This is a genomic window from Nocardia sp. Marseille-Q1738 (genome assembly GCF_965283145.1).
On sequence record NZ_CBDIMS010000001.1, the window covers coordinates 569,153 to 684,495 of the forward strand.

The 115,343-nt window shown below is 67.3% G+C and carries 75 protein-coding genes, 1 tRNA gene and 1 pseudogene (1 of these 77 cut by a window edge); 30 read left to right on the forward strand and 47 right to left on the reverse strand.

Annotated elements, in window-relative coordinates:
* The 5 genes from ACWPXK_RS02685 to ACWPXK_RS02705 form a co-directional block, all read right to left on the reverse strand.
* A protein-coding gene (locus tag ACWPXK_RS02685) for a peptidoglycan D,D-transpeptidase FtsI family protein (RefSeq protein WP_454194404.1) crosses the window boundary here: on the reverse strand, window positions 1–250 show its 5' end (the start). Its footprint begins 1,217 nt before the window's first position; the window shows 250 of its 1,467 coding nt (coding positions 1–250); it begins with the start codon at window positions 248–250; its stop codon lies off the left edge, out of view.
* The gene (locus ACWPXK_RS02690) at window positions 247–1,731 is read right to left on the reverse strand and encodes an FtsW/RodA/SpoVE family cell cycle protein (RefSeq protein WP_454194405.1); all 1,485 of its coding nucleotides are present in this window, start codon (window positions 1,729–1,731) and stop codon (window positions 247–249) included. The genes ACWPXK_RS02685 and ACWPXK_RS02690 overlap by 4 nt, the downstream gene beginning before the upstream one ends.
* Complete coding sequence (locus ACWPXK_RS02695) at window positions 1,731–3,251, reverse strand: PP2C family protein-serine/threonine phosphatase (protein WP_454194406.1); 1,521 nt, start codon at window positions 3,249–3,251, stop codon at window positions 1,731–1,733. The genes ACWPXK_RS02690 and ACWPXK_RS02695 overlap by 1 nt, the downstream gene beginning before the upstream one ends.
* The gene (locus ACWPXK_RS02700; protein WP_014980860.1) at window positions 3,248–3,715 is read right to left on the reverse strand and encodes an FHA domain-containing protein FhaB/FipA; all 468 of its coding nucleotides are present in this window, start codon (window positions 3,713–3,715) and stop codon (window positions 3,248–3,250) included. Before ACWPXK_RS02700 ends, ACWPXK_RS02695 begins: the two co-directional genes overlap by 4 nt.
* Window positions 3,716–3,920: 205 nt before the next feature.
* Entirely contained in the window at window positions 3,921–5,315 is a 1,395-nt protein-coding gene (locus ACWPXK_RS02705) for an FhaA domain-containing protein (protein WP_454194407.1), read from the reverse strand.
* A gap of 226 nt (window positions 5,316–5,541) precedes the next feature.
* Here ACWPXK_RS02705 and ACWPXK_RS02710 point away from each other — a divergent pair.
* Window positions 5,542–5,624, forward strand: a tRNA-Leu gene (locus ACWPXK_RS02710).
* 244 nt (window positions 5,625–5,868) lie between these two features.
* On the opposite strand, the gene ACWPXK_RS02715 is transcribed toward ACWPXK_RS02710, so the two are convergent.
* Window positions 5,869–7,263, reverse strand: coding sequence for a hypothetical protein (locus tag ACWPXK_RS02715; protein WP_454194408.1), 1,395 nt, complete (start codon window positions 7,261–7,263; stop codon window positions 5,869–5,871).
* Window positions 7,264–7,585: 322 nt separating this feature from the next.
* Here ACWPXK_RS02715 and ACWPXK_RS02720 point away from each other — a divergent pair, with 322 nt between their 5' ends.
* Window positions 7,586–7,933, forward strand: a complete 348-nt coding sequence (locus ACWPXK_RS02720) for a DoxX family protein (RefSeq protein ID WP_454194409.1) — start codon at window positions 7,586–7,588, stop codon at window positions 7,931–7,933.
* 138 nt (window positions 7,934–8,071) lie between these two features.
* A pseudogene (locus ACWPXK_RS02725) lies at window positions 8,072–8,206 on the forward strand (DUF397 domain-containing protein); the annotation flags it as partial.
* Between the two features lie 71 nt (window positions 8,207–8,277).
* Here ACWPXK_RS02725 and ACWPXK_RS02730 read toward each other — a convergent pair.
* The 5 genes from ACWPXK_RS02730 to ACWPXK_RS02750 form a co-directional block, all read right to left on the reverse strand.
* Window positions 8,278–34,251: a LuxR C-terminal-related transcriptional regulator gene (locus tag ACWPXK_RS02730; RefSeq protein ID WP_454194410.1), complete on the reverse strand. Its 25,974-nt coding sequence runs from the start codon at window positions 34,249–34,251 to the stop codon at window positions 8,278–8,280.
* A gap of 757 nt (window positions 34,252–35,008) precedes the next feature.
* The gene (locus ACWPXK_RS02735) at window positions 35,009–46,519 is read right to left on the reverse strand and encodes a LuxR C-terminal-related transcriptional regulator (RefSeq protein ID WP_454194411.1); all 11,511 of its coding nucleotides are present in this window, start codon (window positions 46,517–46,519) and stop codon (window positions 35,009–35,011) included.
* 35 nt (window positions 46,520–46,554) lie between these two features.
* Entirely contained in the window at window positions 46,555–48,231 is a 1,677-nt protein-coding gene (locus tag ACWPXK_RS02740) for a hypothetical protein (RefSeq protein ID WP_454194412.1), read from the reverse strand.
* 419 nt (window positions 48,232–48,650) lie between these two features.
* Complete coding sequence (locus tag ACWPXK_RS02745) at window positions 48,651–49,259, reverse strand: hypothetical protein (protein WP_454194413.1); 609 nt, start codon at window positions 49,257–49,259, stop codon at window positions 48,651–48,653.
* A gap of 495 nt (window positions 49,260–49,754) precedes the next feature.
* Window positions 49,755–50,087 (reverse strand): hypothetical protein, encoded by a 333-nt coding sequence (locus tag ACWPXK_RS02750; RefSeq protein ID WP_454194414.1) that lies wholly within the window; start codon window positions 50,085–50,087, stop codon window positions 49,755–49,757.
* A gap of 666 nt (window positions 50,088–50,753) precedes the next feature.
* Between ACWPXK_RS02750 and ACWPXK_RS02755 the strand changes: the two genes are divergently transcribed.
* From ACWPXK_RS02755 to ACWPXK_RS02770, 4 genes are all read left to right on the forward strand, one after another.
* The gene (locus ACWPXK_RS02755) at window positions 50,754–51,806 is read left to right on the forward strand and encodes a helix-turn-helix transcriptional regulator (RefSeq protein ID WP_454194415.1); all 1,053 of its coding nucleotides are present in this window, start codon (window positions 50,754–50,756) and stop codon (window positions 51,804–51,806) included.
* Window positions 51,803–53,242, forward strand: coding sequence for a pyridoxal phosphate-dependent aminotransferase (locus ACWPXK_RS02760; protein WP_454194416.1), 1,440 nt, complete (start codon window positions 51,803–51,805; stop codon window positions 53,240–53,242). Before ACWPXK_RS02755 ends, ACWPXK_RS02760 begins: the two co-directional genes overlap by 4 nt.
* Window positions 53,239–54,204: a hypothetical protein gene (locus ACWPXK_RS02765; RefSeq protein ID WP_454194417.1), complete on the forward strand. Its 966-nt coding sequence runs from the start codon at window positions 53,239–53,241 to the stop codon at window positions 54,202–54,204. The genes ACWPXK_RS02760 and ACWPXK_RS02765 overlap by 4 nt, the downstream gene beginning before the upstream one ends.
* A gap of 156 nt (window positions 54,205–54,360) precedes the next feature.
* The gene (locus tag ACWPXK_RS02770) at window positions 54,361–55,128 is read left to right on the forward strand and encodes an SDR family NAD(P)-dependent oxidoreductase (protein ID WP_454194418.1); all 768 of its coding nucleotides are present in this window, start codon (window positions 54,361–54,363) and stop codon (window positions 55,126–55,128) included.
* Here ACWPXK_RS02770 and ACWPXK_RS02775 read toward each other — a convergent pair whose 3' ends face one another.
* Window positions 55,129–55,767 carry a class I SAM-dependent methyltransferase gene (locus tag ACWPXK_RS02775; protein WP_454194419.1) on the reverse strand — a complete coding sequence of 213 codons (639 nt, stop codon included), beginning with the start codon at window positions 55,765–55,767 and terminating at the stop codon, window positions 55,129–55,131.
* A 148-nt stretch (window positions 55,768–55,915) separates the two neighbouring features.
* Between ACWPXK_RS02775 and ACWPXK_RS02780 the strand changes: the two genes are divergently transcribed.
* Window positions 55,916–56,050 carry a hypothetical protein gene (locus ACWPXK_RS02780; protein ID WP_454194420.1) on the forward strand — a complete coding sequence of 45 codons (135 nt, stop codon included), beginning with the start codon at window positions 55,916–55,918 and terminating at the stop codon, window positions 56,048–56,050.
* A 21-nt stretch (window positions 56,051–56,071) separates the two neighbouring features.
* Window positions 56,072–56,473, forward strand: coding sequence for a hypothetical protein (locus tag ACWPXK_RS02785; protein WP_454194421.1), 402 nt, complete (start codon window positions 56,072–56,074; stop codon window positions 56,471–56,473).
* A 691-nt stretch (window positions 56,474–57,164) separates the two neighbouring features.
* Here ACWPXK_RS02785 and ACWPXK_RS02790 read toward each other — a convergent pair.
* Window positions 57,165–58,211, reverse strand: coding sequence for a stage II sporulation protein M (locus ACWPXK_RS02790; protein WP_454194422.1), 1,047 nt, complete (start codon window positions 58,209–58,211; stop codon window positions 57,165–57,167).
* 43 nt (window positions 58,212–58,254) lie between these two features.
* On the opposite strand from ACWPXK_RS02790, the gene ACWPXK_RS02795 reads away from it, so the two are divergent.
* The gene (locus ACWPXK_RS02795; RefSeq protein WP_454194423.1) at window positions 58,255–59,046 is read left to right on the forward strand and encodes an RDD family protein; all 792 of its coding nucleotides are present in this window, start codon (window positions 58,255–58,257) and stop codon (window positions 59,044–59,046) included.
* A gap of 372 nt (window positions 59,047–59,418) precedes the next feature.
* Here ACWPXK_RS02795 and add read toward each other — a convergent pair whose 3' ends face one another.
* From add to ACWPXK_RS02835, 8 genes are all read right to left on the reverse strand, one after another.
* Window positions 59,419–60,438 carry an adenosine deaminase gene (gene add, locus ACWPXK_RS02800; RefSeq protein WP_454194424.1) on the reverse strand — a complete coding sequence of 340 codons (1,020 nt, stop codon included), beginning with the start codon at window positions 60,436–60,438 and terminating at the stop codon, window positions 59,419–59,421.
* A 69-nt stretch (window positions 60,439–60,507) separates the two neighbouring features.
* A complete protein-coding gene (locus tag ACWPXK_RS02805; RefSeq protein ID WP_454194425.1) occupies window positions 60,508–61,803 on the reverse strand; it encodes a DUF58 domain-containing protein in 1,296 nt (431 codons plus the stop codon).
* A 3-nt stretch (window positions 61,804–61,806) separates the two neighbouring features.
* Window positions 61,807–62,784: an AAA family ATPase gene (locus ACWPXK_RS02810; RefSeq protein ID WP_454194426.1), complete on the reverse strand. Its 978-nt coding sequence runs from the start codon at window positions 62,782–62,784 to the stop codon at window positions 61,807–61,809.
* A 67-nt stretch (window positions 62,785–62,851) separates the two neighbouring features.
* Window positions 62,852–63,955: a DUF4129 domain-containing protein gene (locus tag ACWPXK_RS02815; RefSeq protein ID WP_454194427.1), complete on the reverse strand. Its 1,104-nt coding sequence runs from the start codon at window positions 63,953–63,955 to the stop codon at window positions 62,852–62,854.
* Window positions 63,952–64,824 carry a hypothetical protein gene (locus tag ACWPXK_RS02820; RefSeq protein ID WP_454194428.1) on the reverse strand — a complete coding sequence of 291 codons (873 nt, stop codon included), beginning with the start codon at window positions 64,822–64,824 and terminating at the stop codon, window positions 63,952–63,954. The genes ACWPXK_RS02815 and ACWPXK_RS02820 overlap by 4 nt, the downstream gene beginning before the upstream one ends.
* A gap of 162 nt (window positions 64,825–64,986) precedes the next feature.
* Window positions 64,987–65,154 carry a hypothetical protein gene (locus tag ACWPXK_RS02825; RefSeq protein ID WP_454194429.1) on the reverse strand — a complete coding sequence of 56 codons (168 nt, stop codon included), beginning with the start codon at window positions 65,152–65,154 and terminating at the stop codon, window positions 64,987–64,989.
* 98 nt (window positions 65,155–65,252) lie between these two features.
* Window positions 65,253–65,771, reverse strand: coding sequence for a hypothetical protein (locus ACWPXK_RS02830; protein WP_454194430.1), 519 nt, complete (start codon window positions 65,769–65,771; stop codon window positions 65,253–65,255).
* Window positions 65,768–66,967 carry a DUF4407 domain-containing protein gene (locus ACWPXK_RS02835; RefSeq protein WP_454194431.1) on the reverse strand — a complete coding sequence of 400 codons (1,200 nt, stop codon included), beginning with the start codon at window positions 66,965–66,967 and terminating at the stop codon, window positions 65,768–65,770. Before ACWPXK_RS02835 ends, ACWPXK_RS02830 begins: the two co-directional genes overlap by 4 nt.
* A 384-nt stretch (window positions 66,968–67,351) precedes the next feature.
* On the opposite strand from ACWPXK_RS02835, the gene ACWPXK_RS02840 reads away from it, so the two are divergent.
* From ACWPXK_RS02840 to ACWPXK_RS02855, 4 genes are all read left to right on the forward strand, one after another.
* The gene (locus ACWPXK_RS02840; RefSeq protein WP_454194432.1) at window positions 67,352–67,927 is read left to right on the forward strand and encodes a chorismate mutase; all 576 of its coding nucleotides are present in this window, start codon (window positions 67,352–67,354) and stop codon (window positions 67,925–67,927) included.
* Between the two features lie 1,109 nt (window positions 67,928–69,036).
* A complete protein-coding gene (gltB, locus tag ACWPXK_RS02845) occupies window positions 69,037–73,689 on the forward strand; it encodes a glutamate synthase large subunit (protein WP_454194433.1) in 4,653 nt (1,550 codons plus the stop codon).
* A complete protein-coding gene (locus ACWPXK_RS02850) occupies window positions 73,682–75,151 on the forward strand; it encodes a glutamate synthase subunit beta (RefSeq protein ID WP_454194434.1) in 1,470 nt (489 codons plus the stop codon). Before gltB ends, ACWPXK_RS02850 begins: the two co-directional genes overlap by 8 nt.
* 400 nt (window positions 75,152–75,551) lie before the next feature.
* On the forward strand, window positions 75,552–76,451 hold the full coding sequence (locus ACWPXK_RS02855) for a cutinase family protein (RefSeq protein WP_454194435.1): 900 nt from the start codon (window positions 75,552–75,554) through the stop codon (window positions 76,449–76,451).
* A gap of 503 nt (window positions 76,452–76,954) precedes the next feature.
* Here the strand turns inward: ACWPXK_RS02855 and ACWPXK_RS02860 are convergent.
* Window positions 76,955–77,572 carry a histidine phosphatase family protein gene (locus ACWPXK_RS02860; RefSeq protein ID WP_454194436.1) on the reverse strand — a complete coding sequence of 206 codons (618 nt, stop codon included), beginning with the start codon at window positions 77,570–77,572 and terminating at the stop codon, window positions 76,955–76,957.
* A gap of 87 nt (window positions 77,573–77,659) precedes the next feature.
* Between ACWPXK_RS02860 and ACWPXK_RS02865 the strand changes: the two genes are divergently transcribed.
* Complete coding sequence (locus tag ACWPXK_RS02865; protein ID WP_454194437.1) at window positions 77,660–78,238, forward strand: Uma2 family endonuclease; 579 nt, start codon at window positions 77,660–77,662, stop codon at window positions 78,236–78,238.
* 6 nt (window positions 78,239–78,244) lie between these two features.
* Here ACWPXK_RS02865 and ACWPXK_RS02870 read toward each other — a convergent pair whose 3' ends face one another.
* On the reverse strand, window positions 78,245–78,949 hold the full coding sequence (locus ACWPXK_RS02870) for a winged helix-turn-helix transcriptional regulator (RefSeq protein WP_454194438.1): 705 nt from the start codon (window positions 78,947–78,949) through the stop codon (window positions 78,245–78,247).
* Window positions 78,950–79,138: 189 nt separating this feature from the next.
* Here ACWPXK_RS02870 and ACWPXK_RS02875 point away from each other — a divergent pair, with 189 nt between their 5' ends.
* Window positions 79,139–80,572, forward strand: coding sequence for an MFS transporter (locus tag ACWPXK_RS02875; RefSeq protein ID WP_454195418.1), 1,434 nt, complete (start codon window positions 79,139–79,141; stop codon window positions 80,570–80,572).
* 64 nt (window positions 80,573–80,636) lie between these two features.
* On the opposite strand, the gene ACWPXK_RS02880 is transcribed toward ACWPXK_RS02875, so the two are convergent.
* Both ACWPXK_RS02880 and lysX read right to left on the reverse strand, forming a co-directional pair.
* The gene (locus ACWPXK_RS02880; RefSeq protein WP_357735177.1) at window positions 80,637–80,849 is read right to left on the reverse strand and encodes a hypothetical protein; all 213 of its coding nucleotides are present in this window, start codon (window positions 80,847–80,849) and stop codon (window positions 80,637–80,639) included.
* Window positions 80,850–80,950: 101 nt separating this feature from the next.
* Window positions 80,951–84,274, reverse strand: a complete 3,324-nt coding sequence (lysX, locus tag ACWPXK_RS02885) for a bifunctional lysylphosphatidylglycerol synthetase/lysine--tRNA ligase LysX (protein ID WP_454194439.1) — start codon at window positions 84,272–84,274, stop codon at window positions 80,951–80,953.
* Window positions 84,275–84,420: 146 nt separating this feature from the next.
* Between lysX and ACWPXK_RS02890 the strand changes: the two genes are divergently transcribed.
* A complete protein-coding gene (locus tag ACWPXK_RS02890; protein ID WP_040772585.1) occupies window positions 84,421–84,639 on the forward strand; it encodes an RNA-binding S4 domain-containing protein in 219 nt (72 codons plus the stop codon).
* 35 nt (window positions 84,640–84,674) lie between these two features.
* On the opposite strand, the gene rraA is transcribed toward ACWPXK_RS02890, so the two are convergent.
* From rraA to ACWPXK_RS02935, 9 genes are all read right to left on the reverse strand, one after another.
* Window positions 84,675–85,208 (reverse strand): ribonuclease E activity regulator RraA, encoded by a 534-nt coding sequence (gene rraA / locus ACWPXK_RS02895; protein ID WP_454194440.1) that lies wholly within the window; start codon window positions 85,206–85,208, stop codon window positions 84,675–84,677.
* Window positions 85,209–85,274: 66 nt separating this feature from the next.
* Window positions 85,275–85,640, reverse strand: a complete 366-nt coding sequence (locus ACWPXK_RS02900; RefSeq protein WP_454194441.1) for a DUF5313 family protein — start codon at window positions 85,638–85,640, stop codon at window positions 85,275–85,277.
* A gap of 91 nt (window positions 85,641–85,731) precedes the next feature.
* Window positions 85,732–86,109: a DUF5313 family protein gene (locus ACWPXK_RS02905; protein ID WP_454194442.1), complete on the reverse strand. Its 378-nt coding sequence runs from the start codon at window positions 86,107–86,109 to the stop codon at window positions 85,732–85,734.
* A 142-nt stretch (window positions 86,110–86,251) separates the two neighbouring features.
* On the reverse strand, window positions 86,252–86,710 hold the full coding sequence (locus ACWPXK_RS02910; RefSeq protein WP_454194443.1) for an SRPBCC family protein: 459 nt from the start codon (window positions 86,708–86,710) through the stop codon (window positions 86,252–86,254).
* 34 nt (window positions 86,711–86,744) lie between these two features.
* Complete coding sequence (locus ACWPXK_RS02915; protein WP_454194444.1) at window positions 86,745–87,704, reverse strand: CopD family protein; 960 nt, start codon at window positions 87,702–87,704, stop codon at window positions 86,745–86,747.
* Window positions 87,701–88,240 carry a copper resistance CopC family protein gene (locus tag ACWPXK_RS02920; protein ID WP_454194445.1) on the reverse strand — a complete coding sequence of 180 codons (540 nt, stop codon included), beginning with the start codon at window positions 88,238–88,240 and terminating at the stop codon, window positions 87,701–87,703. Before ACWPXK_RS02920 ends, ACWPXK_RS02915 begins: the two co-directional genes overlap by 4 nt.
* Window positions 88,237–88,896 carry a YcnI family copper-binding membrane protein gene (locus ACWPXK_RS02925; RefSeq protein WP_454194446.1) on the reverse strand — a complete coding sequence of 220 codons (660 nt, stop codon included), beginning with the start codon at window positions 88,894–88,896 and terminating at the stop codon, window positions 88,237–88,239. Before ACWPXK_RS02925 ends, ACWPXK_RS02920 begins: the two co-directional genes overlap by 4 nt.
* A gap of 41 nt (window positions 88,897–88,937) precedes the next feature.
* Entirely contained in the window at window positions 88,938–89,477 is a 540-nt protein-coding gene (locus tag ACWPXK_RS02930; RefSeq protein WP_454194447.1) for a hypothetical protein, read from the reverse strand.
* A gap of 14 nt (window positions 89,478–89,491) precedes the next feature.
* Window positions 89,492–90,136 carry a DUF6474 family protein gene (locus ACWPXK_RS02935; RefSeq protein WP_454194448.1) on the reverse strand — a complete coding sequence of 215 codons (645 nt, stop codon included), beginning with the start codon at window positions 90,134–90,136 and terminating at the stop codon, window positions 89,492–89,494.
* A 338-nt stretch (window positions 90,137–90,474) separates the two neighbouring features.
* Between ACWPXK_RS02935 and ACWPXK_RS02940 the strand changes: the two genes are divergently transcribed.
* The 3 genes from ACWPXK_RS02940 to ACWPXK_RS02950 all read left to right on the forward strand — a co-directional run bounded on the left by ACWPXK_RS02940 (window position 90,475) and on the right by ACWPXK_RS02950 (window position 95,090).
* Complete coding sequence (locus tag ACWPXK_RS02940) at window positions 90,475–92,148, forward strand: TM0106 family RecB-like putative nuclease (RefSeq protein WP_454195419.1); 1,674 nt, start codon at window positions 90,475–90,477, stop codon at window positions 92,146–92,148.
* On the forward strand, window positions 92,145–94,103 hold the full coding sequence (gene htpG / locus ACWPXK_RS02945; protein ID WP_454194449.1) for a molecular chaperone HtpG: 1,959 nt from the start codon (window positions 92,145–92,147) through the stop codon (window positions 94,101–94,103). The genes ACWPXK_RS02940 and htpG overlap by 4 nt, the downstream gene beginning before the upstream one ends.
* Window positions 94,104–94,271: 168 nt before the next feature.
* Window positions 94,272–95,090, forward strand: a complete 819-nt coding sequence (locus tag ACWPXK_RS02950) for a class I SAM-dependent methyltransferase (protein WP_454194450.1) — start codon at window positions 94,272–94,274, stop codon at window positions 95,088–95,090.
* 59 nt (window positions 95,091–95,149) lie between these two features.
* On the opposite strand, the gene ACWPXK_RS02955 is transcribed toward ACWPXK_RS02950, so the two are convergent.
* The gene (locus tag ACWPXK_RS02955) at window positions 95,150–95,917 is read right to left on the reverse strand and encodes an SDR family NAD(P)-dependent oxidoreductase (protein WP_454194451.1); all 768 of its coding nucleotides are present in this window, start codon (window positions 95,915–95,917) and stop codon (window positions 95,150–95,152) included.
* Window positions 95,918–96,205: 288 nt separating this feature from the next.
* On the opposite strand from ACWPXK_RS02955, the gene ACWPXK_RS02960 reads away from it, so the two are divergent.
* A complete protein-coding gene (locus ACWPXK_RS02960; protein WP_454194452.1) occupies window positions 96,206–96,874 on the forward strand; it encodes a TetR/AcrR family transcriptional regulator in 669 nt (222 codons plus the stop codon).
* Window positions 96,875–96,908: 34 nt separating this feature from the next.
* Here ACWPXK_RS02960 and ACWPXK_RS02965 read toward each other — a convergent pair whose 3' ends face one another.
* The gene (locus ACWPXK_RS02965; RefSeq protein WP_454194453.1) at window positions 96,909–97,424 is read right to left on the reverse strand and encodes a DUF1772 domain-containing protein; all 516 of its coding nucleotides are present in this window, start codon (window positions 97,422–97,424) and stop codon (window positions 96,909–96,911) included.
* Window positions 97,425–97,505: 81 nt separating this feature from the next.
* On the opposite strand from ACWPXK_RS02965, the gene ACWPXK_RS02970 reads away from it, so the two are divergent.
* The gene (locus ACWPXK_RS02970; RefSeq protein WP_454194454.1) at window positions 97,506–97,982 is read left to right on the forward strand and encodes a MarR family winged helix-turn-helix transcriptional regulator; all 477 of its coding nucleotides are present in this window, start codon (window positions 97,506–97,508) and stop codon (window positions 97,980–97,982) included.
* Here ACWPXK_RS02970 and ACWPXK_RS02975 read toward each other — a convergent pair.
* The 3 genes from ACWPXK_RS02975 to ACWPXK_RS02985 all read right to left on the reverse strand — a co-directional run bounded on the left by ACWPXK_RS02975 (window position 97,927) and on the right by ACWPXK_RS02985 (window position 100,429).
* Entirely contained in the window at window positions 97,927–98,679 is a 753-nt protein-coding gene (locus ACWPXK_RS02975; protein ID WP_454194455.1) for a TMEM165/GDT1 family protein, read from the reverse strand. The two genes, ACWPXK_RS02970 and ACWPXK_RS02975, sit on opposite strands and share 56 nt — an antisense overlap.
* Window positions 98,680–98,974: 295 nt before the next feature.
* Window positions 98,975–99,502, reverse strand: a complete 528-nt coding sequence (locus ACWPXK_RS02980; protein ID WP_454194456.1) for a peptidase — start codon at window positions 99,500–99,502, stop codon at window positions 98,975–98,977.
* Between the two features lie 303 nt (window positions 99,503–99,805).
* Window positions 99,806–100,429, reverse strand: a complete 624-nt coding sequence (locus tag ACWPXK_RS02985; RefSeq protein WP_040772607.1) for a superoxide dismutase — start codon at window positions 100,427–100,429, stop codon at window positions 99,806–99,808.
* Window positions 100,430–100,666: 237 nt separating this feature from the next.
* On the opposite strand from ACWPXK_RS02985, the gene msrA reads away from it, so the two are divergent.
* Window positions 100,667–101,347: a peptide-methionine (S)-S-oxide reductase MsrA gene (gene msrA, locus ACWPXK_RS02990; RefSeq protein WP_454194457.1), complete on the forward strand. Its 681-nt coding sequence runs from the start codon at window positions 100,667–100,669 to the stop codon at window positions 101,345–101,347.
* A gap of 88 nt (window positions 101,348–101,435) precedes the next feature.
* Here msrA and ACWPXK_RS02995 read toward each other — a convergent pair whose 3' ends face one another.
* Window positions 101,436–102,047: a hypothetical protein gene (locus tag ACWPXK_RS02995; protein ID WP_454194458.1), complete on the reverse strand. Its 612-nt coding sequence runs from the start codon at window positions 102,045–102,047 to the stop codon at window positions 101,436–101,438.
* A gap of 505 nt (window positions 102,048–102,552) precedes the next feature.
* Here ACWPXK_RS02995 and ACWPXK_RS03000 point away from each other — a divergent pair.
* The 4 genes from ACWPXK_RS03000 (at window position 102,553) to ACWPXK_RS03015 (ending at window position 105,865) form a co-directional block, all read left to right on the forward strand.
* Window positions 102,553–102,924 carry a rhodanese-like domain-containing protein gene (locus ACWPXK_RS03000; RefSeq protein ID WP_454194459.1) on the forward strand — a complete coding sequence of 124 codons (372 nt, stop codon included), beginning with the start codon at window positions 102,553–102,555 and terminating at the stop codon, window positions 102,922–102,924.
* 109 nt (window positions 102,925–103,033) lie between these two features.
* Entirely contained in the window at window positions 103,034–103,993 is a 960-nt protein-coding gene (locus ACWPXK_RS03005; RefSeq protein WP_454194460.1) for a DUF4328 domain-containing protein, read from the forward strand.
* Window positions 103,990–104,754: a glycerophosphodiester phosphodiesterase gene (locus tag ACWPXK_RS03010; RefSeq protein WP_454194461.1), complete on the forward strand. Its 765-nt coding sequence runs from the start codon at window positions 103,990–103,992 to the stop codon at window positions 104,752–104,754. Before ACWPXK_RS03005 ends, ACWPXK_RS03010 begins: the two co-directional genes overlap by 4 nt.
* A gap of 190 nt (window positions 104,755–104,944) precedes the next feature.
* Window positions 104,945–105,865 carry a DUF5926 family protein gene (locus ACWPXK_RS03015; RefSeq protein WP_454194462.1) on the forward strand — a complete coding sequence of 307 codons (921 nt, stop codon included), beginning with the start codon at window positions 104,945–104,947 and terminating at the stop codon, window positions 105,863–105,865.
* A 159-nt stretch (window positions 105,866–106,024) separates the two neighbouring features.
* Here the strand turns inward: ACWPXK_RS03015 and ACWPXK_RS03020 are convergent, their stop codons facing one another.
* From ACWPXK_RS03020 to ACWPXK_RS03040, 5 genes are all read right to left on the reverse strand, one after another.
* A complete protein-coding gene (locus ACWPXK_RS03020; RefSeq protein WP_364322923.1) occupies window positions 106,025–106,573 on the reverse strand; it encodes a ferritin in 549 nt (182 codons plus the stop codon).
* Window positions 106,574–106,644: 71 nt separating this feature from the next.
* On the reverse strand, window positions 106,645–107,193 hold the full coding sequence (locus ACWPXK_RS03025) for a ferritin (protein ID WP_454194463.1): 549 nt from the start codon (window positions 107,191–107,193) through the stop codon (window positions 106,645–106,647).
* Window positions 107,194–107,203: 10 nt separating this feature from the next.
* Complete coding sequence (locus ACWPXK_RS03030) at window positions 107,204–108,589, reverse strand: LCP family glycopolymer transferase (RefSeq protein ID WP_454194464.1); 1,386 nt, start codon at window positions 108,587–108,589, stop codon at window positions 107,204–107,206.
* Between the two features lie 113 nt (window positions 108,590–108,702).
* Complete coding sequence (locus tag ACWPXK_RS03035; protein ID WP_454194465.1) at window positions 108,703–109,497, reverse strand: CPBP family intramembrane glutamic endopeptidase; 795 nt, start codon at window positions 109,495–109,497, stop codon at window positions 108,703–108,705.
* A gap of 437 nt (window positions 109,498–109,934) precedes the next feature.
* Complete coding sequence (locus ACWPXK_RS03040; protein ID WP_454194466.1) at window positions 109,935–110,702, reverse strand: DUF2470 domain-containing protein; 768 nt, start codon at window positions 110,700–110,702, stop codon at window positions 109,935–109,937.
* Between the two features lie 421 nt (window positions 110,703–111,123).
* Here ACWPXK_RS03040 and ACWPXK_RS03045 point away from each other — a divergent pair, with 421 nt between their 5' ends.
* From ACWPXK_RS03045 to ACWPXK_RS03055, 3 genes are all read left to right on the forward strand, one after another.
* A complete protein-coding gene (locus tag ACWPXK_RS03045; RefSeq protein WP_454194467.1) occupies window positions 111,124–111,537 on the forward strand; it encodes a hypothetical protein in 414 nt (137 codons plus the stop codon).
* Between the two features lie 95 nt (window positions 111,538–111,632).
* Complete coding sequence (gene pheA, locus ACWPXK_RS03050; RefSeq protein WP_454194468.1) at window positions 111,633–112,547, forward strand: prephenate dehydratase; 915 nt, start codon at window positions 111,633–111,635, stop codon at window positions 112,545–112,547.
* A complete protein-coding gene (locus tag ACWPXK_RS03055; RefSeq protein ID WP_454194469.1) occupies window positions 112,544–113,209 on the forward strand; it encodes a histidine phosphatase family protein in 666 nt (221 codons plus the stop codon). Before pheA ends, ACWPXK_RS03055 begins: the two co-directional genes overlap by 4 nt.
* Window positions 113,210–113,332: 123 nt before the next feature.
* Here ACWPXK_RS03055 and ACWPXK_RS03060 read toward each other — a convergent pair whose 3' ends face one another.
* Together ACWPXK_RS03060 and ACWPXK_RS03065 are read right to left on the reverse strand one after the other, a co-directional pair.
* A complete protein-coding gene (locus tag ACWPXK_RS03060; protein WP_454194470.1) occupies window positions 113,333–114,160 on the reverse strand; it encodes an ESX secretion-associated protein EspG in 828 nt (275 codons plus the stop codon).
* Entirely contained in the window at window positions 114,157–115,323 is a 1,167-nt protein-coding gene (locus ACWPXK_RS03065) for a PPE family protein (RefSeq protein WP_454194471.1), read from the reverse strand. The genes ACWPXK_RS03060 and ACWPXK_RS03065 overlap by 4 nt, the downstream gene beginning before the upstream one ends.
* Window positions 115,324–115,343 lie beyond the last annotated feature (20 nt).

A 115,343-nucleotide genomic window follows, 5' to 3' on the forward strand; every position in this document is an offset into this window, starting at 1 on the left:
CCTCGGGATCGGTCGGATAGGTGCGCAGGTACTTGTACCGGTCGTCGGTCGCGACCGAGCTGGCCAGCACGGTGCCGCTGGCCGAGATCTGCCCGCGCTGGCGGGAGTACTCATCCAGCAGCACCCGCGAGTTGCGCGGGTCGGAGCGGAGATCGTCGGCCTTGATCACCTGAACGTAGGTGGCGTTCGCCAGCAGCGCGACGACCATCATCATCACCGCGACCGCGACTCGGCGTAGTGGAGTGTTCATATCGCGGCCCCCGCTTCCGGTCGTCCCGCGTCGCGGCGCAGGAACTCGGTCTGCGCGTCGGCGATCGGCGCCGGTTCCTTCTTGCGCACCGGCGCGGGCGCGCGGGCGGCGTCGGAGATCTTGATCAGCAAAGCCAGCAAGGCGTAGTTGGCCAGCAGCGAAGAGCCGCCGTAGGACATGAACGGTGTGGTGAGACCGGTCAGCGGAATCAGTTTGGTGACTCCGCCGACGACGACGAACAGCTGGATCGCGATGGTGAACGACAAGCCGGCCGCGAGGAGCTTGCCGAAGCTGTCACGCACTGCCAGCGCCGTCCGCAGCCCGCGTACCACGAACACCAGGAACAGCACCAGGACCGCGGTGAGCCCGATCAGCCCGAGCTCCTCGCCGATCGTGGTGATGATGAAGTCGGTCTTGGCGAAGGGCACCTGGTTGGGCCTGCCGCTGCCGAGGCCGGTGCCCGCGAGACCGCCCGTGGCCAGCCCGAACAGCGACTGCGAGATCTGGTAGCCGGTGTTGTTGTAGTCGTCGAACGGGTGCAGCCAGGTCTCCACCCGGACCCGGACGTGGCCGAAGAGCTGGTAGGCGAAGAAGAACCCCAGCGCGAGCAGACCGCCGCCGATGACCAGCCAGCCGACCCGTTCGGTGGCGATGTAGAGCATCACCAGCACGGTGCTGAAGATCAGCAGCGAGGTACCGAGATCCTTCTCGAACACCAGCACGCCGATGCACACGATCCAGACCGCCAGAATGGGACCGAGATCGCGGCCGCGTGGGAACTCCATACCGAGCACGTGGCGCCCCGCGGCGGTGAACAGCTCGCGCTTGGCGACCAGCACCGAGGCGAAGAAGATGATCAGCAGGATCTTCGCGAACTCACCCGGCTGGACACTGAACCCGGGCAGCCGGATCCAGATCTTCGCGCCATTTGTCTCGGAGAACTTGCTGGGCAGGATAGCCGGGATGGCCAGTGCGACAAGGCCGATCAGGCCCAGGGTGTAGCTATAGCGGGCGAGCGTGCGGTAGTCCGGCAAGGCGATCAGCAGGGCGATGAACACGAGCGTGCCCAGCGCGGTCCACAGAATCTGCTGATTGGCGTCAGGAGAGGGAAGCGCCCACGAGTTGTAAGCGGCGGTCTGCTGGTCGGCCAAGTCGAGCCGATGGATCAGCACGAGCCCGAGTCCGTTGAGCAGCGCGACGATCGGCAGCAGCAGCGGATCGGCGAACGGAGCGAACCGCCGTACCGCCAGGTGCGCGATACCGAACAACGCCAGATAAGCCAGACCGTACTTGGCGATATCCAAGGTGATCGACTGTTCCTGACTGGCTTCGACCAGGAAGAGGGACACAGTCGTGATCACCGCCGCCGCGGCCAGCAACAACAGTTCGACATTTCGTCTGTTGCTCGGCGGTGGCGCGGGAGCGAAGCCGCCCGGGGGACTGGGAAAGGCTCCAGCCGACGGCGGTGACGGTGCGGACATCAGTCCGTCACCCGACAGTTCTCCCCCGTGGTCTGGGGGTTCGGCGACGTGCTCGACGGCGGGGCAGGAGCCTCGGACTTCGTCGGTGTCTTGATCTCGGTGCCGCGTGCGTCACCCTGCTCCGGCGCTGGCGCTGGCGCTGGCGCTGGCGCTGGCGCTGGCGCAGGAGCAGGGGTGGGCGACGCCGGGGCGGGAGCAGCGCCGTTGGGCGCGGGCTCGGTGGGCGGGACTACACCCGGTTGCGGTGCCGATTCCTTGACCGGGCACGGCGGCAACAGCTCGCGCTGGGCGAGATAGGTCATCGAGTCCCTGGCCTTGTCCAGCGAACCCGGCGGCAGCCCCTTGTCCACCTGATCGCGGCCGGTCTGCTTCAGATCGCTGACCTTCAGCGGCTTGCACGAAGACGGCACATCCTCGCCCGGCTCGGTCAGGGTGAGTTCCCCGTTGCGGGTCACACAGCCGACCAGGTTCACGTCGTGGATGGAGTAGCCCAGGATCGATCCGGGCAGCCCGCGCAGGATCACCACCGAACCGTCGTCGGCGCCGACGTAGTAGTTGCTGCGGATCATCTTGTAGCCGACCAGGAGCCCGACGCACACGGCGACGACCAGGGCCAGCGCGAGCACGATCCACCGAAGCCGGTGCGACTTCTTGACCGGGGGCTCCGGTGCGGCGGCGGCCCGGCGCGGCGCGGTGCGCGGCGGACGCAGCGCGGAGGCCCGGCCCGCGGCCGTGTTGGGGGGCGGCGTGTCGTCGTCGACGCCGGATGCGGCGCCCGCCACGATCGGGTGGCTCTGGCCGTAGTCCAGATCGATGACGTCGGCCACGACGACGGTCACGTTGTCCGGACCGCCGCTGCGCAACGCGAGCTCGATGAGCCGATCGGCGCATTCGTCGGTGGTGCCCTCGCGCATCGTGTTCGCGATCGTCTCGTCGCTGACCACGTCCGACAGCCCGTCGGAGCACAGCAGGTACCGGTCCCCGGCGCGCGACTCACGCATGATCAGCGTGGGCTCGATCTCGTTTCCGGTGAGCGCACGCATGATCAGCGACCGCTGCGGATGCGAGTGCGCCTGCTCGGGTGTGATCCGGCCCTCGTCCACCAGTGACTGGACGAAAGTGTCGTCCCGGGTGATCTGCGTGAGCTCGCCACCGCGCAGCAGATACGCCCGCGAGTCGCCGATGTGCACGAGGCCGAGTTTCTTGCCCGCGAACAAGATCGCGGTGAGCGTGGTGCCCATGCCGTCGAGCTCGGGCTCTTCCTCGACTTGATCGGCGATGGCGGCATTGCCCTCACGGGTCGCCGCGTCGAGCTTGCCGAGCAGGTCGTCGCCCGGCTCGTCGTCGTCGAGGTGGGCCAGCGCGGCGATCATCAACTGGGACGCGACTTCTCCCGCGGCATGGCCGCCCATCCCGTCGGCGAGCGCGAGCAGTCGTGCGCCCGCGTACACGGAATCTTCGTTGTTGCCTCGGACGAGACCGCGGTCGCTGCGCGCTGCGTAGCGGAGAACAAGTGTCACGATCGCAGCTCGATCACTGTTTTGCCGACACGGACCGGAGTGCCGAGCGGAACTCGGACGGCGGTGGTGACTTTCGCGCGATCGAGGTACGTGCCGTTCGTCGAGCCGAGGTCTTCCACGTACCAGTCGTCACCGCGCGGAGACAGCCGCGCATGTCGAGTCGAGGCGTAGTCATCGGTGAGTACCAGCGTGGAATCGTCCGCACGTCCGATCAGCACCGGTTGGGTGCCGAGCGAGATGCGGGTGCCGGCGAGTGAACCCTGCGTCACCACAAGAAATTTGGCGCCCTTCTGGCCCCGGCTGAAGGACGGCAGCACCGCGGAGCCGCGTGCGGCCCTGGGCTGGATCCGAATGCCGGATGCCGCGTAGATGTCGCTGCGCAACGTGCGCAGCACAGCCCACACGAACAACCACAACAGCAGAAGGAACCCCGCACGGGTCAGTTGCAGGATCAGTCCCTGCACGGCGCTCCACCTCCTGTTCGACCGTGTACGTCGGTGCCGTAGGTGCGGTTCGACCACCCCCACCAGCCTGCTGGTCTTGCCGGCCCCGGTATCGGCGCCGCGCGTGTGTTGGCAGCATCATAGGGCCGTCGGTCGATTTCGATCACGATACGACCGACGAATCCCTCGAGAGCCATCTCGTGACCTGCATCGCGAGCTTACGGGATCAGACGATGCGGATCAGGATCTCGGAGTGCCCGGCACGGATGACATCGCCGTCGGCGAGCTGCCAATCCTGCACGGGAGAACCGTTGACCAAGGTGCCGTTGGTGGAGCCGAGATCGGACAACATAGCGGTCTGGCCGTCCCAGCGCACCTCGATGTGCCTGCGCGAGACGCCCGTGTCGGGCAGGCGGAAGTGCGCGTCCTGGCCGCGGCCGATGATGTTGCTGCCTTCCCGTAGCTGGTAAGTCCGGCCGCTGCCGTCGTCCAGCTGAAGGGTGGCCGAGTAGCCCGAACCGGTCTGCGGCGCGGCGCCGTAGCCCTGGCCGCCCGCGTAGCCCTGCGGCGCGCCGTAACCCGGCTGCTGCGAGTAGGCCTGGCCGTAACCGCCCTGGTCATCCTGGCCGTAGCCGCCCTGGTCGGGGTAGTTCTGATCGCCGTAGCCAGGGTCGTTGTAGCCCGGTTGCGCGTACCCGGACTGGCCGTAGCCCTGGTTTTGCTGGCCGTAGCCGGATTCGGCGTAGCCCTGCTGGCCGTAACCCGGTTCGGCGTAGCCCTGCTGGCCGTAACCGGCGTCGCCATAGCCCTGCTGCCCGTAACCCGATTCGGCGTAGCCCTGCTGGCCGTAACCGGCGTCGCCATAGCCCTGCTGCCCGTAACCCGATTCGGCGTAGCCCTGCTGGCCGTAACCGGCGTCGGCGTAGCCCTGCTGGCCGTAACCCTGGCCGCCCTGCTGGTAGTCGTAGCCGTTCTGGTAGTCGCTGTAACCCTGCTGTGCGTCCGGGGCCTGGTAATCCGCTCCGTACGCGCCACCGCGGCCGTAGTCGTCGCGGTACGCGCCGTTCTGCGGACCGCCGCGACCAGCAGGCGGTGGAGCGTACCCGCGGTTGCGTGGATCGGACTCCGCGGGCTCACGGCTCGGGTCGTAGCCTGAGTTCTGCGTCATGGGGCCAGCTCCTGGTTGCGGGTTTGCAGGTCGTTGTGGCGGCGATTCGGGGCGGCGAGCCACGCTGGCTCTGCGGCCGACATCGGGATCGACGCGGCCGCTTGCCCTGAACTGTCCGGTGTGCAGCGTAGGTGATGCCTCGAACGCCACGTGTACTTCGCCGTAGGTCTGCCAGCCTTGCTCGCGGATGTAGTCCTGTAGATGTTTGGCGAACGCGCGTGTGGTGAGGTCGTGGTCGGCGTCCAGCTGTTCGTGATCCGAGGAGTTGATCGTGATCACATAACTGTTAGGCGCCAGCAGATGCCCGCCGCCGAGTTCCTGGACATGATCGGCGGCCTCGCGTTGCAGTGCCGCCTCCACCTCCTGGGGCACGACATTGCCGCCGAACACTCTGGCGAAGACGTCCCCGACGGCGCCCTGGAGGCGACGCTCGAACCGCGAAACGATGCCCATCTCGGCCTCCCTTCGGTGAGCGTCTCTTTCCTGATTCGTAACAACGACACGCGTGTATGGCGTGTCGCTTATCGACCACGTTCATTGCATGATATCCACGATCGTCCACACCTGTAACTCTTGGTGACGGCGCGGGGTTCCCTGGCCGGTTCAGACCCCCTGTCAGGCCCCTGAAATGGCGATTTCGTATCCGGCGCGGGAGCGTGATACTGTCTCCCAGTCGCTCGGGCGAGTGGCGGAATGGCAGACGCGCTGGCTTCAGGTGCCAGTGTCCTTCGGGACGTGGGGGTTCAAGTCCCCCTTCGCCCACTTCACTCGTGGAAGGCCTGTGCTCGCGGAGAGCGCGGGCCTTTCTCGTTTCGTCGTGTTTGTGGGGGTGCAACCCCCACGCCCCGCCCGGAGAGGGGCTTCGCCCCCCGGACCCCCCTCCGTTGGTGGTTGCGTTGGGCGGGGACGGTTGCGCTGGGCTGACAATGTGGTCGGAGTCTCACATAGGCACTGGACTTCCGTTTCTGACCCGAGAGGCGTTTTGTGTCGAAACGATTCCTATCGGTCAGGCGGATATTCCGTGGCGTTCGCGGAATCGTCGTTCGAACTCGGCGATGAACTTCGTGGGAGGCGTGGCGGAGGATGAGTGCTCGAACGCGCCGTCGTCGGCGATGTAGAAGATTGCCCTGGCCGATGCAGGGGGCCCTTTGGGTGCGGGCACGTGCACCATCCAGCCGACGCTGAAGCGCTCGGCGGTCAGCTGGGAAAGCGGATAGCCCGTCGTGTCCAGCTGGCGTCCGGTGATGTAGTCCCGCACCCGGCTGATCGCCTGTTCCGCGGGCATCGGCTCCGGCACCGTCGACGTCAGACCGGCGACCGAGTACTGGTACAGCGCACCGTCGATGTCGAAGCGCCCGTCATCGCCGAAGACGGCCACCAGCTTCTCCCTGGTCACCCTGCCCGCCTCGGCGGCGGACATCAGTGCCCTGATCGCGTCCGGCGCGTCCTTGCCCTGCCTGTCGGCGAGCACACCGGTCACGATCTTGATCGCGGTGTCGCGCGTCCACACGCCCGGTACCGCCGCGGCGCACTCCTGGGCCGGCGGTGACTGTCCTCGATACCACCGCCCCGCCTCCCACCAGTAGCAGAACGACAGCAGGCCCGACGCTGCCCGCGGATTCAACACCGGGTCGGCCACCCACTCCGGCGCACCGCCATAAATTTCCGGCATCGGCGCGCCACCGTTGTACACCGCGTCCAACGTGGGCGCGTTCCACACGCCGCCCGACAGCACGGCCCGCCCGGCCGGAAGAACATGCAATGTCGCCCCGCCGCGTGCGGTGCCTTCGAACATGCCGACCCAGGGCAGCATCCGCGGCCCCCAATCCGACTTCGCCGCCACGAACGCCGCGGCGATGGTGGTCCACCGCGCCCACATCTGCGGGAACGGCGGGAACTCGCCCTCCGCCAGCACCGCCCACACCTGCTCGGCCCGGTCGGCGCGGGCCTGCTCCGCCGCCTGTTGCGGAGTGCGGCGCTGCCGGTCACCGTGACCGATATACGCGGCCAACCAAACCGGGACTTTATTGCGCGGATATGCCTCGAGGTCGGCGCGGTACGCCTCCGGAACGAAGAGTTGCCCGTCCGGGAAGGGCTCGTCGCCGTAGTCGTAGACGGCCTCGACCTCGCCCGAACTGGTCAACGCGATCAGCATTCGCCACCACGGTTCCGCACCAGAACCGGCCGCGATCGAGCGGTGCTCCCGGACCATGGCGAGCACCGGCTCCGGCGGGTCCACTGGCATCGCTTGCTCGCCAACGGTATACACCAGCTGGCCGATCTCACCCACCACCGTGACCGCGAACACCGCGTCCACCCGCTGCCAGCCCGTCGGCGCGTGCGCCGCCAGCGCACGCGCGAGCGGGTGTTCGGCGGTCAGCCCACCGGGTTCGTCTGCCACGTCGTCCTCCTCGTCGATGTCGAGCCACCTTGTCTCGCTGCGACACCGCCGAGTAAGTAGTGCCCACTCCAGTCGGCGACGGCAACGCGAACGTCGAAGATAGCCGGGCGGGACATGACGTGCTCAGCGTAGAACGGTTAAGGCCGGTACCAGCGCATCGGAAACGACGTCTTCCGCTTCATCTCCGACACAGTGTGGTTCGCCCTGATGCCGAGCTCCGATCGGGGTGGTGTGGTGTGAGGTACCGGCTGACGTCCTGGTCGGCAGCGGAGCGACCGACCTTGTCCAGCGTTTCTCGTTGTCAGTGGTTACGGTCTCCGACATGATCGTGACGACAGTTCTGACCGTGGCCGTCGGTCTTCTGTTCCTCGTGACCGGCATGGTGAAGCTCATCGGCTTGCGACAGTCGCTCGAGATCCGCGATCACCTGCGCATATCGCCTGCGCTATGGCGCGTGACCGGGGCGCTGGAGGTGGCCGGAGCCCTGGGCGCATTTGCCGGTCTCTACTTCCAACCGCTGGGCATCGCCGCGCTCGCCGGTCTGACCGCGTTGATGGTGGGAGCGATCGTGGCCCGGCTCCGCGTCCGCGACGCCGTGTCCGCGGTGGTCATCGACATCGCCGTGCTGGCCCTCGTTACGGCAACGTTGGTCCTCAACGCTCTTACCTGAGTCGGCGGAGTGCTGGCTTCCGGCGGGCGAAGCTGCCTCTGGACCCGATACGGCATTGATCCTGTGCTTTGCGGGTGATCCGCCCGATCGATGCCCGGCGGCGAGCGCCCGGGTTCGGCCCACGAGATTCGCCCCCCGATCCGTGCGTGCCAGGCGGGGTTCAAGAGCAGCTACAGCGGCAGGGGATCGCAGTGCGTCGAGGTAGCGTGGCTCGAAGGCGGCATGGTAGGAGTGCGTGACAGCAAGAACCCCGCTGGTCCGGCACTGGTGTTCAATCTCACTGCGGAACCGCCTGCCTGTGGAAGCTTGCGCCGCAGTTCCCAAGCGGGGCCACAATGTACGGGTCAGATCACGACCGCGGTCAACACGATGCCGTCCCGGACGAGGAACCGGCCGTGCAGTGTCCGTGGCACGGGCGGGCCGCCGTCGACAGTGCTGCGGTCGTCCACCAACAGCTCCGCGGTGAAAGTGCGAGTCTCGGGATCGACGGTGACAAGCGTGTCCTTGATTCGCAATTTGTCCTGTTCGGTCAGCGGGAACCAGGCCTTGAAGATGCTTTCCTTGGCCGAAGCCAACAATCGGAGCCAATGGATCCCGTCCCGGGTGCCCATCTCGGCGAGCCACGCCTGTTCCTCGTCGTGAAAGTGGGATTCCACACCGTCCAGCGCCACATTGTTCTCGGCATCCACCCCGACCGACCGGAACCGCTCGGCCGAGGCCGCCACCGCCATCGCATAGCCGTGGGTATGAGTGATGCCGCCGACTACGCCATTCGGCCAGCGCGGCATCTTCCGCAGCTGGCGAGTCGCGGCCGTCGGATCCCACAGGATGGGAGTGTCCGGCAACCCCAACTTGTGCATTGCCCGCCTCGCACAGGTTCGCCCACAGGCGAGTTCTCTCAGCCGCTTGCCGGTCTCGCCTCCCGTCAGCAACACCTTCTGCTCTTCCGGCATCAGCACCGCCATCGAATCCTCGCCGACGATCTCCGCCGCCATCACCCCGGCGGGCAAACCGAGACCGTCGACGAGCATGTCCACGCCACTGGCCGGCGCTGGGTCTTCGGAATGTGCGCCGACATCGAGCGGCTCGTCGAGGTCGGTGTCGTCGTCAGCCGCATCGCGGTTGGTGCCGATAGCGGGTGTTTTTGCCTCGGTATTGCGATCCCTGTCTTGTGATTCGGGTGCAGGGTTGTCGGTGTCGGGGACACCAGTGCGGTCCTCGGGTGCCGGGTACACGAGGTCCGCGGCCCGACCGGCCACGCCGCGGATCGCGTTTCCGATCTTGCCGGTGACGCCGCCGAAGACGTGCTGTCCGGTCTCCAGGAGCTTCTGCCCGGCTTGTCCAGGGAGCAGACCGGCGATGCTCTCCACGATCTCCGTCGCCGTGCCCAGTCCAAACTCCACGCCTTCCCGCAGGACCGTGCTGAACAGGTATTTGTCGACGACCTCCATCAGGTATTCCTCGGCCGCGCGTGAGCCCATCCTCGACCAGATGAAGGCGCACAGGACCCGAGCTTTCAGGTAGTCGTCTCCCTGGGCCTCGAGCCACCGGCACCCCGGGAAGAATACGGCCGACCACAGATCGTCCTTCAGATACCGGATCCAGAACGCGTACTCTTCGTCGGTGATCACCCCGCGCCTGCGGGCGTCGTCCATCAACTCGATGTCGGGGTTCAGCATCGGCCTGCCAGAGAAGTACTGCATGACGCCGGCGGCGATCAACAGCAGCTGCGGTAACTCGTCCATCGAGGTGGTGCGCTGGAGCCTTTTCCACGGGGTGATTTCGTTGATGACGTTCCGGTCGCTGGATTTCTCAGGCGTACCCACCTGGAGGGTCCGGAACTTCCACACGGGGATGGTCTCGCCGTTGCGGGTGATCTTCTCCTGCGTGAAGAAAAGTGTGCGCCAATCGATCTTGTGCTCATGGACCAGCCGATCGACCGATGATCCGGTCACATTGATCAACATGAGCGTCATGTAGAGCGGCGCACGCTTGATCAGCCGCGCCAGCTCCAGTAGATCCTTCTCGGTGAGTTCTATGTTCCGCAGCGTCTCGATGTCTTCGTGGAACAATGCGTGGAACCATTCTCGGCGATTGCTGACCCACTCCGCCCCGAACGGCGCCCCCTCGGCGGGCCTCGGCATCTTACGGAGGTACTCGAACGCGGGGCTGATTGCCACCACTTGCTCGATGGCGGCGTCTACTTCGGCCCAGTATTCCGAGCCTGCTGCCGGTCGCGCGGGATTCGTGTCTTCGAGAGGAACCACCTGATCCCCGGACTGCGCTGCGACCGCTGGTGCCGGGGTGTGGTCGGTTTCCGCGAAGGCGCCGTCCTCTGGGCGGTTCGGGTCGGCCGCATGCGCCACCACACCGTGGGGCACACCGCGCGGCACTACGCTGAATGGATCCGCCACTGCCGATGGCGGACCGAAACCCAGCCCATCCAGACCACGGGCACGGTGCGGCGGAAGATCCAGCACCACAGCTGGATCAAACCCCACTGGTGGTCTGGCGCCCGGGCGGAACGCCTGTGTCCGCACCGGGCCGACTTCGCCGATCGGCGGCTTCGATGAAGTCCGGTGCGAGGGTTGGTCCGGCACCGATCCTCCTGGCCGCCGAGGCGCAACTGTCGCGGGTGCAGGCCCTGCGTCATCCCTCGATTGGGCTACTTCGGGCCGGTCAGGATCGGTCGGACTGTTGTCGGCATCGCCTGCTGGCTCTGGAGCGCTCGAAGTGGTGTCACCGCCCGCTTTCGCAGAAGACTCGGGGCGGAAGGACACCTGCCCGTCCTCGGATGAAGTGCGGGCCGGGTGTGCCTCCTGCGGCTCCGGGGCCTGGCGCGGTTCTCGATCGTCATGCGGCCCCTGAACACGGTCGTCCGGCGCGGCGTGGCGGCTGTCCGGTTCCCTCGGTGCCGAGTCGGTTTCGTCACCGCCACCGGGCGGCGCGGGCGCCGCTGTGGGCGGTTGCTGCTGGTCGCTGTGCTTGTTCGGCGGAGCGAGAACGTCGTTCGGCTCGAGGTTCTTTGTCACGTCGGGTGCGCGGCCTTCGAAGTTCTCATGCAGTTCGATCACCCTGCCCTCGAACCGTCCCAGGAAGGCGGAATAGACCATTCTCTGGAATTTGCCGAATTGGGGGTGTTCGAGCTGCGGTTGCTCGTGACTGATGAACACGCGGACCGGTCCGCCGTCGATATCCCGGTACCTGATATCGCATCGCACCGCGAGACCGCCGGTCTCGATATCGACCACCCAGGGGATTTCGCACTGTTCCCGCGAGTCGTCGTGTGCCGCTGCTCGGGCTTCGACTGCGCGCAGCACCAGGGAGTCCGCTCCGTCCGGGTCGGCGCCAGTCACGACTCCACCCGTCGTGTACGGGGCGGTGCCGTTGAGCAGTTCGACGGTCTCGACCACCATGGTGCCGGATACCGTCTGCCCGCTGAGCGCTGGGACGGGCGCGGCATCGTCCTGTGCTCGACCGTCGGGTGCGGGCTGCGCATCCGCGTCATCGGCCGGATTGTCGGGTTTCCGGTTGGGCAGTCCACCGACCGCCCATCCTTCTGGATTCGGGCCGATCGCGTGGACCAGTCCCGGATCGAACCTCTGCCCGCGTGGCGGCGGCATCGCACCGATGTCCCGTGCTTTTCGTTCAGGGATGTCCAGTCCGAACCCGGCGGGCTGGTCTGGCACCCATCGTCGTGGCCGGCGACGCGCACCCGCCGCGGGTGCAGGCCTTGCGTCATCCCTCGATTCGGCTACTTCGGGCCTGTCAGGATCGATCGGACTGTTGTCGGCGTCGCCTGCGGCCTTCGGAGCGCTCGAGGTGGTGTCACCGCCCGCTCGCATAGAGCCTTCTTCGTCATCATGCCTGTCCGACTGGGTTGTCGCCGGCATGCCGGTGGTCGCCTCGTCCAGGTGCTGGAGCCACGCCGGTGGTCCGCTCCGGTTCTCGACCCCAACTCCAAGTTCCGCGGCAATTCCACTGCCAGTCCTTCCCCGCGCGAGCAGCGCGGACGGGTCGCGCAGGACATGTACGGCTGTGGTGATCGCCCGTGCGGCGGGACCGTCGGCCGTGAGCGACCGCGCTGTCTCGGTCGCCATGCGCCGGACGAGCGTGAGGGGCGGACCGAACTCGGCGAGATCGACGAGGCGGGTCCGGGTCTCGGCGACGGTTGTCGCGGCGGCGCGCAGGCCGGCATCCGCGGAGAAGCGCGTCCCCACCTCGGACAGTACCTGCTCGAGCTCTTCGAGATGGTCGAGGCCGCGGCGGATATCGCCCGCGCGGAGATGGTGCCCGGTGAGGGTGTGCAGGGTTTCCAGCAGGTCGGCGGCGGTCCCGGCGAATTCGGTATCCGATGCCGGGTTCCGGCTCCGGTACGCGGCCTGTTGCCCGGGTAGTGCGTGGGTGGCTGCTAGGAGCGCCGGGTCGATACCTTCGTCGAGGCCGGTCCGCAGCAGGTCATCGATCTCCGCGGCATCCGAGTCGATGCTGTACGCGACGGATTCGCTGATGAGCGACCCCTCGGCAGCGTGCACGGGGCCGAGTTCCGGACGTTCCGGCGCCGTCCCCGTCGACTGCCGTTCCCGCTCGTAGTGGGACAGATGGCGTGCGGCATAGCCGACGAGATAGGCAGTGTTCGCCAACAGACCGGCGAATTTCTGGGCGCGGCCGATATCGGCGCCTGCCGCGGTCGCTGCGACCTGGACGACCGTGGCCGCCGCACGGTAGAGCTCATGCGCCACAGGTGCTGTCTCGGTGAGGTACCGGCGCATGGCGGCCAGTCGGGTGTCGTCGGCGTTCCTGATATCGGGGAAGTCGTCGCCGAGGCGGTACCTCCGCTCGACCACGGCGATACCGAGCGCGCGTGCGGTCGAGAAGAGCGCACCGGCCGCGATCGGCTCCCCGGCGTGCAAGCGGCCGAGTATATCGAGTACCGAGGCGTGCAGGCTGGTCAGCACCTGATCGAGAGCCTGGTCGGAAAGACCGTCGGCCCAGTGCGCGAGCTCGGCGAAGTCGAGGCCGTCGGCTGCGGGGAAATCGGCCGCCGACGGCGATGTCGTGACCTCCCGCGGCGTGGTCGGCGCGGCGCGTGGGATCAGGTCGTCGACGTCGGCGCCCGCCCCGGACACCTCGGCCGTGGTCGGCGGTGCCGCCGGCACGGAGCTCCGCGGGGGCATCGGCAGGGGCGGGATGGCGGGTCCGTCCCAGCGGGCGGGCGGCGGATCGAAGACGCCGAGACGTTCGAGGATTGGTGCGTGCCGGAGTCCGTGTCCCCGCTGCCAGCCGACGAGTGCCGACATCGATGCGCTCAGCAGCCGATAGTTCGCGAACCGAATCTGTTCGGTGGTGAGCAGTCCGGCCGCGGCGGCCCTGGCCAGCCGTACCGTGTCGTCGATCATGCGCTGTATGTGCTGGAACAGGTCGTATGCTTCGACGTAGTCGTGATCCGGCTCGAGGTTTTCGAGAAATGCCAGCCGCGTCTTGTCGTACCGTGGATCGCCCAGCCTGGCCATCTCCCAATCCAGGACGACCACACGCACAGGCCGCCCCTCGTCGAGGACGATCAGCACTTGGTGGAAATGCAGATCGGCGTGGATCACCTGGGGCCGGATCGGGCCCAGCGTCCAGGACCGGTCGAGCACCGGTTCGAACGGGTTCTCCGGGATTCCCATCGCCGCGAAGTACGGAGCGAATTGCGCGCGCAGCTCCGTGAACACCCGCATCTTCTCGGCTACCAGTTCCCGCAGGAGTTCGCCCGCGTCCCGGAAACCGATCGCGGTGGGCCGCAGCGCGCGGTGCAGATCGTCGACCGCCGCGCGCACGGTCTCCCGCATGTCCTCCGGGATATCGGTGACGTGCTTGCCGCCGACCACGAAGCTGTGGATCTGCACGGTGCCGAGTGTGCCGTCGGGCAGTACGAAATCGTCGATCTCGGCGTAGACGCGGGGGCTGTCGATGCCCAGCTGGGTCAGCAGTTCGAGTACCTCGACCTCGGGCATGGGTTTCAGGTCGAGCGTGTCCGTTGCGGGTCGGCGGGCGCGGACCACCCAGAGCCGGCCGGTCTGATCACGGGCGACGCGCAGGAAGTTGTTCTTTCCCGCCAGCTCCACGGCCGAGGTGTCCGCCAGCGTGACGGCGGCCAGCTGCCGGGCCACCTCGTCGGGCATCCGTTCGCCGGACTCCACGCCCAGCGGCGAGTACTCCGCCTCCGGGCCGAGGCCCGGGATCGACACCTGGACAGCGGTGGGTTCGGCCGCCTGCGCGGTAGCCGGTTCGGCACGCGAACCCACCGCGGTGATCAGCGCCTGCTGGAGCCCGGCAAGGATGTGCGGGAGATCCGCGTTGCCGAACCCGAACCGCCGCGCGGCCTCGAATTCGCTCATTCCTTCCCGGTACCGCGCGGTGAGGAAGTCGCGCTGCCGCTGGGAGAGGGCTGCCAGCGCCTCGATCCACTCGCTTCGAGCGGCATGGTCGAGCAGCGGCGAGGATATCCTCAAACTCTCCATCTGCACCATGAGCGCCTGCCGGAAACGGGCGAACCGCCCGTGCTCGATCGCGAGTTCCCGGACGGTCTCAGCGACGGCACCCCCGGATTCGCCGCCGGCCCGTTCGATCGCGGCCTCCGCGATGCGGACCGCCACCGCCGGGTCACCTACGACAGCCGCGGCCTCGCGGACGAGCTCCGATATGCCGTACCCGCGGGCCGCCCCGCCCGTGCCGTTCCGGTCGTCCGGGTTGCCCGAGGGCTGCGTGTCCTGCGCTCGGGTGTTGTCGGGGTTGCTCGGTCGTGTTGTTGTGTCCTCGGTTGGGTCTGACTGCTGGTCTGCTTGTTTGGGGAATGGTACGGCTGGGCCTTCGTCTCGGGGGGGGTCTTCGGGGTGGTGGAAGAAGACTGCTTCACCGAGTCCGGCGTATCCGGATTTGCCCGCGAACCGGGCCCGGTGTTGTTGTCGTGCAGGCTGGTCGAGGGGAGTCGGATCCGGTGAAGTCCCCTCGAGGCCCAGCGCGCCACCGGGGGCGGCCGTTGCTTTCGCGCTGGCGTCGGTCGCAGGCTGTGCGCTCCTGGGACTGCTTGCGGCCGAATCAGTTTCGCCGCCGGTTGCGGCGGTTGGCTGCGGACCGGATTCACGGCTGGGATCGGCGTTCGTATGCGTCGGCGACGATTCGGTCCGAATCTCGGTACTAGGCGCAAGCACGACGACACTCTCGGGATGCTCGCGGAAGGTCTCCTTCAGCAGCGCCTCTGGTGGAACGAGTTCCGGCCGAATCTCGCCAGGTGCCGCGTAGTGCGCCGTTGGCCCGCTGACCGGGAGCGGGCCACTGCTCACGAAGCTCCCTCGTACCGGCAGGGGTGCACCTGCCAAGTTCTCCGGCACTGGCCCGACTTCACCATCTGTCGGCCTCGACGATGGAGCGTTGTTGGCGACGGCAGTATCCGACCGCGGCGAAATCGGGAGCCGCGCATGCGCCGTCGCTGGCCGAGCCGAGGCGCGTGCCTTGGGAGCGCCGGCCGGGGGCGTGGCGGGCTCTGCCGGTGTGGGGTCGGTGCGGTTCCGGCCGATTCGCGTCTGTGGTAGGTGTTCGGTGTCCCAATCGATGACATCGTCGGTGTCGATCGGTAGTTCCGGGGTTTCGTCACCGTGGTAGATGATCGCGGAGTATTTCGCTCCGCGTTCCTCGAGTGCCTGTAGTCGCGCCAACCGCTGGCGGGCCGGCTCGCCGTAGAGGTTGCGGTGTTGGAGTGCTCCGTCCTGCGCGCGAACCGCTTCGTGCACGTGCAGCACTACTGTGCCGTTCTTTTCGGTGGTGGTGACGGTGAGGACGTGGCCGTCGATGCCATCGATTCGCGCTTGCGGATATTCGACGGTGAGCAGCGCCAGATCGGCGGGATCGCCGACCTCCTCGATGCGGGACCTGAATCCGTCGACCGTGGCTGTGCTCCATCGGCCGTGGGCGTACTGAGCCAGCTCACGTGCGTGGAAGGCGCCCAGGGTCAGGACCGAGACCGTGTCGTCGTCGGGTACCTCGACCGGACTCCGTCCCTGGTACCGAGCCCGGACGAACTCCAGCTCGGCAACCCCGCACAACGGATCCGTCAATTCGAGAAGCCCCCGCGCGGCGATCATGGCTCCGATATGGTCACCATCGCCGAGCACCGTGCGCACAATCACGTCCAGGTCGGCTTCTTCGTGGCGGAAAGCCGGCTCCAGCACCCGCCCGGTCTCCCGGTCGACCTCACCTCCCGCCAGTCGAATCTGTTCCAGCACGCGGACGGCCGTGGTGTGGGCGAGCAGCTCGGCGATGACATAGGCGTAGTACAGGCCGCCGTAGAGTGTGCCCGGATACCCGAAACTGTGTCCGAAGTACTGGAGGCGGTACATGCTCGTGACGCCGGGAAGCTCCAACCCTCCGTCCGCCAGGAACCGGTTCTCGATCTCCGCTACCGCTGGGTGCGGATCGTCCCCGGAGGGCAATTCGTCGTCCGGAATCCGGTGCCACTGCAGATCGATCCACGCCGCGGTGAGCCGATCGACCGTCGGAATGCCCATCATGAACTGTGACCACGGCACCAATTGCCGAGCCATATCCTCCGGCATCGATGGGGCGATCTCGCGGAGCACAGCCGGTTCGGTGAGGAGCATCGGCAGCAACAGTGCCGGGAACTCCACGTAGTTGCGCGGCACTCTGCGCATGGACTGCTCGTGCATGCCGGTGCCGACCAGTGAATGCAGCGCATGAGTGAACTCGTGCACCAGATCCACGGTTTCCTGCCAGGTCAGCCGAGTCGCTTCCCCGTCCGCTGGTTTTGCGATATTGGTATGAATCATGCGTACCGGGAGCTGATTCGCCCAGCCGAGTTTGCCGATGAGATGGTCGGTCCAGCCGCCTCCGCCCCGCAAAGTCCGGCGGTAGGGGTCGAAGAAGAACACGCCGATCGGCTTGCTCGGTGCACCGGGCGCCTCCGGCTCGGCGAAGGCTTCGAACACCCGGACGTCTTCGTGATATACGGGTATGCTGCCGGTCCGTTCTTCGACGCTGATCCCGAAAAGTCTCTCTGCCAGCTGGAATGCTCCGCGCAGCACAGTTTCCATATTCAGGTGCCGGCGCACATCGTTGTCGCCGAATCCGAACGTCCGCTCGTGCAGCACATTGCGGGCGTACTGGAAATCCCAGGGTTCCAGACGCTCGACACCGATCGCCTCCGCGAGCAGGGTCATCTCGGCGGTGGCCTTGTCCACCGCGAACGGAGCCAGGCCCGTTATGACCTCATCCGCCAATGCCAGGCCGACGGGTTCGACGTCGGCCTGGTAGGCGGCGTGGTTGTCGTATCCGAGCAATTGTGCGCGCTCGTTTCGGAGTGCGCACAGCCGTAGCGCTATGTGTGTGTTGTCGAACTCTCCTGTACCGCACAAGGCCACCGTCGCCTCGTACAGCTGCCGCCGCGTCTCGCGGTCGTCGAGTACCGCAAGCAAGGGGTGCTGGGCCCCGCTGATACCGGTATCGACCAGTAGATAGCTGCCCGGGGGATGGCCGCGCTCCGCCGCCGCGGCGGCGGCCGCGGCTGTGGCATCGCCGGACATACCTCGCAATTTGCCGACATCGGTCACCACCAGGGCCCGCGCGACCGTGTCGTTGGCCTGGTTGTTCTGATATCTGGACTGCAGCGAGGCGAGTTCCTGCTCGATTTCGCCCAGCCGCGCCCGATCGGGGTCGGACAGCGCCATCCCGTTGCGCTGGAAGTCCAGGTGCAGTCGGCGCAGGTACCAGTCGGTTTCCTCGTCGAGATCCAGCTCCGCCCGCTGTTCGTACAGCGCCGCGATCCGGGCGAACAGTGCGGGATTCGTCATCACTTCACCGCGGTGCGCTGTCTCCAGTTCGAGAATTCGGCCGCGCACTTCGTTCATCGCATCGCTCTGATCGACCGAGGCCATGGTGGAACTGGTGTTGCTCACGAGGCCGAAGAGCTTCCCGGTCACGGAGAAGGCAATCAGTGTGTTCTCGACGGTCGGCGGCTCCGGATTGCCGATAATCGCCGCGATCTCTCGTTGCCGATCGGCGATCCCGGCTTCGAGCGCGGGAACGTAGTGCTCGTAATCGAGTCGTTCGAAGTCCGGTATTCCATAGGGATTGGAATCCGCGGAGAAGAACGGATTGGCCGGATCTCGGAGCGGTTGCCTGATCGTCGCGTTGTCAGGCCCGGCATCCGTGTCGTCGTAAGGCGTGTCGTTGATCTCGGCCGAGCCGGCTTCGTCGTCAGCAGCATCACGGTTCGTGCCGACAGCAGGCGTCTCGGTATTGCGGTCCCTGTCCTGTGATTCGGGCGCCGGCGCCGGGGTGTGGTCGGTTTCCGCGAAGGCGCCGTCCTCTGGGCGGTTCGGGTCGGCAGCATGCGCTATCACACCGTGGGGCACGCCGCGCGGCACGCCGCCGAAGGGATCCGCCACTGCCGGTGGCGGACCGAAACCGAGCCCATCCAGACCACGGGCACTCGCTGCTTGCTGCGGCCCCGGCCCGAGGTTCTCCGGCTGCCTTGGTGATGTCGACTCGGTCCGCTGAGCGGTGTGCTGTTGATTGCTCTGTGGCGTCGGCGCCGCTTTCGTTTCCGAGGTTGTCGGCGCGGAAGAATCAGTGATTCCGGAGTCGTCCGGAAGTCGAGGGTGCTCACCACTGTCCGGCGGTACTGCGGTCTGTGTGTCCGAGTGGCGCAGGGCGATCGCGGTGACCACAGTATCGGCGTCGGCGTGGAACCGTCCCGAGAACACTGCTGGCGACGAGTCGGGGACAGTCGCATCGTCGGTCGGCAGATGTGCCTCGAAGGAACCGGACCGCGGGTCGGCGGTGTCGGGGTGGAGCACTACATCCACCCGACTATGGTGGAGTTGCAGGCTGGTCAAGCGGCGGTGTACATCGATGGCGTTGCCTTTGGCAGAGATCAGTACCTGATCCCAGTGCACGTCGGCGTGTTCCCATGCGAGGTCCCGCATGCGGGAGCGTTCCTGCCGCTGGGTCGCATTCACCATCAGGTTGGGCGCCGCAGCGACATGGTTCTTGGCATCGAGACCGATGATCCGGAAGGCCGGGTCGCCCGTGAGCGCTACACCAGCGAACTTGTCGGTTCGGGCCGTGGCACCGATAAGGTTCCCGGGCCATTGCGGTTCGCCGTCGGGGCCACGCGAGATCGGCGCATTCGGCAGACCGAGGTCATGCAGTGCCTGCTCGGCGCAGTGCAGCACAGCCATTGTCGTGCTGCGCTCGCCACCGCGAAGTTCCACTGTGTGCACCTCGGTCGGCAGCACGCTCCGGAGCAGGCCTGTACCGGACTGGGGTGCAGCAGGTTCCGGACGTGTCGGCTCGGCCGTCACAGGGTCCCCGACGGGGAGCCCGAGTTCGGCGGGCGTTGCCCTTGGGTATCGCTGGGTCTGTGCGGACGGTGTCGGGGTGAGATGTTCGGTCGTGTGCTCATGATCCGACCGCGGTGTGGTCGAGGACGGATCCGGCGTCGTCGAAAGCTGTTTCGGTCCTGGCGCGTCGCTATGGTCAGTCGGCCGTATGACTGACGGATCGCCGTCACCGGTCGGGGACAAGCTCGTCGGAGGCTCCGGTTCGATCCCGGATTCCCGCAGCGTGATGCCCGTGAGGACAATGTCTCCACGGACGCAGAACGCGCCTGTAACAGTCGATGTCGAGTGATCGGATTCCGTCGGCTCCAGAAGTTTCGCCTCGAACGTGCCCGCGGTCGGTTCGCCGCTATGCGGACGGAGCGTCACCTCCACCCGGTTACTACTCGACTGGTGCCCGCTCATTCGACGATGTAGGTCTAGGACATTGTCCTTGGCGGAGACCGTGACTTGATCCCAATGGATCCCGGGATGTGCCGAGGTGAGGTTCTGCAGATGGCGGCGCTCCTCGAAGCTCGTGATGTCGAGCATCGCATCGGGCGCAACCGCCACGTGATTCTTGGCGTCGAGGCCGATGGCTACTGTCGGTGCGTGGGCGACCGCCGCCGCCGAGTATCTATCCATCTGGACGGTGGCGCCAACCAAGCTTCCGCGAAACAGGGGTTCGCCGTCGCGCCCTATCTGGATCGGCTCCTTCTCCAGACCGAGACCTTGTAGCGCCTGTTCGACACACAGGCGAACGCTCATTGCGGCACTGTGGCCATCGCCGACGATTTCCGCGGTGTGCACGTCACTGGGTAGTACCTGGCGGATCAATGATCGACCCGCTGCTTCAGGGGTGGTCGCGCTTTCGAATTCCCCCGTCCCGACATCGGGATGAGCGTTTTCTCGCGGCGACTCCGCCGTGTTGAGACTGTCAACATGGCCCGGAGCTGACTGCTGGACGAACGTAGACAGTGGCGACTCAGCGCGATCGAGCAGCCCTTGGCGCCTGGCTGCCGCAAGGGTCTCAATTCGGCCGGTAGTACCGAGTTTCACGGACGCACTGGTCTGATCGTTCCGTACAGTCCCTGGACGCAGTCTCAGCGTCGCCGCGATCTCGTTGTGTGACCGGCCTTCGTCGAGCAGCCGGAGCACCGCGATCTCACGCTCGGTCAGCCTGTGCTGGTCGGTTTGGTCAGCCGCAACTTCCGCCGCGCCGTCTACCGCGGTGTCGTCACCGGGCAGATCCTCGTCCGGTGCATCGTGGCCTTTGGCCTCCGGTGTGGTCGGCGCCGGAGATGCCGATTCCTCTTTGATCTCGGTTACGACGGGGTCCTGTTGCCCGGCCGTCCCACTCGGCTGCGATGAGGCTGGCTCGGGATGGCCGGTGCCGGGCGCCTCGTCTGTGGCAACACGGTCGATGCCAGCGAGGGCGCCCGTGCGCAGGGCGACGGCTACCATGTGCGGCCGATTACGGGCGCTGAGTTTGCGGCGGATTCGAGCAAGTGCATCTTCCACGGCGCGTTTGGACGCGTGGCGAGCTTCTGCGATTTCCTTGTCGGTGTCGCCGTTTGCGACCCGAGCGAGTATGTCGGTTTCGTCTTCGGTCAGCTCGGGTTGGCCCGTGCCGGGAGCTTGGTCTGTGGCGGCGGGATCGGCGAGGGGGAGTATGCCCGTGCGCAGGGCGACCGCCACCATTGCTGCCCGGTTACGGGCGCCGAGCTTATAGCCGATCTGTGTGAGGTCGTTGTCCACAGCTTTCGCGGACGTGTGGCGGTGTTGTGCGATTTCATTGCTCGTGTTGCCGTTTGCGACCCGAGCGAGTAAGTCGATTTCGTCTTCGGTCAGCTCGTGTCGGTCCGTGCCGGGAGCTTGGTCTGTGGCGGCGGGATCGGCAAGGGGGAGTATGCCTGTGCGCAGGGCAATGACCACCGTACCTATCCGGTTACGGGCGTTGAGTTTGTGGCGGATTCGGGCCACTGCATCGTCCACGGTGCGTTTGGACACGAAGCGGGCTTCCGCGATTTCCTCGCTGGTATCTCCGTTTGCGACCCGAGCGAGTATGTCGATTTCGTCTTCGGTCAGCTCGGGATGGCCCGTGCCGGGGGCTTGGTCTGTGGCGGCGGGATCGGCGAGGGGCAGGATGCCTGTGCGCAGAGCGACCGCCACCATCTCCTCCCCGTTACGGACGTTGAGCTTCTGGTGCATGTCGGTCCGAAGGTTGCGCACGGCATATTCGGACAGGCCGAGGTCTTCCGCGATTTCCTTGCTCGACTTTTCCGCAGCTATCAGCTCCAGCACCGTGAACTCTCGATTGGTCAGCACGCCATGACTCGGCGGTTCCAACTCGGGATCGCGCGGGTGCGATTCGCTGGACGTCGTCGGCTGCTCGACCGGGCCGCCGTCGTCAGGCGATGGCGTGTGCACCAACCGGGCCAACCTGGTGAGCACGCCGCGTTGCCATCGGCTGATGTCTTCGCCACGCTGCATTGCGTTCACTGCCTCGGTCATCAGCTTGCGCTGGATGGAATTCAGTTGCTCGAGACCATTCCGGACTGTATCCCGCGCAATGTCGCGCACCCATTCGCCGACATCCTCACCCTCGGCAACGGGCCTCTGGGTGGTTTCCACCTTCCGGAAAACCTCGCTGACGATCTCCTGCGCCAACTGCACAAACGGCTCGACCGCCTGCCCGGCAGGCGAAGCCGGAACCTGCAGCATGCGAAGCACCAGCAGGAATGTGTCCCTCCAATGCTGCTCACGCAGAAACGCCGCCGCGTCACCCTGCTGTGTCCGCCGCAACGCCGGGCCCGTCTCGACGTCTTCGGCCCTCGCCCCGGAGCTTTCCCTTTCTGCTGGACGCTGCGCGTTGTCGGGCGTTGGCTCGGGATTGCCTGGTGTGTTGTTCGCACCGGTGGTGTTATCGGCCTCCGGTTCCGAGGTCGCATCGGTCTGCTGTTGCGGCGACACACCACCTGACTGGCCTGCCGCCGTGGGCGAGTGGTTGGGCTTGGAGAACGTCACATCGACGATGAGGTGCTCCCCGACGGGGCCGATCAAATGGTTGACGGTCACCTCGGTGAATCCCATGCCACCGGCCATCTTGCCGGTGAACGTCCGGCGTGCCGCATCCTCGGGGGAAAGCCCCAGATCCTGTCTGTACGCGTTGAAGGTGTCGATATTGTCGGTGAAACCGTCACCCACCGACCATGGATCGCGGATCGCACGCACGTGGGATCCGATGTCGGCCATCAAGTCTCGGAACATCTGTTGGCCCGAGGGCGTGCCCTCTGCCGCGCCGATCTGGAATAGGAGGACACCCTCCTGATCCACCCATCCGTGGATGCCGTCGTTCTCGCCGGCGCGGTAAGTGTTCGAGTAGGTGGCGATTGCCACATCAGCGTGGCGAGCCAAATATTCGGCGGGTGTTTCGGACGCGGGAACGGGTTCCCGGGGGAAGTAACGGTCGCTCCACACCTCACGTGCTTCGGCGCGGGCCCATTGCGGCGCTCCCCGCGAGCCCGACACCTCGCTGGGATACAGCTTCGCCAGGGTCGACCATTCGTTTTCCTGCAACGGTCCGTCGATGGTGCGGGGCCGATCGAAGTCCAGTGCCGTTGCCGCGCGGGTCGGCCGGTCGGGAATGCCGTCGGGAAAGTTCTCGGGGAACCTGTCGGAGTCGTGTCGGCCGAGCAGTCTGCCCAAAGCCTGTTCCGCCTCGACCCGATCCGCCGCCTCCACCGGCGAATACACCAGTGCACGCGTCTGCTCCCTAGCACCCGACCCTGGTACGAATTTGTGAATCATGCCGTCGTCGGTATTCGGATCGCGCACTTCGACGACTCTGCGGCCGTCGTAGACGAGCGTTCTGGCGCGGTCCACACCATCGATGCGCTCCAGTACCACCGCGGTCTGTCCGGGCAGTCCGTCCCGCGTCAGCTGCTCGGCGATCTGGTCGGCCGAACCGAGGTCGCGCAACTCGGCGCCCGCTCTGTCGAGTGCCGCGTGTGCTTCCTTGGACAGCGCGCTCAGATCCCGCGGCGGTTCGGCTCGACCGCCGCCGCGTTCGCCGCCGTCGGCACCGTTGCCGCGACCGGAACCATGCGCCCCGCTGCTGTCCTGCGTGCCGTCCGGAACGCCAACGGCGCCCGCAGTCGTGGGCACAGCCTGGCCGGCTTCGGCTGATTGTGGTTCCTCGGCTGCTTCCGGGCCGGGTTTGCGGACTGGTGCTGTGCGGGGTCGTGGCTGGTCCCAGTTCACCGGGTCGTGTTCGTGCTCATCATTGTGGTGGAAGGCCAGGAACTGGTTTGCCAAGTGCTGTGGCCTGTTGCCGCCGATGAGACGGTGGCGATCGGGTGCGAGCGGGTTGTGTCCGGGGTGGTGGAAGGCTTCGGCGCCGGGGGTTTGGCCTTCGGCTGCGGTTCCGCCGGTCGGGCGGGGAGGTGTGGATTCGGCGGAGGTTGCTGTCGCCGAGTCGTTTTCGTCCTGTTGCCCTGGTGTCGCGGTGTTCTCGGCGGTGGTGGCCGACCGTACTTCGGCGGCGTCCGGAACCGGCAAGTCTCGCGTCGCTGTCGTCGGCTGACCGAGTTCGTGCACAGTTGAGTCCGAGCGGGTAATAGCGTGCGCTCGGCTCCATTTGTGGGTCAAATGCTTCATCAGCAGGGCGAAGAGCACTCGTTGCCCATCGGTGGGCTTCGGTGCCCGGCCATCGATCGACTTTCCCGATTTGAGTACGACCGCGCCGACCGACTCCGCGAGAGCTGCTTTCTCGTCCAAGTGTAGGTCTCGATGGGGCGACGAATTATCGTTACGGTATGCAGCATGGCGGCTGGAATTGCTGAACTGCCGCCGCAGCCAAGCCTCGAAATGCTCCGCATAACCATCGAGCCCGCTGGCTCGGCCATGGTGCCATTGGGTGAGCAACGCGGGAAACACATCATCAAGAACCGCGCTACCGGCCTCGGCTACCATGACCAATGCGAAGCGGTACCCGGCCTCGTCGAATAGTTTATGAACACCATATCTGAATCCATTGACATAATCTGTCGGATACTCGTCATGAAGATACTCTTGGTTGATGAATATCTCGTTCATGCCGTCCATGGCGTTCTCATCCGGCGTAGCCATCATCGAAAGTTTCATCTTTCGAATACCCGCCGCGTGGATTTCGACGTCGGGGAAAATGCCACGCATGGCGCGGATCCCCGTGAAGAAGTTCCGAACCTTGACCACGTCGGTACCCGGGAGATCGGCCCCTACCACCGGAATGCCGAGCTCAGCCGAAAACGCCGCTGCGAGATCCGGCACATTGCCATATTCGCGACCCCACCGGCGCCATGCATGTCGGTCGATTTCCGGCATGGCAGCATCGAGGAGATCCAGCGACTCCGGATCGCTACGCAGCTGCGCGAACAGCAGGCGGTACAAGGTCCGTGCCGCGTCCGAGGCGTTTTCCCATCCGTTGACCTCCACGTCGGCTACCGCCGCACGAGCGGCCCGGTGCACATCGAAACGTTTGGACAGAGCACGTCGTCCCACGCGAATCAGATTTCGGGACTTGATGACGGACTCGCCGAGCTGGGCGCGCACCCACTGCTCGAACCCGGCCTCGTCGTCGACTCCCCGCTCGGGCCGAGACCTGACGTAGTGGTCGAAGAGGTACTGGAATCCACGCTCCCGCACCACGGCGACACCAGTGACGTGACGGAATCCACCACGCGTCGGCACCACGGCGACACCAGCGTCGACGAGAACGCCACCGATCGCGCCTACAACTGACGCATAGAGTTGTTGGCTGGTGGGCTCGGACGGTGCGCCGAGCAGCCGAGGGTCGATCGTTATCGACTCGAGGAAAACGCGGCCATGGTGGTCGCGATCCGCCGCGATGTCGATACCTTTATCGCCAGCGACTTTGCCGACCGTGATGACGGCTCCATTCCGCACGACGAACTGTCGATGCCTGGTGAGCATGTGGTTCACCCCGCGAGCCACACTCCGGGACGCTTCAGGGTCGTTGAAGCCGACCAGCTCCACCTGCCACGTCCGCCGCGACCACTCGGCGACTTCGAGAGCCGTACTGGCCGTACCGCTGCGCAACACATCCTCGTCCAGCCAGTCACGGGAATCGTCCAGCGCGACTGCCACGGCGTCGGCCCGACGGTCGGATTCAGGATCCGCCGCAGCCTTGTTGATGTTGTATTCGAACCACACCGTCTTGCCCCGTCGATGCCGATCGACACCCCATTCGCCACGTCGCCGCAGATCGACACCCCATTCATCGGCGGTGTCGTCCACCGTGACGATGCCCCGGCTCGGAATCCGCGCCGGGTCGAGCACCGGCAGACGATTGCTGCTGTCGGTGACCTCGACCCGCACGACGCCTCGATCGGACATTGTCGCGGTCACCCACGCATCCGAATCGGTGTGCCGGAACACGTTGTCGACCAATGCCGAGAACGCCAACTCCGGGAATAAGGTCTGACTTCGCCCTGCGCCGGTGAGCTGGACAATGGCATGGCGGACTTCGGTGACCAATTCGCGCTGATCCCGGTTGATCCGCACGCCGGTCGCCAGATCCAGCGGCACGTCCGCACCGGAGGTGTCGGTGGGGGGGACAACCCACGGCGTAGACCTGAACACGTGATCGTCCTGCCAGAGGACGAAGCTGACTTCCCTACCCGGCGGTGTCCGGCGCAATGCGAAGCCCCATGACGCGGCCGACCGACCCAACTCCGGGACCCAGGAATCCTGCGGCCCCGGCAGATCCGGCGTCGGCAACGCACGGCCCTCGGCGGTGACGATGCAGTGCAACGAGGCGGATTTCACCGCCATCGTTACTCGCGCAGTACGGCTGTGACGAAACGCATCGTCCAACAACTCGGAGATCAACCGGACGGCGAGAGGCGTGCGGGGCGCATTCGGCCAATGCCCTGGGAGCAGACTTCTGATGTCCAGCTGGCCTAGTTCCCACTCCTCGCGCGCGATAGATATCTCACTCGATGCCTTGCTGTCCGTCGGTCTCGCGGCAACCGCCACCTGCTTACTTTCGGCCACATCCTTGGCTGGCGGCAGCTCACCGGGCGCGGTGCCCGAATCCTGTGGGTCCCCGGGTTCGCGCTGTTGTTCGTCTCCGCGGTCCTCACCACCGCCGTCTACGTTGAGTTGCACGAACGCATTGCTCTGCGAATCCTTTTCGTGGAACGCATTATTCGCTTCCTGATAGCGCAACACCGCCGCCTGCACCGCCTGATACTGCCGATCGTGCCGTTTCACGGTCTTCGGATCAGAAGGAATGCTTGGCTCATAACGCTTCATGCTGTCTTCGTAATCAGCAGAACGCAGTGCTGCCAGAGCTTTCGAATACGGCGATGTCTCCACCCGCTGGTCGGGCGCAGAAACATTCGCGGCACCGACCAGCGTTTGTCGGCCCTCCGAGTTCCGTGCCGACTCCACCTGCTCCACGACCGTGCGCAAATTCGACGCGGCCGCCACCCGGTTCGTCGCTGCCTCGACCAGATGCATCAGCAGCGTGTGCGGCTCGGCCCACTCCGATGCGGGCGGTGCGTCGAGCAGCTGTGTTGCCGCCGCCACCGCGCGACCCGCCTCGTGATAGCGCAGCACCGCGTCCTGCAACACCATGGTCCGCTCAGCGGTGACGTCTCGAGAGACGGGAGTGTCGCGCCAGGATTCGACGTAACGCTCCAGCCCGACCTGGTACTGGTCCGGAGACCGCAACGCAGGCCACAATTCTTCCGGCACCCAGAGCAGGTCGAACTGCTCGGTCAGCGCCCTTCCCGCCGCCTCCTGCTCGGCGACCAGCACCTCGTAGTGCGACCGGATCTGCTCCGAAACAACGGCGTCGTGGTCAGATCCGTCGGACGCCGACTGCTTCTTCAGCCACCGTGGCTTGTACCACGCCCGGCCGTCGTCCGGCTTCGCCGATACCTGCGGCTGCTGGTGGTCCGGTGGTTCGTCTGGGTTTTCTTGCCGCACCCGTCCCGGCTCCACCAGATCCGTGGCTACCCCGAGTAGGTCGGCCAGTTCGGCCTGCGCCGCCGCCAGCCGCGTGCGCGCCTCATCGGTTACCGTTGTGGTCGAGTCGCTCTCGTCACCATCGGCGGGTTCTGCCTCGGGCGCAGGTTCGGAGGTGGATGGCGTCGGTGCGCGGTGCAACTGTTTCGGATTGTCCCATGGCACGCGGTCGCCTGGGACCTCGTCATTGTCGATGTGAGCCAGGTGCTGGTTCGGCAGGTCTCTCGCCGGAGTCGGGCCGGCGGCGCGGTGGCGTTCGGGGGCGAAGGGGTTGTGGCCGGGGTGGTGGAAGGCCATGCCGGGGTCAGGGGTGTCCGGTATCGACCCTTGCGGCCTGGGGCGCGCGGCCGGACCGCCCCTTTGGGCTACCGGAGCATCGGACTGCGGCGTACGTGGTTGTGCCGACGGTAGCGCTCGGCGGGCGTCTTCGCGTTCCGTGGCGACCGGGTGGTTCGGGGCAGCCGGTCCGCCGGTCAGCTTGCTCGGCCCAGCTGCCTCGCCGGTCTGCGGCAATAGATAGCCGTACTCGAAGGTCTGGTCCCCGTCGGTGACGGTGCGGGTAACCACGCGGGTGAATCCGCGTCCGAGGGCGGCTTCGGGTATTCCGGTAACCGATTCGACCCACAATAACCGCGTGCCCTTGGGCGCCAGGGTGATTCCTGGGTCCAGGAAATCGAATCGGTTCGATGGAAGGTGGCCTATTTCGGCGGTGCTGTAGCCAGGATTCCAGGAAACCCCGGTGGTCCCGTCCGATACCAGCGGGATCGTCACGAACAGGTCGCGATCGGAGCGGCGGCGGTGCATCGTTTCATCGACACAACGAACATGTCGCGCCGCATCGTCGTTCGCGGAACGCTGCTCCTCGGGAGTGGTCAGGTAGGCATTGGCCGCCACATACCCCAGTGGACTTTCCGATACCGAGCCCTTGATCCAGGCGAGCGATTCGCGTTCCAGCTCCGATAAATTCTCGTTCCAGTACTGCCGTGCGTAGGCGGTAGCCTCCTCGCGGGTCTGGAATACCAATGCCGTTGTGGACAATTCCGCGAGGGCCACTTCGTGTTGGCGTTCCACCGGCATTGCGTTGAATTCGCCGTCGGACACCAATGGCCGATATATGAATGGCTGGCTGTCGCCCACGGGCTGCGCGGTCGTCGCGGTGGCGTCCTCGTCGGTCACAATCCTGCCATGCAGGATCGGGGTCTGCGCGTCGAGCCCGCGGATCTCGGCGTCCAGCCGGTTGACCTCGTCGGCGTTGTCCACCAGGGTGCTGAGCTCCAACAAATCCCCGGCGAGGTCCGCCACTTCGGGATCCGACCCCATCGATAGGACGCCCAATCGGTCCGCGTCGAGATCCTCCACTCGTTCCCCACGCTGGACCAACCTGTCGAGCACCCCGTCGCGCTCGTGCCGCAGCTGCTCCAGTAGTGGTGCACCCTGCTCGGGCCGTGCCGGGTCCACTTCCAACGCGGCGGGATCGACATCGTCGCGCATCTCGGCTCCGGCATCGCGTATCTCGCGCGCCTGTTCGCGCTGCCGGACCAGCCGCGCCCGCCGCACAGCCGTATTCTCCACCGCGCTGAGGCGGCTATCCGTCGGTTCCGGGGCCGGGCGGGTGGCGGCGCTTTCGGAGGCAACGTTGGTGTTCGAACTGTTTTCGTCGGTGATCGCTTCGAGCTCCGGTGCCGTCACCGATTCGGCCGACATCTCAACTGCGACCTCGATCGCGGTCGCCGCGGGGTCGCGAGGGGCGATGATCCCCCGGCGCAAGGCAGCCATCACCAACAGCACACGGCCGCTGGTCCCGAACTTACGAGCAGTTTGAGCCAAGCGTTCCCGGACGGTGCCCTCCGGGATATGCTGCCGACTCGCGATCGCGCCATTGGACAGCCCATCCGCTATGAGCTCGAGCATCTCGATCTCTTGCGGGGACAACGAGATCTTGCTACTCCACCGGTGCGCGAACCGGGCGGTATCGAGATCGATAATTCTGCGATGCGCTGCCGCCATCACCGTCGCGATCTGGCCATGCGTGCCGAGCTTGCCGGCGGCACTCGCCAGATATTTCTCCACCGTGTGCGCGGTCACCTGGTACCGCGATGCGATTTGCTGGACTGTCAGTCCGGCCAAGACCAGCTCGAGTGTCTCGGTCTCGCGACCGGACAGTCCGCCTCGTTCGACCGGCTCGGTTCCCGGACCGGAGGGTGTCGGATCCGATGGTGCCGTGGCTTTTGGTTCGGCTTGTCCGCCTGTGGCAGGGGGTGAGGTATCGGCCCTGTCCTGCGCGGCCGTCGGTTCCTCCGTCCGGATGCTGGGTGACTGGCCGCGGGCTCGGCGGGGTGTCCCGCTGGCAGCGCGGCCCGAAGTCATCGTTGGGCGGGGCGTGCCGGATGCCGGCCGGGAGGGCGCGCGGTCAGGTATCGGCTCGACTGGGATCCGCGCGATCACGTCATGTTCAGCGGCAACCGCGAGGACCAATTCGCGCGCCGCATTCCACAGGGCGCGCGGTTCGGCCGCGGGATCCCGAGGAGCCGACGGTGCGCCGGTGCGTCTCGGGGCGAACCGGCTGAGCTGTTGTCGGCGGTAGGAGGTGAGTGCGCGCAGGTGTTCTCGGACCTGCGATGTGTTCGTCTGGGCCAACGCCGCGAGTAGCGGATCAGACGGTGCGAGACCGGCCCCGCGGATCACGAAATCGCGGACTTTATACCACATTTCGGCGATTTCACGGTGCTGGGCCATGAGGTTCTTGGCGTTGACGACGACCCATTGCTCGAGGCTCCTGTTCTCGATCTGACCGAGATGCGTGATCGCACCCGTACATGCCTGGTCGAAGACCTCCTGAGTTACTCGGGGGTCATGCATATTCGCCTGTACCCAGCGGAATATGTTGTTCCGGAAGGTGTCCCGGAGCAGATCGACTGCCTGCTCCTGATTGCCCTGCGCGAGCTGCTCGTCGATCAGTTGACGAAGTTGCCGGGCCGGGTCTGCCTCCACACCCGTCCGATCCGGAGTCGATGTGGGCTCGCCCCTACCGGACCATGGCGTCTTGCGACTGCTACGTGGGGTCGGCGCGACCGGCTTGTGGTGTTGCGCGGAGGGCTGGCTTTCGGCGGAGGCACGGTGGGAACTGCTTGTGCCCGTGACCGTTTCGCTGTTGTCCGCAGGTGTGGGGTCGTGCTGGGTGCCGGGTGTCGACGTTCCGTCGGGATCCTCGGGAGTGGGTGGTTGATCGCCGGGGAGGTTGTGGAAGAAGAGGCCGCCGTGTTGGAAGGGGGTGAGGCGAGGTTCTTTTCCGGGGATGGGTTTGTTGTCCAGAGCCACGTCGAGTTGCGCCATGGCAGCTCGATGTTCGGCCAGGACGTTTTCTGTTATCTCGAACAGTCGTTGTGCGGCGGCGTCGGTTTGGGGTTGTTCTTGGGCGGCGCGTGCGTGAACTCTGGCGGCGAGGTCTCTCGCTATGAGTGGGTTGCCGACTTGGGCCATCAGCAGGTGGTAGACCTGGCTGTTTTCAGCAGGTGCTGCGGGCTGGTCGGAAACTACAGTGGTATATCCAGAGTCCGTTGCGGTGTGCGTTGATCCGGGGTCAGCGTTCGGGTACTCGCTCAGCAGAGCGTTTGCGTCGTCGATGACGGCCGCGGCATCGCGACGCGGTGGTGTCGGGGTCGGCTCGTCCCCGACTACTTCGGACGCGCGAGCCTCGCCGAGGACCTCGGAGATCGTGTCGACCATGTCGATCGGCCCAGCCGTACCAGTTCCGGTCCCCCTCGAGCCGGATCCGCCCCCATTGCCTCCACCAGTGCCGCCCCCGTCGGCAGCCAACGCCATAGCGGCCCAGGTGATTGTGAACTGCCCCAGCGGTACGGTCCCCGCTCGGCTCGCGCGTCCCGGACCGACGAGGTTCTGCACTTGCCATCCGTCTGATTCGTCCGCAGTGTTCGCCCGACCCCGATCCGCCACTGCGACACGGAATTCCAAGCCTTGCGGTGTCATGACGATGGCACCGGTCAGCAAGGTGGCACCGCCCGCACCCAGCACCAGGTTGTTCACCAGTTCGATGGCCTGCGCCATCGCCTCCTGGCGAGTTTCGGGTGCGACGGACTCGTCCGGGACCTCTTCGAATACGCCCCGGACCAACTGGGCGGCCTGCCCGAGCGCCTCCACCGCATCGACACCAGCGGCGAACAAGTATTGCGCTCGCGAGTACGTGTCGGTTCCGCCGAACAACGGGTCGTGCACACCCGGCCCGTCCCCGGCTGACCAGTGCAGGTCGGCCAACCACGGATTGCCGTAGAAACGCGCGGCTGCCGTGGAATTCGGCTCTGTCGCGGTGCGCTGGAACAGCTCGACCAACGGGAAGGAATGACGGTCTCGGTGGCCTCTCACCCGGACGCTCAGGACCTTGCTCCCGGGTGTGCCGGACACCTCCACGTCCAGGTGCCACAGCCGATCATCGACCTCGCTCATATACGCCGATACCCGCTGCGACACCACCACCTCGGCGGCAGCGCGTTGCTCTGCATCGGTCCAGCCATGGCGCAGCATCTCGCGATCGGCTATTTGCCAGGCATTGGCAACGACGGTGTCCGCGTCATCGGCGCGGGTAACGGCGAAGTCGGTTTCGATTGGGCCCAATGGCCGAAGGGCCGCTCCCCACCGGCGCCCAGTGGCTTCCTCGACGAGATCCAGCGTCAGCAATCCGGAATGTGACAGTCGCGCCGCGAACACCGCGCCGTGGTTGGAAAGCCCGCGCGCCAGCTTCTCCACCAGGTTCATGGCTTCCGCAACGTCACGCCCTCCGGCGTGGTCGGAGTTGCGGACCAGATCGCCGACAATCCGACGGGCCTGCATGACGGATTCTCGATTGGAACTGATTTCGAAGACTTCGGAATTCAGGTCCTCGTCGACGGGTGATCCAGCGCGAGCGGGCACGCTCACGCTGTCATCGATCCGCTGGAAGTCGAGTACGACGCGTCGGCGTTCGGGCCACAGGACGGCTTGCCACGCCGTGGCGCCGAGTTCCAGGTTCCGCACCAGTTCCAGCGGCAATTCGGGATCGCCGCGGTGGGTGACGGTGACCCGCAGACCTCCTTGCCGCTGCTCGACATGCACTTCGGCCTCAGGCCGCGTGGAGCGGGCGAGTGCATCGGCGAGTACCACGCCGACTGTGTCGGCCGCGGCGGTTCGCGCCGTATCCGGCCAGATGGGCGCCACCATCTCGTCGATCGCGGCGCTTGTCCGGGCGGCCGCGTCGGGATCTCCTGCGGGCAGCATCAGGGTCGTCTGCGTGGCCGGGTTCGGCGGCCCGGCGAGAATTTGCTCGCCGAGATCCAGGTCGTCGGTTTCTTCGGGCATAGCCTCGATCCCGATGGCATGCCACTGGATGTGACCGGCCCCGGCCTCGTGCACCGTCAGGACCAGGTCGCCGCCGGTCAAGTCGCGGGTGACGGCCGCAAGTCGGTCCGCACCGCGCCGCGCCGCCGAGTGCAGGTCGTCATCGAGTTCGTCGGGGATCGGATCGGTGACCAGCTGCTCATGCGGTGCGGACGCCCCGCCACCGCGATCGGCCAAGGCAGCAACCATGCTCTGCGACCGGTCGGTCCCGTCGCCGAGTACCGCCCACACGGTGTAGCCATCCGGGTGGTACTCGACGCCGTGTTGGGCATAGTCGGCGAGCAGGCTCGGCCATGCCGCATGGGCGCCACGCACCCGCATCTCGAGCCCGAACACCGTGCTGGCTCCGGCTGCCAATCGGGTCACCAACAACACGCCGTCCGCTGCGGGATGATCCAGGACGGCGCCCACCAGTTCGTCGGCCAACAGCACGATCGAGTTGGCCAGCTCCGGCTCCGTTCTGCTCCCGACCACGCCGCGAACCACGCTCGACGCCTCCGCCCGTATCAGATCCGCGTCTGCTTCGTTCGTACGCGGCCTGATCACCAGCGATCCGAGCTCGAAATCTCCGACCGAGTAGCTGACTGTTTCGACCGACTGGGCGGCGGCCGATCGCGTTTCCTCGCGTATCTCGGTCCGCGCCGTCGGCGTCGATGTCCCCCCGTCGAGCACGCGGAATTCCATGAGCCGATCGCCCGGTTCGCCGGAGATCTCGATCTGGAACCAACCCGTCAGGTTCGGGTTGTCGTCCGGGCGGGCGTTCCGGAGCATCTGTTCGGCTGTATCCGCCGCCAACGCGCTCTGGTCGGGCTGCCAGCCGGTCGTCAAGTGACGGACCGCCGCCTGAGCCCTGGCGACATCCGCGTCCACCGTTTGCTCCGGATCGATCGCCATAACGACCCGCACCACCCGGCCGGTCGCATCTGCCGGGCGATCGGCGGCCAACGCCATCCCGGTCTCCCGGCGATCGCTCTGCTGTCCCTGCGCGACCGACAAGGTCTCGGGACCGTCGTCTTTGCGCGCCATCTGAACGACGCACCAATTATCTGCGCCCGCGTTCAGGGTCAGCTGGTCGAGTACCCCCCAGACCATCGCGGACTGATCAGGGTCGCGCCAGTACGACAGGATGGAGTCGACCCGCATCGGCAGCTCGCCGTCGTCGCGCACCACATCCAGGCTGCGTTCCACCCAGATATCCGAGAGTATCGGGTCCTGGCGCAGCGCCACATGGCCCACCACTTGCCGACCGTGGTTGTCCGCCATGGCGACCGCGAGTTCCGGGACGCCCGGCTGATCGACGAGCCACGCCGAGAGCCGGGCACTGTCGACCGCACCGTCCGCGAAGATGATATTCACCATCCGCTCGGCCAGCATCCGCCCCACCTCGACCGCCTGGGCCGATTGGCCCGAGGTCAGCTGGTCGACCAGCTCCGCCAATTGCCGCTGCGTCTCATCTGGATTGTCGCCTGCGCGGTATTCGATGACCGCGGTACGGGGCGATGTCCGCGCATCGGGCACGGAGCCTTCCGGCGCGGGGCTTTCGGGCGCGGGATTTGCGGGCTCGGTGCCGCCGGGAACTGGTCGCGCGCCATCCGGTTGTGGATTCGGCCGCGCGCCTTGGGGGTTCGCTTGCTCACCGACCACGGGCGCATCGGCTCTCGCGGGCTCCGCGCCGGTCGAAATACCACCAGCCGGTGCAGGCGACGCGGGCTGCTCGCTGTGCAGTGTTCCGGGTGTGTTTGTGCTTGTTTGTTGTTCGTCGTGTGTTGGTGTGCCCTGACTGTTGCGGGCCCCGTGCACGGGATCGTCGGGAATGTCGATGTTGCGTTGGACGGCCGAGAGTTCCGGGCGCACGCGGGGGATCAGTCGGTTTCTGTCGGCCGCCCGGAGACGGGTGGGGGCGTCGTGTCCGCGGCCGCTGCGTTGTTGAACTCGAGGGTCGCCAGCGGGCGTGGGGGTGGGTCGTTCGGAGTGACTTGTGCTCCACGGTGTGCTCAACGCAGGGGCCTGCTCGGCGTTTTCGGCTCGAGCCCATGGTGTGGCGCCGGGCTTGTGATGTGTCGGTGCTGCTGGGGCGGGTTCTACCGCGTTGTCGTCGGGCGGAGCGGGGTTGCGCTGTGGGTCGGGTGCTGCGGGTTCGCCGGACTCCTCGGCCGAGGTGGGTTCGGGTTCGTCGTCTCCGCGGGCGAAGCCGCCGCCGTCGATGTGGACCTTTCCGAGCTCTTCCAGGCGTCTGTTTCCGCGTAGTCCGCCGGGGTTGAGGGGGTTACGGAGGTCACCGAAGATGTCGTCCTCGGGGTTGGGAACGATATGGAAGTCGTGCGGGGGCGGGGGGCGTGCGGGCCTGCGTCGCGGGGTGGGGTGTGCTCGTCGCCGCCGGATCCGGAGTGAGGACTGCGTCGGCGCTTTCCGCCCCGGTGGAGTCCGAAGCGGTGTCGGCGGGTGGCTGCCAGTTCGGCACAGTTACGGTGGTGGCGCCAGCCTGCTGCGAATCAGTTTCGTCCGCAACGGTTCTCAGTCCGCCTTCGGTGATGGTGTCGGCATGCTGGATATCGGCGTTTGCTACCGGTACGGTCGCATGCTGGCCTGGCGTCGGCCACACCACAGGCTCGGGTGCAGCGGGCTGTGCCCGTGATATGACGGAACCCTGCTCCGGCTGTTGTACCGATATCGATCGAGTGGAGACTTCATTGGTCTGCTGGCCGGGAGTTGCAGACATGCCGTCGTCGGTGGTGTTGTCCTCCCTTTGGAGATTGTCGGCTACAGGACGACCTTGATCGGTCTCGATAGCGACGCCATGGACTGCGGCCAGACCTGGGAGGCCGAAATCCGGTCCGGATTCGTCGAATTCGAACCAGATCGTCGTGCCGTTTGCAGCGCGTCCGTATCGGTGCGTCAGCAGATTGAGCTTGCCCGTCAGGTACATTTCGAGGAATTCCGGTAGCACAGCCCCGGACTCGCGGTCTGGTGCAGATACTTCGACACGCATCATGCGGCGCCCCGGTTCACCGGTCTTCATAGCCGTGATGTCGGCGCTACCCGTCGAGTTCGTGTACATCGAGATCAACTCCGCACCCAAGCTGACCGTTGAACGGGCATGGTCGTCGTTGGTCCAGTCGCTGGTCAGAGTGCGAAGGTCGTCGCCGAGTGCAGTGAGCGCGTCGTCGTAGAGGATCAGTCCGTCGCGCGCCAGGGTTAGGTGCAGATGGTTGACAACGTGCGCGAAGGGCGGTCGTGGCATCCTATGCTCTGGGGTTACCCCGTGGAGGTCGGATGGCGGCGGATACGGCGCCAGCTCCGGAGCGCCGGGCAGCGGCCCCCATCCGACGATGTTCCGGTCGGCTCCGGGCAGCCAGAAACTATCTGTGCTGCCGAGGTGCAGCAAGAAATCGGACTCCCAGTCCGGGAAGCCGCCACCAGTCGCATGGAAGTCTCGAAGATCGGCGAGGAAGGTTTCATCCTGCACGCCCAAATGCTCGGCAATACTGTTGATAACGCCGGGTTGCGCCATCTCACCACCCCACAGCGAGACCGATGTTGTCGTGTAGCCTGCATCTCGGAGGCGAGCATTCATTGATACCGCAAAAGCACCCGTCTTCCTCTCCCAGATCTCCTGGTCAAGCGCTAGGTGGTCCATGCCGACCAGTACGGCGATTTTAGTGTCCGGATTCTCGTGGGCAACTCCGGCGATTGTTTTCGCCATATGCGACTCTCGAATATCGCGCAGCGGCGAACCGAACTTCGATCCCGGACTTCTGACGTCGAACGGGACAATTGTGATCCCTGCCGCGACCATTGCATAGACCAGTCCGGACGACCCACCCCATGCTGGTCCGGCTTCTACATTGAACAAATTTGCGGACCTGCCGTCGTTCAGGGCATCGAACGCTGGGTGCGGGCTCGCCTCAATACAGAAGTGTGTGACACCGGCCGCTTTCAGCGCGGCAGCTTGACGGCCCAGAAAGACGCGTCCGGATATATTGCTGTGATCCTCGCCGATCAGCAGGATTTGTGAATTCTCGACCGGCGTATTCCAGTCGACCTCTTGTCGGTTCCGTACGGCCGAATACAGCGCCGCTCGGGTCGGGTCGGATGTCGCGTCCGGTTCGGCGACTGGGGTCGCATTCTCGGGCGTCGTATCTGGCGAGTTAGCAGGGTCGCCCGGCGCCCCATGTGGCGGTGACCCAGCTGTCGGTGGGGTGGGTTGCGCCGCCTCTCCTGGATCTGCCTCGGCTGCCGACGCCGCGGCATCACTCGACCGTTGCGTCGGTGCGGTGTCGGTATCGTCTCGGTGTGGTACGCCCGGACCATAGGGGCGGCCCAGCGGATCGTCCTCATGGTGATGGAAGACTCGGGGGTCGGGTCCAGGTCTGCGTCCGAATCGCCGGTTCTGCTTCGGGTCGGGTGGGAGGTCGAGGACCGCGCGGGGATCGACATCGTGGAAGGGTTCCACGGCGCCCGGTAGTGGTCCGGTGGCTCCGGATCCGCCTGTGCGGCGAGTTGAGGATCGATTGGTGGTCGTGCGGTCCGGGGGCTCGGTTGTTTCGGAGCCGCTGGTGGGCGAGTCCGGGACGGTCATGGGGAGGATGCCGGTGCGCAGCGCAATCGCCACCATCCCTGCGTGGTCGCTGTTGCCAAGCTTGCGCGCGATCCGACCCAGATGGGAGTCGACAGTGGCCGTCGATATTCCCAGGTCGCTGCCGATGTCGCTGTTACTCTTGCCTTCCGCGATCAAGCCGAGCACCTCGACCTCGCGATCGGTTAACCCACCGTGGCCGGCGGCGGGGGCGGGTTCGTTCACGGTAGCGGGAAGGAAACCCCTGCGCAGTCCGATCGCTACCATCCCAGCTCGGCCGCTCGTGCCCAGCTTGCCGCCGACTCGAGTCAGCCAGCCCTTCACTTCCGCTGGGGAAAGGCCGACTTCCACCCCGATTTCCCTGTTCGTCCGGCCCTCGGCGACCAGGCCGAGGACCTCGACCTCGCGATCAGACAACTGGATGTCATCCGTAGGAGTCGACGGATCTGCGACGGCAGCGGTCAACGGGAGGATGCCTGTGCGCAGCGCGATCGCGACCATCGCCGCTCGATCGCCGGTACCCAGCTTGCCGCCGATGGTGGACAGCTGGGTCTTGACGGTGGCTGCCGAAGTACCTAGCAGTGCCCCGATTTCCTGGTTCGTCTTATCCGCTGCGACCAAGTCGAGCACCTCGACCTCACGATCGGTCAGCCCGCCGTAACGTGGCGACTCCGACGCCGCGATGCTCGGGTTCTGCTCGCTGGGGGCCGGTATCGGCTGCGCCTCGCCATCGGCCAGCGCTGCCGCATGTACCGCCTTCGCCAACCTCTCCACCGCGGCGCTCTGGAAGATGTCGATAGTTTCGCCACGATGCGCTGCTTGCACCGCCTCGGTAATCAGCCTTCGCTGAGTGGAATTCAGGGGCTCGCGGGCACGCCGCAGCTGCGACTCGGTCATCTGCGCCAACGACTGGCTCACCGGGTCGGACTCCGTAACGCCCGGACTGGTGACGAAAGCCTGTGTGAGCGCCTGCCGGTAGCGGACAAACCCGGGATCGGGCTCCGGCGATCGAGGCTGCTGCAGTTCCTGAGTTGCGGGCCGCTCGCCACGCCTGTCGGATTGCGGCGATCGAGGTTGGTCGGTTTCCGGTGCAGACGGGGCAGCCGAATGTGTATCGAGATCGTGCGCGGTGGGTGTTGGTTCGCTTGTGGTTGCAGGGGCGGTGAGCGGGAGCATGCCGGTGCGCAGCGCCACCGCGACCATCGCCGCACGGTTCACGGCATTGAGCTTCTTGCCGATGCTGGTCAGGATATGAGTTACCGTTCTCGGCGAAACGCCGAGTTCCGTATGGATTTCCTGGTTGGACTTGCCCTCCGCTACCAGTCCGAGAACGTCGATCTCGCGAGTGGACAACTCGCCATCGGCGTTTGTCTGAGCTCGTTCGGCGGTGGTCGGGTCGAGGGGAAGGAGGCCTGTGCGTAGTGCGATCGCGACCATTCCCGCACGATCAGTGATGCCCAGTTCCTCACCGATGCGGGCGAGGTGGATTTCCACCGAGCGCGGTGATATTCCCAAATCCTCCGCGATGTGTGAGGTTGTCTCGCCGTCTGCTACTCGACCAAGTATGTCTATCTCACGGGCGGACAGATCTCCGTTTACGTCGGCGTCGGCAGGATTGTCGAGCGGAAGGATTCCCGTGCGCAGGGCGACGGCGACCATCGCCGCCCGCTTGCCGGTGCCGAGCTTCTCGGCGATTCGAGTCAGGTGGGCGCCGACAGTCTTCTCCGAAGTGTCCAGCGATGTCGCGATGGCGCTGTTTGTGTTTCCTTCCGCTACCAGGCCGAGTACCCGGACCTCGAGATCGGTCAGTGTGGCATCGCTCGGTGGCTGCTGCTCCGCGGGGTCGAAATCGGCAGGTAGGGGGACCGGTGGTGTCGCGGGTTCTCCGGCGAGGTTTTGTGCGTCCTGCGCTCGCACGACAATGGTCGCCCGATCGCCGGTACCGAGCTTCAGACGAATGTTTCTGAGGTGGACTACTACGGTTTGGCCAGAAATTCCCAGGTGGGTGCCGATTTCCGCGTTCGACTTGCCCTCGTCGACCAGGGCGAGTACTTCGATCTCGCGCTCGGACAACGTGGGTGTGGGTGTGTCTGTGGTGGTGGGGTTCTCGCTGGGGAGAAGGCCTGCGCGTAGCGCTGCAATTGTCATTGCCGTTCGATCACCGGTGCCGAACTTCTTACCCATGCGCAGAAGGTGGGAGTCAACGGTGCGTTTCGAGAGCCCCAGTTCCGTACCGATTTCCGGACTTGATTTGCCCTCCGCTACCAGGGCGAGTACTTCGATCTCGCGCTTGGACAACGTGGGTGTGGGTGTGTCTGGGGTGGTGGGGGCCTCGTTGGGGAGCAGGCCCGCGCGTAGCGCCGCCACCGCCATTGCCGTTCGATCACCGGTGCCGAGCTTGCGACGGATGTTGGTGAGGTGGTTGGTGACGGTGGATTCTGAGATTCCCAGATCGGTACCGATTTCCGCGTTGGATTTACCCTCGGCGATCCGGGCGAGTACTTCGATTTCGCGCTCGGACAATCCACGACTTGGCGAGTCCTGCGCCGAGTCGTTCGGCTCGGCCTGCCGACCACCGCGCGGGTCCACCTCCGGCGCTGTGGGCGTCGTCGCACCCGTCTCGGGCTGCGTTGTCGAAGGAATCAGGACCTCGAACCAGATGTCCTTGCCAGCCGGGCTCAGGGTGACGCCCCACACGGTGGACAGCTCTTCCATCAGTCCGATACCGCGACCGTGGGTCCCGGCCTCCAATGCACCCAGATCGAACGCTTCCATGTCGAAGTCGGCTGTGTCCAGGTCGAAGCCGCTGAAGTCGCTCTCTTTCTGTCGCTTCGGCAGCCCGCGGCTTTCGTCACCGATCGCCACGCGCAACTGGTTCCCGTCTACCCAAACCCGGACTTGCGCATGGCCCTCGGGGGCATATCGATCGACGTTGCCCACCAACTCCGACACCAACGTGACTACGTCATCGAGCTGACCTTCCGGAACGCCGATCTGCGTCAGGAAATCCTTGACCGTGCGCCGAGCCTGTGACGCGCCGGGCGCGACGGCACCCGGCGGGAACGTCAAGTTCACCGCGGGTTCGGGCATTGCCTGCGACGGATCCCGCTCGGCGCCCTCGGGGAGCTCGAACCACACCGTCGTTCCTTGGCCCTGCGGCAGTTCGAAGCCCCATGTATTCGTTGCCTGCTCGATCAACTTCGCAGCGCGCCAACCGAAGGCGGCCCCTTGCGGCTTGGCGGGCAAGTCCCGATTGTTGTGATCGGTTACCTTCACCAACGCCCGTCGGCTACCTGGCTCCCCGAGTACCTGGACCGACACCTCCGGATCACGCAGGTCCGGGCGATTTGGGTCGGACAGTGCCAGCGCACGCCGCACCAACTCCTGCACGATCGTCTCGGCCCGATCTCGGTACCCCTCGACCGGCCAATTCGCCAGAGTCTCGTGGACGGATCTGCGGGCCCGTTCCACGAGCTCACGGGTCACCTGTGGGTTTCGCCTTGCCGGAGGATTCCGGTCTACCACCAGCGGAGCGCGGTCGCTCAAACCAGACAGTTGTGGAGCCGAACCAGATTGGGATCGTCTCTCGGGGCTCTGCCTGCTTGTCCTCCCGGATCCGGCGGATTCGGGGTTATCGGGCGGAGGAGTCGTTGCCTTCCGCGGTGGTTCAGGTAGCGGGGTCGGCGGCGGTTGCTTTTTGCGCTTGGGCGGTTCGGGGCCGTCGCCCATCGACGCCTGGGCTCGGGGGATGAGGCGGTTTCGTTGGACCGGCGGCTTGGGTCGGGCGAGTTGTCGGGGTGGTGGTCCGGCCACGATGGGTACGCCGGATTGGTCGGGGTTGTATTCGAGGCTGTCGGGATGCTGTTGGGGTGCCGTGGGTTTGTGGGGTGCGCCCGGAGTTTCGGGGTCGGGTTCGAGGGCGTACCGGCTAGGCAGGACGGGTGTGGGGTCTGGTCGCTCGGGATTGGCGTCCAGGTGGGTTGCCGGCGCGGCAGGGTGCCGGCCTGGCAGTGGTTCGGGGACCTCCGGTGGGCGTGGCTGCGCGGAGCCGGGTAGGTTCGCGCGATTGCCGTCGGGGTCCTCGGAGGTCGGAGTGAAGGCCGGGGAATCGGCGGGCAGGCGAGTCGGGGTTGCCGAGGGTACGCGCGGGATGACGGGTATGGCGTTGGCGGGTGGTTCGTCCTCCAGGGGGTAGGAGACGCCCGGGATGGTGACGTAGTCCCCTGGCGGTCGCTTCCAATGCTCGGCTCGCTCGGCCGGGTTCTGCCATACGTTGTGTTCCCGGGGGTCCGGCACGATCGTTCGGGGTGGGTCGGGCACGATCGTGCCCGGTGGTGGGAACCTCGGTTCGGCGGTGGGTTCGTCGTCGTCGGTGCCCAGACCGATCGCGGCGAAAGGTTGGGCCTGTGGCTGTGTGGGTGGGGTTTCCGTGGGGTCGGTAGTCAGAGGTCCGGTGGACGGGGGCGGTGTCGGCGGGTTGCTGTGGGCGGCAGGGCTGTCGGCGTCCGGTGTCTGGCCCGACAGTGCTGGCGCGGTGTAAGCGGTGGGGCTCAGTGGGTGCGTTTGTGCCGCGGAGATGTTCGCGTCGGGCATGGAGCCTGACGTCGCTTGCGCGGTGGTTGCGGGAGGTTGCCTCGGTGGGCTCGTTTGTGGCGCAGGGTTGGCGGCCTCGGAACGGGGTGCCGGTGCCGTGGCATCCAGAATCGACCGAGCTGGGTCCGCTGGTGCGGCGGCGTTGTTCGCGTCGGTAACGGGATGGGTCGACGCCGATCGGGTGGCCTCGAGACCTGGTTTCGGTGCGACCGCGGGGGTGCCGGGTCTGTTCGCGTCGACGGTGAGTCGTGACGACGCTGCCGGTGGTGTGACCCCTTGTTGCGGCGGGTTCGCCGATGCAGGGGGATTGTCCGTATCCGCTTGTTCCGGAGTCTGCGCGAGTTCGGTTTCGAGCCGGGCGAATTCGGCATCGAGATCGATGAGGGGGCGTTCGTTGCCGGCCTCTACCAACCGCACCCCGTCGAGGCTGATTTGGACCATGTACGGACTGCTGCCGTCTTTCGCGACGAGTATCTCGGTGCTCAGCGCACCGGCGTCCGGTTGTGCGATCGGCGCGTCGGTGATCACGTCGGTGCCCGTCTGGGCCGGAAGCACTTGCACGCCGCCGGGTTCGACCTGATTTGTCGGCGACATCTGCCCGCCCCAAGCACCTTCGAGCGGTGCGGCGATCGCGACCGAACTCCTCGCCAGCTGGGACATGTCCCATGCAGGCCACCCGGTGGCGCGTCCAGGCGAGGACAGTGGCGAACCAGGTTGCGGGCCAGGGGTTCGCGGATACGGAGTGGTTCCCCCTCCCTGATCCGGAGACTGCCCGGGCTCGTCGCCGGGGCCGCTCTCGAACGCGGTCACGTCCGCGCGCAATTCCGGTGATTTGTCGACGATGTCGCCGAAGAGCTCGTCGATCATCACCTCGGCCGCCGCCATCATCTCTGTGGTGACATCCGGCTTTCTCTCATGACCATCTCCCGATACGGGCTCGGGAGTCGCCTGCCGCGGGTTCGCCTGGCTGGTGACGGACGTGCGTTCAGGAGTCGCTGCGGTCAACGCCCACGGGGTCAGCCCACCGGTCGCGCCACCGGAAACACCACCCACGCCGCCTGCCGCCACCGTGCCGAGCGCGCGTCCGCCCACCGGGGTCACGGCGGGTGCGATGACAGACTGGTATCTGGCATCGGTCGTGCCGGGGGTCGGCCGACGAACCACCTTGTGATCTCGGCTCGCTTCCGTCCGCTGGCGCGGTGCACTGTCATCGGAGTTCTGCGTGTTTGCCCGCCCGGACGGGGTCTTCGCAGGGACGTTCGAGGCATCTTGGGGCGGCGGTTGCTGTTTGCGCCGTTTGCGACGGTCGGACTCGTCGCCCACCGACGCCTTGGCCTCGGGAACCATGGGTTTCGCCTTGCCCGGTTCCGCCGGTGGCTTCCGCTTGCGTGGTTTGGGTTCGCCGTCGCCCATCGACGCCTGGGCCTGTGGGATGAGGCGCTTTCGTTGGACCGGCGGCTGGGGTGGGGTGAGTTGTCGGGGTGGTGGTCCGGCCACGATGGGTACGCCGGATTGGTCGGGGTTGTATTCGAGGCTGTCGGGATGCTGTTGCGGTGCCGTGGGTTTGTGGGGTGCGCCGGGGGTTTCGGGGTCGGGTTCGGTGGCGTACCGGCCGGGCAGGACGGGTGCGGGGCCTGGTTTGCCGGAATCGGCGTCCAGATGGGTCGGGGGCGCCGCCAGATGGCGATCCGACAGCGGATTGGTGACGTCCGGAGGGCGTGGCGATGCGGGATCCAGGGTGTTTGCGGTGTGGTCGTCAGGGTCCTGGGAGCTGCGTGCCAATCCGACGGAATCGTCGGGCAGGGGAGTCGTGGCGGGTAGGTGGGGTACCACCGGTATGGCGTTGGCGGGTGGTTCGTCCTCCAACGGGTAGGAGACGCCGGGGATGGTTATGTAATCCCCTGCCGGTTTCTTCTGGACGTTGTGGTCCCGGGGGTCTTGCTGGATGCTGTGTTCCCGGGGGTCCTTCTGGATGCTGTGCTCCCGGGGGTCCTTCTGGACGTTGTGCTCCCGGGGATCGGTGAACTCCTCTGGATCGGCGGAGGGTTCGTCGTTGTCCGCGCCCGGTCGGCTGGTGGTTGCGGCGTGGGGCTGGGCCTGGGCTGTTGTGGTGGTTTGTGCGTGTTCTGCGGGGTTGGCTGTCGGGGCGCCGGTGGATGGCGTTTGTATAGGGTGCGTTTGCGCGGCAGGGCTATTCGCGCCCGGGGTGGACGCCGATTGGGGGGTCGTGTTGGGGACCGATTGCCGGGATGGAGCGTGGACGGCATCCGGTGTCGGGTGTTGTGGTGCTGATGTTGCGGTGTATGCCGCTGCCGCTCCTGATGCTGCGGCTGCCGATGGGAGCGCTTGTGCCGCGGAGGATACGGAGCCCGACGTAGCGGTGTCGAGAGGTCGTTCCGGTGGCCCGGTTTGTACAGCAGGGCCATTGGTTTCGTTCCCGGCGTGTGACGTCGGCGGAGTATCCGAGGCTGATGGTGGGTGCGGTTGTGCGACAGGGTTGTTGGCGTTCGCGTCCGGGTGGGTCGTCGACGCTGGCGGTGTGGCATCTGGATTCGGCGGGTCCGCCTGCGCTGCGGGGTTGTTCGTGTCGGTGCCCAGGCGCGTCGTCGTATTCGTAGGATCCGGAGCCGGTCGTGGTGGGGTTGCTTGCTGGACAGGGTTGTTCGACTCAGCAGCGGGCCGAGGCGGCGATTGCGGTGTGCTGTCCGGAGCTTGTTTCGGTGGGGTCGGCGGCAAGTTCGTGTCGACGGGTGGCGACACCTGCGGCGTGGTGTCGGTGGCTTGTGGTGCGGGTTGATTGTCCGCACCGACTTGTTCCGGGCTTTGGGCGAATTGCGCTTCGAAGTGTGCGAAGTCCGCATCGAGATCGACAACGGCCGGTTGGTCGCTGGTCGGCGGCGCGCCGGTATCGGCGGTCGGCCGTACTGCCATCGGTTCCTGTGGTGCATCGGTACCTATCTGCACCAACTGCATGTCCCCGTCCGGCCCGATATGGAGCACGTATTCACCGCTGCCGTCGTTCATTCCAGCGGTGTGCCCAGGGGTATCCAATGGTGTGCTGCTTGCGTCCACGACCGTGTCGGTGCCCAGCTGTGGACGCACCTGAGCTCCGCCGACGTCGATCTGCGGCTGGCCGAAGCTGGCGTCGGGGCGGTCCATGGTCCCGACCGCCCCCGAGGGGTCCTGCAGTCGCAGCATGTGCTGCGTCTGATTGATAGCAATAAATGGGTCACCGCCGCCAGAACTTGCCCCAGGGGAAGACGGCAGGTGCGGCGAACCCGGCGAACCCGGGTGCGGGCCTGTGGTACGAGGGGTTGCTCCTGTTCCTCCTCCCAGATCCTGTCCAGGCGCGTTGCCAGGGTCGTTTCTCGCTATCAGTGCGTCGAGATCCGGTCCGAGGTCGCGGTAGATCCCCTCGATCTCCAGCATCATCTCGACCTCCGCCATCTTCTCGGGCGTGAGGTCACCTGGCCGGTCGTCACTACCGTCCCCGGACAATCGCTCATGAGTCCTCGCCCGCGGCGGCTCCACCTGGGAAATGAGCTCAGGACTCGCTGCTTGGGTCCGGGGCGGCTGACCAACCCCAGGCTCGGTAATCGCCAGCTGTGGCGACGCACTGTCCGGAGGTTGGCCGACATCCGGGGATGCGACTCGTCCGGGGACCTGCCCGGCATCCGGGGACGCGACTCGTCTGGGGACCTGCCCGACATCCGGGGACGCGACTCGTCCGGGGACCTGCCCGGTGTAGGCGGCGGCCCGTGCGGCACGCACCGCGGCTCCCGCAGAGCTGACGAGGCCGGAGGTGAACCCTAGCCACGTCATGGTGGCGAGGTCCTTGGCTCGCACTTCCCCATTGGTCAAAGCCCACACGGTCACGGCACCCGCCGCACCACCGGCGACACCACCCACGCCGCCTGCGGCTACCGTGCCGAGTACGCGTCCGCCCACCCGGGTCGCTGCGGGCGCGACGGCACCACCGGCCACGCCGCCCACGATCCCGCCGACGGCACCGGCCGCCACCCCAAGGCGCACCTTCTCCCAATCCACCTTCTGCAGGTGGCCTTGCTCGATCTGAACCCGCTGCGCGACATAAGGGACCCCGCCGCCGATCACCGCCCCGAAGAACATGCCCTTGGTGGCCAGCGCCACCAAAGGGTAGTCGAGCTCGAACCGGGCCACCCGGACCAGCATCGCCATCAGGAACCCGCGCTGCGAGACGGCCATCGTCGCCTCACCCTCGGCTCGCTTCACAATCGCGCTCGCGATACTGCCGGGAGGAGGCAGCACCATACTGGCGATCACCTGCGCGAGGATCACTCCCGCAATGCCGAAGATCGTGTACAGCTGATACTCGACGGCATTCCGGAAGTCGTACAACCGCCGGGCCATGGCGTTGCTGTACTCGATCTGCGCCTGTGTATCGGCAATCAGCTGCCGATACTGCTTCTGGATCGCGTCACCGGTTTCGCCCTCGACCGCCTGCGCCAACCGCGCCCGCGCCGCTTCCAGCCGATCCGCCAGAGCCTCGAGGCCATCCGCCGTATCCGACCAGGCGTCCGCCGCCCGGCCCAACGCCTCCGGGAGGCCCTTGGGAATATGCCCGAGTACCAACTCCACCAGCCACTCGGGGAAGTGGCCGGGTATCTGTACCACTACGCGCTCGACTGTCCGCGTACGTGCTCGACGGCCAGCCGGTGCAGCACCTTCGCCGGTCCGCACGCCCTATCGCCACGCAGCTCCACTTCGGTGAACGACTCGACCACTGCCGCCCTCGCGTCGAAACGGCCAGCCGCGAAGCAGGCGCGGCCCAATTGGGCGCGCCACTCCCGGTAGCCGCGGACGATGGCCGCGAGCGTGTCGCGGCGGTCCCACGGCCCGCTGATGCGCCGGTACTCCATGATCAGCGACCGCTGCGCCAGCTGCCGGACCAGGGGGCCCGCCGCCGCCTCCAGGATCCGGCCGAAGTCGCGCACGATGGTCGAATACATCGGCCGTTCCCGTGATCCTGCTACTCGATCTCCCGATCGTGCCGCGGCGGCCAGCTTTTCGCCGAGGACGGCGGGGTTCGCCACGACAACCCGGTCGAGCAGGATCCATGCGCCCGTCACCGGCTCTTGCCCCTCGTCCACGGCCCGACCCCAGACCACGCGGGACACCGCCGCATCGCGCAGGTCGGTGATCTCGATCCCGCCGAGATCGAGGAACGAATATTTCCCGAGGATGCCGTCGACGGCCGCCGCGATCTCGTCAACCGTGTGTTTCTCGACGCCCGAGGACTCGAACCCGACGATCCGCAAGCCGTGCCGGGCGGCGAGCGCATGGGCAGCCGCCACGGCGGCGGGGTCGGTCCGCACGCGGGGACGTTCCGGTTGGGCCGATACCCGTTTCGGTCGACGCTCGGCGTCTTTTCCGGGCTTCGCGGAGTTTGCCGCACCCGGTTCCGGACCTGTGCGACGGGGCGGAAAAACCTGTCCCGGCGAAGGGCTGCCGGGCGCAGTTCGCGACCAAGGCGTGCCGGGTGCGTTTCGTAGCCAGGGCGTATCGATCGGCGGTCTCGCCCAGCGGGCCTCCGGAGGGCGCCGGGCGGCTGCCGGATCGGACACGCCGGGCTTGGGCGTCGTGTTGGCAGCAGGTGGTGTAGTGGCGGATGGCGCTGCCGGGGACTGCGCAGCTGGTGCCGCCGGTGGTTGCACGGTCGGAGACGTAAGGGCCGGAGCAGTCGGTGCCGCGGATGTGTCCGGTACCGGCTCCTGGTCGAGCGGAGTGGGAGTCGCGCTCGGACCGTAGTCGGTGGCATTCGGTTGTTCAGGCGCGACCGGGTAGCCGCCGGGCTGATACACCGGGGAGTTGGCTGGAATCTGAGTCTTCGGACTGTCCGCCTGGGTAAACGGAGGGGCGTCGGAAGTGGCAGTCGGCTCGAGCTGGTTGGGCGTGGTGATCGGTTGCGGTCCAGGGCTCCATCCCGGCTGACCGAACGATGGGCTGAACGGCACGGAGGCGCCGGGATCGAAGCCGGGCTGCTGGTTGCGCAGTTGGGAGCCGAGATTCTGATCTTGATTATCGAATGTCTCGTCGACGCCTGCGACGCTGCTGCTCATCCCGTGAAGGTTGTGGACCAGGTTCTCGAAACCGGTGATCCCCTCCTTTGCCGCTGGCTCGTAGCTTTCGCCGAAGACCCGCCCTGGCTCGTCGTTGCCCCAGCATTCGCCCTCGCTGGCCAACCTCTCCTTCAGGCGTTCGAGTTCCTGCTGTGCCGCGTCGGCGATGGCTGTGAGTTCCGGAGCCAGAGCCCGCAGCAGGTCGGTATCCACCCGCAACAATTGACCCATGGCCCGGAAAGTCCTCCACTCTGCGTCAGCGACACTGAGAGGTAGATATTGTGGACCACCGGCTCGCACCAGCACGGCGCACGACCTCCCACTATTGGGAAGGGATTCGGAGGGTCTGGTGGTGAGCTTGCGGCGGGTGGCTGGGCATCGGCGGCGTACCGACACAAAAAAGTACGGCCAGCAGCATCGCGACCGAGGTGAATGCTGCGGCCGGGCGCCGCATCGGCCGAGCAGTCGCCACGTCGAAGCCGATCAGCTGCCGCGGCGCGGCGACAACGGCGCTGGTAGCAGATCGCATCGCTGACCACGTCCGGCAGCCGACTCCATCGATGAAGCCGCTCGGCGACGACGCGGATTCGGGCGGGTATCGAGGCACCGCTATTCGGTATCGCCCTGAACAGCGGGCCGATCGGATTGATCTACTTGCGCGCCGACACCAACTTCGGCTCGTGCAGATCCAAGTAGGTCACGTCACCCATGAGTCTTTGTTCCTCTTCGAACAGCGACCTCAAATCGTCGGGAATCTCCATCTTCTCGTGTTCGCGGGCTTCGGCTTCGGAGGTGAAATACACCGCCTCGACGAACCCGTCGGTGCCGCAGGTCCCGAGGGTGCCGCCGATGATTTCCGGGCGCAATTGGTGCACACGGTCGCCGGTCTGCTCCAGCAGTTCGCGCAGTCGGCCCGCGTCGCGGGTGTGGCCCTCCATGACCTGCACGAATCCGGCTCGATCGGAGCCGCCACCCATCCACTGGGTCACGTTGGAGCAGTCCAGGAAGGTGACCGGTCCGTCGAAACATTTCTGGGTCTCGGCCCACCAGGTGCCTTGTTCGGGCCGCTGGCTGTTGCGCCGGGCCGCCTCCTCGGATTCGAATCGAACCAGCGCGACGAACGTTCCGTCGTCACACAGTCCGCTGGTCATGCCGAGGTAGCCGGCGGCTCCGGGTTGTAGTTCCTCGGTCCACTGATCCATGCGCTGACGCAAACGGGCGGGGTCTGCGGCTTTGCCTTGAATGACTTGGATGAACATCTGATCCTCCTTGTGCGGAGCGATCTCCACGGTGTCGCGGGGCCGGCGCGTCGTGGTCCACCGAGGGCAGGACGCCGCACGGCCCGCGACCGCGGCCGACGCACAATTAATCGTTCGCTCCCCGGATGCCGGACGCAAGTAGGAGGGCGCTTACGCGGAATGCAGAACATGCTGCGCCGCGAGCTGTGGCCGTGTCCGAGTAGGTGTCGTGGGGTGTGCTGGCCGGTCCTGTGGCAGTGGCCGCCTCGCCTCCAGTGCGCGGGTGCAGTGGTCCGACCTGGCGACGGGGTTCCGGCAGCATGGACATGCCGGATCGATACACCGCGCGGCAGCCGTGCGATTGCGGTCCGGCGCCGGTCCGGTAGTGACCGGGGCGGGATAGGTCATCGCGATCGTGACCGCGGGCGGACGGTCACCGTGTTCCCGGGATTCGGGACGTTGTCGGTGCCGTGATGAACCGATGTCGCGATCCGGGGGCGGCGGGTCGGTTCCGGGTCAGGCCGCCGGTATGGGTGTGTGCGAGTGGCGGGCGTTGTCCTGATCGCGTTGCGCGATGCGGAGGTACAGCCGGAGCAGCACGTCGCGCACGCTGAAGCCGAGCTCGGCGGCGCGAATGGCGGCCACTTCGAGCGCGAGGTCGTTGGCGGCGGTGCCGGGGTCGCTGAGCAGTTCATCGAGCACCATCCCGTTCACGGCTTGTTCGCGGGTCAGGGCGACGGTGGGCAACCAGCTGAGCTCCCATGCTCCGCCGGGGGAAAGGGACAGCAGCCGTGCGTTTTCCGGGGTGATGTCGCTGGTGATGATCGAATCGGTGATATCGAGTGCCATGCTCCGCTCGCATTCACTGTGCTCGGGATGACGCGGAACCGCGGTGGGGCTGAGGACGCGGTGACCGTGCTCGGTCACGGCCCGAACGCGGTGGATCCGTCCGTGCCTGATTGCTGTGTGTCCGAGGGGTTCAGAAGATCGGCGCGTTGCCGAGAAGGGCGGCCGGCCGGGCGATGCCAAAGCTGTTGCCTGCGGTGCCTGCACGGCGCCATATCGAGGTATCCGTGTCGGGCACCTCCTCGAGTTATCGGGCCACCGGGACTCGGCAGGCGATAACTGTTGTGCCGACGTCGATTTGCGGTGGCTTCGAGGATAAGGCTAAGTAACGCCACGTGAGGATGTCAACTAAGCTTTAACGCATTGTGATGATATTGAATAAGCTAGCAAGCTTGAACTAGCAGGCAGCGTGATTGGATTGTGGCGGATTTGGTCCCCTACATCGGTTCTCGTGGATGAATCGAATACTGCGGAGCGTACTTTTGTGCCGACACGGCAACGCTGCGTCACGCAGCTGCGAGGAAGTTGAAGTGCGACTGAGCATCTCGTTGGCAACGATACGGCGCCTGTCGCGATTCATCCGATGCCCCTTGACACATCGTGATTAGAATGTCGCAGCGTGACACTCTGTGAGCATGGGTATGCACGACTCGGGATGGGAGGCGCGGGATGGCTGACTCGGGCTCGGACGAGCAAGTCGGCAACCTGGTCCGCAGGCTTCGACTAGAACGCGGATACACCCAGGCGGCGCTCGCGACGAGGGCAGGTTGCTCGCGCAGTCTCATCCAGCAGATCGAGAACGGCACCCGGATTCCGCCGCTCGCCCTGCGCGAACGTTTGAGCCTTGCCCTCGGGGCGGAATTGCCGACGGACGGCAGCGCCGCTCCCGCGACCGGCCCCACCAGTAGCGCGTACTACGACCTGCGCATGCGGTTCAACGTCCTGCTCGGCAAGGACCCCGAGTTGGTCGAGCGCGCACTGGGTATCGCGCAGAGTCTGATCGACGCCTCCGGCGCGCGGGAGGAGATCGAGCCGCTGCGCCTGATCGCCGACCGGCAATTGGAACGCGCCGAGGAGATTCTCGCGCAGATCCCTTCGCGCAGCGCCACGGTCTGGGAATGGAACACCGTCAGTGACTGGCTGACGATCCTGGAGCAGGCCACCACGTCGGTGCGCGCCATCCACACCGCGGATCTGGGCACGATCGGCGGCGACGTCGGCGATGACTACCACGCGGCGATCCTGCGCTTGGCCGACAAGACCCATCCGCCGAAGATCGATGTGCGTCGGATGTACGTGCTGGACACCATTTCCGACGTCTGGCCCTACGAAGACAAGCTGTGGAAACAGGCTCGCTCGGGGGTGGAGAGTGTGCTGGTCAAGCGCGAGTACGCGCGCAACGCGCAAAGCATGCTCGTGGTCGATGACCGCTACGTGGCGGTGGGCGAATACGACTATTCCCGCCAGGCGCGGGTCGCGACACGCTTCTCCGTGCTCAAGCACGACGTCGCGTTCGCCGTCCGGCGCTTCGAGAAACTCTACGACCTCAGGCGCGCCGGGTCGGCCATCGTGGTCGATCAGATCGTCGCGGAGCCGCCGCTGACCGGCTTCGAGCGTCTGACCGAGGGCAACTGCCGCAGCATGTTCCGCGCCGCACTCGAGGAGAAGTGGAACGCGATGCCCGCACCAGGGGAATCTTCGGTAGAAGGCGAGGTGCCGTGACGCGGAGCCCGGTGCTCACCGATCCGCTCGCCGATCTGGCGACCCTGACCAACCGCTCCGAGTCCAGGAAACGGGAAATTCGCGGGCACTTGTCGCCGGACACCTGGTTCGCGGGGACCGGCGGCCGCCGCTACTCGGGCGTTATCGACGCATACCACGGCGAGACCGGCCGTGCGCCGGATGCACAGGCCATCGCCGCGCTGGACCGCGCGTGGCGGGAGCTTCTGCATGTCGCGCCGTCGGCGGACTACCTCGACGGACGGTTGTATGACAAGCGGCAGCCACTGAGCCTGCGAGAGTCGGCGGCACGCAGGCTCTTCGCAGGCCTGTCGCATCCGGTGGAGGGCGTCCCCGGTGTGCGGGTGCGCGCGGAGGAGGTGATCGTCTGTCCGTACTCGAGCACGATGCTGCTCGAGGAAGCGATCGCCACGCTGGCCAAGCCCGGCGGGGTCATCGTCTGTCCCGAGGGCTTCTACAAGAGCTCCAGCATCCACGTGGAGAAATTCGGGCTGCGGATCGTGTCCTGCCCGGTTTCCCCGGACGACGAGTTCAAGATCGACCCGCTGCGCCTCGCCCGGTGCCTCGACGAACTGCGCGCGACGGGCGAGTTGTGCGGCGTCCTGCTCACCCTGCCGGGTAATCCCGTGGTTGCCGACTACACGGCGGCCGAACTGGCGGAGATCGGGCGGGTTCTGCTGGACTGCGGTGTTCCAGTGATCTGCGATATGGCCTTCGACCGGCTGGTTGCCTCGCACATCCCGATCGCGGCGTTACACGTCGAGTCCGACCAGGGCATTCGGCGCCTGTACGACGTCGTCTTGACCATCACGGGAAACTCCAAGGGCTACAACGCCTTCGGTCCGTGCAAGCTGGGTGCGGCGTGCACCGGCGACATCGCGTGGCTGCAGCGGATCAGGGAACGGCTCACCATCTCCTTTCAGCGCGAGACCACCCACTTGGTCCGCGCCATCCTCGAGCACACTTCCGAGGACTACTTCGAACGCAACCACGCGCTCATGCGCGCGCAAATCGATAAGGCCGCCGGGCACGTCAGCGCGATCAACACTCGGCTCGGCGCCGACGTGCTGCGACCACTGGGCAGCCAGGAAGGCATGTTCCTTTCGCTTGTGTTCGATCGGGCGCTGCTCGACGCCGCTGGTATGCATACCAGTGCGCAGGTGGAGGACATACTGCTCGCGGTCGCGGGCGTAGACAGCGTGGCGCTGGACCGGACCGGCTCGCTGCGTCCCGGTGTGCGCCTGAATGTCCTTGCGCCGCGTAAAGCGCCACGGCATGAGTCACCCGCATTGATCGACGAACTCTTCGACCGCGTCGAGCAATTGCTCCGCGACATCGTCGATGGACAAACCTATCGCGATGCGCTCGCCGCTCGTGGCCTTACTGCCCTTGTGGCGGAAGCGAGGACCCCACGGTGATCGTGGGCGTACTTCGTGAGACGGCTCCCCGGGAATCCCGCGTCGCGCTCACTCCGGACGATGTGCGCGGACTTTCGACGGCGGGACTCCAGGTTGTCGTGGAGGAGGGCGCGGGACGCGGCGCCGGTTTCGCCGACTCCGCCTATCGTGCGTCCGGGGCGCTCGTCGTCGCGGATCGCGCGACCGTATTCGAGCGCTCCGGCATCGTGGCCTGGGTGAAACCGCCGGCCTTCGAGCTGGCTTCGATGCCGTTGCGGGCCGGGACGACCCTGGTCGGGTTCCAGGATCCGCACTACCGCCGCGACGAGATCGACCGGTTGCGTGGGCGCGGCGTCGAATCGGTCGCGTTCGACCTGGTGCCGCGCGACGACACGACGATCGAGATCGATGCGCTGTCCACCATGAGCCGGATCGCGGGCGCGGTGGGCTACGCCGAAGGCCGAAAGCTGCTTCCCCCACAAGTGCGGTCACGTCCGGTCCGCTCCCTCGTCTTGGGTTGCGGGGCGGCCGGGCTCGCCGCGATCGCCGCCGCGCACACGTTCGACGACGAGAAGCCGAGCGCGGTCGGCAACCGACTCGAACAGGAGTCCGCCGCTCTCGGCGCGGGGGCCGGGCGCTTCGTGCCGAACCAGAACGACAACGCTGCGCTGCTCGACCTGCTCGCGACGACACCGCCCGACCTCATCGTCTGTACCGCCGTGCACCGCGGATCCTGCGCGCCTCGCCTGCTCGAGCAAGCGTCGTTGGACCTGCTCGCTCCGGGCACGGTGATCGTGGACCTGGTAGCCAAGGCGGGCGGCAACTGCGTCGCCACGGTGCCGGACACCACCGTCACCCTGCCGAACGGCGTCCTCGTCACGCATCGCTCGAACTACCCCACCGCCCGCCCGAGGGCGGCCAGTCATGCTTATGGCGCGGCGACGGCGGCCATGATCCTGCGGATCGCCGAAGGGCCGCGCTGAGCCCGACAGCCTCGCGTTCGGTCGCGGCGCCGAGCCATCGACCCCGGGATGGTCCGCACGCGGGAGGCGCTGCCAGTAGGTCGCCGGTGGGCGTGCGCGACGGTGATGCGGCGGAAGTGCCTTGACGATCAATGAGAACGTGTTCTAATTTTTGGCATGCGCAGATTTGACGGTCGTCGCGTGATGGTGACGGGAGCGGGATCCGGCATCGGTCAGGGCATCGCCCTGCGGCTGCTCGACGAGGGTGCCCAGCTGGTAGCCGCCGATATCGACGCGACCGGCTTGACGGCCACCGCGGAGAAGTCGGGTGACGGTGCCGCGCGATTGCGCACGGTCGAGGTGAACATCGCCGATCCCGAGTCCGTGCGCGGTGCCACCGAACAGGCGCTCGACTTCCTCGGCGGCCTGGACGTGCTGGTCAACGCGGCGGGCATCCTGCGGCCCGCCCGCACCCACGAGATGTCGCTCGAGGTGTGGAACCAGGTCATCGCGGTGAATCTCACCGGCACCTTCCTGATGACCCAGGCCGCGTTGCCCGCGCTGCTGGACACCGGACACGGGGTGGTGGTCAACATTTCCTCGACCGCGGCCTTCAGCGCGGCTCCCTACCTCGCGTCCTACGCGGCGTCCAAGGGCGGCGTGAACTCCTTCACCCACGCCATCGCCCTGGAGTACGCCAAGCAGGGGCTGCGGGCGGTGAACATCGTTCCGGCCGGTATCACCAGCGGTATCACGACGAAGTCCATCCTCGATCAACCCGAGGGTTTCGATCCGCAGCTCTTCTCCCGGATGACCGGGTGGCTGAACGGGGGAGCGCTCGGCAGTCCGGAAGATATCGCCGGGGTGGTCGCCATGGTGGCCTCGGACGACGGACGCTACATGACAGGGACCGAGATCCGGGTCGACGGCGGCGCGCTGATGTAGTTATCGGGGCGTCGCGACCAGAAGGTGGTGCGGAATCGGCCGGGTCGACAGCCGCTGATGCTCGACGGTGCAGCCCGCCTGCTCCAGTGCGGCGCTCACGTCCGGCACCGGGCGCAAAGTGAAGCCATAGGGCGTGAACGGCAGCTTTGCCATCGCGTCCGGGTCACCGATGCCGATCACCAGGCGACCGCCCGGGCGGAGCACCCGGGCGAGCTCGGCGCAGGCCGCGGCCAGATCCGGGACGAAGTAGACGGTATTGACCGTGATCACGGCGTCGAGGCTGTCGTCGGCGAGCGGCAGCGCGGTGAGCGAGCCCTCGGCGAGGCGCAGTCGGCCGGAACCGATGTCGCGGGCGTGACCGGAGCGGGCGCGCGCCAGCATGTCGGCGGAGATCTCGATGCCGTGCACGACGCCGCTGGCGCCGACCCGCTCGAGCAGCAGCGAAAGCCCCGCTCCGCCACCGAATCCGACGTCCGCGGCGTTTCCGCCGGGCGGGACGGCGGCGGCCTGCACTGCGCTGGCGATGGCGGCCTTGTTGCCGCGGTTGAGCAGAAGAGCGATACCCTTGCCCACCACGCCGTGCGGGTTGCCCAGCTGACTCGCGAGGGTGGACAGCAGGCGTGCCCGCACACTGTTCATGGCGCCATCGTATCGACCCCGCGTCGGCGGACAGAGCGCTGTAAACCCGAATGCTGTTCCGCGATTCCATTGGCCGACCAGCGCTTCGCTGAGCACTTGGAAGCGCCGCCGAGCTAAGACTCCGCGTTCCCAAACGAAGGATGACCGCATGCGCCGCGCGCTGACCATTCTCGCCGCTTGCGCGCTGGCGCTGCTGCCGAGCGAGCCCGCCTCGGCGGCCGGGGACTGGGGACCGCTCGCACCGCGCCATTTCGCCGAAGGCGGTGCTGGTAGCGAGAATTAACCGGTTGGGATCGATCGCTCCGTGTTCGTCGCGAGTACGTACGGCTACCCGTATCCGGCGCTGCCCGAGGGCGCGGGCCCGGCGGTGCCGCCGAGCGCGCCGTTCACCGGCGGCATGACGCGGATCGACGTGGCCGACAACGGATGCCACACGGTGTGGGAGACCAGGGCCCGCAGTGCGGCGGTACCGCGTCTGTCCACCGCCGACGGCGCGCTCTACACCATCGCTCGCGTCGGCCCCGACCACTCCACCCCCTTCGACGGGCATGCGTTCACCATCGTCGATCCGGATACCGGTGGGGTCACCGCCTCCCACTCACTTCCCGGCACCATCGTCCACGATCCGCTCCAGACCGCTCCGCTGATCACCCACGACGGACGGATCCTCCAAGGGACGGTGACCGGAATCCTCCGCATCGGCTGAGCAAGGACACGCAGCGCGGTGTGATGTGGATCTCTCGAACTCCGCTGTCACGGTGTCCATTTCGCGAGGTTGCGGCCACTTCGGAGGGATGGTGAGGCGAAGATCACATACCTCTTTATGGTTGCGCCCGAGGTGCTGAATGGCGGCGATAGGGACCGGTGGAGAGGTCCGATGTCCGGGCCGGTTAATACCGAGCCTGTCGGGGAACTGACCGGTCTTCCTCGGTCTGGGCTGTGTACTCGTCGGTTTATTCGTCGGTAAACCAACTTTTGGTCGCTTTCTATTCGTCAGCTGCCAGCAATCGTCATTTCTGGCGGATGAACGTGCAGGTGAGAGCGCATGTCGGTTAACCATGGAGTGGTCTATCCCTGGCATAGCTAACCCGCCCGGGATATCCGCGACCCCCTTGGGGAGCGATTCTGAGGGGCGGCCGGAGAGATATTACGAGGATGCGGTAAGCGTGCTGAAACAGTAGACGCGGCCGCCGCGCGCGGTTTGCTGGGAAGGGGTGGAGAGCGGATGCCGCAAGGGTTTGCTGGCGTGCTGCTTTATACGCTTGACCTCGGCGGGGACGGTTGCGTAGGGATAACGATTGTGTAGAGTTGTCGGTAACGCTGGCCGCAGCTCGAGCAAGACTCGCTGCGGCCAGCGGAACTCAAATGGGGGACTCGAAACCGCTTCGTAATCCGGCTTAGCTGTCGGTTGCCCGGGCTGCTGTCGCTCGGTGTGTGCTCAATGTTGTCTGGGTCACAGTCACGAGATGATTCCTCGACGGCTCGGCGGCCTCGCCCGCCTGCTCCAGTACGGCGCGACGCCCGACCCCGAAGACGTAGAGCAGGAAGAACGCCTCGGCGGTGAACCCGATCGCGATACGTACCGGCGCGGGCAGCGGGCTCGGCGTCACGAAGCCCTCGATGAAGCCACACACCAGCAACACCGCGACCAGTCCGAGCGCCACGGTCGCGGTCGCCCGGCCTTGCCTGGCCACCGCCTCCACCCGGCTGAGGCGACCCGGATCGATCAGCGTCCAACCGAGTTTCAGCCCCACACCGCCGGCGACGAACACGGCCGTCAGCTCCAGGGTGCCGTGCGGGAGGATGAAACCGAAGAACGAATCCAGCCGCCCCGCATCGGCCATCAGGCCCGCGGTGACGCCCAGATTGAGCGCGTTCATGAACAGCAGGTACACGGCGGGCAGGATCAACACGCCGGTGAACAAGGCTATGGCCGCCACCCACGCGTTGTTGGTCCACACCTGCGCGGCGAACGCACCCTGCGGATGTTCCGAGTAGTACGTCTCGAACGCGCCGCCGGGCGCGGTGAGATCCCCGCTGTCACCAGGGATTCCGAGAACCTTTCGCGCCGAATCGAACCGGTCCACCCAGATGGCCAACCCCGCCGAGACGAGCAGGAACACCGCGGCCACGCCGGCCCACCACGGCCAGGACCGGTAGAGCGCCGCGGGGAAACGATGGCTGAAGAACCGGCCGACCTCCTGCCAGGTGTCGGTGCGCGTCCCCAGCACCCGGCCTCGGGCCCGGGCCAGCAGCGCGCTCAGTCCGGCGATCAACTCCGGGTCGGGACTGTGCGACTGCAATCGCGCCAACTGCTGGGACGTCCGGCGGTAGAGCACGACCAGTTCGTCCGCCTCGGCGCCGGTCAGCTTGCTCCGGGTGGACAGGTAGTCGAGCCGTTCCCACGCCCTGCGGTGCGCCAGGCTGTATGCGTCCACGTCCATTCGGTTGCCTCCCACTCCCACCGGTCGGAAGAATGGTATCGAGATGGCTGAATTCACAACCGGCGAAGCGGTGGCCTTGGAGCTGCCGATCGCCCGGGTCCCTACCAGGGCCACCGCGTTCCTGATCGACGTGCTGGTCCAGTGCATGCTCGGATTCGTCCTGTTCGCGATCGTCTGGGTAGTGCTGCCCTCGGGTGTGGATTCGGCGTGGCTGGACGCGGTGGTGCTGGTCACCGTCGTGGCTGTGCTGGTCGGCTACCCGGTGACCTGTGAGACCGTCTGGCGCGGGCGCACATTGGGCAAGCTCATGCTCGGGCTGCGGGTCGTGCGTCAGGACGGCAGACCGATCGACTTCCGGCATGCGATCACCCGCGGCCTGGCGGGCACCATCGTCGACTTCTGGATGCTCGGTGGATTCGGCGCCATCGCGGTCCTCACCTCGATGTGCTCGCCGCACGCGCGGCGCATCGGTGACGTGCTCGCGGGCACGGTGGTCGTGCACGCGCAACGGCCGCTGCCGCTGCCCGCGCTAGCGATCGCCCCACCGTGGCTGACCGGCTGGAGCGCGCAGCTCGACCTGTCCGGTCTGCCGGAGGACCTCGCGCTGGCGGTACGGCAGTATCTGACCCGATTCCGCACGCTGACCCCCGCCGCCCAGCACCATTTGGGCACCGCGCTCGTAACCGAAGTGTGCGGTCGGCTCCGCGTCGCACCGCCCGTCGGGTATCCCCCATTGCAGATCCTCGGCGCGGTCATCGCCGAACGGCAGCGCCGTGTGCTGCCGCGGCCCATGTTTCCGGTGTTCCCGCCGCCGATGCCGGTGCGGGTTCAGTAGGCGGCTGCCTCGCCTTCGCTCGGCCCGGCGCGGCTCGAGGACGGACTCTGTCCGGCAGCGTCGTTTATGCGGCTGCCTCTGCTTTCGCTCGGCCCGGCGCGGCTGGAGGACGGACTCTGTCCGGCAGCGTCGTTTTTGCGGCTGCCTCTGCTTTCGCTCGGCCCGGCGCGACTGGAGGACGGACTCTGTCCGGCAGCGTCGTTTTTGCGGCTGCCTCTGCTTTCGCTCGGCCCGGCGCGGCTCGAGGACGGACTCTGTCCGGCAGCGTCGTTTTTGCGGCTGCCTCTGCTTTCGCTCGGCCCTTATGCTGCTGGGTAGGCGCCTTCGTTCGCTCGCGCGGGGTTGCGACGGACGACGTCCAGTGGCACGTCCCTAGACGTTGGCCGCGACGTAAGCGTCGATCTCACGCAGAAACTGGTCCTGGCGTGCGGGCGTGATCCAGGACGCGCGGAACGAGTTCCTGGCCAATTCCGCCAGCTGATCGATCTCGAGGTCTGCCTGCTCGGCTAGCGCGAGGTAGTTGTCGGCCGCGTACGCGCCGAAGTACGCGGGGTCGTCGCTGTTGACGGTCACCGTCAGGCCGCGGTCGAGCAGGCCGACGATCTCGTCGGATTTCATCTGCGCGGTGACGAAGGAGTTCGACACCGGGCAGCATGTGAGCGCGATGCCCTTGCCTTTGGCCAGCTCGATCAGACGGTCGTCCTCGACAATGTTCGTGCCGTGGTCGAGGCGGTCGACTTCGATGTCCTCCAGTGCTTGGCGGATGTGCTCGATGGAGTTCTGCTGGTCGATGTCGCAGTGCATGGTCAGCAGGAATCCTTCCGCGCGGGCGCGCTGGAAGACGGCGGCGAACTTGTTCGGCGGATTATCGCGCTCGTCGGAGTCCAACCCGACCCCGATGATCCAGTTCTTGTACGGCAGTGCTTCGAGCAGCGTCGCCATCGCATACTCCGCGGAATAGTCGCGAAGGAAGCACAGGATCAGCTCGGCCGAGATCCCGAGCACCCGCCGTGCGCGTGCGATCGCCGAGCGGTACCCACTGATCACGGCGGGGAACGCAACACCGCGCCCGGTGTGGGCCTGCGGATCGAAGAACATCTCGACATGGCGGACACCTTGCGCATGCGCCCTGGTCAGATAGTCGAAGGCGAGGTCGTGGAAGTCCTGCGGCCGCTGCAGCACCCGCATGGCCGGGTAGTAGACCCGCAGGAACGAGGTCAGGTCATGGAACCCGTAGGTTTGCTTGACTTCGTCGACGGACTTCTCCGGCAGCTCGATGCCGTTGCGCTGAGCGAGACGGAATTTCAGTTCCGGCTCGAGCGTCCCTTCCAGATGCAGATGCAGCTCCGCTTTGGGCAGTCCGCGGACGAAGGCGGCGAGATCTGAGGACATGGGCCCATGATCCTCCTACGCCCTCGCACCGGGATGCCATTTGCCCGCACCGTCACCCACGCGAAACGGCTAGAGGGCACCGGACTGCTTGAGTTCCAGGTATTCGTCCGCCAGCGCCTCGGGCAGTCGTTCCGGAGGCGCGGCGACGACCGCGATCCCGGTGCGGCGCAGGGATTCCTGGACGAGAGCGCGTTCGGCCAGCACCGATTCGGCGGCGGCCGCGGCGTAGAGATCGGCCACGTTGTCGCGGCGGGCCGCGGCCGCGGCGACGTCGGGGTCGGTGACCGAGACGATGAGCACTCGGTGGCGCTGCGCGAGGACGGGCAGTACGGGAAGCAGGTTCTCCTCGACGGCCGCCCCGTCGAGGCTGGTGAACCAGACGACCAGGCTACGTCGGCGGGCGCGCTGCACGGCCGCCCGCACCAGGCCGGAGCTGTCGGTGTCGACCAGGGCAGGGGTGATTCCCGCCATCGCGTGCATCAGCTTGAGCTGCAATCCTTTTCCGCCGGCGCCGCGGACTTCGGCGCGCGGTTTCCGGTCGAAGGCGAGCAGGTCCACCGAGTCGCCCGCGGCGGCCGCCAGCCCGCCGAGCAGCAGGGCCGCCTCGATGCTCGCGTCCAGGCGGGTGCCCTCGCCGACCCGGCCCGCGCTGATCCGGCCGGCGTCCAGCAGCATCAGCATGTGCCGGTTGCGTTCCGGGCGCCAGGTGCGGACCAGGACGTCGGTGGCGCGGGCGGTGGCGCGCCAGTCGATGGCGCGCACGTCGTCGCCCGCGACGTACTCGCGGAAGGAATCGAATTCGGTGCCCTGCCCGCGCAGGTTGGCCACATTGCGGCCTTCGAGATGTTGCAGCCGTTTGACTTTCGACCGCAGCAGCCGTTCGGCGCGAAACGCGGGCAGCGCGCGTATCCGGGCGGGCACGCTGTGTCTGGTCTGCCTGCCGGCCAACCCGAGCGGGCCGAGCAGCCGCACGGTGACCGGTCCCGCGACGCGATCACCGCGGTGGGTCGGTGTGAGAGTGGTGCGGAACCGGACCTTGGTGGCGGGCGCGAGATCCAGCGGGTGCGCCCGGTTTACGGCGCGTGCGCTGTCGGGCCAGTCGTCCCACACCATGCCGCGCAGTACCCGGGGCCCGGTGTTCACCGCGACGAGCTCGACCTCGGTGGAGCGTCCGAGTCGCACGGTGGTCAGCGCTTGCCGGGACAGCGTCAGATCCCGCGCTCGGCCCACCGCGGCGAGATCGATGAGCAGGGCCGCGGCCAGCGCGCAGGTCAGCACGACGACCCCCAGCAGGGACGGCACGACCAGGGTGACGAACAGGGCCGACACTCCTGCCGCGGCGGCCAGCCGACCGGTGACGACCATGCGCTACACCGGAACCGGAACCGACAGCAGCAGCGACGACATCACGCTCTCGGTGGTCACCCCGTCCAGCTCCGCCTCCGGGCGCAGGTGCAGGCGGTGCCGCAGCACGGCGACCGCGACGGCCTTCACGTCGTCCGGTGTGACGAAGCCGCGGCCGTTGAGCCAGGCGAACGCGCGGGAAGCCGCCATCAGCGCGGTCGCGCCTCGGGTGGAGGCACCGTGCTGCACGGCGGGAGAGGTGCGGGTCGCCCGGCACACGTCGACGGTGTATGCGAGCACCTCCGGGCTGACCGTCATCTTTGTGATCGCGGCGCGAGCGGCGGCGATGTGCGCGGGACCTGCCACGGGACGCAATCCCGCGGCGGTCAGATCGCGCGGATCGAATCCGGCCGCGTGGCGTTGCAGGATGCGGAATTCGTCATCGCGCCCGGGCAGGTGAATGTCCACCTTGAACAGGAACCGGTCCAGCTGCGCTTCCGGCAGCGGGTAGGTGCCCTCCTGCTCGATCGGATTCTGCGTGGCGACCACGACGAAGGGATCGGGCAGCGGCTGCGGCTTCCCGTCCACCGAGACCTGCCGCTCCTCCATTGATTCCAGCAGCGCGGACTGGGTTTTCGGCGGAGTGCGGTTGATCTCGTCGGCGAGCAGCAGATTGGTGAACACCGGGCCGTGCCGGAAGGTGAATTCCGCCGAGTGTGGGTCGTAGATCTGCGAACCGGTCACGTCGCCTGGCATCAGGTCCGGGGTGAACTGCACCCGTGCGTGGTCCAGATCCAGCGCTGTGGCCAACGCCCGCACCAGCAGCGTCTTCGCCACGCCGGGCACGCCCTCGAGCAGCACGTGGCCGCGGCACAGCAGCGCGAGCGCCAGGTACATGACCGCGTTGTCGTTGCCGACCACCGCCTTGCCGATCTCCGCGCGCAGCGCGTGGAACGCGGCGAGCGCTTCCTCGGCCGTAGGGGTGGTATCGATGCTGGTCATTCGACCTCCTGTGGTTCGCGGGCGCTTCCGCACGCCGTCGGCCGGACAAGGGTTGGACGACGCTTCCTCATCCGATCTCCGATTCGATCCATTCGAGCTGAGCGGCCACTACCTGCAGGGTGCCGGGGTCGGGTACCGGGCCGAACAGTGCGGCCGCGACGTGTGCCGGGTCGGCTCGGATGCGCGCGGCGATAGCGCTGACGATTCGCTCCGGCGGAGTGTCGGCGGTGACGCCGAGCGGTGTGCGAATGCGGCGCAAGGTCGCCGCTCGCAGTTTCCCGGCGACGTGGTCGTTATCCTTCGAGCGCCGATACAGCACGGCCTGGCCGGCCAGCAATTCGTTCGCCGCCACTTCGACCGGACGCGGTTCGCGCACCAGAGCGCCCCGCCGCCGCGCGCGCCACCACACCACCAGCGCGGCGGCGATCAGAAACTGCACTCCGCCGTAGAAGACCGGTGCGGGCAGTCGATCCCAGATCGGGTCGTCGCCCGCTCCGAAGCCCGGCGGGTCATAGGAATCATCCGGCGGTGGGACGTCGGGCAGGTCCGGGGGTGGTTTCGGCGGCGGCGCGGTCGGTGCGCCGCAGGATTGCAGTGCGCCGTAGACCAGCAGCAACACTACGGCTGTCGCGACCAGTGCGGCCCAGAATCTCGGGCTGCGCAATAGCTTCGGCAGTGGAGGAAGTTGGCGCCTGGTGCGCGGTGCCCGCTCCTTCGCCTCGATCTCGGTGGGTTCCGGTGCGGGCGGCGGCGCGGCGGCGGAGAACCGGTCGGCGTATTCGAGTCTGCGGTATTCGTCTTCGCTGGCGCGGCGTCCGCCGTAGACGACCTCGTCGAAACTGTGTGCGGCGGGCTGTAGCTCGGTGGCGGCCTCCAGCGGCAGGGCGGTCGTCACGTCGTCGGCGGTTTCCCGCGCAGTGCGCGAGCGCCGGACTTCCAGCAGGCCATGTTGTTCCAGGCCGCGCAGCACGGCACGGAAGCGTTCCCGCAGGGCGTTGTCGAAATCCCGGCGCTGCGCGGCCGATTCGGCGGCAGCTCGATGGTCGGCGGCGGAGCCGAGGCGAGGGGTGCCGGGCGCAGGTTCGTTCGTCGCGGGGACGCCCTCGGCCAGAGTGACTTCCGCGGGACCGCGCAGCTCCGGGGCGCTCTGCGGCGGCTGGGGATCGTTCATCGTGTCTCCCGAACGGGGATGCGGATGTCCAATCCCTCCCTGCGGCAACGGCGGTCGACGTAGCACACCACCCGCGACGATGCCTCGACCACCTCGCCGAACACCGTCACCAGCAGCACGGCGGCGGTGGTCAGGATGATCACCGGCCATCGATGGGTGCCGGAGAAATCCGTGATGAACAGCGGGATCGCCAGGAGCGGCACCGCGAGCAACCCGAACAGAGCGCGCTGGGCAATCCACAGTCCGGTCGTCTGCCACTCGGCGCCCTCGGCAAGCAGTTTCGCGCGCGCGACGCCGTCGCGGTGCGAGGTCCGCTCGACGAACAGCACCGCAACCGTGATCCAACGGCGCGCGCGAAGCCAGCCGAGCCAGAGCAATGCCAGCGGAAGCGTCACGATCAACGGGCTGCTGAGAGCGATCACACCCACACCCACCGAGGTGAACAACAGCTGGAACACCAGCAGCGGCCCGAATATCGCAGCGCACCGGCCCAGCGCGGTGCGCAAGCCGATCGGTGCGCCGCCGACCGTCGCGAGTCCGAGCGCCACGGTCGTCCCGCGTAACGCGAACCGCAGCACCCACGCGCAGGCCGCGGTCGACAGAATCGCCGCCCAAGCGGTGCCCGCGTCGGAGCCGTCGGTCAGCTCCGAGACACCCGCGGTCACCGCGACGACGACCGCCTCGGCGGCGAACAAGCCCGCCAGGCTCAACCCGGCCAGGGCGCGAATGTTCGCCTGGATCAGGGCGAACGGCAGATCGAGCAGTTCGCGGAAACTCAGCGGTCGGATCGGCACCGTCGTTCCAGGAGACCCCGGTACCGGATCTGTTCCCGCCCCGACGGCGCCGGCCGGTTCGGCGGCTGGCAGCACGGGCCGAGTCTAACCGTCAGCGCTGGAGGAGGCGCTGCACCACGTGCCGGTAACGAGTCGGGTCGATGGCCGGAAGACCTAGGGGCGGGCGTGGAGGGCGGACGTGACCGTGCTACGGGTGCGCTGTCGACCGAGCAGCGGCGGACCACCACTGCCGCGGCCTCAGCCGGTGAACCGGTGTCCGGTCACCGATGCCACGTGGTGCCTATCGCCGAGGCGCAGATGTCCGTAGCGGGCATGCCGGGCCGGGGGCAGCAGCGTCCAACCATCTCGGCCCGATCTGTCGACGGCCCTCGCCGCGGATTCGACCTTGCGACCGTTGGGAGTCACGCCGGTCGGTATTGCCTTGCGGCTGTCACCGATTCCGCTGCTCCGGCGCGGAGTCACGCAGCTTTGCGGGGACTACCGCCTCTCGGTGCCGCTGCGGATCATCGGCCGGGCGGGAGTTCGCGGCGGTTGGACTCGGGGAGTTCGGCGTGGTGGTGGCCGGGGAGTTCTTCTCGGCTCGCACCGGTGGGCAGGCCATAGCCTGCGGCGCCGGTCGGGGGAAGGGAGTAGCGCGGTGTGTGGGGTGCGGAATAGTCGGCGTCGACGACCGTGGAGGCGATGTGCTGGGCGTGTGCGACCTCGGGGGAGCCGGGCTGGAGCTGGTAGCCGACCGGAGCGGCGACGCTCTGCGGGTGCGAGGTCTGGCCGTCGATCGTCACCTTGCGGGTGCGGCGCAGGGTGAAGGTGATCTCCTCGACCTCCTCGAACGCCTGCCGCGCGGTGCGCAGGGGATGCGTCGCGGTATCGATCGCGTTGGCGACGAAGGACGGAACCAGCGGCCGGATGAAGCGTGCCGCGGTGTCGGTGAACGGCACCGTGCCGATCAGCGGCAGCTCGAGACCGCCGCTCTGGGGAGCGGCGGGGGGGGTGTGACGGCGGCGCGGGCGGCTCGCGGTCACGGGGCGGGTAGGTTCGGCGTCACCTCGTGCGGCATGGCGCTGTCCTTTCGATCGTCCGCCGCGGCGGCGGGAAGTTCTGGGCGGCGCGGCGGCTCGGTGATACCGATCTCGATGCCGCCGATGGCCGCGATGATGCGGGTGCGCTGCCGCTCCCGGTCGATTGCCGTATCCGCCTCGACGGCGAGGCGGGCGGCGGTGAGCTGCTGTTCGGCGCGGAGGGTTTCGGCCTCGGCGCGTACTTCGGCCTGCTTGACCGCGATGGCCGTGTCGGCTTCGCGCTCCGCGCGGTCGTATACGGCACGTGCGGCGTTGTGCCGGTCGAACGATGTTTCTCCGCGCCACCAGCGCAGCAGCAGCGGGAGCAAGGCGAGCGCGACGAACGCCACGATGGTGAGAATGCGCAGCGGCAACGCCTCGCGCACCGTGTAGTCGTTCATCGCCTGCCAGCGCGCGCCGAGCCCGCGATCGGCGCCGTCGAAGGCAGCGGTCCGTGCGGCGGAAAGGGCGTTCTGGTCGTCGGCGATCCGGCGGTCGGCCGCGTCGACCCGTCCCTGCGCCGCGGCCAGCTGCTTGCGGGCGTCGTCGAGCATGTCGTTGGCCGTCTGTGCCTCCGGCCCGCGGCCGGGTACGCCGGTGATCCTGGTCTGCGGGCACTCGGGGGTGGGGTTGTACTCGCAGCGGGCGATCACCAACGCACGGTCGATATCCGTCTGCGCTTTGGTGATCGCCTGGTCGAGCGCGGCCCGGTCGGCCTTCGCCCGGTCCAGTTCGCTCTGCGCCGCGACCACCTGCGCGGCCGAATCGACCGACCGCTGCGCCCGGTCATCCAGCACCCGGTCCACGGACGCGCCGAAGAGCACGACCGCGGCCAGTTCGGCGATCAATCCGCCCGCCAGCACGGCGACCGCGACGCGCACGATCAGCCCGAGCCGATCCGGCCCTCCGCTCGGCCGCGCCGTCGCCACCGCTCGCGCGACCGCGCCGGTCAGCGCGGCGACCACGAGCGCCGCAGCCAGCGTCGCCCACAGCGGCCACGTGTCGGTCGATGCCGCGGCCAAGCCGGTGACCGCGCCCGAGATCGTCGCGAACAACAGCACGACGGCGCCGGTGACGGCGTAACCGGCGCGCTCGTGGCGATCGGTGATTTCGCTGGTCCGGCCCCCGCCGAGCCAGGTGAACAAGCCGGTGACGGTCATGGGAAGGCACATCCTCTACGTCCCAGGCGCTTTCGCGGGCGCGACGAAACTGTCACGGATTCGTTGTGACAGCGTGACAGGCCCTCGGCCGACTCAGCGAGCAGGGGCCGCTGGATGTGTGCAGGCTCACACCTCATCGAGCGTTGTCCGGAATGTGGTGCGTAAATACGCCTACCCTGGCGCGGTGATTCGTTTCCTTGTGAGCGAGCGTCAGCGGGTGAACCGAAGCCACGGCGCGCAATCGCGCACGATGGAGCCGAGCGTCGGTGAGGCGGAGTCGTGAGCGAGCGTCAGCAAGTGAACCGAGGGCACGGCGCGCAATCGCGCACGATGGAGCCGAGCGCCGGCGAGGCGCAGTCGTGAGCGATCCAAGGAGGTTCCTGCATGCGCACAGTCGTGGTGACGATATTCGCGGCGGCGCTGCTCATGTGGCCGGCTAGCGCGGGCGCGTCCCCGGCCGACGGATCACTGGACCGGTTGGTCGCGCTGGTCGTCGAGCGGCTGGACACCGCCGACGCGGTGGCCGCGGCGAAGTGGGCGGCGGCCGGTGAGCGCGGCATCGAGCCGACCATCGACGATCCCGTTCGTGAGGCCGAGGTGTACGACGCGATGGCCCGCCTCGGCAACGGCCGTGACCTGCCGGAGAACTGGGTGCGGCAGGTGTTCTTCGGTCAGATCGAGGCGAACAAGACGGTGCAGCGCGGGCTGATGCTCCGGTGGCGCTTCGACCCGGCCGCGGCGCCGAACGACCCCGCCGGCCTCGCGTCCGTGCGCCCGGTCATCGATCGGGTGAACGGCGAAATCCTCGACCAGCTAGCCGCTCGCCGAGCCGAGCTGACCGCGCCGGATTGCACGGAACGATTGGCGCGCAGCGTCTTCCGCGTGTTCGTCACCGGCCGGATCGATGCCTTGCACCAGGCCGCGCTGGTACGTGCCGCGATCGCGCTCTGCCCGGCCTAGGCGGCTGCCTCTCTTCCGCTCGGCCCGGCGTGGGCTAAGGGCGGACTTCGTCCGGCTGCGCCCTTCTGCGGTTGCCTCTGCCTTCGCTTGGCCCGGCGTGGGCTAAGGGCGGACTTCGTCCGGCTGCGCCCTTCTGCGGTTGCCTCTGTCTCCGCTCGAGCCGGGCGCGGGCGGATGATGGACTTCGTCCGGCTGCGCCTGTTCTGCCGCTGCTTCCGCCTTCCCTCGGCCTGGTGCGGCCTTCGTCCTGTCCCCTTCATACGGCTGCCTTTGCCTGTCTCGGCCCGGCGTGGCTAGGCGCGGACTTGGTCCGGTTGCGCCCGTTCTGCGGCTGCCTCTGGCTCGGTTCGGCCCGGCCGGGGCGATGGACGGACGTGGCCCGGCTGCCCTTCATGCGGCCGCCTCGGAAGATGTGTTCAACAACACTTCTCGAAATTTGCTGAAAATGTGCCGAAGCCCACAGGGGGCAAAAGAGTCCGGACGGTCGGATCACATTCGCGGCTTGTCACGCCGGTGTCGGAAATATCTCAGCGGCTCGATCGCCGAGTTAGCCACCGCCGCTTGGTTTTGTCCGGCCCTATGCGGGGAAACCTTCTTCGACGCAGGTGAGGGCGGTTTCCCGGTGTTGCGTGGTGGTTTCGGGCCGGTTGTGCGCACCGGTTCTTCCCAGCTGGCACCCAGTGCCACGGGGATCGATTGCACCGTACTCGCTGCTTTACACTGGACGACGCGCACACGTGGAGGACCGAATGAAGAAGCCCAGCTAAACCCGGTTATTAGCGCAACCTAAGTTGGTTGGGCCCTGGACCTGACTTATCGTTTGCTCTTACGCCGAACACAGAATGTTCGGCAATCGCCCGCTCGGGCAGCCCTAGCCGGTGCTCAGCGTAGCGGGCGAGACCCCGCTCGGAGGTAAGGATCTTGTTAGGGATCCGTTACCGAAGGGCACCCACTACGTCACAGAAGCGGGTGGAAACAACTGCAGACCTGACTGCACGCCGAAGACCATCAGCGCGGCTGGCTTCGGAACGTACGGGCGCAGTCTTGTACGGAGGCGTTCGACGAAAGGCCGTTTTTCTTCGAAGGCCGACTTTCTTGAAGGCAGAGGCATGACGCAACTTCCTGGCCACAGGTCACCTGGACCCATCGGTCTGTACGACCCGGCGAACGAGCACGACGCCTGCGGCGTCGCATTCGTCGTCGACATGCACGGCCGCCGCAGCCGCGACATCGTCGACAAGGCTATTACGGCTCTGTTGAACCTGGAGCACCGTGGTGCCGCCGGCGCCGAGCCCAACAGTGGTGACGGCGCGGGCATCCTGATCCAGGTTCCCGACCGCTTCTTCCGCGCCATCGTGGACTTCGAGTTGCCGCCGGAGGGCTCCTACGCCACCGGTATCGCCTTCCTGCCGCAGGCCCGCCGCGAAGCCGCGCGCGCCGCCTACGGCGTGGAGAAGATCGTCAAGGAAGAGGGCCTCGAGGTCCTCGGCTGGCGTGCGGTGCCGATCGACGAGTCGTCGCTGGGCGCACTGGCGCGCGACGCCATGCCGACCTTCCGGCAGATCTTCATCGCCTCGCCGAAGAACGCTTCCGATCCGCTGTCGGGTATGGATCTGGAGCGTCGCGCGTACGTGGTGCGCAAGCGAGTCGAGCACGAACTCGGGTCGGCCGGTGCGGGTGAGGGCGCGGTCGGCAGAGAGTCGGTCTACTTCCCGAGCCTTTCCGGGCAGACTTTCGTCTACAAGGGCATGTTCACCACGCCGCAGCTGCGCGCGTTCTACCTGGACCTGCAGGACTCCCGGGTGGAGAGCGCGCTGGGCATCGTGCACTCCCGCTTCTCCACCAACACCTTCCCGTCCTGGCCGCTGGCGCACCCGTTCCGCCGCGTCGCGCACAACGGTGAGATCAACACCGTCACCGGCAACGAGAACTGGATGCGCGCCCGTGAGGCGCTGCTGCGCAGCGACGTCTTCGGCACCGACTCCGCGGGCAAGAACCGGCTGGAGAAGATCTTCCCCGTCTGTACCCCGGGAGCAAGCGACACCGCCCGGTTCGACGAGGTGCTGGAACTGCTGCACCTCGGCGGCCGCAGCTTGCCCCACGCCGTGCTGATGATGATTCCCGAGGCCTGGGAACGCAACGAGAACATGGACCCGCAGCGGCGGGCCTTCTACGAGTACCACTCGATGCTGATGGAGCCGTGGGACGGCCCGGCGTCGGTGTGCTTCACCGACGGCACCGTCATCGGCGCCGTGCTGGACCGCAACGGCCTGCGCCCCAGCCGCATCTGGGTGACCGACGACGGCCTGGTCGTGATGGCCTCCGAGGTAGGCGTGCTCGACATAGACCCGTCCAAGGTGGTCAAGAAGGCGCGCCTGCAGCCGGGCCGCATGTTCCTGGTCGACACCGCCCAGGGCCGCATCGTCGGCGACGAGGAGGTCAAGTCCCGGCTCGCCGCCGAGCATCCGTACCAGGAGTGGCTCGACAATGGCGTGTCCCGCCTCGCCGACCTGCCCGACCGCCCGCACGTGCACATGCCGCACGACCGCGTGCTGATCCGCCAGCAGATCTTCGGATACACCACCGAGGAGCTCAGCCTGCTGATCTCGCCGATGGCCAGGACCGGCCTCGAAGCGCTGGGCTCGATGGGCACCGACACCCCGATCGCGGTGCTTTCCAGCCGTCCGCGTCTGCTGTTCGACTACTTCTCCCAACTGTTCGCGCAGGTCACCAACCCGCCACTGGACGCGATCCGGGAAGAGGTGGTGACCAGCCTCAAGCGCAACATCGGCCCGGAGGCGGACCTGCTGCACCCGGGACCGGAGTCGTGCAATCAGATCGCGCTCGAGCAGCCGATCCTGGACAACGACGAGCTTGCCAAGCTCGTACACATCAACGACGACGGCTCGCACCCCGAGCTGCGGTCGGTGGTCGTGCGCGGCCTGTACCCGGTGCAGGAGGGCGGCAAGGGCCTGCGCAAGGCGCTCGAGGCGATCAACACCCAGGTGTCGGCCGCCATCGACGGCGGAGCGCGGATCATCGTGCTGTCCGACCGCGAGTCCAACGAGAAGCTGGCGCCGATCCCGTCGCTGCTGCTGACCTCCTCGGTGCACCACCACCTGGTGCGCGAACGCACCCGCACCATGGTCGGCTTGGTCGTGGAGGCCGGTGACGCCCGCGAAGTGCATCACATGGCCATGCTGGTCGGCTTCGGCGCCGCCGCGATCAACCCGTACATGGCCTTCGAGACCATCGAGGACATGCTCGAGCGCGGCGCGCTGGAGCTGCCGGGCAGCACCGGCGACCTGGCCGCCGACTACCGCAAGGCGGTCGCGAACTACAACAAGGCGGCGGGCAAGGGCGTGCTGAAGGTGATGTCCAAGATGGGCATCTCCACCCTGGCGTCCTACAACGGCGCCCAGCTCTTCCAGGTGATCGGTCTGTCGCAGGAACTGGTGGACGAGTACTTCACCGGCCTGCGCTCGCACCTGGACGGCATCGGCCTGGACGAGATCGCCGACGAGGTCGCCCAGCGGCACCGGATCGCGTTCCTGGAGAACCGCAACGAGCGCGCGCACCGTGAGCTCGAGGTCGGCGGTGAGTACCAGTGGCGGCGCGAGGGCGAATTCCACCTGTTCAACCCGGACACCGTGTTCAAGCTGCAGCACGCCACCCGCTCCGGCCAGTACTCGATCTTCAAGGAGTACACCAAGCTGGTCGACGACCAGTCCGAGCGGCTCGCGTCGCTGCGCGGCCTGTTCAAGTTCAAGAACGACGCGCGCAGCCCGATCCCGATCGAGGAGGTCGAGCCCGCGTCGGAGATCGTGAAGCGGTTCTCCACCGGCGCGATGAGCTACGGCTCCATTTCGGCGGAGGCACACGAGACCCTGGCGATCGCGATGAACCGCCTCGGTGGACGGTCGAACTCGGGTGAGGGCGGCGAGTCGCCGTCGCGCTTCGAGCCGGAGGAGAACGGCGACTGGCGGCGCAGCGCGATCAAGCAGGTGGCCTCCGGCCGCTTCGGCGTGACCGCGCACTACCTGACCAACTGCACCGACATCCAGATCAAGATGGCGCAGGGCGCGAAGCCGGGTGAGGGCGGCCAGCTGCCTGCGCACAAGGTGTACCCGTGGGTCGCCGAGGTGCGGCACTCGACGCCTGGCGTCGGTCTGATCTCGCCGCCGCCGCACCACGACATCTACTCGATCGAGGATCTGGCGCAGCTGATCCACGACCTGAAGAACGCGAACCCGCAGGCGCGCATTCACGTGAAGCTGGTCGCCGAGCCGGGCGTCGGCACCGTCGCCGCCGGCGTCTCCAAGGCGCACTCGGACGTCGTGCTGATCTCCGGTCACGATGGCGGCACCGGCGCTTCGCCGCTGACCTCGCTCAAGCACGCGGGCGGTCCCTGGGAGCTCGGCCTGGCCGAGACCCAGCAGACGTTGCTGCTCAACGGCCTGCGCGACCGCATCGTGGTGCAGGTCGACGGCCAGATGAAGACCGGCCGCGACGTGATGATCGCCGCGCTGCTCGGCGCCGAGGAGTACGGCTTCGCCACCGCGCCGCTGGTGGTCTCGGGCTGCATCATGATGCGCGTCTGCCATCTGGACACCTGCCCGGTCGGCGTCGCGACGCAGAACCCGGTGCTGCGCGAACGCTTCACCGGCAAGCCGGAATTCGTCGAGAACTTCTTCCTGTTCATCGCCGAAGAGGTCAGGGAACTGCTGGCGCAGCTGGGCTTCCGCACGCTGGACGAGGCCATCGGACGGGTCGACATGCTCGACACCTCGCGGGCCAAGCAGCACTGGAAGGCCAGCAAGCTGGACCTGTCGCCGATCCTCGACGACGTCGAGACGGCGTTCATGTACCAGGACCGCCGCTGCACCAAGCCCCAGGACCACGGCTTGGACAAGGCGCTGGACCAGCAGCTGATCACGCAGAGCCGGGACGCGCTGGAGCGGGGTCAGGCGGTGAAGTTCGAGACCAAGATCACGAACGTGAACCGCACCGTCGGCACCATGCTCGGCCACGAGGTGACCAAGCTCTACGGCGGCGCCGGCCTGCCCGACGACACCATCGACATCACCTTCACCGGGTCGGCGGGCAACAGCTTCGGCGCCTTCGTGCCCGCGGGCATCACGCTGCGCGTGCAGGGTGACGCGAACGACTATGTCGGCAAGGGCCTTTCCGGCGGCCGCCTCGTGGTGCGCCCGTCGCTGAACGCGCCCGGCGAGTTCGTCGCGGAGCAGAACATCATCGCGGGCAACGTGATCCTGTTCGGCGCGACCAGTGGCCAGGTGTTCCTCAGCGGTGTGGTCGGCGAGCGGTTCGCCGTGCGCAACTCCGGCGCCACCGCGGTGGTCGAGGGCGTGGGCGACCACGGCTGCGAGTACATGACCGGTGGTCGTGTGGTCATCCTCGGTGAGACCGGTCGTAACTTCGGCGCCGGTATGTCCGGCGGCGTGGCGTTCGTCTTCGACCCGAACGGCACGTTCGCGTCCAGGCTCAACCCCGAGCAGGCCGACGCCGTCGAGCAGTTGGCCGGTGACGACTTCACCTGGCTGCACGACATCATCACCCAGCACCGTGACCAGACGGGTTCCCCGGTGGCCGATCGCATCCTGAGCGATTGGTCGCAGCAGGTGAACCACTTCGTCAAGGTCATGCCGCGGGAGTACAAGAAAGTTTTGCTCGCCATCTCCGAGGCTGAGAAGAGCGGCAAGGACGTGGACGAGGCGATTATGGAGGCCGCTCGTGGCTGACCCCCAGGGTTTTCTGAAGCACACCTCTCGGGAACTGCCGAAGCGCAGGCCGGTGCCGCTGCGCCTGATGGACTGGAAAGAGGTCTACCAGGAGAACTTCTCCCACCAGACCCTGCGCACCCAGGCCAGCCGGTGCATGGACTGCGGTATCCCGTTCTGCCACAACGGCTGCCCGCTGGGGAATCTGATTCCCGAGTGGAACGACCTGGTCTACAAGGATCGCTGGCGGGAAGGCATCGACCGGCTGCACGCGACCAACAACTTCCCGGAGTTCACCGGGCGGTTGTGCCCCGCGCCGTGCGAGGCGTCCTGCGTGCTCGGCATCAACCAGGATCCGGTCACGATCAAGCAGGTCGAGGTCGAGATCATCGAGAACGCCTTCGACGAGGGCTGGGTGACCCCGGTCTACCCGACCCGCCTCACCGGCAAGAAGGTCGCCGTCGTCGGTTCCGGCCCGGCCGGCCTGGCCGCGGCGCAGCAGCTGACCCGCGCCGGGCACACCGTGACGGTGTTCGAGCGGGCCGACCGCATCGGCGGTCTGCTGCGCTACGGCATCCCGGAATTCAAGATGGAGAAGCGCTTCATCGACCGCCGTCTCGCGCAGATGGAGGCCGAGGGCACCATCTTCAAGACCGGTGTGAACGTGGGCGTCGACATCACCGCAGAGCAGTTGCGCGAGCGGTTCGACGCGATCGTGCTCGCCGGTGGCGCCACCGTGGCTCGTGACCTGCCGATCCCCGGTCGCGATCTGGACGGCATCCATCAGGCGATGGAGTTCCTGCCGTGGGCCAACCGGGTGCAACTCGGCGACGACGTCACCGACGCCGACGGCCTGCCGCCCATCCACGCGAAGGACAAGAAGGTCGTCATCATCGGCGGTGGCGACACCGGCGCCGACTGCCTGGGCACCTCGCACCGGCAGGGCGCGGCCAGCGTGCACCAGTTCGAGATCATGCCGCGTCCGCCGGAGGAGCGGGCCGCCTCGACTCCGTGGCCGACCTACCCGCTGATGTACCGGGTTTCCTCGGCGCACGAGGAGGGCGGCGAGCGGGTGTTCTCGGTCAACACCGAGCGCTTCGTCGGCGCGGACGGCAAGGTGACCGGCCTGGAGGCGCACGAGGTCAAGATGGTCAACGGCCGCTTCGAGAAGGTCGAGGGCACCGACTTCACGCTCGAGGCCGACCTGGTGCTGCTGGCCATGGGCTTCGTCGGTCCGGAGAAGCCGGGCCTGCTCACCGATCTCGGCGTCGGCTACGACCAGCGCGGCAACGTGCAGCGCGACAAGAACTGGGCGACCAACGTTCCCGGTGTCTTCGTCGCGGGTGACATGGGCCGTGGCCAGTCGCTCATCGTCTGGGCCATCGCCGAAGGCCGCGCCGCGGCCGCCGGTGTCGACCGGTACCTGGAAGGCGAGACCGCCCTCCCGGCGCCGGTCACCCCCACCATGGTGGCTCAGCGCTAGACCCCTCTCTTACCGGAGCGGAAACGAAGGCGCCTGTGGACAACTCGTCCACAGGCGCCTTTCGCGCTCGATAGGCCTTCGGCTCGCATACCTTTCGGCGCGTCCGTCAGTGCCATGCGCGACCGCTCACTCCATCGCTGAGTTCCGATGCGCGACCGCTCACCGCATCGCTGAGTGTCGGAAATCCGACACACTATGGGTTTCGAATGGCATTGCGGCGGTTGTGCCCTTATTGTGATCTTCGGCGTGTCGCTGATCTTGAGTTGTCGTTGGAAAGTGCAGATCGAACCGGTTGGGTGACGTGTGTTCACCTAGCGTGCACTGGAACGACATCCGATGAGTACAGCATTGACGCGGCAACTCGGCGGGAAGTTCGACGAGGGCAAGGGTTTGGAGCGGTATGCAGTGGAAGAAGGTCGTCGCGGCTCTGGGCGCGTCCGCGACAGTGATGTCCGGCTTGGTTTTCGGCGGGGGGTCGGCGAGCGCCGCCCCCGGCTGCCCGAGCCTGTACGTGGTGGCGATTCCGGGTACCTGGGAGACCGGACGCGACAAGACGCCGCAGCCCGGCATGCTGTCCGGCGTCACCCGAGGTCTGCCGTCCTCCGCGGAGGTCGACTACGTGACCTATGCGGCCACCGCCTTCCCTTGGGAGGGTGAAGTTTACGGCAACTCGAAGAAAGAGGCGGTCGACAGCGCGCGGGGCCTGATCGCGGGCATGGCGCAGCGTTGCGGCGCGACCAAGATCGCGCTCGTCGGCTACAGCCAGGGTGCGGACGCCGCCGGTGACCTCGCCGCCGAGATCGGCACCGGGCTCGGTGCGGTGTCGCCTGATCGTATCGCCGGCGTCGGCCTGATCTCCGATCCGCGCCGTTCGCCCACCGACGTCCAGGTCGGTCCGATCGCTCCTGGCGCGGGCGCGGGTGGCCCCCGGGTCGGCGGCTTCGGCTGGGTCAGCGACCGCACGCGCACCATCTGCGCCGTCGACGACCTCTACTGCGCGACCGCGACCGATGACTTCGTCACGCGGTTCGCCGGATTCCTCGCCCAGGCGTCGGACGCCAACCCCGCCAACATGTGGCGCTACCAGATCGAAGCGGGCAACATCCTCGGTGACCTGATGGCGTTCGGCGGTGTCCCGACGCTGCAGGCACAGCTGACCGACTCGGCCAACCAGCAGCGAGCCAAGGATCTCGAGCGCTTCTACAAGTCGCAGGCGCACACGGTGTACGGCAGCTACCAGGTGGGCGGCGGCCAGACCGCCATCTCCTGGATGCGCAACTGGATCGCGGGCATGGCCTGAGCCATCGCCGAAACCACAAGGCCCACCTCCGGAATCGGAGGTGGGCCTTCGGTATTTCTGGGCGGCAGCGGGGCTAGCTCGAACCGGTGGGCGGCAAGGGCTGCTGGAAGTAGAACTGCCGCGGCGGTGGGCCATCGCGCCACGGGTGGTCACCCGGCCCGGGGCACGGGCCGTCGTGCCTTTCGTACCTTTCGAAGTGACGGGGCCGATTGATATCGGCACCCTGCTCTGGTCCGTCCACAACTCGGACGTGGGCCCCTTCGGGCGGCGCAGCCGGCGTTTCGGCGGATGCGGTCGCGGCCAGGGCGGCGAGCGGGACGGCGATCAGCGCGCCTGCCACGGTCACCCGGGCGAGACGCCGTAGCGGTGTAGCGGTTTTGGAGAACGACACGGAATTCCTTTCTCTCGAACCGTGAGCCACTGTGCGAGTGGCTCACCGGTCCCATCGAAGGTTCCGTCGCTGGGACACCGGTGCGATGGTCCTGGCAATCGGCTGTGAATGCTCAGCTTCGCGCAGCGATGTTGCGCGGCAAGAGATCCCACACGTGCCCGTTCTCGTTGACCGTCGCCGCTGTGCGGCGCCCGCTGCGAGAGAACAGGATCCGGGTGATGGAGCAGTAATCGATGGGGAACGTCAGCGGCCGTTCCAGTCCGAGGATCTCTTGCAGCGTCACATTGATCACCCCGCCGTGTGCGAACACGATGACGGTGTCTTCTGGTTCGGCGGCGGCGACAATGCCGGCGACGGCGGCGCGCACTCTGGCCTTGAAGGCATCGCCATCGACCTGCAACGGGAAATCCCCGGCCTTGATCCGCTCGTACGCGTCCCGGAATTCGACCTTGGCGTCTTCGATCGGAATATATGCGGGCAGATCGCGATCGTATTCGGCGAGGTCGTCGACGATCTCCACGTCGACACCGAGTTTCGCGGCGGTCGGCGCCGCCGTTTCCCGCGCCCTGCGCTGCGGACTGCTGACCACCCGGGAGATCCGATGATGCCCGAGCGCCCCGGGCACCCGCTCGGCCTGCTCCAGGCCCACCGGTGCCAACTCCGGATCCGCTGGACCAGCGGAGTTCGATATCCGGACCGGTTGAGCGTGGCGAACAAGGATCAACTGCACACGCCCACTCTGCCCCATCCCCGAAATCGGCTCCATCCGGACCCGTGGCCCCTGCGGCAGGCCCCACGTGGGTGACATACTCGGAGCATGACCGTCGAGCCGTTTCCGCAGTGGCTGCGTCCGCCGCCGGGCGGGTTCGTCGCCGAGGATCTCGATCGCCTGCCCGACCTTCCCCCGCACACCGAGTTGATCGACGGGAGTCTCGTCTTCGTGAGCCCGCAGGCCAAGTTTCACATGCTGGTCATCGACCTGCTCGGCTTCATGCTTCGTCGGCTCGCTCCAGCGCATCTACGGGTGCGGCGGGAAATGACCGTGACGCTCGGGCGGGATCAGCGTCCGGAGCCGGACCTCGTCGTGATCCATGCCGAAGGAGACGGCGGCCCCGAGCTGACTACGTACCAGGCTGATGACGTCGTATTGGCGGTCGAAGTGGTCTCCGGCGAATCGCGTACCCGTGACCGGGAGCGCAAACCGCAGCTGTACGCCCGCGCAGGCATCGCTCACTTCTGGCGGGTCGAGAACGTAGACGGCCGCCCGGTGGTCTACGTCTATGAACTGGACCCGGCGACGAAGGCATACGCGCTCACCGGAATTCACCACGACCGCTTGCGGCTGACCGTGCCGTTCGATATCGACATCGATCTCACCGAGATCGACCGGCTCTGAGTCGGGCTAGTCGATTCGATTCGCCGAGCACTCCGGTGGGGGTCGGAAGAAGTCGGCGAATTGTTCCGCGGCGGTGAGGTCGCCGGTGATCTCCATCGTGCCCATGGTGACTGCTTCGCGCAGGGAGTGTTTGTCGAACACGACCGCGACGAAGGCCGGGACGCTCGCGTGGATGGCGGTAGGGGCGCTGCCTGCGCCACGGCTCACCGTGAGGGTGCCGTCGGCTATCACCGCGTGGAATTCATCCGTCCCTGAGTCGGATCCGGTGAGGTGAAGGTCGTACTCGGCGCTGACGCCCTCGGCCGCTTCCGTGTCGAAGAACGTGCGTAGCGAGACGACCAGCGCGTCGGTGCTCATGTCCGAGCAGCGGTATGCGTTGCGGGCGCGGGCGCCCCAGCGGCTCAGCGCCAGCACCACCGTGTCGAGTTCCTTGCCCCACTCGGTGAGGTCGTAGACCGCCGTGCTCACCGGTGGCGGCAACTTGCGCTTGCGCACCACCCCGGCGTGGGCGAGTTCGTCGAGGCGCTGGGACAGCACATTGGGGCTGATCGCGGGCAACCCGGCACGCAGATCGGTGAAGCGCTTGGGCCCGAGCAGTAGTTCGCGCACCACGAGCAGGGTCCAGCGCTCGCCGACCAGGTCCAGCGCACGGGCTGTGCCGCAGGCGTCGTGATAGCTGCGCTTGCTGCGATGCTCGGAGGCTGCCGTCATGGTTACATCATATCAGTCGATACTTCAACTGAATTAATCAGTTGTCTTTTAGGACTAACCGCTGATAGCGTGCCACGGTAACGATCGTTTGGCTGGAAGGCGCAGGTGGTGGCTGAAGCAAGAGAACGACCAAAACAGGCCGGAGGGGCCGCAGCATCGGATCGCCGGGCCTGGCTCGCGCTGTACGTACTGTGCGGCGGAATGCTGATGATCGTGCTCGACGCCACGATCGTGAACGTCGCCCTCGCCGACATCCAGACGGACCTCGGGTTCACCGCGGCCGGTCTGGCCTGGGTGGTGAACGGGTACCTGATCTCCTTCGGTGGCCTGCTGATGCTGGCCGGCCGGCTCGGTGACCTGATCGGCCGCCGCACCATGTTCCTGTCCGGGCTGGTCGTGTTCACGCTCGCCTCGGCGCTGTGCGGCCTGGCGATCAACGAGGTGACCCTGATCGCGGCCCGCTTCCTACAGGGCATCGGCGGCGCGATGACCTCGGCGGTCATCCTCGGCATGATCTTCGCGATGTTCCCGGATCCGCGCGATCAGGCGAAGGCGATCGGCCGCTACGCCTTCGTCGCGTCGGCGGGCGGCGCCATCGGCCTGCTGCTCGGCGGTGTGCTCACCGCCCTGGACTGGCGGCTGATCTTCCTGGTCAACCTCCCGATCGGCCTCGCTGTCGGCGTGGGTGCGGTGAAGATCCTGGACAAGGATCAGGGCGCGGGTCTGAAGGACGGCGCGGACATTCCGGGTGCGGTGCTGATCACCGCGGCGTTGATGCTCGGCGTGTACACCATCGTCAAACCTGCCGCGGAGTACGGCTGGACCGACCCGGTCACGCTGGGGCTGGGCGCCGTATCGTTGCTGCTGCTCGCCGGATTCGTGCTCCGGGAGGCGACGGCGCGGACCCCGTTGATGCCGCTGCGGATCTTCCGTTCGCGAAATCTCTCCGGCGCCAACGTGATCCAGGTGCTCACCGTTGCGGGCATGTTCGGCATGTTCTTCATGGGCTCGCTGTACCTGAAGCAGGTGCTCGGCTACGAGCCGATGCAACTGGGTCTGGCGTTCTTCCCGGTGGCGGCGATCATGGGCGTGCTGTCGGTGCGGTACTCCGAGCATCTGGTGATGCGGTTCGGCGCGCGCACGGTGCTGATCCCCGGCCTGCTCCTGATCCTGGCCGCACTGCTGTGGCTGACCCAGGCTCCGGTGGACGGCAACTACTGGCTGCACATCTTCGGCCCCATGGTGCTGTTCGGCACGGGCGCCGGCCTGGCGTTCCCCGCGCTGATGAACCTGGCGATGTCGGGGGTCGAGCCGCAGGAGGCCGGCTTGGCCTCGGGCCTGGCCAACACCACCATGCAGGTCGGCGGCGCGCTGGGCCTCGCGGTGCTGGCCACTTTGTCGGCGAGCCGGTCCGAACACCGGCTGGCGCAGGGCATCTCGGCTCCCGAGGCGTTGACCAGCGGGTTCCAGCTCGCGTTCTGGATCGGCGCCGCACTGGTGGTCGCCGCGCTGGTGGCCGCGGTGGTCGTGTTGAAATCGGTTCCGCCGAGCGCGCACGGCGCCGACCTCGACGACGAAATGCTGTTGGAGGCGGAGGTGGCCGCCGAGCGAACGGCGCTGTAGCACCACGGCCCCCGAAGGACGGCCCGGTTCGCCTGACGCGAGCCGGGCCGTCCCCGTCTGCCTTCTAGGTGTTCTTCTTCCGCTTGGTCAACAGGTAGATGCCGCCGATGATCAGCGCCACGACCAACAGGCAGCAGATCGCGCCGACGATCAACCCGCCTCTGCTGCTCTTCTTCTTTTTGGCGGCGAGTTCCGTCGCCGAACTCATCCACACGTCCGGGCTCGCCCACACGGAGTGGTCCAGCAGACTCGCGTTGGCCAGCAGGTCAAGGTACATATCAAAACCCCTTAAGGTGTATCGGCCTCCTCCCGGAGCCGAATGTCCAAGCGTAGCCGTCCGATTCGCTGGATGAGCACCGATCACCCGGGAAGAGCTGGTCAGCGTGGCTTGACCAGCGGGAACGCCAGCGTCTCGCGGATGCTCCGGCCAGTGATGAGCATGACGATCCGGTCCACACCCATCCCGAGCCCGCCGGTGGGCGGCATCGCGTGCTCGAGCGCCTGCAAGAAGTCCTCGTCGAGCTCCATCGCCTCCGGGTCGCCGCCGGCCGCGAGCAGCGACTGCTCGGTGAGCCTGCGCCGCTGCTCCACCGGGTCGGTGAGTTCGCTATAGGCGGTGCCGAGCTCGACACCCCACGCGACCAGGTCCCAGCGCTCCGTGACGCCGGGGATACTGCGATGCTGCCTGGTCAGCGGGGACACCGATGTCGGGAAGTCGATGTAGAACGTCGGTTCCTCGGTGCGGGACTCGACCAGGTGCTCATACATCTCCAGCACCACCTGGCCCGCGTCCCAGCCGTGCTGATAGGGCACGTCGGCTTTGTCGCACAGCTCGCGCAGTTCCTCGACCCGGGTCTCCGGTGTGATCACGGTGCCGATCGCCTCGGACACCGCTCCGTGCACCGTCATCACCCGCCACTCGCCGGAGATGTCCACCTCCTCGAACGCGCCGTTCCCGGTGGGCCGCAACGCCACCATCGCACCGTTGGCCGCGATCGCGGCGTTCTGGATCAGCTGACGGCACAGGTGCATCATGCGCTCGTAATCGCTGTGCGCCTCGTACGCCTCCAGGATGGTGAACTCGGGGTTGTGGCTGAAGTCGACGCCCTCGTTGCGGAAGGTCCGCCCGATCTCGAATACCTTCTCCATACCGCCGACGCACAAACGCTTCAGGTAGAGCTCCGGGGCGATACGCAGGTAGAGGTCGAGGTCGTAGGCGTTGATGTGGGTGACGAACGGCGTCGCGTTGGCGCCGCCGTGCACTCGTTGCAGGATCGGTGTCTCCACCTCCAGGTATCCCCAGGAGTTCAACGAATCCCGCAGCGAGCGCACTACCGCGCTGCGCTTGGCCAGCACCTCGCGTATCTCGGTGTTGATCGCCATGTCGACGTAGCGCTGCCGCACCCTGGCTTCGGGATCGGACAGGCCTTTCCACTTCTCCGGCAACGGGTGCAGGCACTTGCCCAGCATCCGCCAGTCCGCCGCGAGCAGCGACAGCTCACCGCGCCTGCTCTGCCCGATCTGGCCGCTCACCTCGATCAGGTCGCCGAGATCGAAGAACTCGCCGAACTCGGCGCTGCGTTCGGCGCCGACCCGGTCGCGATCGATCATCAGCTGGATGTCGTCGGTCCAGTCGCGGACCACCGCGAAGATCACGCCGCCGTAGTCGCGAATGCGCAGCAGCCTGCCGCAGACCCGGACGGTGGTGCCGCGCGGCGAGCGCCGTGCCTCGGCAACGGTGTGCGTCGGCGGGTAGGCGACCGGGTAGGGGTCGATACCGGAATCGGCAAGGCGCGCAAGCTTGTCCATGCGCACGCGAACCTGCTCGGGCCTGCGCGGAAGCTCCTCCTCGCCCGGAACCTCCGGGATCTCCGGTGGGCTGCCGTCGGCGTGCAGGCCCGTCATCGTCGCGGGTACCGCGGTGTGCACGCCGGTGTGCGTCGCCGCGCCGGTCTCCTTGCCGAGCCGAGGGAGGAAACCCTCGGCCAGTGCGCTGGCCATCGCGACCCGCGGCAGCTGCCTGCGTTCTTCGAACAGGAAGAACCGGGGAGCCCAGTGTGGCTGGTATTTGACGTTCGAGCGGTACAGCGCCTCCAGCTGCCACCAGCGCGAGAAGAACAACAGCACGCCGCGCCACAAGCGCAGCACGGGACCGGCGCCGATCCGGCCGCCCTCCTCGAACACCGAGCGGAACACCGCGAAGTTCAGCGACACCTTGGTGATGGCGTACTGGTCGGAGTTCAGCCCGAGCTGCGAGATCATCAGCTCCATCACGCCATTGGGGCCATGGGGATCGCGGCGCATCAACTCCAGGGAGACGCCGGTGCGGCCCCAAGGGACCAGCGACAGCATGCCGAGTACCCGACCCTGCGGATCGACCGCCTCGACCAGCAGGCAATCGCCGTCCAACGGATCGCCCAATCGCCCGAGGGCCATGGAGAACCCGCGCTCGGTCTCGGTGTCGCGCCAGCTGTCCGCGCGGGCGACGATCTCGGCGAACTCCTCCGCGGGGATATCGCGGTGTCTGCGAATGCGCACCCCGACGCCGTGCTTGCGCAGCCGGTTCGCGGCCTGGCGCACCGGTTTCATCTCCGGCCCCGCCAGCGAGAAGTTCCTGGTGTCCAGAATGGCCTCGTCACCGAGGCGCAGCACGGAAAGGCCCGCGCGCCGATACGCCGTCGCGCCGAGTTCGCTCGCGCCCATCACCGCGGGGGCCCATCCGAATCGGTCGGCCAAGCGCAGCCAGGCATCGATCGCCTGCGGCCAGGCCTCGCGGATGCCGATCGGGTCGCCGCTGGCCAGGCAGACGCCCAGCTCCACCCGGTAGGTCACGGCCGCCTTGCCGCTCGGCGCGAACACCACCGCCTTGTCCCGGCGGGTGGCGAAGTAACCGAGCGAATCCTCCACGTCCGAGCGTTCCAGCAGCCCGCGGATCGCCGACTCGTCGGTCCCGGTCATCGCGTTGGCCGCGCGCTGTGAACGCAGCAGGATGATCACGGCGGCCAGCAGCGCGACGGCGCCGAACAGGCCGAGCAGGAAGTTGACGAACGGCCGCGGATGGCCGTCGAAGTGCTCGTTTTCCGCCAGCACCGCCGCGGTCACCCGGTACAGCGCCCAGGCGGGTCGCTGCACGCCCGGCGGAAGGGTGCCGGGGAACAACTCCACCAGGCCCCAGCCGAGGAGGGCGCCGACGGCCAAGCCGCCGGCCAGCACACCGAGCGCTTTCCAACCCGCGCCCCGGCGCACCTCGGTGTAGAACTCCGGCCACGCCGCGATGAGCACGCCGATCACGGCGAGGTGCAGCACCATGGCCACCAGCGCGTTGATATTGCCCTGCTCGGTGAAGGTGATGATGTTTCCGACCGTGTAGCTCGCGAGATACGCGACCAGCAACCACCAGGCGATTCGTTTCCGGCTGGTGATCGCGCCCGCCAGCAATCCGACGACCAGCGCCCACATCAAATTGGTGTCCGGCGCGTCGAAGTAATAGTCGTCGATATAGCGGCGTGGCACCTGAGTCAGGAAACGAAGTCCGGGCGAAAGGCTCCAGAGGAAGCACAGCACCGCGAACACACCGAGTGTCAATCCCGCGATATGCGGCACTTCCGACAGTCGTCCGTGCCCACGGTGCGGGACCGGTGGGGTCGGTCTTTTCGGAGGTGGCTCGGTATCGATGTGTTGCTGGGCTTGCGTGGACGTCACGGAACCAGTGTGTACGCAGGTGTGTCAGATTTGCCACGCCTGTGGGGCGGCGTGTCAGTGCTCGCCGAGTCGGGGGTTGCTGACGGATCGCTGGGGGCGTAGGGCGGTGTCTGGTGAGTGCGGGTGGGGGAGTAAGTATTTACCCCATGTCAGAACCAGTCGATGTGCCGATCGATGACGACGTCATTCGGCTCGGTCAGTTTCTGAAACTGGCCAACCTGATCGAATCCGGTTCGGAGGCAAAAACCGTGATCGCCGCCGGATTGGTGCGAGTGAACGACGAGGTCGAACTGCGTCGCGGACGGCAGTTGCACGTCGGTGACGTAGTCGCCCTCGCCGGTCACAAGGCCAGGGTGTCCGGCTGACCCGCGGCCCGAGCGGCGGCGGATGGACCGCCGCGTCAGTCCTCGGCGCGCACGACGATGCCGTCGTGGTCGCTGTAGAGCATCTCGCCGGGGACGAAGGTGACCCCGCCGAATTCGACCGGCACATCGCGCTCGCCGCTGCCGGTCTGGGTGCTCTTGCGCGGGTTGGTGCCCAGCGCCTTGATGCCGATATCGAGGGTGCGCAGGATGGCGGAGTCGCGGACCGCGCCGTTGACGATCACGCCTGCCCAGCCGTTGTCGACACCGCGCCCGGCGATGATGTCGCCGACCAGCGCGGTGTGCACGCTCGCGCCGCCGTCGACCACAAGCACCTTGCCTTCGCCCGGTTCGCCGAGCGTCTGCTTCACCAGCAGATTGTCCTGGAAGCAGCGGATGGTGGTGATGCGTCCGGAGAACGCCGCGCGCCCGCCGAACTGAATGAACTGCGTGTCGCAGCTGCGGATCTCGGGGCCGATCTCATCGGCTAGGTCGGCGGTGGCGATTACATTCACGGTGCCTATTGTGCAGCGCCCGCGACGCTGCGTATTCGCGGCCCCCTTGTGGCTCATGCACGGCCGTGCAGCATCTCGGCGCGTGGTGGCTTACCGCGCGTCGTGCGTTGGGCAATCTGCGAGCTATCGGTGGCCGTAGCGCAGTTCGTATAGCTCCCGCTCGTGTTCGGAGACCTTGCCGTGATCGACCAATTCCGGATTCAAACCGTGCTGGACCAGGCGGAATCGGCGCCAGACGTAGCTGAGCGCGACCGTGAAGACGACCAGGGGAACGGTCATCATCACGATCAAGCCGATCTTGAGGGGTAACGGCCCGGGGAACAGCAGCACCAAGGCGAAGAACGGGATGATCGGCCCGAGAAACCGGACGAGATATCGCTCCATGGCCCCGTGTCCGACGAGGTCGTGAATGACCCACTCGTGCAGCTCCTCGGGGAGCTCGCGGCCGAGATCGTAGGCGATCCGCTGCCTTACCGTGGGGGTTTTCATGCATACAGGCTATGCCTGTGGTATAAGCCACCGCTAGTTCACGCGTGCGGTTGCCACCCGCCGAAACCCGTCGCCCGACCTCTGTTTTCCATCAGGTAGAGCGCCCGTGCCTGCGCTCGTAGTCGAGGCGTTCGCGTTCGGCCCGGCGGCGGGCGCCGGCGTCCGCGAGCGCGGGGTCGAGACCGTGTTTGATCAGCCGGTGCCGCCGGTAGACGTACAGCAGCGCCACCGTGAAGTAGATCAGCGGCAGATACAGCAGCGCCATCATCGCCAAGCCCATCCACAGCGGCCCCGGCAGCAGCAGGAACAGCATGAGCACCGGAAGCACCGGCACCAGGAACCGCACCAGATAACGCCGCGTCGCACCGGGACCGACCAGGTCCGCACGCACCCAATCGGACATCGAGTCCGGCAGCGTGCGGCCGCAGATATAGCCGAGCCGTTGAATGAAGGAGGGTGTCGCGCTCACGGTTCCAGCATCCCCAACCTCGATATCGCTCGCGTAACCGCGCTCACTCCAGCCGGGATGTCCGCGACGCAGTCGCCAGCGGCGGGTGCTCGTAGCGGGCCAGAGGTCGGCCCAGAACACGCAGCGCCGCAGGCGTTGCGGATCACACAGACCGCGCGGCGTGGAACGCGGCGATCTGCGTCACCAGGTTCTGTGTGGTGTGCTGCACGGCGATCTTCACGAACGGCTCGATGGTCTTGCCGAGCGCGCGCCCGGCCAGGCCGCCCGGGACCCGGTAGTCCACGATCGCGTCGACGGTGCACCGAGCGTCACCCTTGGCGTGGAACAGGAAGGTCGACTCGATCTCGAAACCCTTGATGGACTTCACCCCGATGGCGTAGTCCTTCTCCCACCGGATCACCTCGATCCGCGACTTCAGCGAGGCGGGTCCCAGCTTCATGTGCCCGTCGAAGATGGCGCCGAGTCCTTCCGTCTGCTCGCCGACCGGTGTGAAGGATTCGACGCCGTGCAGGAAGCGCGGCAGATTCTGGTAGTCGTTCACATACGCGAACGCGGACTCCGCCGAGGCAACGCAATCCTCGACGATCTTCACTTCGGTCATACGGAAACCCTAACCGGGGCAGCGCGACACCGATTCATGCGGTGACCGCCAGCGCCGCGGCCAGCCCGAATGCCAGCGCCATCACGATGACCTCGGCGACCGCCCGGCGCAGCGAAGCCTCCGCGCCCATCCGGTGGTCGGTCGCCCGCGGCACCCAGCTGCGCCGCCACCACCAGCCGAGCGCGAGCAGTCCGAGCAGCACCACGGTCTTGGCCAGCAAGATCCTGCCGTAACCGGTCGTGACGAACGGAATGATCCCGCCGACACGGATCAGCCCGTTCAGCAATCCGGTCACCGCCACTGTCGCCACCAAGGGCAGCGCCACCGCCGAATATCTGGGCAGCACGACCGCCCACTCACCGCGGGTGCGGACCACCAGTGCGAGCGCGATCAGCAAACCGAACCATGCGGCCGCCGCCAACGCGTGCACTGCCGCGAGCACCGATCCGAATAGCTGCTGCGACATGTGCCCGGTGATCGGGCGCAAGGCCAACGCGACCGCCGCGAACACCAGCACCAGGTCACCCGAGGCGGACTCGGGCCGCCGGAAAGCCAGCGCGGATCCGCCCGCCACGGCCCCGACGCCGATCAGGATCGCGATCCCGACCTGCCCGCCGCTCACATCGACCAGATAGGTGCCGAACTCCTCGGCGCCGAGGTCGGCGAGCGGAACACCGACCACGTCCGCCGCCTCGAAGACGAGCACGGCGAACTCCGCGATCGCCCAAACTCCGGCGAGGACCGCCAGCAATCGCCACGGTGTGCGCAGCCGCGGCGCCACCCTCGGCAGCGCGGCCAACCCGAGCGCGGTCGCCCCGACACCGTCGGCCACCACCCGGACTACCGCCTCGGCGGGCAGCGGCCCCGGCAGGACCAAGACCCAGGCGAGCGCTACGCCGAGCAGCCCGGATGGGATGGTGAGCAGCAGCGCGGGCCAGGGCGTCCGGCCGGTGGCTCTTCGTGCGCCCCGGCCGCCGATCTTTGCGTCGTTCACCGCTTCGGGCTGCGGCTCCTGCCGCCGAACAACGCGAATGCGAGCCCGCCACCGAAGAGCACGATCGCGCCGGCGACGAACACCCACAGCGGAACCCCGCCCGAGTCCTCCGCGCTCTCGCCTGCTTTGGCGTTCGGCTTGGGACCTGGCGTGCCGTTGCCGGGCTTACTGAGCGTGAAGTGCCGTTTGCCGCTGACGGGGTGGCCATCGGCCGAGGTCACCCGGTAGGCGATGGTGTACTCGCCGACCGGGCCCAGCTCGCCGACGGCCACGCTGACCGTCTTGCCCTCGACCACCGGGTCGCCTTTGGACCAGAGGTTGCCGTCCGGGCCTACAACGGTGAGCGATGGAAAGCTGGGTTGCAGCTCTTCGTTGAAGGTGACGCTGGCCCGAGCCGGTCCGGTGTCGACCGTCGCGTTGTCTTCCGGAACGCTGCCGGTGGCCGCGGAATGCGCAGCGGCGACTCCCGTCGCGGTGATACCGAATCCGAATAAGAACAGGGCCGCCACCAGGGCGGTGAGCAGACGGCGGGTCATGAGCGCCGCCCGCGGATCACGTTGCCGAGACCGAGCGCGACGGCGAGTACGCCGAGCGCTAGGCCGATACCGCCGAGCCAGCGGGCGGTGTCGTCGGCGTGGTCGGCATCGTCGTCGGCGGCCTCGCTGTCCACCTTGTGCCCGTCTGCCGCGTGGTCGTCGCGCGCGCTGAGGGTCACCGACGGCGCCGGGTGTTCGGGCTCGTCGCCGTCCTTACCGACCGGCTGGTCCCAGCTGACCACCTTGCCGTCGGAGTAGGTCTGCTCGGCCGGGAAGCTGACCGAATCCTGCTTGGGTAGCGGGCCGACCGACACTGCGAAACGCTGGAATTGGCCAGGTGGAATGCCGGACGCGCCGGGGTCGGCGGTCCAGGTGACGGCGGTGACCTCGGACTTGTCGTTGCGTTCGACCCTCGCCGACCACCCTGGAATGGGCTCGGTCCGAGCGGATTTCAGATTGGGCAGGGTGACGGTGAGTGCCGTGGTGCTCGCCGTGTCGGACTCGGTGGGCACCCGGAAGGTGGCGACGGTGTATCCGCCCTGTGTCGCGCCGGGCGCGTCCACCGTGACATGTGCCGCGGCGGTGCCGCAGGCGAGCAGGACGAGTCCCGCCGCGGCGGCCGTCGTGCCGACGGCGCGCGAAATCGAGCTGTGCATGCTGAAAAGCCTTCTGTGCGAAAGGAAGTGGTGTCGGGTAATCAGGCCGACACCGGTGGCGCGCGAGGACCGATCGCGCCGTTCGGAGCACAGCGATAGGGTGGAAGCCCGGGATCCGGCCAGTGCGGCGCGCCGCCGATCCGCGCCGCCCGCGGAGGGGCGAATATGGCGCGCAGCGCGCCGGAGGCCACGGTGTAGAGCCGCCCGGCGAGCACGATCAGAACCGCGCAGCCGAGCGTCGCGAGGGCGTGCGCGAACAGCATCCACCCGGCCGGCAGGGTGGGAACCATTGTGGCGCTGCTAGTTCCGTGCCCGGCGTGGTCGTGCCCGAGCAGACCCGACAGGGCGGCATGGCTTGCCAGCTGACCCAGCCCGAGCAATCCGACCAGCGCAGGACCGGAACGTGCCGGCGCCATGCCCGCGGCCGACCCCACCGCGGCGGCGATCAGCAACAGCAGCGTCAGCTCGGTCGAGTCGGGAACACCGCCGCCCGCGGCGCCATGCGCCGCGACGGCGAGCGTCGCGACGAGCGCACCGACCAGCCCACCGCGCAGGCGGCCGGCGATCAGGTGCGGGGACATCGGGATGGTTCGGCTCAGCGCACGCCGAGCCGGGCCAGAATGTCGGCCTCGATCCCGGACAGCTCATGGGCGATCGACGCGTGCACGGCGCGGCGTCGATGGGCCGGCATCTGGTCGGAGGTGCGCACGGCGGCGGTGAGGCTGCCGAGGCGGTCCTTGGTGGCGGCGGTGAACTTCTGCGTCTCGCCCTTGTCCTTGCCGTCCTGCGCGCCGACCTTCTCCAGCGCCGCTTCCGCGTTCGCGATCCTGGCCTGGAGCTTCCCGCCGTGCCCGCTGAAGTCGCCGAGCTGGTCGATTCCGATGCCGAGCTGCTGGGCGCGGCGGGTGTCGAGCCGACCGCGCAGGAACGTCGCACCGCGGTAGGCGAGCGGGGCGAGCACCGGGATGAGCACGCGCGCCACGCCGAGGTACTTCTTCACCTGACTCGCGCTGAACGGATCACGCTCGGCCTTGGCAGCCACCTTCAGCGCGGCCTTCTCCTCCGCCTGGAGCGCGGCGATCTGCGCCTTCGCGACCTTGCGCTGGGTGCGTGCCTCGGCACGGCGGGCTTTGCGGTCGTTCTTGGCGGCGAGCTTGGCCTCGATCACGGCCTTGTGCTTGAGGGCTTTCGCCTCGGCCCTGCGGCTCGGCCGCCGTTTGCGCTTCGTGAACAACCCCATCGAAGGCCCTCCGTCATGCTGGTTCGCCATGGCAGTACGACGCCGGGGAAGCCCGTCCGCCCATGTCACACAGTTCGCCGCTACCCTATCGGGTCCGAGCCGACCACTGCGAGGGTAGTGCGCCCGTCCGAGTGGCCCGTCGCGTCCGCGACGAAGTCGCAAGCGGCGGTCGCTCGGACGCGAGCCACAAGGGGGGCCGCGAACACGCAGCGCCGCAGGCGCTGCAAAACAAGCACAGCAAAACCCACACAGCGGAGTTGTCGGGGGGAGGGACCATACTGCATAGCGTGGATTCGGACATCGGTGACCAGGATGGTCGCAAGCGCAACGGCTCGGCCGTGGATCGGCCCGCCGGCGTGCCGCCCGCCTTCATCGATGCCAGGGCGCTGATCGGATGCCGCCACCGCCTGCGTCTGGACGCGGCGCATCCCGAGGCGTTGACGGGAATCGTCGAGGACGCGGGCGTGCGCCAGCGCAGAGATGCCGCCGCCTCGCACCGCCGCCGGGTGCGCGACGCCCTGATCTCGGCGGCCCCTGACGCCTGGGTAGTGATCGATCCGGAGCTGCGTGCCGCCGAGCGTGCCGAAGCCACGATGCGTGCGTGTGCGGCTGGCGCACAGCGTATCTGGGGCGGTCTGCTGCCGCAGGAGCCGGAGACGGGTCGGCGCGGCGGCGCGGAGATCCTGCTGCGTGACCAGGAGCGCGGCGGATACATCCCGGTCATCGTGGTGAACCACAAGGTGACCGACCCGCGCCAACCGGAACCGGCGGACTTCCACCCCACCACCACGGATCCGTATCACTGGAATCCACAACCGGATCCGTACCGGAAACTGCGCCAGCAGCCCCGCGACCAGCAGCGGCTGGCCCACCTGCACCGCATGCTGCAGCGCCGCGGATTGGCCAGTCCGGCGCTGGTCGGCGGCGTGATCGGCTTCGACTTCGACCGCATCCTGGTGCACGACCTCGCACCGCTGCTGGCCGACTACGACCGCCGCTACGCCGACCGGATCGCGGTGGTGCGCGGCGAGCTGCCGACCGTCCCGTCCAAGGTGCCCGAGTGCAGGCAGTGCCCATGGTGGACCCGGGGCATCGAGGGGTCGAGCTGCGAGAGCTGGCTGATCGAGCGCCGCGACGTCAGCTTGGTGGCGCCCGGTTCGCGCGCCGAGGTGCTGCGCAGGCACGGCGTCGAGACGATCGACGAACTGGCCGCCTGGGTCGGCGCCGATCCCGAGGACTGGCAGCACGGTCCGTTCGACGAGGCGGTGGTGACCGCCCGGGCCTGGATCGCGGGTGCGCCGCTGGTCCGCCGGGTCGAGCCGGTGCGGGTCCGGCGGGCCGACGTGGAGGTCGACGTCGACCTGGAAAGCTTCCAGGAGCACGGCGCCTACCTGTGGGGCACGCTGCTGGACGGCGTCTACCGCCCGTTCGTGACCTGGGACCCGCTGCCCACCGAGGACGAGGGCCGCTCCTTCGGCGAGTTCTGGACCTGGCTGATGACAGTGCGCGCCGAGGCGGCCGCGGCCGGGAAAACGTTCGCCGCCTATTGCTATTCGCGCACCGCCGAGGACAAGTGGCTGTACGAGTCGGCGCGGCGGTTCGCGGGGCGGCCGGGCGTGCCGACCGTGGAGCAGGTGCGCGCGTTCGTGGACGGACCGCAGTGGGTGGACATGTTCCAGGCCGTCTCCGACCAATTCATCTGCCCGAATGGCAAGGGACTGAAGAAGATCGCACCGGTCGCCGGATTCGCCTGGCGCGATCCCGAGGCGAGCGGCGAGGCGTCGATGAGCTGGTATCGACTCGCGGTCGGCTACGACGGCGCGCCGGATCCGGCCCAGCGCACCCGGCTGCTGGAGTACAACGAGGACGACGTCCGCGCCACCCAGGTGTTGCGCGAGTGGATGACGACCCGCGCCGATCTCGAGGTTCCTGGTCTGGCCGATTTCCGGCACGCGTCCGCACTGCCTCCTTCGGCACCGTCGCTCGGTGGCAGCGGTACCATCGCGACGTGACAGAGCACGTCGAAAAACTCGAGTTCCAGGCAGAAACGCATCAGCTGCTCGAGCTGATGATCCATTCGGTCTACTCCAACAAGGACACCTTCCTGCGGGAGCTGATCTCGAACTCCTCCGACGCGCTGGACAAGCTGCGGCTGGAGTCCTTCCGGGACAAGGATCTGCACGTCGACACCTCCGATCTGCACATCGAGCTGGAGGTCGACAAGGACAACCGGATCCTGACCGTCCGGGACAACGGCATCGGTATGTCGCGCGCCGAGGTGGTCGATCTGATCGGCACCCTCGCCAAGTCCGGTACCGCCGAGCTGCGCAAGAAGCTGAAGGAGGCCAAATCCGAGGCCGCCGCCGAGGAGTTGATCGGCCAGTTCGGCATCGGCTTCTACTCCACCTTCATGGTCGCCGACAAGGTCACGCTGACCACCCGCCGCGCGGGCGAGACCACCGGCACCCGGTGGGAAGCGACCGCGGGCAGCTCCACCTACACGATCGAAGAGCTGGCCGAGCCACCGCAGGGCACGTCCGTCGCACTCCACCTGAAGCCGGTCGACGAGGAGGACCACCTCTTCGACTACACCCTGGAGTGGAAGCTGCGGGAGATCGTCAAGAAGTACTCCGACTTCATCGCCTGGCCGATTCGCATGCAGGTCGAGCGGACGATCACCGAAGGCGATGGCGAGGACGCCGAGGAGAAGACGGTCCTCGAAGACCAGACGCTCAACTCCATGAAGGCGCTGTGGACCCGCCCCAAGAGCGAGGTCAGCGACGAGGAGTACAAGGAGTTCTACAAGCACGTCAGCCATGGGTGGGACGATCCGCTGGAGATCATTCCGCTGAAGGCCGAGGGCACCTTCGAGTACCAGGCGCTGCTGTTCATTCCGTCGCACGCGCCGTTCGACCTGTTCACCCGCGAGCACAAGCGCGGTGTGCAGCTCTACGTCAAGCGGGTGTTCATCATGGACAACTGCGAAGAGCTGATGCCGGAGTACCTGCGCTTCGTCAAGGGTGTGGTGGACGCGCAGGACCTGTCGCTGAACGTCTCCCGCGAGATCCTGCAGCAGGACCGGCAGATCCAGATGATCCGCAAGCGCCTGGTGAAGAAGGTGCTGTCCACGGTGAAGGATCTGCAGGGCGCCGAGGACCAGACCAAGTACCAGACGTTCTGGAAGGAGTTCGGCCGCGTCCTCAAGGAGGGCCTGCTCTCGGACTTCGACAACCGCGAGACGATTCTGCAGGTCTCCTCGTTCGCTTCGACGAACTCCGAGACCGAGCTGACCACGCTCGCCCAGTACGTGGAGCGGATGCCCGAAGGCCAGGACAAGATCTACTACATGACCGGCGAGACCCGCCAGCAGGTCGAGAGCTCCCCCCATCTGGAGGCGTTCCTGGCCAAGGGCCGCGAGGTGCTGATCCTGACCGACCCGGTCGACGAGATGTGGGTCGGCTCGGTGCCGGAATTCGACGGCAAGGCTTTCCAATCCATCGCCAAGGGCGAGGTCGACCTGGAGACCGAAGAGGAGAAGAAGGCCTCCGAGGCACTGCGCGAGCAGCAGGACAAGGACTTCGCCGACGTGCTGGCCTGGCTGGGCAAGACGCTGGAGGAGAACGTCAAGGAGGTCCGCCTGACCAACCGGCTCACCACCTCGCCGGCCTGCCTGGTCGGTGACGTCTTCGACTTCACGCCGATGCTGGAGCGGATGTATCGCGCGTCGGGGCAGGTGTTGCCGGAGACCAAGCGGATTCTGGAGCTCAACCCGACCCACCCGCTGGTCACCGGCCTGCGCGACGCGTACGCGGCGAAGAAGGAGGAGGCCGACGCGGGCACCGCGACCGAGCTCTCCGAAACCGCCGAACTGCTCTTCGGCACGGCGGTGCTAGCCGAAGGCGGCGAGCTGAAGGATCCGGCGCACTTCGCCCACATCCTCACCGACCGGCTCACCCGCACGCTGTGAACCGTCCGCGACCGGAGGACCGTTGCTGTCCTCCGGTCGCGGTCAGCCGGACGCTGTTGGCGGCCATTTCGCGGTTGCCCGGCCGGTCTAGATGGCATATTCGCAGAACTGGGGAGTTTGTCCCGGTGTGGCGCGGTTAGATGGGATGACTGAAAGGATCATCGGAACATGTCCGGAAACCCGCTTGCCGTCGCCGAGCCGTGGGACCTCGTCGCCGACGGATACGCCGAGTTCGCGCCCGCGATTATGCGGCCGTTCTCGGCCCGCGCGCTGGAGTTCGCCTCGTTGACGCCCGCGTCGCAGGTCGTGGACGTGGCGGCGGGTCCGGGCACGCTCAGCCTGCTGGCCGCCGAGCAGGTGGCGGTGGTCGAGGCGATCGATTTCTCCGAGCCGATGATCGCGCGGCTGGCGCAGGACGCCGCTGCCGCCGGGCTGACCAATATCCGCGCCCAGGTGGGTGACGGGCAGAACCTGCCGTTCGAGTCCGATCGGTTCGACGCCGGGTTCTCGATGTTCGGTCTGATGTTCTTCCCCGAGCGAGCCAGGGGATTCGCCGAGCTGTTCCGGGTGCTGCGGCCGGGCGGCACGGCGGTGGTGTCGAGTTGGGCACCGGTCGCGGATTCGCCGCTGATGCGGATGATGTTCGGCGCATTGGCCGCGGCCGACCCGGACATCCAGGAGCCGCAGCCGAATTTCCTGAGCCTGGAGAACCCGGAGGTCTTCGAATCGGAGATGCGTGGCGCCGGCTTCGAAGCCGTGTCGATCCAACGGCATTCGATCGCGCTCACCTTCGACAGCCCGGCGCAGATGTGGGAAACCATGGTGCGCAGCAGCGCGCCGCTGGAACTCATGCGCCACAGCGTCAGTGCGGAGGTTTGGGCCGAGCGCGCCGCGGTCATGCAGACATATCTCGCGGAGAAGTACCGGCCGAACTGTCCGCTGTCCACCACCGCGTACCTCGGCATCGGGCACAAGCCGCAGGAGTGAACCCGCGGCTGCGCACGGCCATCGCCGAGCAGACCGTGCGCAGCCGGGTCGAAGCGGAATTACCGCGGGGCCATGCGCAGCGCGCCGTCCATGCGGATGGTCTCGCCGTTCAGGTAGTCGTGCTCGACGATGTACTGCGACAGCTGCGCGTACTCGTCCGGACGGCCGAGGCGGGACGGGAAGGGCACGCCCGCCTCGAGCCCCTTGCGGTACTCCTCGGTGACGCCGGCCAGCATCGGGGTGTCGATGATGCCGGGGGCGATGGTGTTCACCCGGATGCCGAACTGGGCCAGGTCGCGCGCGGCCGGAACGGTCATACCGTGCACGCCGCCCTTGGACGCCGAGTAGGCGATCTGGCCGATCTGGCCCTCGAACGCGGCGACGGAGGCGGTGTTGATGATGACGCCGCGCTGGCCGTACTCGTCCACGGCCTCGGTCTTCGCGATCGCGTCGGCGGCCAGCCGCATGACGTTGAAGGTGCCGAGCAGGTTCACCGTGATGACCGTGCGGAACAGCTCGAGGTCGTGCGGGCCGTTCTTGGACAGGATGCGTCCCGCCCAGCCGACGCCGGCGCAGTTGACCACGATGCGCAGCGGCGCGCCCGACTCGACGACCTGCTCGACGGCCGCGCTGACCTCGTCGTTACTGGTGACATCCGCCGCGATGAGGGTCACCCCGGCGGGTACGTTGTCGCCGGCGCGCTCGATCGACTGCGGCACATCAATGCCGAAGACGGTGGCGCCGAGTTCGGCGAAACGCTTGGCGGTGGCGGCGCCTAGGCCCGATGCGCCTCCGGTGACAATGGCGGCGGAACCCGAAATCTCCACGATGGTCCTCTCGTTCGTGACAGCCAGTTGGCCCTTCGTCAATTGCACCCTAACCGGTGCTGGGGAAGCGGGCTGCACGGCTCCCTCGGGGTGTTCATCCCAGTGAGCGATTTGCGAACGATAGTGTTCTCTGGTGGTAGCGTCACAGCTGATGAGGCAGTTCGCCCCAGCGGCAGGGTCGGCGCGCGGGTTCGTCCGGCAGAGCGACCACCCTGCCCGACAGATCACCCGAAACGACCACGCAGAATGGAGCAGCTAAATCGGCTCGACCGAGTACCGGAGTCACGTATGACCGAATCGGCCATCAGCGCACGCCTTCCGCGCGGTAGGCACGGCCTGCCGCGAGAGCAGGTGATCGCCTCGCAGCGGGAGCGGATTTTGATCGCGACAGCGGAGGCCATGGCCGAAAGCGGTTATATCGGAACGTCGGTCGCCGCCATCCTGAAGCGGGCCGGGGTATCCCGGGAAACCTTCTACGAGCAGTTCCGTTCCAAGGAGGACTGTTTCGAGGCGGCCTACGAGCGCGCCGTGCGGTTGCTGCTCGACCGGATCGCCGACGCCACTGAAGCAGAAGATGTTTCGGCCGCGAGAGGAGAAGCGGACCCCATGGCGCGGATGGACCGGATCTTCCGCGCGTACCTCCAGCACTTGGTGGACGATCCCGCCAGCGCGCGGCTGTTCCTGGTCGAGGTCTTCGCGGTGGGCTCCGCGGCAATCGCGCGCCGTGCCCAACTGCAGGAGCTGTTCGTCCGTTTGATCGCCGACGTGCTCGACGCGCGAACCGAACAGCAGCGTTTCGCCTGCCAGACCCTCGCGGCCGCGGTGGGGTCGATGGTCACCGCTCGAATCGCGGCCGGTGACTCGGACGGTCTGCTCGCCCTGCGGGAACCGCTGCTGGATCTGGTGCGTCGAGGTGGCGGCTTGTACGGGTGTGCGGTGGTGGACCATGCGCCCTGACGAAGTCCGTCCGGACCCCGCCAAGGCGCAGTGATCAGGCGTGCACTCCGGCGGGGGCCGGATGATCCGCACGGGCGGCCGACAGCGACAGCGCCCGCAAGGCGCACAGCCAGCCAATGCCGCCCAGCACCATGCGCGGGTAGTTCAGCGCAGTCCAGAGCTCGACGAACGACTCCACGCGATCGGGTGTCCATTCGGCGCCTCCGGACTGGAACAGCAGCATCTGGGTCGCGAAATAACCGTAGGTTGTCGCGGAGTAGCAGGCCATGATCGCGGCGCCTGCGATCCACCAGCGCCGGAAGGGGCCGGGCGTGCGCCACGCGACGAACAGATTGATCAGCGACAGGAGTGTGACCACAGGTGATACGAACGGCCAGAAGGCCCGCCCGGCCCGCTTGAAGCCGGATTCCTCCATCGCGGTGAGTACCTGGTCGGGCGGGGCGCTCTCCCACAGCGGGATGATGCCGAGCTTCTCATACCATCCCGCGCCGAACTGGATGCCGACGAAGATCACCAGCAGCCACAGCGGGACCGCGCGCTTCGATGTCATGTTCCGAACTCCTATCGTCCTCAACTATTCTCTAATACAGAGACTCTCTATTACAGAGAGAATAGAAGGGAGTTCTATCCGGTGACATCAGGGAAAACCCGGAACGCGGCCCTGACTTCGTTGCAGAACGAGCTGCGGGTCCAGGCAACCCGCACCGTCATGTTCCACTCGGCGGTGGCGGCGCGCCTCGGAATCACGCTGACCGATCTCAGCTGTCTCAATGTCCTGGGCATCGATGGGCCGCAGACCCCAGGCAGCTTGGCTGCTCGGCTCGGGATCACCCGTGGCGGCGCGGTGACCGCGTTGATCGACCGGCTGGAACGCGCGGGCTACGTCCGGCGAGAGCGTGATCCGCAGGACCGGCGTCGCGTCCTCGTCGCGCTCGACGAGGCGAGTGCCGCGGTCGGGGCGCTGTTCTCCGGTCTCGGCGCCGCGATCGGAGCGCATCTCGACGGATATGGCACCGCCGAGATCGAACTGCTGGCGCGCTTCGTCGCCGAGATCAACGAGCGGGTCGACGAGGCGGCCGGCCAGCTGCGATCCACGCGGACTCCGTGATCGTCGACGCTGGATCGGAGGCGGACCGTCGGCCTGCGACAGCCCGCCGAGTCAGGAGCACCCCGAAAGCGGCTGCCGGGGCGGCGAGCGCAAGGGCGGCGACGAGCGGTCCTGTCATGGTGGGTACGACGGTGCCGAGCAGAGTTGCCGCACCGAAGTAGAGGAACAGCAAGCCCGAGCCGATGCCGATCGCGTGCTCCGGCAGGTGCTTGCCGACCAGGATGCCGACCGCGATGGCGAGCGCGTCGGCGGCGACCATGCCGATCGTGGAGCCCAGCCAGACGCCCGCCCAGTCGAAGTCGGTGGCCAGCGCCGCGGTCGCGAACATGGTCCGATCGCCCAGTTCGGCCAGCAGGAACGCGGACAGCACCACGAAGAACGGCGCGCTCGCGGTCTTGGGTGCCTTCGGCTCCGGCTCCTCGTCCGCGGGGCCGAAGTGTTCGCGCAGAGTCCACAGGCCGACGGCCAGGAAAGTGATCGCGGCGACGAGTGCGATCGCCCGGGTGGGCAGTGCCGCACCGAGGAAGTAGCCGACGCCGACCGAGATCAGATGTACCGCCGCCGTGGCCGTCGCGATGCCGCCCAGCACCACCCACCAGCGATAGCGCAGCGCGAACGTCAGCGCCATCAGCTGGGATTTGTCGCCCAGCTCGGCGAGAAAGACGATCCCGATGCTCAGCAATACGGTGGCGATCATGTGTGGCTGCTCCCAGGTCTCCGGCCTGCCGGTCGGAGATGCGGGTAGCCTCCGGCCGACAACAGAAATGGTTGTCCAGGCCGAAGGTCTCGCCCACCGGATGGATGCCGGTTCACGCAGCCGGACCCGGGCCCACGTAGGGCGGCGGGTCAGTATGTCGACTGTGCAATTGGGGGCTACTCCCCTTCGCTGTCTGCGACTCTACCGCGCCGGATCATCCACGCCAACTCGGTGTAATCGAAATCGCAATGCGCGCAATAAGTTTGGCGATCCACGCGAGGAGTTTCGGTTACCCTCACGCGGCCAGCAGCATAGCCAGAACCGCGGTGTCGGGATCACTGATCGGGTCCAGGCCGACCCGGCTGATCAGCGAGGTGACCGTGCCGTCGGACTCGGCCTCGGCCCACGCGGCGCGGTGCTCGAGTCCCAGATGCGGCACGCCGGGCAGCAGTACGCAGCCGGATGCCGCGCCCGTGCATTCGGGCAGCGAAGGCAGGGTTTCGGACGGGGGATGCAGCATCAGCAGGGCGGGCGGCACATGCGTGGCAAACCGGCCGGGCTGCACGGCTTCCTCGCCGAGCACGGGACCTTCGGCCATCACCAGGCCAACCGTGCCGGGGGCTGGGTCGTCGGGTAGCTCCTCGCGCACACCGAACACCGTGGATGTCGTCAGCAGCCCGGGAAGCGTGGCCACGCGTACCGCGAGCACGAGGACTTGGGCCCATTCCTTGGTGGTGTCCGGCCAGCGGCCGGAGATGACGAAGCCCCGTAGCGATCCACGCGAGTGGAACGGCGTGATGCCGATGGGTTCGTTCGTGCGCATTTCTGCCTCCCGTCGTAGCACCGGGGGCGGCCTTGCCCGTCCTTTTTCTGTGGATTCCCGAATATGAACCACGAGTCACCTGGCACACAAGTACCAAAGAGTGCCAATCGGACAGCCCGTCGCCGGATGGGAAGCAATCAGGCTGTGCACCGAGGGGGGTTCCGCTCTACCTCGCCGAACCTGAATCGGCGGCGATCGCGGGCGTGACCGGCAAAGCGCCCGCATCGGCCCGGAAACGCCAACGGTCCGCGAACCCGAGTGGCGCGACGGATTCGCGGACCGATACCGGTGTGCCGAGTGGGCTCAGCCGAAGATGAGGCCCTTGGCCTGAGAGGTCGCCTTGGCAAACCGCTCCTGCACGTCGGCCCAGTTGACGACGTTCCAGAACGCGGTGACGTAGTCCGCCTTCACGTTCTTGTACTGCAGGTAGAAAGCGTGCTCCCACATGTCGACCTGCAGCAGCGGGATGATGCCGAGCGGGACGTTGGCCTGCTGGTCGTAGAGCTGGAAGGTCAGCAGCTTCTGGCCCAGGGTGTCGAAGCCGAGCACCGCCCAGCCGGAGCCCTGCAGACCGTTGGCCGCCGCGGTGAACTGCGCGCGGAACTTGTCGAACGAGCCGAACTGGTCGTCGATCGCCGCGGCCAGCTCGCCGACCGGCTTGTCACCGCCGTTGGGGGAGAGGTTCTTCCACCAGATGGAGTGGTTGACATGGCCACCCAGGTGGAAGGCGAGGTTCTTCTCGTTCAGGAAGATGGCGCTGTGATCGCCCGACTCGCGAGCGGCTTCCAGCTTCTCCAGTGCGGCGTTCGCACCGGCGACGTAAGCGGCGTGGTGCTTGGAATGATGAAGCTCGTTGATCTGCCCGGAGATGTGGGGCTCCAGGGCGCTGTAGTCGTAATCCAGATCTGGCAGCGTGTACTCAGCCACGATGTCCCTTCCTATGTCGGGCTGGTGTGCCCGTTGTCCAGAGCACAGCCAACCATCATTCGTACACCCGGTCGATTCCAACTAGGGCTGATGCCCGCGCATTCCGGTGACGCCGCCCGAACCGCACATCGCATCGTTTCACGATGGCGAGGCACTGTTCGCCCGCCGGAGGGCGGGTCGCGGATCGTCACATCACGAACATCGGCACCACTGGAAACGCACGCGTAGCATCGAACCATGTCGTGGTACGACGAACTAGTGGGGCGCCTCAGCCTCCCCGAACCCGCTATGGTCACACCCGAACAGGCTCTGCCCGGCCGGGCCGAACCGCTCGTGGTGCCGGATACCCACTATGTGAACGGTCACCCGATCCACCCGCCGTTTCCCGAAGGCATGCAGGTCGCGGTCGTCGCGATGGGATGTTTCTGGGGGGCCGAGAAGGGATTCTGGGAACTCGACGGGGTCTACACCACCGCGGTGGGCTATGTCGGTGGGTACACACCGAATCCCACGTATGAAGAGGTGTGCAGCGGGCGAACGGGTCACACGGAATCCGTGCTCGTCGTGTTCGACCCCGCGGTAATCGATTACGCGGGCATCCTCAAGCAGTTCTGGGAGAACCACGATCCCACCCAGGGCATGCGGCAGGGCAACGACCGTGGCACCCAGTACCGTTCGGCCATCTTCACTGTGGACGCCGAGCAAGCCGATCTCGCCCGCGCGACCGCCGAGGCGTACGGAAAGCGACTCGCCACGGCCGGATACGGCGAGATCACCACGGAGATCGCGGCACTGCCCGGACTGTCGGCCTTCTACTACGCCGAGGGCTATCACCAGCAGTACCTGGCGAAGAACCCGGGCGGATACTGCCCGGTGCACGCTACCGGCGTGAGCTGCCCGGTCGGCTTGGGCGCCTGACGCGCCTGGCCGGACCGAGAAACCGCGCATCCGGTGGACCGGATGCGCGGACCCGGTGACGCTGGTCGTTTCGGTCCGGGACAGGCGGTTACAGCGGAGGAGCGATGCCGGGCCGGGTTGCCCGCGGGTCGCCCGCGTCGTGTGCCTGCCACCAGCGGACTCCATTCGCGATGAAATCCGCCAGCAGGATCTGCTTGCCCTGCGTGTCGTGAACGGTGAGGCCGTCGAACCACACCCGGATGTCCAGTTCGCGCGGATCGATGCCCTCTTCCTGCGAGAACTCCAGGACATGCGCGGATTTGTGGTCGTCGATCCGGGTGTCGAAGCTGAGCAGTTCGCTCCACAACGCCCAGCCGCTGTCGTCCAGGTCGATGAATTCCCAGCCGTGCAGCCGCCCGCCGCCGAAGCTGCGGATGGCCTCGTCCAGGCCGTCCAGTTGCAGCGGCAGCACCCGGGGCTCCAGGTCGTCCCAGTGCTGTGTCCGCAGGGACGCGGCAATCCGGCTCACGCCGGTGAAGGTCACTTGGACCCGGTAGTCCTCGGCTGCCGTGCCGTGCTCGGGAAGTGTCAGCACTTCGAGGTCGAGTCGTAGTTGATTGGCCGCCTCGTCCACCGCGAGGCCGAGGCACGTGGCCTCGGACAGCGCGACGTTGAGTCCGGCCGTGTCCATTCCGTCGAGTAGCCCCCTGCTCACGTTCATAAGCTCAGGCTACCGACCGCTGCCACGGTAGCCCGGTATTTCGGCGGCGTTCTCATTTTCATGGAACCGAACGCGCGCGTGCGCCGTCCAAGTAGATATCGGAGCCCTTCGGCCGCAGGCTCCGAGGTCGGCGACGAATGGCCGCTCCGGGATGGTCAGGAGGGGAGTCCCGGATCGGTCATTCGCATCGCTCACGGGGGCTCACAGTGGGCGAACGTCGAAGCCGGGGTGTTTCCGGACCGGAGGTACGGAAAAGTCTGGGCCTGATCGATCGGCTGCTCGATAGACGCACCCTTTCGGTGGGGCGCTCTTCCATAGCCGCGTCTTGTGGATCAGCTTGTGGATTATGTGGATAACTTCGACCGAGTTATGCACAACCAGCATGGAGCGGGGCCGTGGTCGAGTTCCGGAGATGAGAACATACCCGAAGTCGCGGGCCGCTGTCGAGCTCCTCCCCGGGCCCGGAACTGCACGGTACCTCGCCCCCCATGGCAGGATCGGATCTGTGACGAGCCCCCACGTTCCGTCGGTCACGGTGGCGGAGGTGCCTGCCGAATTCGACAGCAGAGCGCCCGCCTCGGCCGATACGCCGCGACCGATTCTGCTCGACGTGCGCGAGGACGGCGAGTGGCGGCTCGGACATGCGCCGGGTGCGATCCATATCCCGATGGCCGACGTGCCCGCGCGGATCGAGGAGCTGGAATACGACGCGGACATCTATGTCGTCTGTCGGCAAGGCGGCCGTTCCCTTCAGGTGGTCGAATATCTGACGCACGTCGGATACGACGCCATCCAGGTCCGCGGCGGCATGGTGGCATGGCAGCAGGAGGGCCGTCCGCTGGTCGCGGAGGGCGACCACGAGGCGAAGATCTACTGACGAAGGAACGAGGTGCGCGGTGAGTACGGTGGTGCAACCTTGTGCGCGCTGCGGCGCGCGCTGGGCCGTGCAAGGGGCGCCGATGCACTGGTGCCCACGCTGCCGCGGCGTGCTCCTTTCGCCCGCGCCGATCGACGCGCCCGCCGACCGCCGCAACTACCGCTGGGTGGCACGCAAACCCGACCACCGGACGCGGAGGGCATCCTCGTCCGGCAGACCGGCCGCGGCCACGCCGACGCCCCGCTACACCCAGATACCGCGCTGGGGTCTGATCGACCCGCCGCCGCAGGCCGGGGCCGCATCCCGCGATCCGCTCGGCAGGCTTACCGACTCGGTGACCAAGCTGCTCGTCGCGACCGTGGGCGTCTTCGCGCTCGCGGCTCTCGCCGAACTGGTGCGCTACTCGGTTCTGTTGCACAACCGCACGCGCCTGATCCATCCCGCGGTGCTGTTCGCCTCCGACGCGTTCGTCGTGGTCGCGGGCGTGCTTGCGCTCGTGTTCGCGCTGCTGGCGGCCGTGGCGGTGGTGGGCAGGCTGATCGAGATCAGGCGGGCGGCCTACGCCGAAGCGGGACGGCGCGACCCGCGTTCGCCACGGTTGCTCGCCTTCGGTTGCCTGGTTCCGGTGATCAACCTGCTGTGGCCGGGGGTCTTCCTGACCGAGGTGGCCGCCCTGCGCGGTGACCCGCGGTCGCGTCGCGCGATTCGGATCTGGTGGGCGGTCTGGGTCTTCGGTGGCGGGGTCGCGCTGGCCGCGCTGCTGTGGCGGAACGCGGACTCGTTGCAGGCCAAGGCGGACGGAGTGCTGTTCACGGCGTTCACCGACGCGGTCGCCGCCGTGGTCGCGCTGCTGACCTTGTGGGTGCTGCGGACGATCGAGGGGCGGGACCTGCTCGGGCGCGGCCGGGCCGCGCGCCGCTGGCTGATCGCGGTCGACCCCGCCGTGCCGGTGATCGCGCCCGTCCATCCAGGCGGCACTGCCGACTCGGCGCCCGAGACCACCGGCGCGCCCGCGCATGAGGACAACGGTGCTCAGGACCGTGAGCAGGAGGAGGTTATGGCCAAGTGAGCCAGGGCAGTCGCGCGCCATTCGTCGTCGCGCATCGAGGCGCCTCGGGGGCGCGACCCGAGCACACGCTCGCCGCCTATGAGCTGGCGCTCCAGGAAGGCGCCGACGGCGTTGAATGCGATGTCCGGCTGACCAGGGACGGGCATCTGGTGTGCGTGCACGACCGTACGGTCGACCGGACCTCCTCGGGCAGCGGGCTGGTCAGTGAGATGACTCTGGATGAACTGCGGGCACTGGACTTCGGCGCCGATGGCGCGCCCGCCTCGGTCCTGACCCTCAGCGAGTTGATCAGCTTGGTGCTGGACTGGCGCAGCAGGCCGACCAAGCTGTTCATCGAAACCAAGCACCCCGTCCGCTACGGCGCGCTCGTGGAGAACAAGCTGCTGGCCGAGCTCCAGCGATTCGGCATCGCCACCCCCGCCTCGGCCGACCATTCCCGTGCGGTGGTGATGTCCTTCGCGGCCACCGCGGTCTGGCGTATTCGCCGCGCCGCGCCGCTGCTGCCCACCGTTCTGCTCGGCGAATCATCGCGCTACCTGGGCGGATCCGCCGCGACAACGGTCGGCGCCACCGCCGTCGGCCCCTCGGTGAAGACGTTGCGCGAGCATCCCGATCTGGTCGACAAGGCGGCCGCCGCGGGCCGCGCCACCTACTGCTGGACCGTCGACGACCCCGGCGACGTCCAGCTGTGCGCCGACCTCGGCGTCAGCTGGGTCGCCACCAACCATCCGGGACGCACCAAGTCACTGCTCAGCGCCTGAGCCGGTTGCGCGGCAAGTTGTGGACGGATGTCGGCGCCGCACTCGGCCTGGTGTGTGTCCATGACGATGCGGTAGGTGACCGAGCCCACCGCGCATCTACCGTTCGCGGCCCGAGCCATAAAGGGGCCGCGAACACGCAGCGCCGCAGGCGCTGCCAAAACCAGCACAGCACCCTGTAGGTTGACCCCTCGTGGGTAAGAGCAAGCGCAACAGTCCTAAGCCCGGCGGGAACCGGGCGCAGCGTCTCGCCGAGCGACGGGCGGCGCTGGAGCAGGCGGCGCAGGCCGTCACGCGTCCGTTCGAGGGCTTGGCCGCGGAGTGCGATCTGGTCGCGCTGCGCGAGTTCGTTCCGTCGGCCACGGCGCGGTTGACGCTGTCGCCCGCGGTCGCCGCCGAGCGTCCGGTCGTGCTCGCCACGGTGCTACCCGGCGCGGTGGCCGCGCTGGTGCGTGCCGGGGACGAGCCCAGCGGTTATGTCGGTGCGCAGGTGCAGTTCCAGGGCGCGGACCCGTCCGCCGATCTGGCCGCGGCGATTCTGTGGACCCAGTCCGCCGAGCCCGGGGACTCGCTCAGCTCCGTGGAGAGCGTCGCGGGCGGCCCCCGGCTGGCCGACGTCATCGATGCTGCCGCGAGCCTGGACGTGACCGTGCACCAGGACTTCGACTGGTGGGTGCCGGAGGGCGTCGAGCCCGATCCGCAGGTGGCGGCGACCATCGAGCAGGCCAAGCAGGCGATCATGCCGTCCGCGCGGCTCGCCCTGGACGCGGACGCGATCGGTGCGGCGTGGTGGGTGGACGCGGGCGAGAAGGCGCACATTCGCTGGGTGCGGCCCGAGAACGAGGACGATCTGATGCTGGCCTTGGCCCGCGTGCACGCCAAGGGCGGCCTGACTCTGGGCGAGGGTTCCCGATTCGCCGGTTCGTTCCGCACGCACGGCGTGCTCGTCCCCGTGTTCGACCTCGATCGCGAGCGGCACCCCGACGAGTGGGTGAAGCCGGCCGTCGAGTTCGGCGCCCGATTGTCCGAGGCGCTTGCCACCGACGCACCGTTGACGGCCGACGAACGGCGTTCCCGCGATGGACTGCGGTCGCGTCAGGTCACGCTGCGCTGAACTCGAATTATCGCCGGAATTTTGTGAAGAATCTTCTTTTCCGACCGTCGCCGGGGCCAGCCCGTTTGAAAGCGGGGAAGTAAGGCAAGTCTCACCGAAACGGCAACAGGCCCGGCTCATAGTGGAGCCGGGCCTGTCGGCCCCTTTCGGCGAATGCCGTCAGATGGAGCCGCCCGCCGCCGAAGGCGCGCCGGAGGCATCGCTCGGGCCGCTCATTTCCCGGGCGACGAATTCCTCCAGGTCGAACAGATTCGACCCGGCGCGATCGGCGATGGTGAGCAGGGTCGTCATGTTGGCGACCTCTTCCACCTGTTCCTTCAGGAACCACTGCATGAACTGTTCACCGAGGTAGTCGCCCTCTTCGCGGGCGGTGCTCGCCAACTGGATGATCTGCTCGGTGACGGTCTTCTCCTGGGCGAGCGCCAGTGCGATCGGTTCACGGGCATTCTCGAACCGGGATTTCGCGGCGTCCACACCGGAAAGTTCGATACTGATATCCCGGTCCAGGAAGTACCGCACGATCATCATCGCGTGGTTGCGTTCTTCCACCGCCTGCGCATAGAACCGTTTGGCCAGCTGCGGCAGATCGGCATTGTCGAACCACACCGCAATCGCGATGTACTGATGCTCGGCATTGAATTCGTGCCGGATCTGATCGTGCAACAGGTTGTGGAATTTGCTGCGGGGGGATTCCGGATGGCTTGACATAGGAGTGACATTAGCGCTGGTCACAGCACATGTCATCCAAGTACAGCCTTATTGAGGCTAGTGTTGCCTAATTAATTCTTCGCCGCACCCGCCATTTTCGGGGCCACTATATCGGCGCGTGGCACCGGCCGCAGCTCGCGTGCGACGAACTCTTCTACGTCGAACAGTTGGCCATCGGCGCGGTCGAGTACGGCCAGCAGCGTGGTGATCCCGGCGACGTTCTTCACCTGTTCCTCGAGGAACCATTGGATGAACCGTTCCCCCAGGTAGTCGCCGGACGTACGAGCCGCTCGGGCCACGTCGCTGATCTGCCTGCTGCGGGTGTGCTCGGAATCCAGCAGCAAAGCCATCGCGGCGCGCGGGCTGTCGAAGGTCGAATGGATCTCCTCCAGTCCGCCGATCCGCACCTCGAGATCGCGGTCGAGCAGGTACTGCACCATGCGCAGCGCGTTCGCGTACTGCTCGCGCGACCGGGCGTAGGCGTGTCCGGCCAGTTGCGGTAAGCGGTTGGAGTCGAAGTACACGGCGGCGGCGAGATACTGCTGGGCGGCGGTGAACCCGTGACGGATCTGCGCGCGCAGCAAGTCGGGAAAGGACTGAGCCACATCGGTATCCGGCATGGCACCGACGCTACCTCGTCAGCAGGTCCTCCGGGACGGGTTGGTCGCCGGCCAGCGCGTCGAAGAACCGGCTCGCCTTGTCCTTGTCCCAGAGCACGACGTTGCCGCTGTCGGTGTCGTCGAATCCACCGATCGGGACGGCGGTCGTGACCGTGTCGCCTTTCAGCGCCCAGGCCAAGCGGCCCAGGTCCCAAATGTGGTCGCCGTTGTCGACCTTCAGTGACTTCGCGGTGTCCGAGGCCAGCGGCCAGAGCTTGAACGGGTTGGCCAGCGTGGCGCTGCTCGTGGCCTTCTCCAGCAGGGCCGCCATGAAGATCCGCTGATTGTTCATCCGGTCCAGATCGGCCAGCGCCGTGGCGCGGCTGCGCACGAAGCCCAGCGCCTGCGGCCCGTTCAGGCGCTGGCAGCCCGCGGGCAGGTCGATGCCTGCGAGCGGGTCGTCGATCGGTTTGGGCACGCAGACGTCGATGCCGCCGAGGGTGTCGACCACGCTGGCGAAGCCGCCGAAGCCGATCTGCGCGTAGTGGTCGATACGCAGGCCGGTGGCGATCTCCACCGTCTGCGCCAGCAGGGCTGGGCCGCCGAGGGCGAACGCGGCGTTGAGTTTGTCCTTGCCGTGGCCGGGGATGCTGACGTAGGAGTCGCGCGGCAGGCTTACCAGGGTGGTCTTGCCCGACCCGGGGACGTGCACCAGCATGATCGTATCGGTGCGCTCGGGCCCCACCTCGCCGCCGGTGGCCAGTTCCTGCTCCTGCTCCGGCGTCAGCCCGCCGCGTCCGTCGGAGCCGACCAGCAGCCAGTTCGTACCCGGTGTGTTGCCGACCCGCTGGGCGTAGTTGGCCAGCGCGGGGATGCGGTTGAGCGAACCGTCCAGCTGGATGACGGCGCCGACCGCGGCGAGCACCAGTACCAGCAGGATCACCAGGAACCAGCGGAAAGGGTGGCGCCTGCGGCGCGGCCGCGGCGCCCGGGCGGGGCGCGCGCCGCGCGACCGGCCCGCGCCGCCCGGGGGTACGGGCGGCGGGCCTTCCCGATACGGTCGCGGTTGGTGCGTCGGCGGATGGGGCGGCCCGTCGTCGAAGGGGACGGGGCGCTGCGTGGGCGCGTGCGGGGGACCCTCCCGATGCGGGACCGGACGCTGGGTGGGGGCATGCGTGCGTGCCTGCGGCGGCCTGTGCGGTGGCAGGCGCCGTCCCTGTTCCGGCGGCACCTGCGAATACGCCAGCGGCGGCGCATGGGGTGGTCCGTCGCGGCGCACCACCTGGGTGGGTTCGATCGGCGGCGGGCCGCCGGGTCCCGGGGCGGGCATGCGCCGCTGCATCGGGGGTTCACCGGGCCTGCCTGGCGGCGGCATCCGGCGCGCTCGCGCGTTGCGCTGCGGATTTTCGCCGTTCATCACTGAGACTCTACTTATCGGGTGGTCATCGGGTGCCGCGTGTGTATAGCGGCTGCTGTTTGGTAATTCGCCGACGGGACCGGGCCGTTAGCGAGCCGGAGGGCACAGTTGCGTTACGGCAGCCACGAAACATGGCCGCGCAGAACGGTATAGCCGATATAGGCGACCGCGTCGATGGTCGCGTGCGCGAGGATAAGCGGCCACAGCCGGTTCGTGCGCTGCCAATAGTGACCGAAGATGACGCCCATCACGATGTTTCCGAGTCCGCCGCCCAGCCCCTGGTACAGGTGGTAGCAGCCACGCAGCAGCGCCGAGGCCAGCAACGCCGAGTGCGCCGACCAGCCGAGCTGGCGCAACCGGGTGAGCAGGAACGCCACCACGATCACTTCCTCGGCCACGGCGTTCGCGCAGGCCGACAGGATCAGCGCGGGCAGTCGCCACCAGTAGTCGCCGAGCGCGGCGGGCACGATCGTCACGCTGAAGCCCAACGCGTGCGCGAGCAGATACAAACCCAGTCCCGGCACTCCGATGATCGCGGCGAGCGCCATACCGGGCAGCACGTCCGAACGCCACCGGATCCGGTTCGCCAGTCCGATCAGTCGCGGCCCGAGCCCGCCGCGCCAGAGCAGATACAGCCCGAGTGCCGCCCATCCGACCAGACGCAGCACGCTGAGCAGCTGAAACAGCAGGTCGATGGTGGACTGTGTGGATCGCGACGGGTTGAGCGCGATGGTCCGCCCGCGGACCCCACCCGGTGCGAGCGCGCTTTCCACCAGCGAGAGCGCCGCGTTCAGCCCGCTCAGGCCGAAGGTGACGAGCAGCACGACGGCGATCTCGAGTTTGAGCGCGAGCCGTTCCCGATCGGTCGGCTCGACCTCGTCCCACTCGGCACCGGACTCCGCACGCATGGGTCGAATCTATTGCGCTGGTCTTGTGCGGCGCGCGGCACGTCGGCGTCGGGCCCGACACTCGCCGCAACTCGGCGTCGGTGTCCCCCACCCCTGGACCGGACCTGCCTTCCGTCTGGCGCAACCTGCGGCCTGCGACGGGCGGCCGGCTGGCCGGTGTCGTCGGGTTCAGCGAAGTGACGGTGGCCGAAGTCGCCGTAGCAGAGTTGGTAGCCGAGTTCGACCGGTTCGGGTACCGCGGCGCGTGGCATCGACGACGCGCTGATCGTGCGGCGGAGTGCCGATCGTGCAGGCGGCGTTGGAAGGGCTCGGCGCCACCGAGGCCGGGTCGTCGGGTCGCCGGATCGTCGGATCGGCGGATCGCCGGGTCGGCGGATCGCCGGGTCGCCGGGTCGGCGAACCGCAGCCGCGTGGTGCCCACTTCGGGAACCGGCGGGTCAGATGCGGCGTAAGCCATTGAGGAACGGGCAGCCCGCCAGGGTCCGCACGGCGCGGCTGAGCGCCTCGATGTCGTCGGCCGGGGCGCTGAACGGGAGGCGGAAGTCGTGGTCGCCGTCGTGTCCTTCGACGCGCAGGGTGAGTCCGTAGCGGTCGATGGCCAGCGGGTGCACGATGCCATGTTGCAGGCGCGGCGGCAGGTGTCTGGCGAGCTGAGCGACTATGTCGGCGTGGTCGGCCTGCATGTGCTGTAGCCACGCGGATTCCATGGCGCAGAACGGATCCGGCTGCGCCAGCCGCAGTTCGTCGCTGCTCACCGATTCCGCCCCGGTCGAGTCGGCCACCACCGCGGAGCTGATCACCAGCCGCAGCAGGGTCGCGCCGAAGCCGACGTCGAGCAGTCCGGGATGCGGGTTCTCCTTCGCCACTTCGGTGGCCAGAGCGCGCTGCGCTTGCGCGGGCACCGCACGCACCCAGCCGCGCAGCCAGACCAGCGCGCGTACCGGCTCGCGCAGCGGCAGGGGCGCGTGGTCGGTGAGTTCCAGTACCGCCGGCGCCCCGTTCTCGCCGGAGTTGCCCGCCAGGATCGCCGCGACCGAGGCGGTCGGCACCGCGATCACCGCGTCACCGCACGGTCGCACATGATGCACGGACGCGGCCGTCGGATCGATGCCCGGCATGGCGAGCACCGCTTGCTCCGCATGAACACACGCGCTGCGTACCCGCTCGGCGGTGGACGGGGCGACGGTCGGGGTCGGACGCGGCATGCAAACCTCCGGTGCTCGGTCGCGGATGGGTAATTAGGTTACCCTAAGCTAAGTGATCCGTGCTGGTTCCGCAAGTGTTTCTCGATCGGCCTGAACAGAGCGGACGCCCGGGGAAATCGATGCTGCAAGTACTTGGCGAAGCCGATGAGGTAAGTGGCCCACGCGGAGAGCACCGAGCGGGTCAGGTAGTCGGAGTCGGTGGAAGGCGATGAACCGCTACCGCGTCGGCGAGCGCGTCTGCCTAGTCGCGTGAGTGGCTGGGTTTGCTGGACCCCTTTGGGGCGGCCCGCGCCGACGACGCGTACGGCACCGGTGTGCTCGGCCCAAGCGGAGAGCGGTTTCCGGCCGGGCGCATCGTCCGGTGCGGGTGCGGTGGCCATCGCCGCCGGGTAACGGTGAGCAGGGTTGTTACGGTGAGGACGTGTCGGACAGGACGGAAGCCGGGGAACCGGTGTTGGTGACGTTGTCGACGCCCCTGCGGCGCAGTCTGGTGGACGGGTTGGTCCGCAACCTCGGCGCAAGCACCGCGGCGCCGATCCTCGACCTGGATGCGCCGGACGCCGACATCGCCGACTTCCTCGCGGGCGCGGCACACTCCGATACCGGCTTCGTCGCACGAACCTCCTCCGGTCAGCGTGCGGTGGCCATCGTCGCGGCCACGGCCGCCGCCCTCTGCGGCGACGACATCCGCACCGCCCTGAGCAGGCCCGATATCGCGTTCCTGAGTTCGCTGAAACCCCCGGCGGTCGAGGCCATCCGGTCGGTTCTGCTCGCCATCGAAACCGACGACGCCGACCATGTCACCGACGCATTGCGAGTGCTCACCCGCGGCTGAGCCCGCGCCTGGGGAGTCCGGAGCACACGCCGTGTACGGGCCCAGCCGTCGCAATCCGTGGGGAGCCGGGCGGGCTCGCCAGTAATCTCGTAACCGTGCCGCGAATCGCGTACTTCGGGCCGTCCGGAACCTTCACCGAGATGGCCCTCGCTCAACTCGAATCCTCGGGAGCCTTCGACGGACCCGTCGAGCGGGTCGCCGCGCCCAGCCAAGGGGCCGCGTTGGACCTGGTCCGCTCGCGCGACGTGGACGGTGCCGTGGTCCCGATCGAGAGCTCCGTCGAGGGGTCGATCTCGGCGACGCTCGACTCCCTGGCAATCGGCACGCGTCTGCAGATCGTCGCCGAGACCGAGCTCGAGGTGAGCTTTACGATCCTCGGCAAGCCGGGGACGACCCTTGCGGACGTGCGGGCCCTGGCCGCGTACCCGGTGGCCGCCGCCCAAGTACGGCTGTGGGTTGCCCGGCACCTGCCGCAGGCGCGGTCCTACACTTCGGCGTCCAATGCCGCCGCCGCCGAAGACGTGGTGGCGGGCCACGCGGATGCCGCCGTGTCGACCGCGCTGGCAGGGGAACGGCTCGGGCTGATCGCGCTGGCCTCCGGCGTCGCCGACCATGAGCAAGCGATCACGCGCTTCGTGCTGTGCACCCGGCCCACGGTGGCGCCGCCCGCCACCGGCGCGGACCGCACGTCCATCGTGCTGGAACTGCCGAACGTGCCGGGTTCGCTGATGCGCGCGTTCGCCGAGTTCGCCACGCGCGGAATCGATCTGACCAGAATCGAATCCCGTCCCACCCGAACCGGCATGGGCACGTACCGTTTCTATCTCGACTGTGTTGGGCACATCGACGACACGGCGGTGGCCGAGGCGCTCAAGGCGCTGCACCGCACGGCGCGGATCCGTTTCCTCGGGTCCTGGCCGGCGACCTCGGCAACCGGCACGCCGCCGCCGTCGGACGAAGCGGCGGCGGAGTGGTTGATTCAGTTGAGAAAGGGGATGGCGGACCTATGACCGGTAGGTTGATTCTGGTCCGGCACGGTGAGACCGAAGGTAACGTCGCCAAGTTGCTAGATACCAGGGTGCCGGGACTGCCGCTGACCGAACGCGGTGCGGCACAGGCGAAGACGTTCGGCGAGGGCCTGCTCCGGCCGCCGAAGGTGCTGTTCTCCTCGGCGGCGCTGCGCGCAAGGCAGACCGCGAGCTACATCGAGGCCGCCACCGGCGTGGCTGCCATGGTGCTCGACGGCCTGCACGAGGTACAGGCCGGTGACCTGGAAGGGCAGCACAGCGAAGAAGCCCATCGGACCTTCCAGCGGATCTATCGCGCCTGGCACGAAGGCGATCTCGGGCTGCGGGTGCCGGGAGGAGAATCCGCCCAGGATGTCCTGGACCGCTTTCTACCCGCGATCGCGCAGTTGCGGGCCACCTACCTGACGCAGGACGACGGTGCGGGCGATGTGATGGTGGTGAGTCACGGCGCCGCCATGCGGCTCGTCGGTCGCACACTCGCGGGTGTGCAACCGCCGTTCACGACGAACAATCACCTGGACAACACCGAAACCATCGAGCTGGTTCCAATGCCCGATGGCGGGTGGGAGTGCATTCGCTGGGGCCGGTTCACGCCGCCGTTCGGGTACGACGTCGCGCCGACCTCGGACGACCCGATGGGTTAGGCGTACCTCCGTGCCTTCGCGCCGGCCATGCGCGTTCTGCGTACCTCCGTGCCTTCGCTCCGGCCATGCGCGGGCTGAAGAGGACTACGTCCGACAGCGCCCATCGGAGACGGCTGACGGCGCTCAGGAGATTTTCGGATTCCGCGGGAAGTCTTGGCGTTCCGGCAGTGAGTTGATCAGATCCTGTACCGCCGTGCGCAATCGCGCCATGGTTCCGCTGCTGAGTGAACTCCATTTGACGCCGTCGTCGGACTTGCTCGCGGTCGTGATGAATCGCCCCGCGCGCGTATTGAACACGGCGATATGGTTATCGGCCACGTCTCTGGTGCCGTCGCCGTACACCACGCCGACGATCTCGGCATACGAGTGGATCTCGACCAAGGCCGCGGCCAAAGTCTTCGCGTCGTTCGTGGGGTTGCCGACCTTCGCCAGGCGTGCCGCGGTGGCCGCGGCGTCACCGGTGTCTCCGAAGATCGTGGCGAGTTCTTCGGTCGGAACATTCATGCCATAGAGCTCGAGCGGTTCGGCGTAGCCGAGCGCCGCGAGCACCGTGCCGGGCAAATCGATTCCGGCCTCGTCGATGACGTAGGAGTCCTGCCCGCGAAGGGCGACGACCGGAAGGTCGACGCCCTTCGCCAGACAGAAGCGACTTACCCACCCGTCGACCACCAACCGCAGTGCGATGATCCAGTGCGGGCGGTTCAGCGCGCGCAGCCGATTCTCCAGATCGCTGTGCAGCACCCCGTCGATGAGGAGCTCGCGCTGGATGAGAGACTCGGCGGCCGCGTCCATCGCAGTCTTGTGGTCGGTCACGTTGTCGTAGCGTCCCCTGGCGTTCAACACGACGGGAACCTCGATCTGCAGTTTCTCGAGGAGAAACTGCATTTCGTCGAGTGACAGGACGACCGCCTCGAGCGTCGACGAGCCGCGGCCAGCACCGAGTACGGTCACCTAGCCGTCCCGCTGATGTCACCGCCGCCGATAACACCGTCGGCGGCGAACCGGCCGTCGTTGAAGTGCTCGGTCGACCGCAGGTAATCCAGGCCGTTGTGCTCGGTCTCGTCGTCCTCGTCACTGCGAGCCTGGTTCCCCAGCAGCGGGTTGCCATTGCCCGTGTTCGACTGCCGGATCGGCGCCGCGTCGACCCGGTTGGCCGCGACGTTCTCCTGGGTCGGCGCGGAGCCACCGATCGCGCCGCTCGCGCCCCAGCCTTCCGGGAGCTTGAGGGAGCCGTTCGCGCCCGGCGCGGACCCGATGCCGGTGAACGACACCGTGCGTGTCGTGGCAGCGCCAGTGGCGGCGGCCATACCGGCGCCCATGGCCATCGGAGCAATGCCCGACACAGCAGGAGCGCTGGTGGTCGCCGCGGCGATCGCGCTGCCCGCGACATTCCCGACCGTCGAAACGCCGGTGGTGGCGATCGAGCCGACGGCCTGCGCCGCCTGCGTGGCGGCGCTTGCCACACCGGGGTTGCTCAAGAACGCCTGTGTGGCGGCGATGGCGGCCTGGATCGGATCGGCGGGGACCTCGGACGCGGTGTTCGCCGCCTGTTCGGGGGTCGCGGTTCCAGCGCCGGCGGCGATCGGCGGCGGCATCAGGAACTCCGCGGGCGTCGCGAGCATGGCGCTCGTCGCGGCCTCGTAGGTCTCCATGACCAGCGCGGCACGGATGTCCATGGCGTGCCTGGCGATCTCCGCGGCCTCGAAGGCGCCGGACACCACACCCGGTGGGTTCGCCGACGCCGCCAAGGCGGTGTTGACCGCCGCGATCTCCGGCGGGCTCGGCATCGCCAGCGCGGCGACGGTGTAGGCGGTGGCGTTCGCCGCGGCCTTCGCGCCCATCGCGGCCGCCTGAACGCCTTGCTGTTCGGACCAGCCGAGGAAGCCGGTGAGCTTGCTCAACGCGGCGATACCGTTGACGCCCTGCATGCCGACGCCGAGTTCGGCCATCACCCTGGCGACGGTCGTCGTCGCGTCGACCCAGGCGGCGGTGAGCCCGCCCCAGGCGGTGGCGGCGGCCGAGATGGGAATCGCGTGCGCGCCCGCATGTAGGGTGGCCGAATTGATCTCCGACGGCCGGGCCGCCCAGATCACGCCGGTGACTCCTGCAACCATGTTTGACTACTCCCCTGAAT

Coding starts and splice junctions, on each gene's coding strand:
- ACWPXK_RS02690 (WP_454194405.1), bottom strand. CDS start 1,731: ATGTCCGCACCGTCACCGCCGTCGGCTGGAGCCTTTCCCAGTCCCCCG.
- ACWPXK_RS02705 (WP_454194407.1), bottom strand. CDS start 5,315: ATGGGCATCGTTTCGCGGTTCGAGCGTCGCCTCCAGGGCGCCGTCGGG.
- ACWPXK_RS02720 (WP_454194409.1), top strand. CDS start 7,586: ATGATCGTGACGACAGTTCTGACCGTGGCCGTCGGTCTTCTGTTCCTC.
- ACWPXK_RS02740 (WP_454194412.1), bottom strand. CDS start 48,231: ATGGGTCAATTGTTGCGGGTGGATACCGACCTGCTGCGGGCTCTGGCT.
- ACWPXK_RS02745 (WP_454194413.1), bottom strand. CDS start 49,259: ATGTTCATCCAAGTCATTCAAGGCAAAGCCGCAGACCCCGCCCGTTTG.
- ACWPXK_RS02750 (WP_454194414.1), bottom strand. CDS start 50,087: ATGGCACTCGATATCACCGATTCGATCATCACCAGCGACATCACCCCG.
- ACWPXK_RS02755 (WP_454194415.1), top strand. CDS start 50,754: ATGGCTGACTCGGGCTCGGACGAGCAAGTCGGCAACCTGGTCCGCAGG.
- ACWPXK_RS02770 (WP_454194418.1), top strand. CDS start 54,361: ATGCGCAGATTTGACGGTCGTCGCGTGATGGTGACGGGAGCGGGATCC.
- ACWPXK_RS02775 (WP_454194419.1), bottom strand. CDS start 55,767: ATGAACAGTGTGCGGGCACGCCTGCTGTCCACCCTCGCGAGTCAGCTG.
- ACWPXK_RS02780 (WP_454194420.1), top strand. CDS start 55,916: ATGCGCCGCGCGCTGACCATTCTCGCCGCTTGCGCGCTGGCGCTGCTG.
- ACWPXK_RS02790 (WP_454194422.1), bottom strand. CDS start 58,211: ATGGACGTGGACGCATACAGCCTGGCGCACCGCAGGGCGTGGGAACGG.
- ACWPXK_RS02795 (WP_454194423.1), top strand. CDS start 58,255: ATGGCTGAATTCACAACCGGCGAAGCGGTGGCCTTGGAGCTGCCGATC.
- add (WP_454194424.1), bottom strand. CDS start 60,438: ATGTCCTCAGATCTCGCCGCCTTCGTCCGCGGACTGCCCAAAGCGGAG.
- ACWPXK_RS02805 (WP_454194425.1), bottom strand. CDS start 61,803: ATGGTCGTCACCGGTCGGCTGGCCGCCGCGGCAGGAGTGTCGGCCCTG.
- ACWPXK_RS02810 (WP_454194426.1), bottom strand. CDS start 62,784: ATGACCAGCATCGATACCACCCCTACGGCCGAGGAAGCGCTCGCCGCG.
- ACWPXK_RS02815 (WP_454194427.1), bottom strand. CDS start 63,955: ATGAACGATCCCCAGCCGCCGCAGAGCGCCCCGGAGCTGCGCGGTCCC.
- ACWPXK_RS02835 (WP_454194431.1), bottom strand. CDS start 66,967: ATGACCGTCACCGGCTTGTTCACCTGGCTCGGCGGGGGCCGGACCAGC.
- ACWPXK_RS02840 (WP_454194432.1), top strand. CDS start 67,352: ATGCGCACAGTCGTGGTGACGATATTCGCGGCGGCGCTGCTCATGTGG.
- gltB (WP_454194433.1), top strand. CDS start 69,037: ATGACGCAACTTCCTGGCCACAGGTCACCTGGACCCATCGGTCTGTAC.
- ACWPXK_RS02855 (WP_454194435.1), top strand. CDS start 75,552: ATGCAGTGGAAGAAGGTCGTCGCGGCTCTGGGCGCGTCCGCGACAGTG.
- ACWPXK_RS02865 (WP_454194437.1), top strand. CDS start 77,660: ATGACCGTCGAGCCGTTTCCGCAGTGGCTGCGTCCGCCGCCGGGCGGG.
- ACWPXK_RS02870 (WP_454194438.1), bottom strand. CDS start 78,949: ATGACGGCAGCCTCCGAGCATCGCAGCAAGCGCAGCTATCACGACGCC.
- ACWPXK_RS02880 (WP_357735177.1), bottom strand. CDS start 80,849: ATGTACCTTGACCTGCTGGCCAACGCGAGTCTGCTGGACCACTCCGTG.
- ACWPXK_RS02890 (WP_040772585.1), top strand. CDS start 84,421: ATGTCAGAACCAGTCGATGTGCCGATCGATGACGACGTCATTCGGCTC.
- rraA (WP_454194440.1), bottom strand. CDS start 85,208: ATGAGCCACAAGGGGGCCGCGAATACGCAGCGTCGCGGGCGCTGCACA.
- ACWPXK_RS02900 (WP_454194441.1), bottom strand. CDS start 85,640: ATGAAAACCCCCACGGTAAGGCAGCGGATCGCCTACGATCTCGGCCGC.
- ACWPXK_RS02910 (WP_454194443.1), bottom strand. CDS start 86,710: ATGACCGAAGTGAAGATCGTCGAGGATTGCGTTGCCTCGGCGGAGTCC.
- ACWPXK_RS02920 (WP_454194445.1), bottom strand. CDS start 88,240: ATGACCCGCCGTCTGCTCACCGCCCTGGTGGCGGCCCTGTTCTTATTC.
- ACWPXK_RS02925 (WP_454194446.1), bottom strand. CDS start 88,896: ATGCACAGCTCGATTTCGCGCGCCGTCGGCACGACGGCCGCCGCGGCG.
- ACWPXK_RS02930 (WP_454194447.1), bottom strand. CDS start 89,477: ATGTCCCCGCACCTGATCGCCGGCCGCCTGCGCGGTGGGCTGGTCGGT.
- ACWPXK_RS02935 (WP_454194448.1), bottom strand. CDS start 90,136: ATGGGGTTGTTCACGAAGCGCAAACGGCGGCCGAGCCGCAGGGCCGAG.
- ACWPXK_RS02950 (WP_454194450.1), top strand. CDS start 94,272: ATGTCCGGAAACCCGCTTGCCGTCGCCGAGCCGTGGGACCTCGTCGCC.
- ACWPXK_RS02960 (WP_454194452.1), top strand. CDS start 96,206: ATGACCGAATCGGCCATCAGCGCACGCCTTCCGCGCGGTAGGCACGGC.
- ACWPXK_RS02965 (WP_454194453.1), bottom strand. CDS start 97,424: ATGACATCGAAGCGCGCGGTCCCGCTGTGGCTGCTGGTGATCTTCGTC.
- ACWPXK_RS02975 (WP_454194455.1), bottom strand. CDS start 98,679: ATGATCGCCACCGTATTGCTGAGCATCGGGATCGTCTTTCTCGCCGAG.
- ACWPXK_RS02980 (WP_454194456.1), bottom strand. CDS start 99,502: ATGCGCACGAACGAACCCATCGGCATCACGCCGTTCCACTCGCGTGGA.
- msrA (WP_454194457.1), top strand. CDS start 100,667: ATGTCGTGGTACGACGAACTAGTGGGGCGCCTCAGCCTCCCCGAACCC.
- ACWPXK_RS02995 (WP_454194458.1), bottom strand. CDS start 102,047: ATGAACGTGAGCAGGGGGCTACTCGACGGAATGGACACGGCCGGACTC.
- ACWPXK_RS03020 (WP_364322923.1), bottom strand. CDS start 106,573: ATGTCAAGCCATCCGGAATCCCCCCGCAGCAAATTCCACAACCTGTTG.
- ACWPXK_RS03025 (WP_454194463.1), bottom strand. CDS start 107,193: ATGCCGGATACCGATGTGGCTCAGTCCTTTCCCGACTTGCTGCGCGCG.
- ACWPXK_RS03030 (WP_454194464.1), bottom strand. CDS start 108,589: ATGAACGGCGAAAATCCGCAGCGCAACGCGCGAGCGCGCCGGATGCCG.
- ACWPXK_RS03035 (WP_454194465.1), bottom strand. CDS start 109,497: ATGCGTGCGGAGTCCGGTGCCGAGTGGGACGAGGTCGAGCCGACCGAT.
- ACWPXK_RS03040 (WP_454194466.1), bottom strand. CDS start 110,702: ATGCCGCGTCCGACCCCGACCGTCGCCCCGTCCACCGCCGAGCGGGTA.
- ACWPXK_RS03055 (WP_454194469.1), top strand. CDS start 112,544: ATGACCGGTAGGTTGATTCTGGTCCGGCACGGTGAGACCGAAGGTAAC.
- ACWPXK_RS03065 (WP_454194471.1), bottom strand. CDS start 115,323: ATGGTTGCAGGAGTCACCGGCGTGATCTGGGCGGCCCGGCCGTCGGAG.